The organism is Leisingera sp. ABM4_060, assembly GCF_056158765.1.
In genome coordinates this window covers 117,844-231,516 of sequence record NZ_JBSWTX010000001.1, presented here as the reverse complement: position 1 = coordinate 231,516, position 113,673 = coordinate 117,844, and the positions used below count along the sequence as shown (strand labels likewise).

Annotated in this window: 98 protein-coding genes and 3 pseudogenes (2 of these 101 cut by a window edge); 44 read left to right on the top strand and 57 right to left on the bottom strand. The window is 62.9% G+C overall.

Annotation, left to right across the window (positions count from 1 at the left end):
- The 4 genes from ACXAEH_RS01000 to ACXAEH_RS00985 all read left to right on the top strand — a co-directional run.
- Positions 1-830: the 3' portion of a class I SAM-dependent methyltransferase gene (locus tag ACXAEH_RS01000; protein WP_475030633.1), read on the top strand. The gene continues 238 nt to the left of window position 1, outside the view; the window shows 830 of its 1,068 coding nt (coding positions 239-1,068); its start codon lies beyond the left edge, outside the window; its stop codon occupies positions 828-830.
- 9 nt (positions 831-839) lie between these two features.
- The gene (gene pgeF / locus ACXAEH_RS00995; RefSeq protein ID WP_475030632.1) at positions 840-1,595 is read left to right on the top strand and encodes a peptidoglycan editing factor PgeF; all 756 of its coding nucleotides are present in this window, start codon (positions 840-842) and stop codon (positions 1,593-1,595) included.
- Between the two features lie 288 nt (positions 1,596-1,883).
- A complete protein-coding gene (locus ACXAEH_RS00990; RefSeq protein ID WP_475030631.1) occupies positions 1,884-2,033 on the top strand; it encodes a hypothetical protein in 150 nt (49 codons plus the stop codon).
- Between the two features lie 327 nt (positions 2,034-2,360).
- Positions 2,361-3,146, top strand: coding sequence for a Hint domain-containing protein (locus ACXAEH_RS00985; RefSeq protein WP_475030630.1), 786 nt, complete (start codon positions 2,361-2,363; stop codon positions 3,144-3,146).
- An 84-nt stretch (positions 3,147-3,230) separates the two neighbouring features.
- Here ACXAEH_RS00985 and ACXAEH_RS00980 read toward each other — a convergent pair whose 3' ends face one another.
- A complete protein-coding gene (locus ACXAEH_RS00980) occupies positions 3,231-3,731 on the bottom strand; it encodes an Lrp/AsnC family transcriptional regulator (RefSeq protein ID WP_027258143.1) in 501 nt (166 codons plus the stop codon).
- A 240-nt stretch (positions 3,732-3,971) separates the two neighbouring features.
- Here ACXAEH_RS00980 and trxB point away from each other — a divergent pair, with 240 nt between their 5' ends.
- The gene (trxB, locus tag ACXAEH_RS00975) at positions 3,972-4,913 is read left to right on the top strand and encodes a thioredoxin-disulfide reductase (RefSeq protein ID WP_475030629.1); all 942 of its coding nucleotides are present in this window, start codon (positions 3,972-3,974) and stop codon (positions 4,911-4,913) included.
- Between the two features lie 313 nt (positions 4,914-5,226).
- Here trxB and ACXAEH_RS00970 read toward each other — a convergent pair whose 3' ends face one another.
- The 3 genes from ACXAEH_RS00970 to ACXAEH_RS00960 all read right to left on the bottom strand — a co-directional run bounded on the left by ACXAEH_RS00970 (position 5,227) and on the right by ACXAEH_RS00960 (position 8,330).
- Positions 5,227-5,991: a pentapeptide repeat-containing protein gene (locus ACXAEH_RS00970; RefSeq protein WP_475030628.1), complete on the bottom strand. Its 765-nt coding sequence runs from the start codon at positions 5,989-5,991 to the stop codon at positions 5,227-5,229.
- Complete coding sequence (locus ACXAEH_RS00965; protein ID WP_475030627.1) at positions 5,988-6,767, bottom strand: hypothetical protein; 780 nt, start codon at positions 6,765-6,767, stop codon at positions 5,988-5,990. Before ACXAEH_RS00965 ends, ACXAEH_RS00970 begins: the two co-directional genes overlap by 4 nt.
- A gap of 390 nt (positions 6,768-7,157) precedes the next feature.
- A complete protein-coding gene (locus tag ACXAEH_RS00960; protein ID WP_475030626.1) occupies positions 7,158-8,330 on the bottom strand; it encodes an IS5 family transposase in 1,173 nt (390 codons plus the stop codon).
- A gap of 265 nt (positions 8,331-8,595) precedes the next feature.
- Here ACXAEH_RS00960 and ACXAEH_RS00955 point away from each other — a divergent pair, with 265 nt between their 5' ends.
- The 13 genes from ACXAEH_RS00955 to ACXAEH_RS00895 all read left to right on the top strand — a co-directional run bounded on the left by ACXAEH_RS00955 (position 8,596) and on the right by ACXAEH_RS00895 (position 26,303).
- Positions 8,596-9,210, top strand: a complete 615-nt coding sequence (locus tag ACXAEH_RS00955; RefSeq protein WP_475030625.1) for a hypothetical protein — start codon at positions 8,596-8,598, stop codon at positions 9,208-9,210.
- Entirely contained in the window at positions 9,211-11,115 is a 1,905-nt protein-coding gene (locus tag ACXAEH_RS00950; RefSeq protein WP_475030624.1) for a caspase family protein, read from the top strand.
- 158 nt (positions 11,116-11,273) lie between these two features.
- Positions 11,274-13,172, top strand: coding sequence for a hypothetical protein (locus tag ACXAEH_RS00945; RefSeq protein WP_475030623.1), 1,899 nt, complete (start codon positions 11,274-11,276; stop codon positions 13,170-13,172).
- A 150-nt stretch (positions 13,173-13,322) separates the two neighbouring features.
- Complete coding sequence (locus ACXAEH_RS00940; RefSeq protein ID WP_475030622.1) at positions 13,323-13,688, top strand: hypothetical protein; 366 nt, start codon at positions 13,323-13,325, stop codon at positions 13,686-13,688.
- Between the two features lie 493 nt (positions 13,689-14,181).
- Positions 14,182-14,985: a hypothetical protein gene (locus tag ACXAEH_RS00935; protein WP_475030621.1), complete on the top strand. Its 804-nt coding sequence runs from the start codon at positions 14,182-14,184 to the stop codon at positions 14,983-14,985.
- Positions 14,986-15,278: 293 nt separating this feature from the next.
- A complete protein-coding gene (locus tag ACXAEH_RS00930; RefSeq protein ID WP_475030620.1) occupies positions 15,279-17,153 on the top strand; it encodes a hypothetical protein in 1,875 nt (624 codons plus the stop codon).
- Positions 17,146-18,147, top strand: a complete 1,002-nt coding sequence (locus ACXAEH_RS00925) for a TniB family NTP-binding protein (protein ID WP_475030619.1) — start codon at positions 17,146-17,148, stop codon at positions 18,145-18,147. The genes ACXAEH_RS00930 and ACXAEH_RS00925 overlap by 8 nt, the downstream gene beginning before the upstream one ends.
- Positions 18,144-19,985 carry a TniQ family protein gene (locus tag ACXAEH_RS00920; protein WP_475030618.1) on the top strand — a complete coding sequence of 614 codons (1,842 nt, stop codon included), beginning with the start codon at positions 18,144-18,146 and terminating at the stop codon, positions 19,983-19,985. The genes ACXAEH_RS00925 and ACXAEH_RS00920 overlap by 4 nt, the downstream gene beginning before the upstream one ends.
- A gap of 29 nt (positions 19,986-20,014) precedes the next feature.
- Entirely contained in the window at positions 20,015-20,377 is a 363-nt protein-coding gene (locus ACXAEH_RS00915) for a hypothetical protein (RefSeq protein WP_475030617.1), read from the top strand.
- Positions 20,378-20,578: 201 nt separating this feature from the next.
- Positions 20,579-20,974 carry an RES family NAD+ phosphorylase gene (locus tag ACXAEH_RS00910; protein ID WP_475030616.1) on the top strand — a complete coding sequence of 132 codons (396 nt, stop codon included), beginning with the start codon at positions 20,579-20,581 and terminating at the stop codon, positions 20,972-20,974.
- Positions 20,975-21,199: 225 nt separating this feature from the next.
- Positions 21,200-22,270, top strand: a complete 1,071-nt coding sequence (locus ACXAEH_RS00905; RefSeq protein WP_475030615.1) for a Hint domain-containing protein — start codon at positions 21,200-21,202, stop codon at positions 22,268-22,270.
- A 57-nt stretch (positions 22,271-22,327) separates the two neighbouring features.
- Entirely contained in the window at positions 22,328-24,004 is a 1,677-nt protein-coding gene (locus ACXAEH_RS00900; protein WP_475030614.1) for an adenylate/guanylate cyclase domain-containing protein, read from the top strand.
- A gap of 223 nt (positions 24,005-24,227) precedes the next feature.
- Positions 24,228-26,303 (top strand): bifunctional sulfate adenylyltransferase/adenylylsulfate kinase, encoded by a 2,076-nt coding sequence (locus ACXAEH_RS00895; protein WP_475030613.1) that lies wholly within the window; start codon positions 24,228-24,230, stop codon positions 26,301-26,303.
- Between the two features lie 137 nt (positions 26,304-26,440).
- On the opposite strand, the gene ACXAEH_RS00890 is transcribed toward ACXAEH_RS00895, so the two are convergent.
- The 5 genes from ACXAEH_RS00890 to ACXAEH_RS00870 form a co-directional block, all read right to left on the bottom strand.
- Positions 26,441-27,583, bottom strand: coding sequence for a hypothetical protein (locus tag ACXAEH_RS00890; RefSeq protein WP_475030612.1), 1,143 nt, complete (start codon positions 27,581-27,583; stop codon positions 26,441-26,443).
- Positions 27,584-27,754: 171 nt separating this feature from the next.
- Positions 27,755-28,639, bottom strand: a complete 885-nt coding sequence (locus ACXAEH_RS00885; protein ID WP_475030611.1) for a PhzF family phenazine biosynthesis protein — start codon at positions 28,637-28,639, stop codon at positions 27,755-27,757.
- A complete protein-coding gene (locus ACXAEH_RS00880) occupies positions 28,639-29,790 on the bottom strand; it encodes a hypothetical protein (protein WP_475030610.1) in 1,152 nt (383 codons plus the stop codon). The genes ACXAEH_RS00885 and ACXAEH_RS00880 overlap by 1 nt, the downstream gene beginning before the upstream one ends.
- A 110-nt stretch (positions 29,791-29,900) precedes the next feature.
- Complete coding sequence (locus tag ACXAEH_RS00875) at positions 29,901-30,125, bottom strand: DUF1150 family protein (RefSeq protein WP_475030609.1); 225 nt, start codon at positions 30,123-30,125, stop codon at positions 29,901-29,903.
- Between the two features lie 5 nt (positions 30,126-30,130).
- Positions 30,131-30,544, bottom strand: a complete 414-nt coding sequence (locus tag ACXAEH_RS00870; protein WP_019298576.1) for an Hsp20 family protein — start codon at positions 30,542-30,544, stop codon at positions 30,131-30,133.
- A gap of 182 nt (positions 30,545-30,726) precedes the next feature.
- Here ACXAEH_RS00870 and ACXAEH_RS00865 point away from each other — a divergent pair, with 182 nt between their 5' ends.
- Positions 30,727-30,951: a YdcH family protein gene (locus ACXAEH_RS00865; protein WP_039129125.1), complete on the top strand. Its 225-nt coding sequence runs from the start codon at positions 30,727-30,729 to the stop codon at positions 30,949-30,951.
- A gap of 245 nt (positions 30,952-31,196) precedes the next feature.
- Here the strand turns inward: ACXAEH_RS00865 and ACXAEH_RS00860 are convergent, their stop codons facing one another.
- Positions 31,197-32,258, bottom strand: coding sequence for a helix-turn-helix transcriptional regulator (locus ACXAEH_RS00860; RefSeq protein ID WP_475030608.1), 1,062 nt, complete (start codon positions 32,256-32,258; stop codon positions 31,197-31,199).
- A 127-nt stretch (positions 32,259-32,385) separates the two neighbouring features.
- Here ACXAEH_RS00860 and ACXAEH_RS00855 point away from each other — a divergent pair, with 127 nt between their 5' ends.
- The 3 genes from ACXAEH_RS00855 (at position 32,386) to ACXAEH_RS00845 (ending at position 35,708) form a co-directional block, all read left to right on the top strand.
- Positions 32,386-33,411: an alpha/beta hydrolase family protein gene (locus ACXAEH_RS00855; RefSeq protein WP_475030607.1), complete on the top strand. Its 1,026-nt coding sequence runs from the start codon at positions 32,386-32,388 to the stop codon at positions 33,409-33,411.
- Between the two features lie 292 nt (positions 33,412-33,703).
- A complete protein-coding gene (locus tag ACXAEH_RS00850) occupies positions 33,704-34,987 on the top strand; it encodes a uracil-xanthine permease family protein (protein ID WP_475030606.1) in 1,284 nt (427 codons plus the stop codon).
- Between the two features lie 232 nt (positions 34,988-35,219).
- The gene (locus ACXAEH_RS00845; protein WP_475030605.1) at positions 35,220-35,708 is read left to right on the top strand and encodes a 2TM domain-containing protein; all 489 of its coding nucleotides are present in this window, start codon (positions 35,220-35,222) and stop codon (positions 35,706-35,708) included.
- A 6-nt stretch (positions 35,709-35,714) separates the two neighbouring features.
- Here the strand turns inward: ACXAEH_RS00845 and ACXAEH_RS00840 are convergent, their stop codons facing one another.
- Positions 35,715-36,029 carry a DUF1272 domain-containing protein gene (locus tag ACXAEH_RS00840; protein ID WP_475030604.1) on the bottom strand — a complete coding sequence of 105 codons (315 nt, stop codon included), beginning with the start codon at positions 36,027-36,029 and terminating at the stop codon, positions 35,715-35,717.
- A 275-nt stretch (positions 36,030-36,304) separates the two neighbouring features.
- Between ACXAEH_RS00840 and purE the strand changes: the two genes are divergently transcribed.
- Entirely contained in the window at positions 36,305-36,793 is a 489-nt protein-coding gene (gene purE, locus ACXAEH_RS00835) for a 5-(carboxyamino)imidazole ribonucleotide mutase (protein WP_475030603.1), read from the top strand.
- Positions 36,786-37,862, top strand: coding sequence for a 5-(carboxyamino)imidazole ribonucleotide synthase (locus tag ACXAEH_RS00830; protein ID WP_475030602.1), 1,077 nt, complete (start codon positions 36,786-36,788; stop codon positions 37,860-37,862). The genes purE and ACXAEH_RS00830 overlap by 8 nt, the downstream gene beginning before the upstream one ends.
- Positions 37,863-37,940: 78 nt before the next feature.
- Here ACXAEH_RS00830 and ACXAEH_RS00825 read toward each other — a convergent pair whose 3' ends face one another.
- From ACXAEH_RS00825 to ACXAEH_RS00780, 10 genes are all read right to left on the bottom strand, one after another.
- Positions 37,941-38,570 (bottom strand): RNA ligase family protein, encoded by a 630-nt coding sequence (locus tag ACXAEH_RS00825; protein WP_475030601.1) that lies wholly within the window; start codon positions 38,568-38,570, stop codon positions 37,941-37,943.
- A gap of 135 nt (positions 38,571-38,705) precedes the next feature.
- Positions 38,706-39,854: an alpha-D-ribose 1-methylphosphonate 5-triphosphate diphosphatase gene (locus tag ACXAEH_RS00820; RefSeq protein ID WP_475030600.1), complete on the bottom strand. Its 1,149-nt coding sequence runs from the start codon at positions 39,852-39,854 to the stop codon at positions 38,706-38,708.
- On the bottom strand, positions 39,851-40,627 hold the full coding sequence (locus ACXAEH_RS00815; RefSeq protein WP_475030599.1) for an alpha/beta fold hydrolase: 777 nt from the start codon (positions 40,625-40,627) through the stop codon (positions 39,851-39,853). The genes ACXAEH_RS00820 and ACXAEH_RS00815 overlap by 4 nt, the downstream gene beginning before the upstream one ends.
- 38 nt (positions 40,628-40,665) lie before the next feature.
- Positions 40,666-41,538, bottom strand: a complete 873-nt coding sequence (locus ACXAEH_RS00810; RefSeq protein WP_475030598.1) for a DMT family transporter — start codon at positions 41,536-41,538, stop codon at positions 40,666-40,668.
- Positions 41,539-41,697: 159 nt separating this feature from the next.
- Positions 41,698-43,023, bottom strand: a complete 1,326-nt coding sequence (locus tag ACXAEH_RS00805; RefSeq protein WP_475030597.1) for an alpha/beta hydrolase — start codon at positions 43,021-43,023, stop codon at positions 41,698-41,700.
- Between the two features lie 77 nt (positions 43,024-43,100).
- Complete coding sequence (locus tag ACXAEH_RS00800) at positions 43,101-43,640, bottom strand: GNAT family N-acetyltransferase (RefSeq protein ID WP_475030596.1); 540 nt, start codon at positions 43,638-43,640, stop codon at positions 43,101-43,103.
- A gap of 218 nt (positions 43,641-43,858) precedes the next feature.
- Positions 43,859-45,511, bottom strand: a complete 1,653-nt coding sequence (gene groL, locus ACXAEH_RS00795) for a chaperonin GroEL (protein ID WP_475030595.1) — start codon at positions 45,509-45,511, stop codon at positions 43,859-43,861.
- A 66-nt stretch (positions 45,512-45,577) separates the two neighbouring features.
- Complete coding sequence (groES, locus tag ACXAEH_RS00790) at positions 45,578-45,865, bottom strand: co-chaperone GroES (protein WP_475030594.1); 288 nt, start codon at positions 45,863-45,865, stop codon at positions 45,578-45,580.
- A 192-nt stretch (positions 45,866-46,057) separates the two neighbouring features.
- The gene (locus ACXAEH_RS00785; protein WP_475030593.1) at positions 46,058-47,059 is read right to left on the bottom strand and encodes an isopenicillin N synthase family dioxygenase; all 1,002 of its coding nucleotides are present in this window, start codon (positions 47,057-47,059) and stop codon (positions 46,058-46,060) included.
- A gap of 176 nt (positions 47,060-47,235) precedes the next feature.
- Positions 47,236-47,907, bottom strand: a complete 672-nt coding sequence (locus ACXAEH_RS00780; protein WP_475030592.1) for a DUF2161 domain-containing phosphodiesterase — start codon at positions 47,905-47,907, stop codon at positions 47,236-47,238.
- A gap of 164 nt (positions 47,908-48,071) precedes the next feature.
- On the opposite strand from ACXAEH_RS00780, the gene ACXAEH_RS00775 reads away from it, so the two are divergent.
- The 3 genes from ACXAEH_RS00775 (at position 48,072) to ACXAEH_RS00765 (ending at position 51,114) form a co-directional block, all read left to right on the top strand.
- A complete protein-coding gene (locus ACXAEH_RS00775; RefSeq protein ID WP_475030591.1) occupies positions 48,072-49,055 on the top strand; it encodes a TraB/GumN family protein in 984 nt (327 codons plus the stop codon).
- 41 nt (positions 49,056-49,096) lie between these two features.
- A complete protein-coding gene (locus tag ACXAEH_RS00770; protein WP_475030590.1) occupies positions 49,097-50,077 on the top strand; it encodes a TraB/GumN family protein in 981 nt (326 codons plus the stop codon).
- Between the two features lie 116 nt (positions 50,078-50,193).
- Positions 50,194-51,114, top strand: a complete 921-nt coding sequence (locus tag ACXAEH_RS00765; RefSeq protein WP_475030589.1) for a manganese-dependent inorganic pyrophosphatase — start codon at positions 50,194-50,196, stop codon at positions 51,112-51,114.
- Between the two features lie 112 nt (positions 51,115-51,226).
- Here the strand turns inward: ACXAEH_RS00765 and ACXAEH_RS00760 are convergent, their stop codons facing one another.
- Positions 51,227-51,703 carry a DUF995 domain-containing protein gene (locus ACXAEH_RS00760; RefSeq protein WP_475030588.1) on the bottom strand — a complete coding sequence of 159 codons (477 nt, stop codon included), beginning with the start codon at positions 51,701-51,703 and terminating at the stop codon, positions 51,227-51,229.
- A 328-nt stretch (positions 51,704-52,031) separates the two neighbouring features.
- Here ACXAEH_RS00760 and ACXAEH_RS00755 point away from each other — a divergent pair, with 328 nt between their 5' ends.
- Positions 52,032-52,766: a helix-turn-helix transcriptional regulator gene (locus ACXAEH_RS00755; protein ID WP_475030587.1), complete on the top strand. Its 735-nt coding sequence runs from the start codon at positions 52,032-52,034 to the stop codon at positions 52,764-52,766.
- Positions 52,767-52,847: 81 nt separating this feature from the next.
- Here ACXAEH_RS00755 and ACXAEH_RS00750 read toward each other — a convergent pair whose 3' ends face one another.
- From ACXAEH_RS00750 to ACXAEH_RS00740, 3 genes and pseudogenes are all read right to left on the bottom strand, one after another.
- Positions 52,848-54,767, bottom strand: coding sequence for a methyl-accepting chemotaxis protein (locus ACXAEH_RS00750; protein WP_475030586.1), 1,920 nt, complete (start codon positions 54,765-54,767; stop codon positions 52,848-52,850).
- Positions 54,768-54,986: 219 nt separating this feature from the next.
- The gene (locus tag ACXAEH_RS00745) at positions 54,987-56,819 is read right to left on the bottom strand and encodes a calcium-binding protein (protein ID WP_475035498.1); all 1,833 of its coding nucleotides are present in this window, start codon (positions 56,817-56,819) and stop codon (positions 54,987-54,989) included.
- Between the two features lie 69 nt (positions 56,820-56,888).
- Positions 56,889-57,185, bottom strand: a pseudogene (locus ACXAEH_RS00740) (matrixin family metalloprotease); the annotation flags it as partial.
- Positions 57,186-57,706: 521 nt separating this feature from the next.
- Here ACXAEH_RS00740 and ACXAEH_RS00735 point away from each other — a divergent pair.
- Positions 57,707-58,582, top strand: a complete 876-nt coding sequence (locus ACXAEH_RS00735; protein WP_475030585.1) for a TIGR01459 family HAD-type hydrolase — start codon at positions 57,707-57,709, stop codon at positions 58,580-58,582.
- A gap of 198 nt (positions 58,583-58,780) precedes the next feature.
- On the top strand, positions 58,781-59,224 hold the full coding sequence (locus tag ACXAEH_RS00730) for a MaoC family dehydratase (protein WP_475030584.1): 444 nt from the start codon (positions 58,781-58,783) through the stop codon (positions 59,222-59,224).
- A 493-nt stretch (positions 59,225-59,717) separates the two neighbouring features.
- Here ACXAEH_RS00730 and ACXAEH_RS00725 read toward each other — a convergent pair whose 3' ends face one another.
- Positions 59,718-60,104, bottom strand: a complete 387-nt coding sequence (locus ACXAEH_RS00725; protein WP_475030583.1) for a VOC family protein — start codon at positions 60,102-60,104, stop codon at positions 59,718-59,720.
- A 124-nt stretch (positions 60,105-60,228) separates the two neighbouring features.
- On the opposite strand from ACXAEH_RS00725, the gene ACXAEH_RS00720 reads away from it, so the two are divergent.
- Genes ACXAEH_RS00720 through ACXAEH_RS00710 form a run of 3 tightly spaced genes read left to right on the top strand, consistent with a single transcriptional unit; the run spans position 60,229 to position 62,707 of the window.
- Positions 60,229-61,161, top strand: coding sequence for a bifunctional riboflavin kinase/FAD synthetase (locus tag ACXAEH_RS00720; RefSeq protein ID WP_475030582.1), 933 nt, complete (start codon positions 60,229-60,231; stop codon positions 61,159-61,161).
- A gap of 5 nt (positions 61,162-61,166) precedes the next feature.
- Positions 61,167-61,637, top strand: a complete 471-nt coding sequence (locus ACXAEH_RS00715) for a YcgN family cysteine cluster protein (protein ID WP_475035496.1) — start codon at positions 61,167-61,169, stop codon at positions 61,635-61,637.
- A 35-nt stretch (positions 61,638-61,672) separates the two neighbouring features.
- Positions 61,673-62,707: a threonine aldolase family protein gene (locus ACXAEH_RS00710; protein ID WP_475030581.1), complete on the top strand. Its 1,035-nt coding sequence runs from the start codon at positions 61,673-61,675 to the stop codon at positions 62,705-62,707.
- A 130-nt stretch (positions 62,708-62,837) separates the two neighbouring features.
- Here the strand turns inward: ACXAEH_RS00710 and ACXAEH_RS00705 are convergent, their stop codons facing one another.
- From ACXAEH_RS00705 to ACXAEH_RS00690, 4 genes are all read right to left on the bottom strand, one after another.
- Entirely contained in the window at positions 62,838-63,443 is a 606-nt protein-coding gene (locus ACXAEH_RS00705) for a DsbA family protein (RefSeq protein WP_475030580.1), read from the bottom strand.
- Positions 63,444-63,682: 239 nt separating this feature from the next.
- Positions 63,683-64,441 carry a nuclear transport factor 2 family protein gene (locus ACXAEH_RS00700; protein ID WP_475030579.1) on the bottom strand — a complete coding sequence of 253 codons (759 nt, stop codon included), beginning with the start codon at positions 64,439-64,441 and terminating at the stop codon, positions 63,683-63,685.
- 69 nt (positions 64,442-64,510) lie between these two features.
- Positions 64,511-65,308: an alpha/beta fold hydrolase gene (locus tag ACXAEH_RS00695; RefSeq protein WP_475030578.1), complete on the bottom strand. Its 798-nt coding sequence runs from the start codon at positions 65,306-65,308 to the stop codon at positions 64,511-64,513.
- Positions 65,305-65,907: a DsbA family protein gene (locus ACXAEH_RS00690; RefSeq protein WP_475030577.1), complete on the bottom strand. Its 603-nt coding sequence runs from the start codon at positions 65,905-65,907 to the stop codon at positions 65,305-65,307. Before ACXAEH_RS00690 ends, ACXAEH_RS00695 begins: the two co-directional genes overlap by 4 nt.
- A gap of 107 nt (positions 65,908-66,014) precedes the next feature.
- Here ACXAEH_RS00690 and ACXAEH_RS00685 point away from each other — a divergent pair, with 107 nt between their 5' ends.
- Entirely contained in the window at positions 66,015-67,037 is a 1,023-nt protein-coding gene (locus ACXAEH_RS00685; RefSeq protein WP_475030576.1) for a ribose-phosphate pyrophosphokinase, read from the top strand.
- 57 nt (positions 67,038-67,094) lie between these two features.
- On the opposite strand, the gene ACXAEH_RS00680 is transcribed toward ACXAEH_RS00685, so the two are convergent.
- Positions 67,095-68,288, bottom strand: coding sequence for an MFS transporter (locus tag ACXAEH_RS00680; RefSeq protein WP_475030575.1), 1,194 nt, complete (start codon positions 68,286-68,288; stop codon positions 67,095-67,097).
- A gap of 69 nt (positions 68,289-68,357) precedes the next feature.
- Between ACXAEH_RS00680 and ACXAEH_RS00675 the strand changes: the two genes are divergently transcribed.
- Positions 68,358-68,759, top strand: a complete 402-nt coding sequence (locus ACXAEH_RS00675; protein WP_475030574.1) for a helix-turn-helix domain-containing protein — start codon at positions 68,358-68,360, stop codon at positions 68,757-68,759.
- Here ACXAEH_RS00675 and ACXAEH_RS00670 read toward each other — a convergent pair.
- The 3 genes from ACXAEH_RS00670 to ACXAEH_RS00660 form a co-directional block, all read right to left on the bottom strand.
- Positions 68,756-69,106: an H-type lectin domain-containing protein gene (locus ACXAEH_RS00670; RefSeq protein WP_475030573.1), complete on the bottom strand. Its 351-nt coding sequence runs from the start codon at positions 69,104-69,106 to the stop codon at positions 68,756-68,758. The two genes, ACXAEH_RS00675 and ACXAEH_RS00670, sit on opposite strands and share 4 nt — an antisense overlap.
- Positions 69,107-69,251: 145 nt before the next feature.
- Complete coding sequence (locus ACXAEH_RS00665) at positions 69,252-70,466, bottom strand: PAS domain-containing protein (protein ID WP_475030572.1); 1,215 nt, start codon at positions 70,464-70,466, stop codon at positions 69,252-69,254.
- A 161-nt stretch (positions 70,467-70,627) separates the two neighbouring features.
- Positions 70,628-72,223 carry a methyltransferase regulatory domain-containing protein gene (locus ACXAEH_RS00660; RefSeq protein ID WP_475030571.1) on the bottom strand — a complete coding sequence of 532 codons (1,596 nt, stop codon included), beginning with the start codon at positions 72,221-72,223 and terminating at the stop codon, positions 70,628-70,630.
- Positions 72,224-72,959: 736 nt separating this feature from the next.
- Here ACXAEH_RS00660 and ACXAEH_RS00655 point away from each other — a divergent pair.
- Together ACXAEH_RS00655 and ACXAEH_RS00650 are read left to right on the top strand one after the other, a co-directional pair.
- A complete protein-coding gene (locus ACXAEH_RS00655) occupies positions 72,960-74,222 on the top strand; it encodes a hypothetical protein (RefSeq protein ID WP_475030570.1) in 1,263 nt (420 codons plus the stop codon).
- Complete coding sequence (locus ACXAEH_RS00650; protein ID WP_475030569.1) at positions 74,212-77,007, top strand: DEAD/DEAH box helicase; 2,796 nt, start codon at positions 74,212-74,214, stop codon at positions 77,005-77,007. Before ACXAEH_RS00655 ends, ACXAEH_RS00650 begins: the two co-directional genes overlap by 11 nt.
- A 574-nt stretch (positions 77,008-77,581) precedes the next feature.
- On the opposite strand, the gene ACXAEH_RS00645 is transcribed toward ACXAEH_RS00650, so the two are convergent.
- The 5 genes from ACXAEH_RS00645 to ACXAEH_RS00625 are packed head-to-tail and all read right to left on the bottom strand — an operon-like array spanning position 77,582 to position 82,489.
- Positions 77,582-77,995, bottom strand: a complete 414-nt coding sequence (locus tag ACXAEH_RS00645) for a F0F1 ATP synthase subunit epsilon (RefSeq protein WP_039159416.1) — start codon at positions 77,993-77,995, stop codon at positions 77,582-77,584.
- A gap of 57 nt (positions 77,996-78,052) precedes the next feature.
- Positions 78,053-79,477 carry a F0F1 ATP synthase subunit beta gene (atpD, locus tag ACXAEH_RS00640; RefSeq protein ID WP_475030568.1) on the bottom strand — a complete coding sequence of 475 codons (1,425 nt, stop codon included), beginning with the start codon at positions 79,475-79,477 and terminating at the stop codon, positions 78,053-78,055.
- A 21-nt stretch (positions 79,478-79,498) separates the two neighbouring features.
- Positions 79,499-80,374 carry a F0F1 ATP synthase subunit gamma gene (locus ACXAEH_RS00635; RefSeq protein WP_475030567.1) on the bottom strand — a complete coding sequence of 292 codons (876 nt, stop codon included), beginning with the start codon at positions 80,372-80,374 and terminating at the stop codon, positions 79,499-79,501.
- Between the two features lie 15 nt (positions 80,375-80,389).
- Positions 80,390-81,928, bottom strand: a complete 1,539-nt coding sequence (gene atpA / locus ACXAEH_RS00630; protein WP_475030566.1) for a F0F1 ATP synthase subunit alpha — start codon at positions 81,926-81,928, stop codon at positions 80,390-80,392.
- Positions 81,929-82,489 carry a F0F1 ATP synthase subunit delta gene (locus tag ACXAEH_RS00625; RefSeq protein ID WP_475030565.1) on the bottom strand — a complete coding sequence of 187 codons (561 nt, stop codon included), beginning with the start codon at positions 82,487-82,489 and terminating at the stop codon, positions 81,929-81,931.
- 497 nt (positions 82,490-82,986) lie between these two features.
- On the opposite strand from ACXAEH_RS00625, the gene ACXAEH_RS00620 reads away from it, so the two are divergent.
- Entirely contained in the window at positions 82,987-84,846 is a 1,860-nt protein-coding gene (locus tag ACXAEH_RS00620; RefSeq protein WP_475030564.1) for a hypothetical protein, read from the top strand.
- A gap of 39 nt (positions 84,847-84,885) precedes the next feature.
- Here the strand turns inward: ACXAEH_RS00620 and ACXAEH_RS00615 are convergent, their stop codons facing one another.
- On the bottom strand, positions 84,886-85,632 hold the full coding sequence (locus ACXAEH_RS00615) for a class I SAM-dependent methyltransferase (RefSeq protein ID WP_475030563.1): 747 nt from the start codon (positions 85,630-85,632) through the stop codon (positions 84,886-84,888).
- 55 nt (positions 85,633-85,687) lie between these two features.
- Here ACXAEH_RS00615 and gloB point away from each other — a divergent pair, with 55 nt between their 5' ends.
- The 3 genes from gloB (at position 85,688) to ACXAEH_RS00600 (ending at position 89,954) form a co-directional block, all read left to right on the top strand.
- On the top strand, positions 85,688-86,461 hold the full coding sequence (gene gloB / locus ACXAEH_RS00610) for a hydroxyacylglutathione hydrolase (protein WP_475030562.1): 774 nt from the start codon (positions 85,688-85,690) through the stop codon (positions 86,459-86,461).
- A 179-nt stretch (positions 86,462-86,640) separates the two neighbouring features.
- A complete protein-coding gene (gene clpA / locus ACXAEH_RS00605) occupies positions 86,641-88,965 on the top strand; it encodes an ATP-dependent Clp protease ATP-binding subunit ClpA (protein WP_039129233.1) in 2,325 nt (774 codons plus the stop codon).
- Positions 88,965-89,954, top strand: coding sequence for a M23 family metallopeptidase (locus ACXAEH_RS00600; protein WP_475030561.1), 990 nt, complete (start codon positions 88,965-88,967; stop codon positions 89,952-89,954). The genes clpA and ACXAEH_RS00600 overlap by 1 nt, the downstream gene beginning before the upstream one ends.
- A 322-nt stretch (positions 89,955-90,276) precedes the next feature.
- On the opposite strand, the pseudogene ACXAEH_RS00595 reads toward ACXAEH_RS00600, so the two are convergent.
- The 3 genes and pseudogenes from ACXAEH_RS00595 to ACXAEH_RS00585 form a co-directional block, all read right to left on the bottom strand.
- A pseudogene (locus tag ACXAEH_RS00595) lies at positions 90,277-92,137 on the bottom strand (peptidoglycan -binding protein).
- A gap of 3 nt (positions 92,138-92,140) precedes the next feature.
- Positions 92,141-93,331, bottom strand: coding sequence for a biopolymer transporter ExbB (locus ACXAEH_RS00590; RefSeq protein ID WP_475030560.1), 1,191 nt, complete (start codon positions 93,329-93,331; stop codon positions 92,141-92,143).
- 77 nt (positions 93,332-93,408) lie between these two features.
- Positions 93,409-93,939 carry a gamma-glutamylcyclotransferase gene (locus tag ACXAEH_RS00585; RefSeq protein WP_475030559.1) on the bottom strand — a complete coding sequence of 177 codons (531 nt, stop codon included), beginning with the start codon at positions 93,937-93,939 and terminating at the stop codon, positions 93,409-93,411.
- Between the two features lie 67 nt (positions 93,940-94,006).
- Between ACXAEH_RS00585 and ACXAEH_RS00580 the strand changes: the two genes are divergently transcribed.
- Positions 94,007-95,005 (top strand): DUF2125 domain-containing protein, encoded by a 999-nt coding sequence (locus ACXAEH_RS00580; RefSeq protein ID WP_475030558.1) that lies wholly within the window; start codon positions 94,007-94,009, stop codon positions 95,003-95,005.
- Between the two features lie 318 nt (positions 95,006-95,323).
- Here the strand turns inward: ACXAEH_RS00580 and ACXAEH_RS00575 are convergent, their stop codons facing one another.
- The 5 genes and pseudogenes from ACXAEH_RS00575 to ACXAEH_RS00555 all read right to left on the bottom strand — a co-directional run bounded on the left by ACXAEH_RS00575 (position 95,324) and on the right by ACXAEH_RS00555 (position 101,440).
- Positions 95,324-96,055: an extensin-like domain-containing protein gene (locus ACXAEH_RS00575; RefSeq protein ID WP_475030557.1), complete on the bottom strand. Its 732-nt coding sequence runs from the start codon at positions 96,053-96,055 to the stop codon at positions 95,324-95,326.
- Entirely contained in the window at positions 96,052-96,984 is a 933-nt protein-coding gene (locus tag ACXAEH_RS00570) for a prephenate/arogenate dehydrogenase family protein (protein WP_475030556.1), read from the bottom strand. Before ACXAEH_RS00570 ends, ACXAEH_RS00575 begins: the two co-directional genes overlap by 4 nt.
- Positions 96,981-98,066, bottom strand: coding sequence for a histidinol-phosphate transaminase (gene hisC, locus ACXAEH_RS00565; protein ID WP_475030555.1), 1,086 nt, complete (start codon positions 98,064-98,066; stop codon positions 96,981-96,983). Before hisC ends, ACXAEH_RS00570 begins: the two co-directional genes overlap by 4 nt.
- A 137-nt stretch (positions 98,067-98,203) precedes the next feature.
- Positions 98,204-99,850 carry a peptidoglycan-binding protein gene (locus ACXAEH_RS00560; RefSeq protein ID WP_475030554.1) on the bottom strand — a complete coding sequence of 549 codons (1,647 nt, stop codon included), beginning with the start codon at positions 99,848-99,850 and terminating at the stop codon, positions 98,204-98,206.
- A gap of 169 nt (positions 99,851-100,019) precedes the next feature.
- Positions 100,020-101,440, bottom strand: a pseudogene (locus ACXAEH_RS00555) (aminotransferase class V-fold PLP-dependent enzyme).
- A 104-nt stretch (positions 101,441-101,544) separates the two neighbouring features.
- Here ACXAEH_RS00555 and ACXAEH_RS00550 point away from each other — a divergent pair.
- Positions 101,545-102,006, top strand: a complete 462-nt coding sequence (locus ACXAEH_RS00550; protein WP_475030553.1) for an Lrp/AsnC family transcriptional regulator — start codon at positions 101,545-101,547, stop codon at positions 102,004-102,006.
- Positions 102,007-102,204: 198 nt separating this feature from the next.
- Here the strand turns inward: ACXAEH_RS00550 and rpsD are convergent, their stop codons facing one another.
- The 3 genes from rpsD to ACXAEH_RS00535 all read right to left on the bottom strand — a co-directional run bounded on the left by rpsD (position 102,205) and on the right by ACXAEH_RS00535 (position 105,311).
- On the bottom strand, positions 102,205-102,825 hold the full coding sequence (gene rpsD / locus ACXAEH_RS00545; protein WP_475030552.1) for a 30S ribosomal protein S4: 621 nt from the start codon (positions 102,823-102,825) through the stop codon (positions 102,205-102,207).
- Between the two features lie 316 nt (positions 102,826-103,141).
- Complete coding sequence (locus ACXAEH_RS00540) at positions 103,142-104,203, bottom strand: Hint domain-containing protein (RefSeq protein WP_475030551.1); 1,062 nt, start codon at positions 104,201-104,203, stop codon at positions 103,142-103,144.
- Between the two features lie 190 nt (positions 104,204-104,393).
- Positions 104,394-105,311, bottom strand: a complete 918-nt coding sequence (locus ACXAEH_RS00535; protein ID WP_475030550.1) for a LysR substrate-binding domain-containing protein — start codon at positions 105,309-105,311, stop codon at positions 104,394-104,396.
- 217 nt (positions 105,312-105,528) lie between these two features.
- Between ACXAEH_RS00535 and katG the strand changes: the two genes are divergently transcribed.
- Entirely contained in the window at positions 105,529-107,745 is a 2,217-nt protein-coding gene (gene katG / locus ACXAEH_RS00530; RefSeq protein ID WP_475030549.1) for a catalase/peroxidase HPI, read from the top strand.
- Positions 107,746-107,918: 173 nt separating this feature from the next.
- Here katG and ACXAEH_RS00525 read toward each other — a convergent pair whose 3' ends face one another.
- The 6 genes from ACXAEH_RS00525 to ACXAEH_RS00500 form a co-directional block, all read right to left on the bottom strand.
- Positions 107,919-108,293: a cytochrome C oxidase subunit IV family protein gene (locus ACXAEH_RS00525; protein ID WP_475030548.1), complete on the bottom strand. Its 375-nt coding sequence runs from the start codon at positions 108,291-108,293 to the stop codon at positions 107,919-107,921.
- 9 nt (positions 108,294-108,302) lie between these two features.
- The gene (locus tag ACXAEH_RS00520) at positions 108,303-109,019 is read right to left on the bottom strand and encodes a heme-copper oxidase subunit III family protein (protein WP_475030547.1); all 717 of its coding nucleotides are present in this window, start codon (positions 109,017-109,019) and stop codon (positions 108,303-108,305) included.
- Between the two features lie 12 nt (positions 109,020-109,031).
- Positions 109,032-109,730: a cytochrome c oxidase subunit 3 gene (locus ACXAEH_RS00515; protein WP_475030546.1), complete on the bottom strand. Its 699-nt coding sequence runs from the start codon at positions 109,728-109,730 to the stop codon at positions 109,032-109,034.
- Positions 109,727-111,499, bottom strand: a complete 1,773-nt coding sequence (locus ACXAEH_RS00510) for a cytochrome c oxidase subunit I (protein ID WP_475030545.1) — start codon at positions 111,497-111,499, stop codon at positions 109,727-109,729. The genes ACXAEH_RS00515 and ACXAEH_RS00510 overlap by 4 nt, the downstream gene beginning before the upstream one ends.
- A gap of 108 nt (positions 111,500-111,607) precedes the next feature.
- Positions 111,608-112,441 carry a cytochrome c oxidase subunit II gene (locus ACXAEH_RS00505; RefSeq protein WP_475030544.1) on the bottom strand — a complete coding sequence of 278 codons (834 nt, stop codon included), beginning with the start codon at positions 112,439-112,441 and terminating at the stop codon, positions 111,608-111,610.
- A gap of 216 nt (positions 112,442-112,657) precedes the next feature.
- A protein-coding gene (locus tag ACXAEH_RS00500; RefSeq protein ID WP_475030543.1) for a CoA transferase crosses the window boundary here: on the bottom strand, positions 112,658-113,673 show its 3' portion. It continues 1,450 nt past the right edge of the window; only the last 1,016 of its 2,466 coding nucleotides appear in the window; its start codon lies beyond the right edge, outside the window; the stop codon is at positions 112,658-112,660.

Genomic DNA, 113,673 nt, shown 5'->3' with positions numbered 1-113,673 from the left:
TGGCGGAACTCGGCCCCGGCCGCGGCACCCTGATGGCGGACCTTTTGCGCGCCACCCGCGGTGTGCCGGGCTTCCACGCCGCCATGCAGATCCGCCTGATCGAGGCCTCCCCCGCCCTGCGCGACGCCCAGGCCAAGACGCTGCAGGGCTATGCGCCCGAATGGCTGGACAGCGTGGCGGCCCTGCCGGAGCAGCCGCTGCTCCTGATCGCAAACGAGTTTTTCGACGCGCTGCCCATCCGCCAGTTCCTCCGCGCGCAGGGCGGCTGGAGCGAGAAACGCATCGGCCTTCAGGACGGCGCCCTGGCTTTCGGCCTCAGCCCCGCCGCGCCGCAGCCCGCGCTGGCACACCGTCTGGAAGACACTCAGGACGGCGATCTGGTCGAACTCTGCGAAGCCGCCGCCCCCGTCACCCAGGCCATCGCCACCCGAATCGCTGCCCGCGGCGGCGCCGCGCTGATCGTGGATTACGGCGACTGGCGCGCACTGGGGGACACGCTGCAAGCCCTGCGCGCGCATGAACCCGCCGATCCGCTGCAGGCGCCGGGCCAGGCCGACCTGACGGCGCATGTGGATTTCGAAGCCCTGGCATTGGCTGCAAAAACCGCAGGTTGCGCCCACACCCGCCTCACCCCGCAAGGCGTGTTCCTGGAACGCCTCGGCATCACCGGCCGCGCCCAGGCGCTGGCCGCGCCGCTCTCGGGCGAAGTTCTGGAAAACCTGATCGCCGCACATCGGCGGTTGACGCACCCGGATGAAATGGGAAACCTGTTCAAAGTGCTCGGCCTTTATCCTTCTGAGGCCGCCTCTCCGCCAGGATTGAACCCATGATGGTTAACAATGACGCTTGAAATTCTCACGTCCGATCTGCTTGCCCCGGTGCGGCACGGGTTTTTCACCCGCAAGGGCGGCGCCTCGTCCGGCATCTACCACGGCCTCAACTGCGGCCTCGGCTCCACCGACCAGCGCGAGGCGGTGCAGATCAACCGCGCCCGTGTGGCCGCGGCGATGGAGGTGCCCGCGGAAAACCTCAGCGCCGTGCATCAGGTGCACAGCGCCGATGTGCTGGTGGTCACCGAACCCTCGCCAGAGCGGCCCCGGGCCGATGCGATGGTCACCAATGTGCCCGGCCTGGCGCTGTCGATCCTGACTGCCGACTGCCAGCCGGTGCTGTTCTGCGACGCTGAGGCCGGCGTGATCGGCGCTGCCCATGCGGGCTGGCGCGGCACCCTCGACGGGGTGCTGGAGGCAACATTGGAAGCGATGGAAGGCCTCGGCGCCCGGCGTGAAAACACCGCCGCGGTGATCGGCCCGTCAATCTCGCAGCGCGCCTATGAGGTCGGCCCCGAGTTCTTTGACGACTTTGTCATGCAGGACGACAGCTATGCCCGCTTCTTTGCCAATGGCGAGAACGGCCGCTACCAGTTCGACCTGCCCGCCCTCGGCCTGCACAAGCTGCGCCAGGCCGGCGCTGGCCACGCGGAATGGACCCGCCATTGCACCTATTCCGATGCCGGGAAATTCTACTCCTACCGCCGCGCCACCCACGCCAAGGAGGCCGACTACGGCCGCCTGATCTCCTGCATCCGGCTTTAAGCCCGCGTTAACCCGCCCAATTGCGGCGGATTTTCAGAAAATCCGCCACAATCTGCACATGCCGCGGCGGAAGCCGCGCCGGATCGCGCCAGTTTTCCACCCGGAATCAACACCCTAACCTCCGTCTTCCGGCTGCTGCCAAGCCCGGGTTCCAAACCGCTTGCGCCTGCAAAAATGCCCGCCGCGGGTCACATTCACGGCGCAAAGCTTACCCATAAAAGAGGCAGAACAGATAACAGCAGCAGCCTCCGCACATGGGCTCAGCTGCCGGGCGAAGGACTAGTGAAAATGAACAAACGCTTCATTGCCTCCATCATCCGCTCTGCCAAGAGCGAGACCGTAATTCTGCCTTGGGCCGCCAAGCACCGCAGCGCCGCCCGGGCGCCGGCGCAGCCGGCCCCGCGGGCAATGCCCGCGCCCAAGCGGAAACTGGGTTAACGCCGGGGACGGGTGCCCGGGCGGCGGTTCTCCCCTGGCGCTGCTGCGCCAGCCCGGCCGGCCGCCGCCGGGGCACCTGACCGGGGTGAAAGGGCCGCGCCGCCCCGCTTGACGTTTCCTTAGCCGAATCGCCTTAGGCCCACTTCAGCCAGCCGCTGGGACCCGCCCGCAGCGGCAAAGGGCCGACCGCATGTTAACCAGTTTGCTTCAGATTTTTTGACAATTCGAATTAAATCCCGCCATTTTACAGTCACACATCGTTCAAGCGCGTCTGTGTTGCCGGTGGGGGCCGATGCAAACGGGCAGTTTGAAAGGAGAGGTCCGGGTATGACCATCCCTCAGTCGCTGCAAAGGGCTGCAGCCAATGCCGTCGAGGCCAATGCGTTCCTGCAGGATCCGGCCGCGCTGCGCGCTGCCGTCAAACCGCAGCTGCGCCGCTATGAAGTCTGCAGCCTGCTGCCCAGCGGTGCCATTTCAGAAACCCGCCATATCGCCCCGGCGCTGCCGCTGTTCGAAGACGCCTTCTGCGCCTTCTCCCGCGGCTCGCTGGTGGAAACCGCGCAGGGGCCCATCGCGGTCGAGGACCTGCTGCCCGGCGACGAGATCCTGACCGCCGCCGGCGGCAGCCAGCCGCTGGTCTGGATCGGCCGCACCAGCCTGCTGCCCGCCCGTCCCGGCAGCCAGGGGCGCAGCCACCGGCTGACCAGCTTCATGGCCGACAGCCTGGGCCTGCAGAAACCCGCCTCCAGCCTGGTTGTGGGACCCGCCGCCCGGCTTCTGCGCACGCAGCCGCACCTGCAGGGCGGCGCAGACGGCGGCCAGCTGCTGACACCGGCCGCCGAATTCCAGGACGGCATGAGCATCTTTGAAACCGCGCCGCCGACGCCGGTCGACATGTACCACCTCTGCCTGCCCCGCCATGCGGTGATCAACGCCGGCGGGCTGGAGTTCGAGACCTACCACCCCGGCCCGGACGCGCTGAAACTGGCAAGCTACGCCATCAAGACTCTGTTTCTGAACCTCTTCGCCCACGCCGACAGCATTGCCGATTTCGGCCCGCTGGCGCATCCCAGGGCCGATGGCGGCACCCGGACCGGACCCGCGGTTCTGTAAACCGGCAGCCGCGCAAGCAACCAAAAAAGCCGGGCAATTGCAGCCCGGCTTTTGCATTTTCCACCGGCTTGGACGCCGCGGCGCTCAGGCTTCGCGCGCCAGCCGCTCCTCCAGCACCTCAAACGGCACGCCCGGTTCATCCTTGGCACCGCGGATCACCAGCGAGGTTTTGACGCTGGCCACATTCGGCGTGGTCAGCAAATCGCCGGTCAGGAAACTCTGGAAGGTGCTCAGATCCGGCGACACGCATTTCAGGATGAAATCCACCTCGCCGTTCAGCATGTGGCACTCGCGCACCAAGGGCCAGCTGCGGCATTTTTCCTCAAAGGCGCTCAGCTCCACCTCGGCCTGGCTCTCCAGGCCCACCATGGCAAAGACCTGCACCTCGAATCCCAGCTCGCGGGAATTCACATCCGCATGGTAGCCGTGAATCAGCCCGGCCTCCTCCAGCGCCCGCACCCGGCGCAGGCACGGCGGCGCCGAAATGCCGACCCGCTTGGCCAGCTCAACATTGGTCATCCGCCCATCAGCCTGAAGCTCCGACAAAATCTTGCGATCGATCGGATCAAGACGGGTTGTGACCATGCCGGAAACTCCTGTGGATTTTGCGTTTCTTATAGCACCGCAACCGGTGCGCGCAATAATGTTTCATCGCCGCGCAATATTCTTTGCGCCTGCCGGGCGCAAGGCGCAATCCCCGCCAAAGCCGCATATTTGCATCCCGCCGCATGCAGCCCCTTGGGGGTTTAAGCCAGCGGGTCCTGCCGCTATATGCATTGCCTGACGGCGGCACGCCCGCCAGGCTGCATTACGTGGGGAACACACATGAGCGAGACGCGCCACACCAAGGTTCTGATCATCGGCTCCGGCCCTGCCGGCTATACCGCGGGGGTCTATGCGGCCCGCGCCATGCTGGAACCGATCCTGGTCCAGGGGATCGAGCCCGGCGGCCAGCTGACCACCACCACCGAAGTGGAAAACTACCCCGGCTTCACCGAGGTGCAGGGCCCCGACCTGATGATCAAGATGCAGGAGCACGCGGCCGCGATGGGCACCGAGATCATCGGCGACATCATCACCTCGCTCGACACCTCCGCGCGCCCCTTCGTGGCCAAGGGCGACAGCGGCACCACCTACACCGCTGACGCGGTGATCCTGGCAACCGGTGCGCGCGCCAAATGGCTGGGCCTGGAATCGGAAGAAAAGTTCAAGGGCTTCGGCGTCTCGGCTTGCGCCACCTGCGACGGTTTCTTCTACCGCGGCCAGGAGATCGTGGTGATCGGCGGCGGCAACACCGCCGTGGAAGAGGCGCTGTTCCTCACCAACTTCGCCTCCAAGGTGACCCTGATCCACCGCCGCGACGAGCTGCGCGCCGAGAAGATCCTGCAGGACCGCCTGATGAAGAACGAAAAGATCGAGACCCTGTGGTTCCACACCCTCGAAGAGGTTGTCGGCACCGACAACCCGCTGGGGGTCGAAGGCGTCGTGGTCAAGAACGTGCAGACCGGCGAAGTCAAGGAAATCCCCTGCAAGGGCGTCTTTGTCGCCATCGGCCACGCGCCTGCGACCGAGCTGGTCAAGGACGTGCTGGAGCTGCACAACGGCGGCTATGTGAAGGTGAAACCCGGCTCCACCGAGACCTCGATCCCCGGCATCTATGCCGCGGGCGACCTCACGGACCACAAGTACCGCCAGGCGGTCACCTCGGCCGGCATGGGCTGCATGGCGGCGCTCGACGCCGAACGCTTCCTGGCAGAGCAGGACTAAGCGCATGATCGAGTTCTCCAGCACCGTCTGGAGAATTCTGTTTCAAGCGCAGGCAGACCGGCCCTTTGTCAGGTGGCAAAGTATTTGTCCCTTTGTGACAGGGTTTTGTCCATTAGCGACAGATATGTTGTCCATTGGTTCAGAATAATCTCATGTTACCTAAACCACCCATTAGGAAAAGTGCCGATGCGGTCACCAGAATTTTTGGGCTGGGTCCGGCATGAGTGGCTTCCGGATGTCCTCTGCAGTTGCCTGAATGTTGCCAATGATCTTGAGAATCCGACATTCACGGCCAGATGCACGGTAGGAGTGGCTAGTTCGAACTTAGTAGTGAAAAAGCCTTCTGCAGGTCCTGAGGCTCAAGCATTGCCACTCCTTTGAGCTGAACAGTCTCAGTCTTCATATTCATTACCTTTGCGAGTTGACCGAACAGTCGCGCGCCGAAGCCGCCGGGACTATCTCGCAACCGCTCAACAATCGGTTCTACAGCGAAGTTCGCAGTCGCGCTGCGACGCGTCCTGCTTTGGGCCTTTTTGAACTTCTTTTCTAGTAGCTTCGTCCCATGCGTGCTGAGTTGCCGGACCTGCTCGGGGCTAAGTTGGGTCGGAAGGTTTGTCACAAAATCCAAAAACGTTTCAATTTCATTGGCCGCGCTGGCGGCACGTACCATGTAGGTGACCACGTGCTCGGTTCGCCCATACTTGCTTACCATTTCTTGGATTAATCGAAGCCGTCTCTCTGACGAAGAGGTTGCTTCTATTTCCTGCATTTGCTGCACAATAGGCAGCGTTTCCGATTGAATCCAGTTGACCTGTGCATCGTCCAGAATTGTCGATTTATCAATGATGGTCTGCGCGTCTATTACACTCTGGCGCAGGTCAGAACCGGTAAAATCAAAGCCGCGTAAATCTGCGCCGCGCAAGTCGAGACGTTGTAGCTGAGAAAACCGAAAATCTTTGCTTGGCTCCAGACCTGCAAGGCGCACGAGCACATCAAACCGGGTAGAACTGCTTTGGTGAACTGCGTCGATTGCCGCAAGTTCCTCCGATGAGAGAATATCGTCAAACAGCTTGTTCATTCTTCAGCTACTTCGCAGCGCGATGCCACAAAAACTCTCGCCGAGGTGCGAATTGTTTCTCGCTCAAGCGCCTTTTTCAGAACCTGGCCAATTACAGCATCTTTGTTACCCCAGACTGCGAAGTCCTTGCCCCACTTGTTTCCACCTTTTGCTGAGACGTTCAATGCCCCTTTTGAGGCGTGTATTTCGCCTGTCACTGCCAAACGATTGCCGCCTTCTCTTCGTTGTATGGTGCAGAGCCGCTGTCCGGATATTGCGGTTCCATCCAAATTGGCCTGGGCTGTGCCGTCGACGGATTGTGCAACCACTTCCCAGGAATTGTTCGGTTTGGCCGTCATAGGCAGGCGTGTAATGCTAAGGCTGCTTCTGCGAGCGTTTTTCGCATCCACTCCCGCGCTCAGTCCTGCACCCGCGCTCGGAGGGCTTTCAGTTCCAGCGTTGGCCTTGATGCCGCCCGCAGCGTGTGAGGCTATTTCGAGCGTGGCCTCGTCAGTTGCAGACGCAAGTTCATTCTCACCAAAGACTGGATCGAGTGTGGTTTCACAGCCTTCAAGGTTCAGGCGCAGTGAAGCTCTCTTCAACCCAACTGTGTATTCGCGCCCGTTGTGTTCGTGGCGCATAACACTGAACCGTATTCGGCATTTCACCTCAAATTGGTCTTCGTCCGAGGCGTTGAGCTGTAGGCGTAGTTCAGACAACTCGTTAAACGGGTTCTGATAAGTTTCCTTGAAATTTGGTGCGGTCATCATGGCCTCCACTAAATCCAGTTTCCACATGTAATGTGCGTGAAGATTTCGTTCAACCTGAACGGGGGAAAGTTACAAAACACTCGGTCTGCGTGTGGCCATATTTGTCTAAAACTATGGCAGCAGCTATTCGGCTGTAAATGTTGAACGGCAGGTTTGGCCTTTCTGAACGGCATTTGTGCTCTCGACCAAGTGAATACCGCGATGCATTTCAAGGTAACTCGAGCATCTGCTACCATCACCTCATTGCTTGGTTGCCGCAGGCGCAGTTGACAGCTCGCAGCCCGCAACGGGCTTTGATCTAGCAGGCCGCTGAATTAGTCAGGCCAGTGGGACGCTGTTCTCCGTGGTGGAATGAGTTCTCTCATCGGTCTTCCGGATTGGGTGGCTGGAAGCAGGCCTGCGTCCCCCCCTCCAGCCTCATTCCGCCAGCAACCGGGGCAGCCGGGCGAGATTTCCGGCTGCGAGCGTCAGGATGAAGCGCGACTGCACCCGTTCGGCGCCGCGATAGACGGTCTGGGACATGCCGCCAACGGTCTTGGCCCAGCCAAACGCCTCCTCGATCCGTTTGCGGTGCTTCTGGGACAGGGCATAGCCTTTGTGCCGGGTTGTGCGACCGTCGATTGCTGAATGCCGCGCCTTCCTGGCGACGTGCGGGGTGACGCAGGCCTGGCGGAGATCTGCGACGAATTCGGCCGCATCGTATCCCTTGTCGGCTCCCAAGGTCAGCCGCCGGGTCGATCCGGGGGAGTGGCGGTGCAGCATGTCCAGCGCAGCCTTTCGCTCGGCGCGGCCGTCAGCGTGGGTTAGGTCGCCTTGCACAACCAGCCCGTGCCGGTTCTCCATCAGCGCATGCCCCATGAAGCACAGCACCGCACCTGTGCCAGGGGATTTCTTATAGAGCCGTGCGTCCGGGTCGGTGACCGAGGCATGGGTCGCATTCGAACGCTTCTCGCCCTTGAAGTTGACCTCGGGATTTCGGGTGCGGCGGCTGTAGCGGGGCATTGGAGCGGTCTCGGGTTCGGTCTGGGCGGGTTGTGCGGCAGGGGCAATGGATGTCGCGGGCGGGTCATCCGGCCTATCATCGCCGGGCGGCGTGCCCGCCGACTTCGGCTGGAAACTCTTCATCGATGCCCAGGCCTTTATGAGCGTGCCATCGACCGAGAAGTGGTCGTCCGACAGGAGCGGCGCGACCTCGCGATGCGCCAGGATAGCCGCCATCACCTTGCGCGACATGTCGGCCGTCAGCAGCCGGTCGCGGTTCTTGGTGAACACCGTCGGCACCCATACCGGATCGTCGATCCCGAGGCCCACGAACCAGCGGAACAGCAGATTATACTGCATCTGTTCCATCAACTGCCGCTCGGAGCGGATTGAGAACAGGATCTGCAGCAGGCTGGCCCGGATCAGCCGTTCCGGCGGGATCGAGGGGCGGCCGAAATCGGTGTAGACCGCCTCGAAATCGGCATCCAGACTGGCCAGCGCGTCGTTGACCACCTGCCTGATCTTGCGGAGAGGGTGCCGTGCTGGGATGCGCTCTTCCAGATCGACATAGCTGAAAAGCGATCCGCTCGCTTCGTCCGTCCCGCGCATCACCAACCCCCGCCGAAATTGTGCTGAGGGTGAATCATGTTCCTCAGGCCGCGTCGAGAGCCGACTTCTTCAGCAGCCTGCTAGGTGCCGAGCGCCCTTGGGCACTCATGCAGTTGAGGCGAGAAGCAGGAGGTCGCTGCATCATGCGCGCCCAGGTCCGCAAAACGCAGATACACCCGGTGAGCTGTACTTACCGCATTTCGTTGACTAACAACATAGTTTCTATGCAGCTACGATAGAGGTTGAGGCCGAGGAGGACCAAATAGTGCCGTATGCGCCCTTTCTGTTTAAAGACATTGAAAAAAACTTCATGAAGAGCTTCTCAGAAGACGTAGGAAAGAGGGTCACAAAAAAGCAAGCAGCGGTGATGTCCCCTGAAAATGTGCTGACGTTCCAACATGGAAGACATTGGGATACTCCGGCGAATGAACTGGGGGACAAGTCGGGTGAGATGAAAGAGTTGAGTACCCTTAGTGACCTCCCACTGAAGGTTGTTGTTGCAGGCAACCCAATGGCGATATTTGAGTCCGCCGAGGGTATTTCAAATGAGATGCATGAGCAGATGATGGAGGTCGTAATCCACACTCTGTCCGTCAGCACTGAGAACTCAGGCAATGTGATCAACTCGGCGGGCAGGCCAATCCAAGAAACCTTTCTGGAGATGGTGGAAAACATGCCTTTATCATTGGACGAGAGCGGAGAAGTTTCGATGCCCTCATTGATGTTGCATCCCAGTCAAGCCTCAAAAGTGGTTGCAGAACTGGAGAGTGCCGGGCCGGAGTTCGAGGCCAAAATGGAGGACATGAAAGAACGCAAGAAGGTGGAGGCGCAGGAAAGGGAAAAACAAAGAATGGCAAGGTTTGAGCAAAGAGCAGTGTAGATGAACAAGGTTTGTTTGTGTGTCGGTGTTGGAAATTACGAAGTTGGGATTTTAAGAGAGAAGCCGCTACCCGGCACAATTACTGATGCGGAAAGGATGTTTGCGGCGCTCACGAACCCTAAAATCGGTGAGTGTGATCCGGCAACCTCAAGAAAGCTAATTGACCCGAGCCTCGCGGATGTACGTTCTGCGCTCGGCGATCTCATCTACGATGGTGGTGTAGATACGCTAAATTTGTTTTTTGCCTGTCATGGTGGAGTGCAAAACTCTGGTTATTTTCTAACTTGTCGGGACACTAATGCCGAACGGCTTGCGTTGACCGGTTTGTCATTTTCAGACTTGTTTCAGATGCTGAACGACGGCTGCATTAATCACACGAACATCATCATAGATGCATGTCATGCCGGAGGTATGGCCAGCGATCTGCCGAATTTGTTCAGGGCGCAGTCGCAGGGTCTGGCAGGGGCATTGAGCGTTTCTATTCTGACTTTGAGTGCCAGAGATGAATTCGCCGGTGAATATCGCGAGGGTGGTGTCGGCTCGACGGCGGTTCTGGGTTTCATGAACGGAAGTCAAGATGCGGGATCAAACAAGTCCCACCTTTCTCTGGATGACATCGGCAAGTGTTTAGAATTGGAACATGCAGAGCAGTCGGCCCGGGTTTGGTCCTTCAATATTTCGGGGACATCCAAGTTTTGTAGAAATGTTTTTGCGGCCGAAAACCGATCTGAAAAGGTATTTCCGGTTCCGAGCATTCAGCCTGAAGCTGTCGGTGAGTTGAGTGAGCAATCTCTCGAACAGTTGCTGGAAGCATATAAATCGCTCCCATCCCTTCTTGATTGCAGGAAGCTCCAGAATGCATCTGAGGCCGCACTCAGCGAGCTGTCGAATAGTTCCAACCAAGCGAGTTTTCTGTTGGGGATGTGCGACAGCACGGTTTTACGAGTTTCAGATCACGACGATGCGTTTGCCAAGGTCTATGTAATCTCAACATTTCTTTTTTTGTCGCAGCAGATTAGGTGCGAAAGTGAACGAGGTATCGTGCAGTCCTTTTTTTGGTCTCGGCTCGGTGAGGAATTGGATATTTCACTCACGTTTGTGTTGGATCAGCTCGGTGAACATGAGTACTTTCTTGTGTACGGTGGGGGAGGTTTCAGCGAATTTTTTTCATTGCCTATACGAATAACCCGTTTGGCAGCATGGGCTTTGTTCTACCTTGAAATCTCCGGCGACGACATGAGTGCTTTTCCAGCCTGTCGAGAAAAGGTTGAGAAAATTCTTGCGCATATTGAGGAAAAATACGCTTCGGCTTTTGATCTGGTTTCAGAGGAGCAAGCACCAGATTTGCTGTTGGTGAGCTCATTGGCAAAACGCCACGGGTTTTCTGATTGGGCAAAAAGGTTCGTAGGGTCGTTCTACAGCAACTACTTCTTCTTTGAGGGAAGGGTTGCAAAGTCAAGGCTTCCACCGGAGGACGTGTACGACTTCATGAAATTTCGCTGCGGGTCCACAGAGATTGATTCCAAACGTTTCAAGGCTAAGCCGAGTGAGCTTCTGTTTGTGCTTCTGCTCCACTACTTCAGCTATGACGACATGGAGACCATTAGATACGATTTCGTTGACTTAGACGGCGAACATGTCGGAACCTATGTTCCGGATACCTACTCTGACTTCACAGCGGAGGTTATCAGCCATGGCCGTAATCTCGGTTTCCACGTTGGGTTTGATGTCTTCACTTTGGGTGAGTTTGAGAGTTTTGTATATGATCATCTAAAGGGGGCAATCACCAGCGGGGCGCGAGATTGCACCAAACTTGATTTGTATATTTCGGTTATGGCTTCGCTCATTTATCCAGACAGGATGCCGTGGCATATTGTTGGCCGTTTGACCGAAGAAGTTCACTAGTTGAAGGAGTACCCGTTAGCGCGACTTTGCAAGTCGGTTCTTTTGCTCGTAACTGCATTGGCGCGTCGCGCGGCGAACGATAGCAAGGTCGAGAATACTCCATGCTGTAACTGCGTCAACATCTTGTGAAAACTCTTGGGTGTCCCCATTTCTGATGTATGAAAGACGAAGCCCCGTATTTTTGCGAGATCGGGCGCGAGAAGGCACGGTGGACCGATTTAACTCTGCGGGCTCACTATCCTTGCGCGCGAACGGAACTTTGGCAAATTGCCAAGCACAGCTACCTGCTCTTTGTGCCAATCGAGGATCTTGATGCGGATAAGCATCGAAGCTGGTTCGATGAGACTGTACGGCAGGTGGGGTGTCAGATCGCTCTTACCAACCTGCGTGTAGAGAATGCTATTCGGGTTCCGATCATTCAGGACGAGGATATTGGTGGGGCTCTGGCGGCGATGCCGCTGACCCGGGCGGATGTGGAACTCGTCCTTGCAGGGCGTTTTCCTGCGCTGCCACCAATCCGTCTCGCAAACGAGGGGCCTGGCAGCCGCCACTATACTTGCGACGGCCCCTTAGAGCCTGAACTTGGCGTGGCGGTGCAGGACATGCTGCAGAAAATACTGCCAGGCTTCGATGTAACATTGGAGGGCAAGGAACAATCTACCGAGACACCCTCCAACTCTCCCGATTCCAGAGATGGTCTCCGAACACAGCCATTGTCCCAGCGCCGTGATCTGCCTGAGTTCGTGGGCGATGAGGAAGCGGCATGGTTTGCGAATTTTGAGGCCATGATAGCCGGAGAGTTTAAGGCTGCGGACTTTCCAATCTGCCGCCGGGGGAATGCGACTGCCTGCTTCTTGCCGAGTTCGGTTGGCCAAACCGCCGACTTGCGGCAGGTGTTGATGGCCTTTGACGTCGTGTATCTCGAACTTCCGGTAATAGATATTCCTACCCCTGGCAGTGTCGAGGGGACCTTCGGTATCTCCAGGGTGGATCTGTTTGAACTTGTTCAATGCGGACGTGCCCGGATCGTAACACGGCAACCCGAGGAGCGTATCGATCGTGGCCTGCTGCGTGAGCTGCATGAGGTTCGTTCTGATGCGGTCGCCGGCCGACGGGCAACCGCGGGGGTGGTGGTGTCGGACCTCGTTCGTACAGTGCGGAACTCACTTTTTGCTCAGCCAGAGGTACGTTCCGTCTTGCCAGCGTTGTCAGAAGCGATTGCACGGCAATCCGGGCGCGATAACGCAGAAGAACTGCGCCGTCTTCTCTTGCCAGAAACCATGTTGCGGAGAGCGGTTCCATCCTTCCTGTCGCAAGGAATCTCGATGATTGGATCCGTCGGGGTAGGCGAGACTATTGCCAAAGACCTGGAGCGTTTGAAAAATAAAGATTTCCGGGTCGAGGCCTACCACTTTGCGGGCGATATTCACCTCGCCCACGCGCTCGGTGCGACACTTCTGCCGCGACCTGAGCAAGAACTTACGGAATCCTGGCTGCCGCTCATGAGGGGAATGGGCGAGATGCTTAACTTTCATGCTGGCTGCACGCCAGAAATGTTCGAAACATGGCAAGCGAACTCACGTGCGAGAGACCATGGCGAAGTCGTTTTGCCGCCTGTCCCGGTCTTCGCCTTCGAGGACCCTTGGCGGAACGATACCAGTTTGTGCGATGTACTTGATGTAACCACACGTGGTTCCGACCGGACCCGAGCGCTTGCTCTGATTTCCCGCCTTGCGAATTTGCCGCCTGAAGCACGGGTAGCGGAGGCTGATCGGCTCGCATCTGAGATGGGAACTTGGTTTGGAAAACGTCGCGGCCAAATCAATCGGATCGACTTCGCGGGCGAGGCAGCCGGAGTTTTGGGTATTCCCCTCGCTGGGTTGTTGCTCAAGGCTCTGTCGTTCGGCACAGAGCGCATTGCTTCACATTTTCCCGCGATTGATCAGTTCGCCGACGCCGTTTCCCGCACGGTTCGCCGAGGTCGGAATGAGGATATCGATCTGCTTGCAAAGGTTCACCGAGTAGCGCGCCTTCGTGTGAGTAAAGACAGCTCATAGTAGGATCGATGTTTGCGGACCTGCGTTGGGCGATTAAGTTCTAATACTATTCGTCAATGTTGAAAGGCGCGCGCGATGTCTCATGATCGGTCTCTTACACCGCTAGAGTTCTATGCCGTGCGGTGTTCGATCAGCTACGGAGAGGTTTGGATGACGCCTGATCGCCTCGCAGCAATCCTTCGCGACGGTGCAGAGCCCACCGACAGTGAAAGGGCGCAGTTGCTTCAAGGGCTGACGGAGACGCCAGCGACTTCCCTCAACAGAAACTCAGCTCAGGATTTGGCAGAAGTGTTGGGAGTGACACTGGACCAGCTCGACGCGCGTTGCCGGGCACTTTGCTATGGAAAAGGTATGGGTGAAAACGCCTTTTCAGTTCTCGAGCAGTTGATCGAAATCGGGATAATTGCCCGTTTCGGCAATGACCCAACAGGCCAAAAAGCCGTGCGAAAACTTGTGACTGAGGAGTTGCGAGCGCGGGGATGGTCTTTACCTCTCTATACCAGTCAGGACGGGTGAAGAGGGGTATATACTGTTATTGACTATTCCGCAGTAAAGCTATTCTCGATGTGAAATTGCCCCGCCCCTGATTGTTGCGTTTGAAACGGATATCCGGAAAAGGCCTGTGGACATTGCTATTTCATTCTTCAGATTATTTTGTCTGTTATTTTTGCGCGATCAAAATAAAACAGCCGTATACGTCTGATAAAAATCTATATATAGGATCGCCTGCCTGGATTTGCGCTTTATATTGATTTTTCGATCTCTAAATGCGATTCGGGAAAGGCGAATCAGCCTGTGTATGCGTAGTTCTGGAGATCGAAGATCGCAGCGGTCGGCCAAAAGTCGCGCTATCTGCGTGCTTTATCTTTCTCCAGAAACGCACGCCTGGCTGGCGATGCCGCCAAAGTTGATGCGAGGGGGAGTAATCATGATTTAGAGAAATCGCCTAATCCCGTGTGAAAAGGCAAAGGCCCGGAAGCGCCAACTTCCGAGCCCTTTGTGAAGACCGATGATCCCCATTGTTGGCCCATTGGTCGTCTTTTCCAAAGCAAAAGTCAACAGAAAACGCGTGCAGCCGCTGCTCGCGAACACTTCAACTTGGTTAAAGGAAACACCAATGAGTAGCTTTGAAAGCGCGGAGAATATCTCTGGCGTCAGCCTTCCCCTGATGTCACGCGCTACCCGCAAGATTGCGATGCGCTCCAGATTCAGCTGCCGCGGCTGGACAACCATTGTCAGGAAACAAGACGGTCGCCGATTTCGTGTCCAATTCGAAAGCCTGCTCGAATTGATGACCATCCAGATGGCAGTAACTCACCCAAGATTTGTAGATCTGATCGAGCAGCCATTCGAAGTATCATTTGTTGATGCGGTTGGCAGGAGAGCTCGGCACCACATTGATCTCCTGGTAGTTCTGGCTGATGGGCGCAAGCTTGCGATTGCAGTAAAGCCCGCAGCCAAAATGACCGCTGAATTCCATGAGAGGCTGGCTGCCGTGAAGCGGCACCTGACCAGCGATCAGGCGGATGATCTGATACTCGTTACGGATCAGGACTTTACACGGGCACAAGCGCAAAACGCCCGCCGCTATATCGACTTTTCCAGGAAACCTGATCCTGATGCCGACCGAGCGTTAGAGCGAGTGTTGGGCACCTTCTGCGGTACGATGAAGATCGCCGATCTCGCAGCTATGACAGGTTTAGCCGGAAGGGGGTATCGAGCGGCGTTTCGAGCTGCCTTCAGCGGTCACCTCCAGGTCTTGAGCGAGGGTATCATTGGCCAGCACAGCCTCGTGAAAGCGAGGGCAGCATGACAATACCATCCATACCGAAATCACGGCCTATCCTACGTTCGCTGCGCCCAGGGGCTACTGTCAGGATTGGATCTACGTCCTACACTCCTGAAGTCTCGGACTATAGCGGCACCACTCTCCGGCGGCTCGATCAAACTGAAATTGCTGAGTTTTTCAGCTGGGAAGATGTCGCCAAACTGCGAGCAAGCGGACAGTGGCGGTATACGCCACCCCCAGCCATGCGCACGGGCCCGGCTACCTACAATTGCGATCTGACACTCATCAAACCTAAAGAGCGGGCAAAGGTTGTTTTCATGGGACGGATTCTTTGCGCCATCCACGAACTTGAAACTGAATCCAGGCTTACGTTCACCGATAAGGGGCTTGAAGCGGCCTTGGCCGAAGTTCTTCCCAAGCTGTCAGAAGCGTTCAGAAACCAGCAGTTCCCTGATCGCGCGCCGAGATTTGGTGACCGCATCGAACTGCCTCAAGCGCCTTCGACCCGCTCTATTCGCCGGGTCTACCGCAAATTTGTCAGCGCAGGCTTTGATTTGCGCGTCTTGGTCCGCAAGAGGCATCCAGGCAAAGAGGCAAACCATTTCGAACCAGAGGTAGAAGAGCTCCTCCAACAAGGTATTCGTGAGTTCGCAAAGGAGGGCGGCAGTGACGCCCGAACCGTTGCAACGAATACCAGGCACATGCTCAAACGTGTCAGCTCAGCCAGAGTTGAAAAAGGGCTGCCAGCGTTTCCGGTCCCCAGTATCCGCACCATTGAGCGGCGCATTTCCAGCCTGGATCAGTTTGAAATGGTTGCCATGCGCGAAGGTATTGACGCCGCCCGGCGACGGTTTGTTTCCAGTGGTATCGGCATTCAGGAAATGGCACAATTTCCTGGGGAGCGCATTGAGATTGATGAATGGGAAGTCGATCTCTGGAGCTACTTTTCGCGCATTGGTTTGATGAGTGCGCTTCCTGCTGAAATCCGTTGTAACATCCCGAAAGGCCGTCGCTATCTGTATGCGGTCATTGATAGTGCGACGCGTTGCATCTTGGCTCTGGCAGTTGTCAAAAGCCCCAGTGCAGAAGCGGCCATGAGGGCCCTCCGCATGGCGTCCGTCGATAAGACCGATTTTGCACGCGCGTTTGGGGCAAAAAGTTCTTGGTCGTTTTGTGCCGGGTTTTCGACTGTGTGCGCGGACACCGGGGCAGCGTTTGTTTCCAATGATTTTATGGCAGGGGTGAACAGTATAGGCGCGACGATGCTGTTTCCGCCGGTGAAAATCCCGGAACTCCGGGCGCATCAAGAAAGGTTCTTCGGAAATCTAAGTCAGAACCTGATGCCATACCTTTCTGGCCGCACGTTTCACAACCCGCAGGCACGGGGGGATTATCCTACTGAGCAGCGTACCGCGCTGGATGATGAGGATCTAACGCGCGTGCTGACGCTCTATGTCGTAGACTATTATCACAATCGCCCGCATCGAGGCCTGAATGGTCAGACACCAGCCAATCGATGGCGGGAACTAGAGGAGCAATTCGCGGTTACAGAACCCGCCGATCTCCACACATTGCGAGCAGCGCTAGGCGTGGAATTCACACGCAAACCGTCGAAAAAGGGTGTTGAGCTGTTTTCGCATCATTATTCTTGTGATGCTCTGCGACAGCATTGGGCGCGCGGAAAACGGGCTGCGCTGCGGGTAAAAGCTGACCCGGCGGACATTGGTGCGGTTTCGATTGAGATTGACGGCAAGTGGGAGACTGCTGAAGCACTTTCTGCCACGCCTTTGTATGGCATTTCTTTGAACGAATGGATCACACAGTTCCGAGAAATTAAGCAGCGCTTTTCTCATGAGGCGGAACTCACGGAATCCATTCGTGATCGGGCCATCCAAGAAATCTGTGCGACCGACAAGGCCGCACGCATCCGCTCAGCAGTTTTGCCTGGGGAGCCATCCTATAAGCAGATCAAAGCTGTCCAAGCCAATTTGTTTAATGGCACCTTTTTTCGAACTGGCCCCGCGATCCTTGAAACTCCAGCAGAAGATTTCTTCGGTCAGAAAATCACGCTTCCCGAAAACCAAGCAAACTCTCTGGAGGCTTCTGTGGACGCTGCTGCCGGCGATGCGGGCGAAACAGATGAAACCATTTCAGACTCTGACGGCAGTGAATGGGGGTTCGATGATGAGTAAGAAAACCTCCATGATGACCGGTACGGGCGTTGATGATATTGACCGAAGACTTGCCACCCTTCGCGCACGGTTCTTCGCTCACCGGAACTATCGTGAACTGCAAGGCGCTTTCACTAGATTGCTCAATCGTCGTCGTGCTGATCTGGAGCTCGGCACGCAAAAGGAAACCCCTGGTATTGCAGTGATAGGTGACTCAGGATCGGGAAAGACCACGGCTGTGAGGCGTTTGTTTGCTACTCACCCAAATTTGCAGACTCTGCAGCCGGGCATGGAAAAAGCGGAAGCCGTCAGCTTGAGCGTTCCTTCGCCTGCCAGCGTCAAGTTTGTCGGCCTCGCCTGCCTGAATGTATTGGGATATCCTCTGCGCCGAGATCGGACTTCAGCGATCATCTGGGACTTGGTTCAGAAAAATCTACACCTGCGTCAGACGCTTGTTCTGCATTTTGATGAGGCCCAGGATTTCTGTGTCAACCAGAATCCACGAGAAATTCAGGCCGTCATCAATACGCTGAAGGCGTTGATGAACAACCCAAACTGGCCGGTCAGCACGATCTTAAGCGGCATGCCGCAGTTGTGTGACTTGATTAACAAAGATCCGCAGTTGGCTCGGCGCTTCACGCCTGTTCAGTTCACAAAGCTCGACCCTGCTCAGGACGGATCACCTATTAGGAAAATGGTGGTCAGTTACGCTGAGGCTGGCGATCTTTCAGTCGGTAGCGACTTGCAAGACGGGCAATTTGTGAGGCGGCTGATACATGCTGCGGATGGTGAGTTCGGCTTGACTGTTGAATTGCTTCTATCTGCTCTGGAAATCGCCATGCGTGCCGGGACAAATGAACTGGGTGCGTCCTGTTTTGTGCAGGCTTTTGCACAGCGGTCAGGTTGCGTTGCGGATTTCAACCCATTCCTGCGCGAAGACTATACATCCATCAATGCCCGCTTGCTGCTGCTTGGACGAGAACCTCAGGATGATGGCAAGGGGTTGGGCACATGAAGCATAGAGCCGTGACACCGCTTCAATTGACACTGCCTGCATTCCCCTACGAGCCTGCGCTTAGCCTGGCCTCCCGCATTGCAATGAAACATGGAATTGCCCCAGTTTCTGATTTGGTGAGCGATCTCGGGGCCAACTGGACCAATATAAATCGGGGGCGCACATCCGCAATAGAGCACTTTGCGAGAATTGTCGGAGCAGATGGTTCCCAGCTCGTACGTGAAGCCTTTTTGCCTCGTCCCGAGAGGCGTTTTGAGTTCCGCAGCCACCTTCTTGATCGACCTGTAAAGAACCGGAGCTACGTGCGTCTCTGTCCGCGTTGCATCGTCAACGATTATGAACAGGGTGGGCGGCTTGCTCGCCACAGCAGGGCACACTGGCAGCTAGCTCAGTTCCGAACTTGCCCGGAACACAATGTACCAATCTTGGCTTTGCCGTCTGGATCAGCGTTGCGTTACACTGTGGATTTCGCGCAGATCATTGCAGACCAATTCCAAGTCATTCAAAGCGCGGCGGAGGGGGCCGAAACCCGTTCAGCTGACTTTGAAACATGGCTACTACACCGGTTGGCAGGGCAACGAACCGGCCACTGGCTGGATCAGCTCGAAATCAGTGTTGTTGCGTTACTTTGTGAAAAGGCTGGCGCAGCGTTGACCTTCGGTGCTCAAGCGTCTCCTAGTCGGCTTGATGAGGGTGAACTATCAATTGCGACCGAAGCCGCGTTTCATAGTCTCTTTCGCTCGGATAAAGGATTGGAGCCTTTGCTCACCGAGATATGGGAAGAACGCGCTTCTGATCGTTCTGGCCACTACGCTGCGTTTGGAATTTTCGGGCGCTGGCTCGAAAAGGTAAAAGCGGACCTGCGCTATGAAAGTATTCTCGACGAAGCGGCCGAGTTTGTTTTCAACCATCATCCGATACCGGAAGGGGAAACTATTTATGGGCGAAACTGCAAGGAGCGCAAATTTCATACTGTAAGCAGCGCCGCAGCCGAATACGGGCTAAATATCTCCCGGGCGGAGCGAATTCTGAAAAAGATGACAGGAAACAGCAGATCTCTCGCGGTCGAAGACGTAGATACGCTGCTGTCAGGGATCAGTTCGCATTTACCACGGGTACAGGCTGCTAAGCGGCTTGGTGTTTCGGGGGAGATGTTCGACCGCTTTAAGCGCATTGATTTGGTTCGCTCCGTCGTGAGAATGGAAAACGTGGCGGAAATCTTTGATGTGGGCGAGCTTGATAGCTTGCGTGAAGCTGTTTTCCGCCGGGTACAAATGCTGCAAAGCCTCCCGCCTAGATGCTCACCTATTGCCGCTGCCGCAGGTGCCGTGTCACTTCCGTCTGAGATGATCATAGAGATGCTGGCTCAGCAAAAAATCGAGTTTGTTGGCCAACTGCCTGGCAGCGAAAATATGTACGACTTGATTGTAAGTCGGGACGAACTGCGCCGCATCGTTTTTGGTCCTGAGATTTGGCCCCCAGAAGGACAACTGACGCTCTCACAAGCAAGGGCTGCCCTGAAATTGAACGCCTCAACAGTGGCGTGGCTTGTGCGCGAAGGGTATTTGTTGGGAACTCAGTGTTGGCGCCCGAGCCGCCGTCAGCATTGTCGATTGTTCGCTTTCACGGAAATTGACCGGTTCGCCGGCAAATATGTGTCGCTCGGCTCGCTGGCTGCCGAGGCAGGAATTCAAGCCAACCACGTTGCCCGCAGGTTGGAGAGGCAGGGCATCTATCCGCTTGGCTTCCCAAGCCATTTGAGCAAGATCTACCTCAGAGAAGCTGTCCACCCACCTGATCATGTTGGCAGGCCGACGCATTCTCCTTCGCGTGAATGAGATTCGTCAGTCAAAAACAGGACAAAGTGATGAGCGAGAGATTCTGGGAAGCACTCACGGCTGGAGCGGCAGCCACTAGAAAGTTTACGGATGAGCTTTGGAAGGTTTGGAGATGGTTCGGCATCGGGATGCTTGGCCTTCACACTTATGACGCCACAGCGGATGTCAGGGCCCTAATTTTTGGGCTCGGAATGTCTGTTGTTGGGGTGGTTGCACTCGCAAGCTGGATCTTTGGCAGTATCGTCCCTGGTGTGACAAGAAAAGGAAGGGTATCTGGGGTGGCAGCCGGTGTAGCGATCTTCTTGGGGATCTTCCTTATTTCCGTTTACTTTGCCGTACAGCTCTGGGCCGTCGTAGCTCTGCTGGCACTGCCTGTATTTTCGATGCAGTAGTCTTACGCCAACGTCTAAATCGGGAAAGCACCGCTTCACCAGCGGTGCTTTTTCATTGCGACTGGTTCATTTTGTTCGGAAGCAATGGACAACATTTCTGTCAACAATGGACAGTTGCTTGTCACGCGAGAGCATGCCTATCTAATGATTTCAATACGTTGCTGAGCTCGCAATGGACAACTATCGTGTCACCTGACACCCTTGGCCCCTGCCCGCGCGCCCGAAGGGCGGTTCCACCATTCCGGCCAGGCCGCCCTTTACACCTCCCTCACGGCTGAAGGCGCAGGCATCGCCATCAAACGCTGCCTTGCGCCCGGCGGCCCGCCCCGGATCATCCAGCCGCTGCGCGTCACGGCTGAGCGGATCCTCGACCTGCGCGGCCGCCCCGAAGCCTCCGCCATCTGGCAGGAGATCCGCGCAACCGGCGCCCCCTCCCCGACCTGGGCATTCTCGGACAGCGCCCGCAGCGGCGGTGCGCAGGGGTTGCTTTATTCTTCGCGCTCCCGCCCGGATCTGGCCCATCTGGTCCTGTTTGCAGACGCTCCGGCAGTGGCAACCACCGCAGGCCCGGCGCAGCCCTGGCATCCCCCAGCCTGACAGCTGCGCCCGGCAAAGGCCTGCCCGCGTCCGAATGACACAGCCCCGCTTAACGCGCTGGAAACAGGATATTTTCAAGCTTTCCCCGCGTTCTTTGCGCCGCCCGTCCGGCAGTATCTAAAATTCGAACCAAACGCAGCGCAGCCTTAATCCGGCATTAGGCAAATCACCGCAAAACCACCGGCAGAACATCACAAATGATTACTGGTCCGCCGGGGGGCTCACATGGCAATTCGTACCTTAAGCGCGTTCAACGCAAACGCTTTGACCGTGGACGCCAGCTCGCCCCACATGCCCTCAGGCAGCGCGATCATCAACAACTCCGACACCCCGACCGGCACAATCTTTGTCTATGATGGCAGCTATCAGATCGAGCAGGTCACCCTGGACGACACCGCAGGCGATGCCGACACAATGGAAGACGACATGGCGGCGGGCCATACCATCGTCGATGGCGGCTCCATGGTGGACAGCGGCACCCCGGTCGAGGCGGAATCGCACCATTACGTGCAGGAGATGGACAGCTCCGGCAATCTTGTCGGCCCGGTCATCACCATCACCGTGTTCTCCCGGAATGGCGTCACCCAGGATGTCTGGGGGTTTTCCACCGACACCGCCCTGAAGGACGGCGCGCGCTACAAGAAGGTCTCCGGCAGCAACACTGGCTCCTCGGCCTATGACAGCTTTGTCCCCTGCTTCACCGCCGGCACGGAGATCTGCACCGACACCGGCCTGCGCCCGGTAGAGCGGCTGCGTCCCGGCGACCGGGTGCTGACCCGCGACAACGGTTTTCAGCCGGTGCTGTGGGCCGGCATCCGCCAGATCAGCCCGGACTGGCTGCAGGCCTGCCCGCACCTGCAGCCGGTGCGCATTGCGGCCGGCGCTTTCGGCCCCGTCCAGCCTGCCCGCGACCTCTGGGTATCGCCGCAGCACCGGCTGCTGCTGAAAGGCGCCGCCTGCCAGATGATGTTCGGCGAGCCCGAAGTGTTTGCCGCCGCCAGCCATCTGCAGCCCCGCTGCGGCGTCGCGCAGCAGCAGGTGGCGCGCACAACCTACGTGCACCTGCTGTTCGAAGACCACCAGGCGGTGTTCTCCAACGGCATGTGGACCGAAAGCTTTCAGCCCGGCCTGCGCACGGTCCGCGGCAGCGGCAGCGCCGCCCGCGCCGAAATCCTGGCCCTGTTCCCGGAGCTGGAGCACGGCCTGGGCAGCGCCTATCCGCCCGCCCGCATGGTTCTGAAACAAAAGGAAAGCCGGCTGCTCGCAGCCCTGTCCGCGGCCGGCACCGCATCTTGACCGCAGCGCCCGCACCCCGCAGTCTGCCACCTGAACACCGCGAACAGGAGACCCCGGGTGGCAAGCGCGCTCTGGCAGGGCAATTGGATCAGCCGCACCCGGATCATCACCGGGCTGGTGCTGTTTGCCTATGCCTTCTTTCATTTCCTGAACATCGGCCTCGGCCTGCTGTCGCCGGTGTGGATGGATGAATTCCAGGATGCCCGCCAGGTGATCACCCGCAGCCTGCCGGGCAGCCTGATCCTCTATGCCGCACTGATCCTGCACGCAGGCCTTGCGCTCTGGAACCTGGCCCGCCGCCGCACCCTGCGGATGCGCTGGGGCGAGGCGCTGCAAACCGTGCTGGCCCTGCTGATTCCGCTGCAGCTCATCGCGCATCTGGTCTTCACCCGCTACTCGCACGAGGTCTACGGCACCAATGACGAGATGCCCTATCAGATCATCCTGATGTGGGCCTCGCCCGAAATCTGGCAGCAGAGCCTGCTGCTGCTGGCGGTCTGGATCCACGGCTGCATGGGGCTGCACTACTGGCTGCGGCTCACCCGCTGGTGGCGCGCGCTGATCCCCTGGATGGCCGGTATCGCGGTCTTCATTCCCGGCTTTGCCTTCGCGGGCCTGCTGACCGAGGGCCGCCGCATCTACGGCCTGTTTGTCGAAGGCACCGAGCGCGCAGCGCTGATGGAGGGCTTCAACTGGCCCAGCCGCGAGGCCTTTGCAGAGATGTTTGCGGTCGAACAGCTGTGGCTTTCGATCTTCTTTGCGCTGCTGGCCCTGACCGCCGCCGCCTTTCTTCTGCGCAAGGCCCTGCGGCGGCGCCGCGCTGTCACCATCCGCTATGCCTTCGGCCCCGAAATCCGCGCCGAACGGGGCATGACCCTGCTGGAGATGTCGCGCGCGGGCGGCGTCCTGCACACCTCGCTCTGCGGCGGCAAGGGCCGCTGCACCACCTGCCGCGTTGTGGTCGACGAGGGCGCCGAAACCCTGCCGCCGCCCTCCCCCGCCGAGGCCCGCAGCCTGGCGCGCGTCAAGGCGCCCGCCAACATGCGGCTGGCCTGCCAGATCCGCCCGCAGGCGCCGCTCGCCGTCACCCGCATGTTCCGCCCCGACGGCAGCAAGGGCCGTGCCCACGCCAGCCAGGGCAGCGAACAGCAGCTGGCGGTGCTGTTCCTCGACATGCGCGGCTTCACCGCCCGCACCTCCGGCCAGCTGCCCTATGACGTGGTGTTCCTGCTGAACCGCTTCTTCGACGCCATCGTCCCCGCCATCACCGGCGCCGGCGGCACCGTCGACAAATACCTCGGCGACGGGCTGCTGGCGCTGTTCGAAGCCCCCGCCCCGGCCCGCTCTGCCCGTGCCGCGCTAGAGGCCGCCGCCGCCGTCGGCACCGCCCTGCAGGACTTCAACGCGGCGCTGGCGGACGGCGAACCCGACATCCGCATCGGCATCGGTATCCACCTGGGCGAGCTGGTGCTGGGCGAGATCGGCAGCGCCGCCCATGCGCCCCGCACCATCATCGGCGACTGCGTCAATACTGCCAGCCGGCTTGAGGCGCAGACCAAGGAGCTGGGGGCCGAACTGCTGGTCTCCGCCCGGGTGCTGCAGGCGGCCGGCTATGAGCCGGAGGGATTCGCCCTGCAAACCTTCCAGCTGAGGGGCGTTGCGGCACCACTCGCCGCCCTGCCGGTGGAACAGGCCGCAGCCCTTCCCCGGATACTGGCCGCGGGACAGCGTTGAGCCGCAGCCCGGCCTGGCGGAACGGGCGTTTTCCCGTTCCCCTCCGCTGCCGCACAAGGGAACGGCTGAGGCAAGCACGAGGGGAACAGCCTGCCCCGCCACCCGCTCCCGTTGCAGCGATGCCACGGCGGCAGAAATCCGCAATTTGACCGATTTAGGGCTTTGCTTCCGGGGCGATCCATGCAATGCGTTCACACGTGAACACACTTTGAGACAGTGAACAGTGCCCGCCGAATTTTCCCCTTCCACCCCGGATGAGGAAGACCTGCTCTTCCGCCTCCTGCGCCAGCTCGACACCGAGCCGGATGCCTCGCAGCGGACCACCGCCGCGGCGCTGGGGATTTCGCTCGGCCGGCTGAACACTCAATTGCGCCTCGCCGCGGATTCCGGCCTGATCACCATTAGTGACCGTCCCGGCCCGGACAAGCGGCAGCGGTTTGCCTATTCGCTGACCACCCGGGGTGCTGCGGAAAAAGTGCGTCTCACCGATCAATTCCTCGCCCGCAAGCTCGCAGAATACAACGCGCTGCACGCGGAACTCACAGGCACGGCCAGCGGCCTCCCCCCTCTCAAACACAGGAACAACCCGATGCAAAGCAATCTGGCTCCCATTCCCGAGCTCTATGTCTCTTACGAAAGCGCGCAGAAACTGAAGGTCGAAGCAGCCGACCTGGTCAGCTGGGACCTGACCCCGCGCCAGATCTGCGACCTGGAACTGCTGATGAACGGCGGCTTCAACCCGCTGAAAGGCTTCCTGACCGAGGCCGACTACAACGGCGTTGTCGACAACATGCGCCTGGCCGACGGCAGCCTGTGGCCGATGCCGATCACCCTGGACGTGTCCGAAGACTTCGCCGCATCGCTGGAAGCGGGCCAGGACATCGCCCTGCGCGACCAGGAAGGCGTGATCCTCGCCACCATGACCGTCACCGACAACTGGACCCCGAACAAGTCCAAAGAGGCCGAGAAGGTCTTTGGCGCCGATGACGACGCCCACCCGGCGGTGAACTACCTGCACAACCAGGCCGGCAAGATCTACCTGGGCGGCCCCGTGACCGGCATCCAGCAGCCGATCCACTATGACTTCCGCGGCCGCCGCGACACCCCGAACGAGCTGCGCGCCTATTTCCGCAAGCTGGGCTGGCGCAAGGTTGTTGCGTTCCAGACCCGCAACCCGCTGCACCGCGCCCACCAGGAGCTGACCTTCCGCGCCGCGCGCGAAGCCGAAGCCAACCTGCTGATCCACCCGGTTGTCGGCATGACCAAACCGGGCGACGTCGACCACTTCACCCGCGTGCGCTGCTACGAGGCGGTTCTGGACAAGTATCCGGCGGCCACCACCTCCATGTCGCTGCTGAACCTGGCGATGCGCATGGCCGGCCCGCGCGAGGCGGTCTGGCACGGCCTGATCCGCAAGAACCACGGCTGCACCCACTTCATCGTCGGCCGCGATCACGCGGGCCCGGGCAAAAACAGCCAGGGCGAAGATTTCTACGGCCCCTATGACGCGCAGGACCTGTTCCGCCTGCACCAGGAAGAAATCGGCATCGAAATGGTCGACTTCAAGCACATGGTCTATGTGCAGGAGCGCGCCCAGTACGAGCCCAACGACGAAATCGCAGACCGCGACAACGTCACCATCCTGAACATTTCCGGCACCGAACTGCGCCGCCGCCTGGCCGAAGGCCTGGAAATCCCGGAATGGTTCTCCTTCCCGGAAGTGGTGAAGGAACTGCGCAAGACCAAGCCGCCGCGCTCCAAGCAGGGCTTCACCGTGTTCTTCACCGGTTTCTCCGGCTCCGGCAAATCCACCATCGCCAACGCGCTGATGGTCAAGCTGATGGAAATGGGCGGCCGCCCGGTGACCCTGCTCGATGGCGACATCGTGCGCAAGAACCTCAGCTCCGAGCTGGGCTTCTCGAAAGAGCACCGCGACCTCAACATCCGCCGTATCGGCTATGTGGCGTCCGAGATCACCAAGAACGGCGGCATCGCCATCTGCGCCCCGATCGCGCCTTACGCCACCACCCGCCGCGCCGTGCGCGAGGACATCGAAGCCTTCGGCGCCTTTGTCGAAGTGCACGTTGCCACCTCGATCGAGGAATGCGAGCGCCGCGACCGCAAGGGCCTGTATAAGCTGGCCCGCGAAGGCAAGATCAAGGAGTTCACCGGCATCTCCGACCCCTACGACGTGCCGCAGAACCCCGAGCTGTCGGTCGAGACCGAAGGCACCGACGTCGACAACTGCGCCCACCAGGTTCTGCTGAAACTGGAAAGCATGGGTCTGATCTCCGGCTGATCCGGAAAGTAGCGCGATACAAGAAAGCGGCCCGCCAATTGGCGGGCCGCAACCGTTTTTCTGCAAGAAAAACGGCTCGGAAAACACATGTTTTCCGGGCCGGAATTATCGCATAATTCCGGCGCGCCGGCCGCTGCCTATTCTCCCGCCAAAAAGGTCCGGGCCAGCGCCGGGTCCCTGCGCAAGGTTTCGAATGCGCTGGAATACCCGCCAAGCGACATTCCAAAGGCCGCCCTGAACGCCGCTTCCCAGGATTTCCCCTGCCCCAGGTAGCGCCAGTAGTTCAGCACCGCCTCCTCGCCGAACCGGCCCGCCAGAAGATACACTGCAAACCGGGCTGTCAGATACTGTTCCCCGCCTTTCACGGTCCCGTAGTTTTGCATCCCGCGCAGACCCTTGCTGTTTTCGCGCGCAGGCTTTTGCAGCTCTTGCAAGGACAGTTTCCGGCCGCCGCCGCGCTGGACGCGCCAGTTGTATTCCCCCAGCTCGGCGCCGCCCTCGACCATCCAGGCAGGCCCCAGCCGGCGGCGCGGCCGGTAATTGCTGTTCAGCACCTTTTCATGCGCCAGCTCCCGCTGAATGTGATGCATGAATTCATGCGCCATGATGGATCCGGCAATCCGCCGGACCTTGTTCGCCCAGGCCCCGTCATAGCGCGCCTTCAGCGGCCAGCAGATCAGCAGCTGATCCAGGTAGGCCTGGCCGCCATAGCTGGTGCTGGGCGTCTTGCAGATTTTGGCGACATATGAGGCCATCCGCCCGTAAGACCGGCCGCGCTGGCGCTGCAGGCCTACCGCCAGCTGCGCCAGCGCCCCGCCGCTGTCCGCGCCGGCAACATCGACCCGGCTGGCCGGAAATATGCCGTAATGCGTCTGATAAAAGCGCTCGACATCCAGAAAGGCCTGGCGCAGCAAACGTGTCTGTTCGCTGCCCGCCCCGCCCTGGCCGGTCACTATCGGCGCGGCCGATCCGGGCATAAACTCCCGCAACGCAGGCTTCAGCGCCCCAATCTCACGGCACCAGCCCACCGCACTTCTGTCACTCAGCTTCGGCAGCATCGCAAGACCGTGCGCCGCCGGATTCTGCGCCTGCAAGGCGTCTGCTCCCTGGCGGGTGGCCCCGTTGAGCTTGCCGGTCGCGGCAACGCCCGGCACCCCCATCGCGGCCAGCTGATGCTGCACGCAGCTGATGTAAGACCGTTTGGCGGGTTCAGCCGCCTGCACCGCAGCAGGGGCGAGAGGGAGCAAAACAGCGGCGAGCAATCGCAAGCTGGCTTTCATGCAATCAATCCTTGGAAGTTTAACTTTTATGCAACCCAAAGCATTAAGCAAAAGCCGGGCATCGCGCCAGCAGGAACCAACCGGCCGGCCGAAAACCCAAGCATTTTGCAGTTGCCGCCGGGTTTCAGCGCGCGGCCCTCCCGGCGCCGGCACCGCGCTGTCTGCAACTGTCTACTGCGCCTCCGGCAAATCCACCGTGCCGCGCATCAGCACGAACCCTTCGCCGGCCACCCGCACGCCCTCAATCGCATCCGGCGCGCCAACCCGCGCCACCCGCGCCTGGCCGGGGCGGCCCAGCCCGTGGCCCTGCTCGGCTGTGAACCCGGCCTTCTCCATCAGCCCGTGCTTCCAAAGATAAGACGCCATCGCCCCGGTTGCCGATCCGGTGAACGGATCCTCCGGAGGGCTGGGCGGCGCCATCAGCAGCCGGGAAAACGTATCGCCCGCGGCCGTTGCCCCCTCCAGCGCCACCAGGAACGGCTCCATCATGTCGATGCCGTCTGCCCCCAGCGACTGGCCCAAGGCCGCCAAAGCGTCAATGTTCAGTTTCGCCGCCTCCAGCGCCGCGCGGTCCTTCAGCACGGTGACGCAGAACGGCAGCCCGGTGGACACTTTCTGCGGCCGTCCCACGATGGCCTCCACCGGCAAGGACACGGCTGCTGCCACCAGCGCGGGATCGGCAAAAGGGCCGAATTCCGGCGCAACTTGTGTCATCTCGATCAGATCGCCGTCCAGCGCGACCGGCACAATCCCGGCCCCTGTTTCCAGGGTGATGCTGTCTCCCTGAAACAGCCCCCGGTCCCGCATCGCCGCCACCGTGGCGATGGTCGGATGGCCGGCAAAGGGGATCTCGCGGCTGGCCAGGAAGTACCGCACCTTCACATCCGCCACGTCCGAGGGTCCGGTAAAAGTGCATTCCACCAGCGAGGTCTCCCGCACGTAAGCGGTGCAGACTGCCTCCGGCAAATGCGCCCCGCCATGCACTACAGCACAGCCGTTGCCGCCAAAGGCGCGGGCAGAGAACGCATCCACCCAGTCGAAATCAAATTGTGCCATTATGCTCTTCCCCGTTTGACGTCCCGGATGAACTTTCTCGCCGCACCGGGTGTGCCCTGTATCTCCATGACCTTCCTTTCAAAGTCCTGCAGCTCCAACCCGAAAGTATCCCGGAAGGCTTGCTGCCAGCTTTTGCCATAGCCCAGCTGGCGCCAGAAATCGAACAAGGCGTCCTGACCTTTGATTTCGGCAAGAATTCGAACCGCAAAGAGCGACAGAGAGTAGTCTCCCCCGTTCTCCACGCTATCCGCCCCCCGCAGCGCGCTGAGGTTTTTCCCCGAGTCTCCGGCGCGAACCCTTAGCTCGGACAGGCTGTACGCCCTGAATCCCCGGACTTCCTTCTTTAGATACTGTGCGGCGATCACCTGCGCGGCGCCCTCCACCATCCAGAGAGGCCCATACAAGTGATTCATCGCTTGAAGACTGCGGGCATTTGTTCGGGCCCCGCTCAATTCACCCTGAGCAATATGGACGTATTCATGCACCATCAGCGCCCCCATGTCGACCTTGGCGCCGGTGAGCCAGGCCTGGGTCATTGCCTTGGGCCTCGCCCAGCAGACAAACAGCCAGTTCTGATAAGCTGCCCCTGCATAGCCCTCCACCTTTGAGCACAGCCTTTTGATGTCCGCGTCAGAATCTGACCGTAATGCAGATACATCCGCCTTGATACGGCGCGTCAGCGCTCGCAGGGTTTTGGGATCAGCAGATGCCGCAATGCCGATATTGCCCGCCAGAACAAGCCCGTATTCCTTGCGCAGGAACTTGCGTGCCGACTCATAGGTCCAGGCGACTGCCTTTTCCGCCAGTCCGGGATCGCTGAGCATATTGGTCTGCTGTGCAGAAGGGAGGTGCACGGCCAAGCCCCCGTCAAGTGCCGGCAGTTCACGGCACCAATGGATTGCCGATCCCCGTTTCAGCGCCGGCAGTTCCGCCAAATTCCTGAAAGAACCCACGGCAAGTGCCGCTGTCATTTCCTGCCACGCACGCTGCGTTGCGCGGCCCAATGCCCCGTCAGTCCGGCCCGGATCAAACCCCAGATCAGCCAGCTGCCGTTGCACGCAGGCGACAAAAGGATCGGCCGTCACCGGCGCAGTGGCGGCGGAGATCAGACCGAAAGCGATCGCCAGACGGCGGAATACAGTAAAAATCATATGCCAGTCTCCAAACCGGTCTCCTGAAACAAAACAGGCCCCCAATTGGAGGCCTGGCATCTGTTAAATCAAGCTCTTTCCGGCAATGGCGCCAGTTGGTGCACCGGACCCTAGTGCACCGCAACCGGCGTCATGTCGTTCTGCCGCGCCAGCACGAACGCCATGCGGCGGTCCGCCACCAGCGCCAGCCGGCCGCCCTCGGCGTCATGCACGGCATAAAGCCGGTCATGGCCGGCAGCACTGTCGCGCAGCTCCTTGGGCAGATCGGCCACCGCAACCGGTTTCACATAGACGGTGCGGTCCGCGCCTGCCTTGAAGTCAAACGGTGTATGCATTGCTCTTACCCCTTTCTGATGCTGATCGTCTGGACCACGGTTTCAGGCCGTGCGCGTGTCAGATCCACATGCAAGAGCCCGTTTTCCATCACCGCCTCGCCCACTTCGACGCCATCGGCCAGCACGAACATGCGCTGGAACTGGCGCGCCGCGATGCCCCGGTGCAGGAACACGCGGCCTTCGCTGTCGTCGCGCTGGCGGCCGCGGATCACCAATTGCCGGTCCTCGACGGTGATCGCCAGATCCTCCTCGGCAAACCCGGCCACAGCCAGGGTGATGCGGTAGGAATGATCGGAAGTCTGTTCGATATTATAAGGGGGATAGCCTTCGTTGCCCGATTTCGCCGAGCGTTCCAGAAGGCGTTCCAGCTGCTCGAACCCCAGCATATGCGGGTAGGAGCCCAAGGTAAGTTTCGACACGTGTGTTCGTCCTTTATGCCAAAGCGACGGATGCGCGCGGCCCCGGTCCCGGCAGCCGCTTCCCTTGGAATATGGGAAGTTCCTGCTGGATTCACAAGAGCATGTCCCCATAGGTCTAGCGGAAAAGCCATTAACGAAGTATCTTCACTCTCACTTCATTCATCAGCTTTGCAGAGTCGCCCATGAATGCACCCACAGATGTGTCGATGAAGACCGATGAGGTCCTGAAAGTTGAGCTGGAGGTTTTCCGCAGGCAGCACCGTGATCTGGACGAGGCGATCAGCGCGCTGGAAGAGCGCGCCACCTCCGACCAGCTGACCATCCGCCGCCTGAAGAAGCAAAAGCTCATCCTCAAGGACAAGATCGCCTTGATCGAAGACCGGCTCACCCCGGATATCATCGCCTGACGCCGCGCCGGCCTGCCCGGCGCCGCCAGCCCGTGCCCAAGCTGCGCGGGGACACGCTGCAGAAGGCAGCGGCTTCACACGGAAAACAGGCCCTCCCGCCCCCTGCTCTGCGCAGCCAGCTGCGCCGGACAGGCGTTGGGCGCGGCAGCGCGCCTGACGGCGCGCTGCGGGTCCCGCTGCTTCTTTCTGGTTTCAAATACTCCCGCCGGAGGCACCGCGCGCCAGCGCGGTATCCGGCGGCGGTGTCAATGCGCGGCCGGGCCGGGCTCCTGCGCCTTGCGGTAGGCGGCCGGGGTCAGACCGTAGACGCGCTGAAACTCGCGGTAGAAATTGGACCGCGACAGGAACCCCGACCGGGCAGCGATATCTGCCACGCTGCCGCCGCGGCCCGCCAGCAGCTCTGCCGCATGGGCCAGGCGGAACCCGTTCACATATTGCGACACGTTCATACCCTGGCTCCGGTTCACTGCCGCCGAAAGCTCCCGTGCCGGGATATGCAGCCGGCGGGCCAGCCGCTGCACCGACAGGTCCGGATCCAGAAACAGCTGCTCTTTCTGCAGCAGCTGCCGCAGCCGCGCTTCCGTTGCCGCAGATCCCGCCTCCTCGGGCGCGCCCCCCGGCGCCGCAGCCTCCGCCGGCCGGCGCGGCGCGGCAAAGACCGCAGGCAGCACACACAGCGCGGCCAGCAGCATCGCCAGCAGCGGCACCGTTCCGGCAGAGATCAGCGCCGGAACATGAACGCCCCCGTAGAAGGCAAAATCAGCCGCAATCGCGGTGTCGAGCAGCAGCACAAAGGCCAAAAGCCCGACCGCCCGCAGCATCCACCGGTGCAACAGGCCCGCCCGCTCCAGCCGCGCCTGCGCCAGCGCATCCGGCCCCCTGCGCCACAGCCGCACCAGCGCCGCCGCATAGGCCAGATAGCTGGCGCTGATCAGCCAGTCCAATTGCCGAAGGTCCGCAATCAGCAGCCCGAACAGGACCAGCGCCGCAGCCGGCCCCGCCAGATGCAGCAGGGCCTGGCGCCGGAACACCCGGCCCTCCGGCACAAGGGCCGCAAACCCGAGATACAAAAGCGGCCCGAAAAAGAGCGGCAGGATGCGCTGCAGCGGAATTGCCGCGCTGACGCCATAGCCGAACCGCAAGCCAACCAGCAGCGACGACAGCGCGCCGAGCCCGAAACAGGCGGCAAACAGCAGATTCGCCCGGCGGCAGCCAAACTCCGCCCGCCAGATCAGCACCGCCAGCGCACAGCACAGGGCTGCAGTCATCACCGGCAGCGGAAAGGAGATCATTGCGCCGCTGTCCATCTGTCCTCTTTTCCTGCGATCCTGTCCTGCATCAGGTTTCAGGACAGCTATAAGCCGCTGACGCCATTGCTGCAATTGTGCGCAGCGCTCAGGTTCCGGTGCATCTGAAACACTCCCGGAGCACATCATGAAACCCCTCCTCCTCGCTCTCGCCTTCCTCTGCAGCGCTGCCGCCGCCACGGCGCAATCCTATCTGCCCGGCCTGCGCGATCTGACCATCCCCGCCGCCGAAGGCACCCGCCCGCTGCACGGGCTCTTGTGGTATCCCGCAACAGGCGATGCCCCGCTCACGCCGCTCTATGACAGCAAGGTCTGGCAGGCCCCGCAGGCCGCAAGGGAAGCTGCCCCCGCCCCCGGCCCCTTCCCGCTGGCGGTGCTGTCGCACGGGCTTAACGGCAATGCCCTCAACCAGGCCTGGCTGGCAGAGGCCCTGGCGCGCCGGGGCTACGTGGTTGCCGCCATCAGCCATCCCGGCACCTCCACCTGGTCGCGCGAGCCCGACCTCAGCCGCCAGCTGTGGGAGCGGCCGCGCGACATTTCCCGGGTCATCACCCACCTGCTGAACACGCCAGAACTGGCCGGCCTCACCGATCCGGACCGTATCTATATGGCGGGGCACTCGCTCGGCGGCTTCACCGCCGCCCTGCTGGCAGGCGCGCGCTATGACGCGGACAGGCTGGCCGAAACCTGCAGCCAGATGCCGGACGAACTGGCCTGCGGCGTTCTGAAAGGCTGGAAGGTCGCTGAAACGCCAGAGGACCGGGCCCGCATGGAGGCAGACCTGTCCGATCCCCGCATCAAGGGTTTTGCCCTGTTCGACCTGGGCGGCACCCAGAGCTTTGCCAAGGACAGCCTGGCCCGGATCACCCGCCCGATGCTGGTCTACGGCGCGCCCGTCATGAACTCCGGCCTGACGCTGGACATCGAATCCCGGGCTCTGGCGCGAACCCTGCCCAGCGGCAGCAGCCGCTATATCGAACCGGAAACCCTCTCGCATTTCGACTTTCTGGGCCAGTGCAAGCCGGGCGGTTACGCGCTCCTGGCAGAGGCCGAGCCCGGCGACGAGATCATCTGCGCGGCCGGCGGCGCGGAACGCGCGGCCAAGCACCGGCAGATTATCGAAGAGGTTGCCGCCTTCTTCGGGCAGCCCTGAGCGGTGCGGACGGGGCTCTCCCCGCCGTCCGGTGCAGCCAGGCTGCCCCGCAGGGCGTTGAGCATGGCAGCACGCCTGACGGCGCGCTGCGGGGGCTCTGCCCCGTCCGGGCCAAAGGCCCGGACTCCCCGGAGTATTTGTCCCCAGAAAGAAGCTGCCCGCTGCGCCCCGGCGCGGCCTCTTACCGGATGGTCAAATCCGGCGAAACCGTCTAGGAGCACTGCGATTGATTCCGGGCGGCGCAGGACAGGCCTTCCGGGGCAAGCCTCTGAACAACAAGACGAGCCTGGACATGACCGCTGCGCGCGAACAGATCCCGGCGCCTGATGCACAGGCCGCCGGTTACACCTTCTCTCCGAAACAGGCGCTGGCCGGCGCCCAGATGCTGTTTGTCGCCTTTGGCGCGCTGGTGCTGGTGCCGCTGCTGACCGGGCTTGACCCCAGCGTCGCCCTGTTCACCGCAGGGCTTGGCACGCTGATCTTTCAGATCGTGACCCGAGGCCAGGTGCCGGTGTTCCTGGCGTCGTCCTTTGCCTTTATCGCGCCGATCATCTACGGCGTGCAGACCTGGGGCATGGCCGCGACCACCGGCGGCCTGGCTGCCGCGGGCCTGCTGTATGTGGCGCTCTCCTTTGCCATCCGCGCCTTTGGCCCCGGCTTCCTGCACCGGCTGCTGCCGCCCGTGGTGGTCGGCCCCGTCATCATGGTGATCGGCCTGTCGCTGGCGCCGGTTGCAGTCAACATGGCCACCGGCCTTGCAGGCGACACCCAGGTGATGCCGCGCAATACCGCATTGCTGCTCGCCGCCATTTCGCTTGGCACCACCATGCTGACGGCGATCCTGGGCCGCGGCATCATGCGCATCGTGCCGATCCTGGCGGGCGTCGCTGCGGGCTGCATCGCGGCCGTGATCCTGGGCGCCGTGACCGGCGAGACGCTGCTCAGCACCGCCGCCATCGCGGACGCGCCCTGGTTCAAACTCCCCGGCTTCGTCGCGCCCGAGTTCAACCTCGCCGCCATCCTGTTCATCCTGCCGGTGGCCATCGCCCCCGCGATTGAGCATTTCGGCGACATCCTGGCAATCTCCAATGTGACCAAGCGCGACTACATGGAAAAACCCGGCATCCAGAACACCATGCTGGGCGACGGCCTGGCCACCGCCGCCGCGGGCCTGCTGGGCGGGCCGCCCAACACCACCTATTCCGAGGTCACCGGCGCCGTCACCCTGACCCGCGCCTTCAATCCTGCAATCATGACCTGGGCGGCGCTGTTTGCCATCGCGCTGTCTTTTGCGGGCAAGCTGTCAGGCGCGCTCTCCACCATCCCGATGCCGGTGATGGGCGGCATCATGATCCTTCTGTTCGGCATGGTCACCGTGGTTGGTCTGTCGGTGCTCGCCAAACTGGGCGGCGAGCTGTCGGAGGCCCGCAACATGGTGATCATCTCCACCGTGCTGATCATCGGCCTCGGCGGGCTGACACTGCAATTCGGCGAAGGCTTCACGCTGGCAGGCATCGGCCTGTCGGGTGTTGCGGGGCTGGTGCTGAACCTGATCCTGCCGAAGCAGCGGGGCTGATCCCGGAACAAAAAGCCCTGAGCCCCCAGCCCGGCGGCTCAGGCAACCGTCCGGGTGCCGGCCTCCGCGCCCGTCTCAGCTGTGCCTGCCTCCGCTGACAATGGATCTCCGCGCCGCAAACGGCTAAAACCGCAGCACGCCGCCCAATTGGCGGGCCCGTGTCAGGAGAGTGTCGTGGCCGGTTCTCCGCTCCGGTGACACTGTCAGCATGTGAACAGCAGGACTACTTACAGTGATTGTCAGAAAGCTACGCCTCGAAAAAGGCCTGTCCCAGGAGCAGCTTGCCGGCATGGCAGGCATCAGCACCCGCACGCTGCAGCGTATCGAACGCGGCGCCAAGGCCAGCCCCGAAACCCTGAAATGCATTGCCGCTGTTCTGGAAACGGAGTTCTCCAGCCTGCGAAAGGAACAGGACATGCAGACCACCCCAGCAGCCGCGCCCGAACTGAGCGAAGAAGAACGGAACGCCATGCAATACGTGCGCGACATCCGCGCCTTCTACACCCATGCCATCCAATACGCCGTGGTGATGGCCGGGCTGCTGGTCCTGAACCTGCTGACCAGCCCCGGGTATTTCTGGGTGGTCTGGCCCGCGCTCGGCTGGGGCATCGGCCTCGCCATGCACGGGCTCAGCGTTTATGAAATGATCGACCTGTTCGGCCAGGACTGGGAAAAACGGCAGATCGTCAAGCGCCTGAAGTCCCGCCGCGGCGGAGGCTGAGAATGCTCACCTCTCCTCCGGCTTCAAATGCCGGATCCGCGCCACATGCGCGGTAATATCGGCGCGGCTGAATTTCGAATGCACCCGCTCTGTACTGGCCGGATGGTTCTCCAGCCCCAGCTTCAGCGCCTCGCGCCAGGCGTTCCTAGGCCGGATCGGGCGCGGCGCAAAACCGCCGCCGCAGGTGGGGCAGACATTGTGCAGCACGCGTTCGGCGCAGTCTGCGCAATAGGTGCACTCATAGCTGCAGATCCGCGCCTCCACGGCATCGGGCGGCAGATCCTTATCGCACAGCTCGCAATTGGGGCGCAGTTCCAGCATCCTGTCCTCCCTGGTCCAGCCGCCACCCTGCACCGGCCCCTGGAAGCGCACAAGCCCCGACGCCCGCGCCGTGCGCCAGCACGGCGCCACGCCCAACCGCGGGGGCGGTGCAGCCCCGCTGCATCCCCGCGCGGGCGGGAGCCTCCCCCTGCGGCAAAGCGGCATCGCCTGCAAAACAAGGCAAACCGGGCTGAATTCCGGCCCAACCCGGATTGCGCCGAATGCCAATTTCCCTATAGTGCGCGCTCCACAAGCCGCGACAGGAGCCACCATCCATGGGTGACATCAAAGTGGGCATCATCATGGGCAGCCAATCCGACTGGCCCACCATGAAGGAAGCCGCCAATATCCTCGATGAACTGGGCGTCGAATACGAGGCCAGGATCGTCTCCGCCCACCGCACCCCGGACCGGCTGTGGAGCTACGGAAAATCCGCCGCGGACCGCGGCCTGCAGGTGATCATCGCAGGGGCTGGCGGAGCGGCCCACCTGCCCGGCATGGTCGCCTCCAAGACCCGTGTGCCCGTCGTGGGCGTGCCGGTCCAGACCCGCGCCCTCTCCGGCGTCGACTCGCTTTATTCCATCGTGCAGATGCCCAAGGGCTTCCCGGTCGCCACCATGGCCATTGGGTCCGCCGGTGCCGCCAACGCAGGCCTGATGGCCGCGGGCATCCTGGCGCTGCAGGACCCCGCCCTGGCCCAGCGCCTGGACGCCTGGCGCGACGCCCTCTCTGCCTCCATCCCCGAGGAGCCCTCCGATGACTGATGTGCTTGCCCCCGGATCGACCATCGGCATCCTTGGCGGCGGCCAGCTCGGCCGGATGCTCTCGGTTGCGGCCTCCCGCCTCGGCTTCAAGACCCATATTTTTGAGCCAGGGCTTAACCCGCCCGCAGGCCATGTCGCCGAACAGGTGACCACCGCCAGCTACGAGGATGCAGCCGCACTCGCCGCCTTTGCGGCCTCCGTCGATGTGATCACCTATGAGTTCGAGAACATCCCGACCTCCGCCCTCGACCTGCTGGAATCGCAAAAACCGATCCGCCCGGGCCGCGAGGCGCTGCGGATCAGCCAGGACCGGCTGACCGAGAAGACTTTCCTGCAAGACCTCGGCCTGCAAACCGCGCCTTTCGCGGACATCACCGATCAGGCCAGCCTCGATGCCGCGCTCGCAGAGATCGGCGCCCCCTCGATCCTGAAAACCCGCCGCTTCGGCTATGACGGCAAGGGCCAGGCCCGCATCAAGGCGCCGGAGGACGCAGGCGAAGCGCTCGCCGCCATGGCTGGCGCGCCTTCGATCCTCGAAGGCTTCGTGAATTTCAGCCATGAGGTCTCGGTCATTGCCGCCCGCGGCGTAACCGGCGAGATCGCCTGTTTCGACCCCGGCGAGAACGTCCACCGCGACGGCATCCTGCACACGACCACCGTGCCCGCCAAGCTGACCACCTCCCAGCGCATGGACGCGGTGCTGATGGCGGGCAAGATCCTGAACGCGCTGGAGTATGTCGGCGTGCTGGGGGTTGAGCTGTTCGTCACGCCCCAAAGCCTGATCGTCAACGAGATCGCGCCCAGGGTGCATAACTCCGGCCACTGGACCCAGAACGGCTGCACCGTGGATCAGTTCGAACAGCACATCCGCGCGATTGCGGGATGGCCTCTAGGCGACGGCCAGCGCCATTCCGATGTGGTAATGGAAAACCTGATCGGCGATGACGTGGACCGTGTCCCGGAGCTGGCCAAGGAGGCGGACTGCGCCATCCACCTCTATGGCAAGGCCGAGGCCAAACCAGGCCGCAAAATGGGCCATGTGAACCGGGTGCAGAAACCGCAAAGCTGAGGGTCAGGCCGGCAAGGCTGGGGGCGCTGCCCCCAGACCCCCGGAGTATTTTCAACCAGAAAGAAGCAGCAGGCGGCGTCAGGCGAGGGTGTTTTTGATGATCTCCGCGTTCATCCAATGCACCTCTGTCTGCACGTGATCCGCGCGGACGTATTTGGCCAGCAGCCTCTGCATGTCTGCCTCGCCAAACTCTCTGGCAGCGCGGACCACAAACCCTTCCTGCGTTTCAAGGTCCAGCGCGGCAATGGTCTGCTGCAGCACCTGTTCAGAGGGCGCTCCGCGGTACAGCACCGGCACGCTGGCAATCCCCAGTTCACCGAACCGGGCCAGCGTCTCCTCCCAGGGCTGGATCACGCCATCAATGATCCAGGCAAACCCCAGGAAATAGCTCGGCAGTGCTGCATATACGATGGCATGGCGGGCAAACAGGTATTCGCCCGCAATCCGCTCACCCTCGGCCAGGGCCGGAGAAATTCCCGCGGCACAGGCTTTCATCCAGCCGCGCGACGGATGATACTGCGCATCCGGGCTGCACGGATGGCAGCCGCCCGGGTGAATGGAGGTGTTTTCCCCATCCATCTTTTCGGTGATCACCACCTCAGGCTCAGCCAGCAGAGCGGCGGTATCCGGCAGGATCTTATCGTCACTGGCAGCACCGGGAGAGTGCGGCAGGTGAAAGGTGCGGCCGTATTTCCGGGTCCTTTCCATCGCTTTGCAAAGGTCTGAATTCAATCGCCCTGACCCTAGCCAGCCCCGCCCGTTGCTGCAAGGCAGCCCGGTGAAAGCGGCCCCGCCGGTTTCACGCGCCGCAAGGAGGGCCTTTTGGCCTGACGCGCGGCGCAGCTACCCCAGGAACCTGGAGGCAACCGCCCCGGACATATAGCTGACCCGGCCGCCGGACAGTGTCGCCGCGACCCTTTGGCTCTCCTTGTCCAGCACCACGATATCCGCCCGCTTGCCTGCCTCCAGCCGCCCGCGATCGGTCAGGCCCAGGACCTGTGCCGGGCCGTCCGAGACCAGCCGCCAGGCGCCCGCCATGTCCATGAGGCCGGAGCGTTCCAGCATCAGCGCAGCACGGCGTGGGCTGGGGTAGTGGTAGTCAGAGGCCAGCGCGTCGCACAGCCCCATAGCGATCAGCTCCACGGCGGAGGCATTGCCCTTGTGCGAGCCGCCCCGCACCACATTGGGCGAGCCGAGGATGATGTGGTCGCCTGCCGCCCGTGCCGCCTCTGCCGCTTCCAGAGTCTCGGGAAACTCGGAGATCCGGGCGCCGCGTTCACGCCAGATGGCGCGGTCCTCAGACGTGTGGTCGTCATGGCTGCCCAGCCGCACTCCCAGGGCCGCCAGCTCCGCACAGAGCATCCCTGCTGCTGCGGCCACGTCATCCCGGCGCGCATGCATGTCCTTCAGCATCTGCCAATGCACCTCCGGGTTGCGGCCCGCCTTCAGCGCCTGGCCGGTCAGCCGCGGCGGCTTCTTGCCCTCAGCCAGCCTCTCATGCGGCAGGTGGTCGTTGAACACCACATAAGGAACCCCCCACTCCGCCACCTTGGCGGCCAGCCCGGCATAATCCTCCAGCATGTGGATCTCGAACCGCAGCTGCGGCAGCAGATCGGTGACCAGGCCCGCGCGCACCGCCTGGATGCCCTCGAACACCTGGCCCGCAAACTCCGGCCCGCGCAAACCCCCTTCCCAGGAATAGAACTGCGCCAGCACCGCCGTGGTGATGCCATTGGCGGCCAGCTCCGCCTCCGCCGCCACGATGCCCTCGCCCATCTGCTTCATCGCGCCGCGGCGCGGCGCCAGGTGGCGCTCGAAGCCGTCGCCATGCAGATCCACGATTCCCGGCAGCACCAGATAGCCCGACAGATCCACAACACGGCCCGCAGGCGCATCCGCCACCAGACCATCCGCAATGGCAATCCCGCCGCCGCGCTCCAGCCCGCCAGGGCGCAGTACATCGCCGCCCTGCAAGGTCAGTTCCAGCGTCATTTCCCTGCTCCCCCGCAGCCGCCGTTCAGCTGGCAGGCCTCTGTGATAATCTCTTCCACCGCTGCCAGCCAGGTCAGCGACGGCTCAAACCGCCCCTCCTCCAGGAAATGCAGCGCCTGCGCCATCACCTGCGGGCTGTTCATCATGTAAGTATGGGTGACCGGCAGCGTCAGATGCGCCGCCATGCCCTCAACACGGGTGCTGCCGACCGAGACCTTGCCGTCATCCGCCCCGGGGATGAGGTTCGAGAACACCGGGTTCAGCGTCTCGCTGCCGGCAATCACCCCCAGCTCGAAATCCACCGGCGGCAGGCGTTTCGGCAGGCTGTCCGGCCCGGTGCCCAGCTGCAGCCCGGCAGGCCCGTTCAGATAGCCGAACACCTCCCAGTCCCCCAGCTTGTCCACCAATTCGCTGCCCTGGTTGGGCGGCCCCATCATCACCACCCGTCCCAGATTGCGCGGCTGGCTGTCCTGCAGCCAGTAGCGCAGCAATATGCCGCCCATCGAATGGGTCACCACATGGGCGGTCTGGGTCCCGCAAGCGGCAAAAGCCCCGGGCAGCACGCTTTCTGCCAGAGCCTCCACCGGTTCCTCGGTGGAGGGATAGCCGGGCCGCACCACGGTGTATTGCCGCGATTGCAGCACTTCTTCCATCACCGCAAAAGACGCCTCAGAGCGCGCCAGCCCATGCAGCAGGATCACGCACTCAGCCGCCGCAGGCAGCGGCAGCAGTGCTGCGGCACTCAGGATCAAGGATTTCAAACCAATACGCATGGCCCCCAGATAAGCGCAAACCCAGGGCGGGAAAAGCCCTACTGCGCCGTCTTCGGCCGCACCGCGGGCGCCCGCAGCACCACCAGCGCGATGCCGCCCAGCACCGCCGCGGTGCCAAAGACCAGCCGCAGCCCGATGGGTTCACCCAGCAGCGCAGCCCCCGCCAGGATGGCGATCACCGGCACGCTCAGCTGCACCGTGGCAGCAACCGCAGGCAGCAACTGCGGCAGCACCCGGTACCACAGCGCATAGCCCAGCCCCGAGGTGACCGCCCCCGACAGCACCGCCAGAAACACGCCGTACAGGCTCACCACCGTGCCGCCCCCCGCCACCAGCAGCACCGGCAGCATCATCACGCTGGACCAGGCAAAATTCACCGCCGTCGCTGCCAGCGGCTGCCGCGCGCCGCGCCCCAGCAGGCTGTAGATCCCCCAGCCCAGGCCGCTCAAGGCCATCAGCAGCGACGCCGCCAGCGGCACCCCCGCCCCCTCCTGCGGCCAGACCGCATAGGCCAGCCCGCCAAAGGCCAAAACGGCCCCCGCCACCTGCAGCCCGGCCGCCGGGGCGCCCTTTACAGTGCCCCACAGGAACATGGAAATCTGCACCACCCCGAACAGCACCAGCGCGCCAAGGCCCGCATCCAGATCCTGGTAGGCCAGGGTGAACCCCGCCATATAAAGCGTCAGCGCCGCCCCGCCCCACAGCGAAGACGGCCGCAGCAGCCGCTCAGCCGTCCAGGTCTGCAGCCCCCGCAGCCGGCACAGAACCGCCAGCATCAGCGCGCCCGACACCAGCCGCCACAGGCCAAAACCGGTGGCATCCATATAGCCGCCGCCAATCGCCTCCCGCCCGAGGATCGAATTGGCAGCAAAGGCAATCATTGTGAAAGAGACAAGACAGAACAGGCGCATGACATGCCAGCTACATTGCCCGGCCCGGCCAGGCCAGTGGTTTCTGCCCCCCGGGCACCGCAATCGGCCATGCTTCTTTCTGGTGATAAATACTCAAACTTCCAAGGCCCGCAGGCACCGCCGCCGCCAAAAGCCGGGCGCCGCCCGCCCAGCACGGCCTCAGCGCCGCTCCGGCACAAAGTCCAGATCCAGATCCGGCAGCCGCTCCAGCGGGTAGTCCGGGTGCAAGGTCCAGATGTTGTCCTGATCCAGCGCCAGCGGCCGCAGGGTGCCGCCGGGAAAGGCGCGGGTACGCAGCGCCAGCGCAATATCCGACATCGCCCCGGGATTGTCGCGGAAATAGGAATGCCCGGCCCCGCCCGCGCCCTCGACCCGGATGAAATGCACCAGCCCCACCTTTTTCAGCGAGGCCAGCTCGCCAGGCGCAAAATCCTCTGCCTCCAGCCGCCCGAAGCGCGCCTCCTGGGTCAGGATCGAGGCAAAGGCCAGCGCCTGGTCCTCCGGGTTGATATAGACATTGACCTGCTCGAAGGCGGCAAAGACGCGCTCGCTGATCAGCCGCTGCCGCACGATGCCCACATCCAGATCCGGCGCCGCCAGGATCAGCGTGCCGGTCTTCAGCGCCACCTTGGGCCGCACGCCCCGCCCGCGCTCGCGGATCACCAGCTCGCGCAGGGCAGCGGCCGCCACATCTGCGCCGCGCGAATGCGCCACGATGTCGATATCCTCGACCTCCGGCACCGAGGCCAGCAGATCCAGCGTCTCCTTCAGATGAAACACCGAGAACTCCCCCGCCTCCCGGTCGCGGAAATACTTGAACACTCCGGGATTGCCCGCAGGCCAGGAAAACGCCATCGGCACGGACCGCCGCCCGGCGTAATGCCAGATATTGGCCAGCGTCGTCAGCGCCTCCTCGAAATCATTGTTGAACCCATGCACAAACAGCAGGATGCGCCCGCTGCCCGCCCGCCGCACCTCTGCCGCGATCGCCTTGCGGAAGGCGGCAGCATGGGCGGCGTATTCCCGCTCCGCCTGCGTTTCGGTCACCACCCGCCCCAGCCGCCGCTCCGCCGTCAGCGGCGTCTTGGCAAAGCGGATGCTGTCGCGAAACCCCGCCACCTTCAGCCGCGGCAGCCGCCCGGCGCCATCGGCATGGGTCAGCGCCACCAGCTCCGGCCAGTCCTGCACCCCGGCAAACTGCACCTCGGCGGCGCCAAAGGCCATCGAATCCGACCGCTCCGCCAGATAGGTGACCGACCCGTCCCCGTTCAGCCGCTGCGAGCGGTTGGTCACATAAAGCAGCCGCGGCGCCACCGTGCGCTGTGCCTGCGGCACCTCCTCGGCCTGATAATTGCGCCCGGTCGCATAGAGGTTCGGCGGCTTCGCCAGCCGGTCCACCGGCGACACTGCACAGCCGGCAACAGCCAGGCCAGCCATCAGGGCAAACAGCAGACGGGCCAGCATCCGCCCTGCCAGTACCGCCATCTGCCGGACCCTCCCTGTCGCGCCTATTCCTCAACAGCTAATGCGCCGGCTTTGGCCCCGCCAATGAACTCTTCGTGTCAGCCGCCGCCGGAAAACGCCCGCGGATAGATCAGGTCTTCCTCCGGCACGTCATCGCCAGGTGCCGCCAGCATCGTATACCCGGCAGGGTAAGGCGTCTTCAAGCGCGCAGCCCGGGACCCGAAGAATCCGCATTTTTCATAGAACTCCGGCTGCCCCAGAACAACAATTGCCGGAACCAGATCCAAACCGGGAATCTCAGCAGCCAAGGCCAGCTCGGAAACCAGCCTCTGCCCCACCCGCCAGGGGCCTTTGCCCTGCCCGGGCGGCGTCAGCGCACCGCGCTGGAATTCTGGCAGAACGGCCACCGGCGCCAAACAAAGCCAGCCTGCGGGTGCCGCCATCCGCGACAGCGCCGCATAGCCCGCAATCCGTCCCTGCCACGGCTTCACCATCTCGCAAACCATATCTCCATCGCGGCGCAGCGCATGCACCAGGCGCACCTCATCCTCACCGCCGAAGGCTGCCCGCAGCAGCATATCAACCTCGCCTGCATCCTCCGGCTTCGTATCCCTGCTGAAGTCCGGCCCAACAACCATTTACTGGCTCCTGCATTTTCATCTTTCCAAAAATACTCCCGCCGGAGGCAGGCCCGCAAGGCGGGCCACCCTTGCCGGAAAACAAAAAAGGGGCCGCCTTGATAGGCAGCCCCGAATCTTGCAGTCATTAGCGGTGGGCTTCCGGCAGATTGGCCTGTCCCGATACTGGTCCGGGCCAATCGCCTGCCGCCCATCACAAATCCCGTTGGGATTTGTGATTACATCATGCCGCCCATGCCGCCCATGCCGCCCATGTCGGGCATGCCGCCGCCGGCGCCTGCGCCTTCTTTGGCGGGCTTGTCAGCAACCATGGCTTCGGTGGTGATCAGCAGGCCTGCAACCGATGCCGCGTCTTCCAGAGCGGTGCGGGTCACTTTCGCCGGGTCGATCACGCCGAAGGAGAACATGTCGCCATATTCTTCGGTCTGCGCGTTGAAGCCGAATGCGCTGTCGGTGCTTTCGCGGACTTTGCCCGCAACCACGGCGCCGTCGACACCTGCGTTTTCAGCAATCTGGCGCAGCGGCGCTTCGATGGCTTTCTTGACGATGGTGATACCGGCGTTCTGGTCGGCGTTGGCGCCTTCCAGGCCTTCCAGCGCCTTGCCGGCCTGGACCAGAGCCACACCGCCGCCGACGATCACGCCTTCCTGCACAGCTGCGCGGGTGGCGTTCAGAGCATCGTCCACACGGTCCTTGCGCTCTTTCACTTCCACTTCGGTCATGCCGCCGACGCGGATCACGGCAACACCGCCTGCCAGTTTGGCAACGCGTTCCTGCAGCTTCTCACGGTCGTAGTCGGAAGAGGTTTCTTCGATCTGGGTGCGGATCTGAGCCACGCGCGCTTCGATCTCGGCCTTCTCGCCGGCACCGTCGACGATGGTGGTTTCGTCTTTGGTGATTTCGATCTTCTTGGCGGTGCCCAGCATGTCCATGGTGACGGACTCGAGCTTCATGCCCAGATCTTCGGAGATCACCTGGCCGCCGGTCAGGATCGCGATGTCCTGCAGCATGGCCTTGCGGCGGTCGCCGAAGCCCGGTGCCTTGACGGCTGCGATTTTCAGGCCGCCGCGCAGTTTGTTGACAACCAGGGTCGCCAGCGCTTCGCCTTCAACGTCTTCGGCGATGATCAGCAGCGGCTTCTGCGACTGAATCACCTGCTCCAGCAGCGGCACCATCGGCTGCAGCGAGGACAGTTTCTTTTCGTGCAGCAGGATCATGCAGTCTTCCAGATCTGCAATCATCTTGTCCGGGTTGGTCACGAAGTAGGGCGACAGGTAGCCGCGGTCGAACTGCATGCCTTCGACAACGTCGGTCTCGGTGTCGAGGCCTTTGTTCTCCTCAACGGTGATGACGCCTTCGTTGCCGACTTTCTGCATCGCGTCTGCGATCTGCTGGCCGATTTCGGCTTCGCCGTTGGCAGAGATGGTGCCAACCTGCGCAACCTCAGCGGAGTTTTTCACTTCGCGGGCCATGTCTTTGATGCCTTCGACGACTTTGGCGGTTGCCAGGTCGATGCCGCGCTTCAGGTCCATCGGGTTCAGGCCCGCTGCAACCTGCTTCAGGCCTTCTTTGACGATCGCCTGCGCCAGAACGGTGGCGGTGGTGGTGCCGTCGCCGGCTTCGTCGTTGGTGCGGGAAGCAACTTCCTTCACCATCTGGGCGCCCATGTTCTCGAACTTGTCTTCCAGTTCGATTTCCTTGGCAACCGACACACCGTCCTTGGTGATGCGCGGCGCGCCAAAGGATTTGTCCAGAACCACGTTGCGGCCTTTCGGGCCCAGGGTCACTTTGACAGCATCAGCCAGCACGTTCACGCCGGCCAGCATGCGGTTGCGCGCGTCAGTGGTAAATTTGACGTCCTTAGCAGCCATTTTTCACTCTCCTAGAGAAATTCTGTAATTGTCAGCGAGTTAGGGGATCAGAGAAGCCTTAAGGGCTTACTCGATGATGCCCATGATGTCGCTTTCCTTCATCATCAGCAGCTCTTCGCCGTCGACGGACACTTCGGTGCCGGACCATTTGCCGAACAGGATCTTGTCGCCGGCTTTCACAGCCATTGCGATCAGCTCGCCGCTGTCCTTGCGGGCGCCTTCACCGGTTGCGACGACCTGGCCTTCGCTCGGCTTTTCCTTGGCGGAATTGGGGATGATCAGGCCGCCAGCGGTTTTTTCTTCGCTTTCGGTGCGGCGCACCAGCACACGGTCATGAAGCGGTTTCAATGCCATCTTTGCAGCTCCTTAAAGGCTCAAAGGTTGTTATCTCGTTCCACCCCCGCTCCCTGGCAGGGGCCGTTATCACTCACACCCGGCGAGTGATAACGAGGGGAAGCTAGGAATGCCCCGCGGCCTTGTCAACAGGGGAATCGGCAAAAAATGAGGGGCGCCGCAGCGCCCCCTGTTTTTCCTTGATTTAGCGGCTCAGGCCGCCTTGCCGTTCAGGTGCGGAAAGCTGTCCTTGAAACGCCCGAACTTATGCGTGCCGCAGGTCACCGGCGCATAGCGGGCCGGGTTTTCCGCGCTGACGCAGCTCTCCAGCGGCTGGAACACCGCATCCGCATCAGCGTCGATGAAGAAGGGAATCGAATACCGCTCCCGGCCCGAGGCATTCACCACCCGGTGCAGGTTCGCCAGATAGAGATCATTGGTCAGCCTTTGAATCAAATCGCCGATATTGATCACAAAAGTGCCCTCGATCGGCGGCCCCTGGATCCAGGCGCCGTCACGGTTCATCACCTGCAACCCGCCCACATCGTCCTGCGCCAGGATGGTCAGGCTGCCGTAATCCGTATGGGCGCCGATGCCCATCACGCTCTCGTCGATCTGCCCTTCCTGCGGCGGGTAGTGCAGCAGCCGCTGGATGGTGATCGGGTCCTGCATCCTGGGCGCAAAGAAATCCGCCTCCAGATCCAGGCTGACCGCAATCGCCCGCATCAGCCGCTGCGCCAGGCCCTTCATCTCCTCATGGTAGCCATAGACCGCCTGCTGGAATTGCGGCCGCGCCGCGGGCCACAGGTTGGGGCCAAAGAACGGCGCGTCGCCCGACGGGCACTCCGGCCCGATGTCGAAACACTCCTTCAGATCCTTGGTCTTCTTCGGATCGGTGTTTTCGCCAAAGATCTCGATATAGCCGCGCAAGGCCATCCCGGACTTGGAGATATGCAGGTCCATCTTGTCCTGCAGCGGCAGGTCGAAGAACGCCCGGGTCTCGTCAAAGGCGCCGTTCACCACCGCCTCCGGCACCCCGTGGTTCTTGACGTAAAAGAACCCAGCGTTTGTCAGCGCCCAGCGGATTTCCTTGGCCACCTCAAACAGGCTGCCGCCCGTGTTCAGCGCGCTGATGTCGATCACCGGGATCTTGTCGAAGCTGACCCGCTGCGCCCGCAGGCGGTCCTGCAGCCGGTCGATGTCCTGAGTTGCCATTGCTGTCTCCCCTCGTGCAAAGCTGGCGCAGTCATCGGCGCAGGCCGGGCTTTGCTCAACAGGGAAAAAATGCGTCTGACGTGAGGTGAATTAATCCGAACCCTTCAGCAAAACCTAAAAACAAGACAAACACGGAAAGGTACACATTAGCACATCAATGGCGCACCTGCGGGAGATCAGTCCTCTTCCCAGCTTCCGGCCCAATGCACCAGGCCTGCGCGGCCCGCATCAGTCAGCTGGTAGATGCCGGTCTCCACCCGCTCGAACCAGCCATAATGGTTCCTGCCCATCAGCTGGGTGGCCCGCGCCACGCCGGTGGCCTTGGCCACCTCCGCCCCCTTGCAGGCCCCTGCCCCGGCCAGATGCGCGGCGCAGGCCAAGGCATCCTGGCGGTAGGCGGTGACGATCCCGTGCCTTGTGGCGCCGCCCGCGTTGGGGTCGCCGCGCAAGGCCTGGAACTCCCGCAGCAGCCGTGCCTGCTTTTTCTTCGACTTGCGCGGCGCATATGGCCCGGGGTCGCAATGCACCTCGGCGCGGCCGTCCCCGCGTACAGTGATCAGCCCCAGCCCCAGCCGCCGGCACATCGCCAGATTGTCCTTCAGCATCCGCCGCGCCTGCCTGCCGCCGGGCCGCGGCACCGCGATATAGACGTGATCGGTGACTGCCAGCCGCGCGACCGCCTGATGAAACAGCGACAGCGAAAACTTCAGCTTCAGCTCGACAATCACCGGCGCCTCATCGCCGCGGACCGCCACCACATCGGCAGCCCCCACCTCGCCCTTGACGCCATAGCCCTGCGCTTCCAGCAGCGCTTTGACGGGCGGGTAAAGCTGATCTTCGCGGTCCATGCCCAATCCCTCGCAGGATCCGCCGCCAAAGGCAACTCTGCCGCAAACCGCCACGCGCGTCCAAAAACCGCCCGCCTCACAAGGTTTTACATTGCCGCCCCCCGGCCGCGGACCTAGGTTCATAAGTCCAGGCCACAGTTCCGCAACCGGGGAAAGGGCACGTGATGAAACGGATAGCACTGGCGCTTGCCCTCACCCTGCAGGCCACGGCCGGCTTTGCCGCCTGCCGCGGCCTCGACTACCGCGCGCATCTGCCCGCCGCAACCGAGGCCCGGCTGGAGCGCGAGATGGCCGCCACCCCGTTTTCCCGCGGCAACCACTGGGTCGCCACCAAGGGCGGCCGCACCATCCATGTGATCGGCACCATGCACGGCGGCGACGCCCGCATGGCCAAGGTGATGCGCACCCTGCGCCCGGCTCTGGCCTCGGCGCAGGCAATCTACCTGGAAACCTCGCAGGCGGACATGGAGCGGCTGGACGAGATGCCGCCGTCGCTGGCCCGCAGCTTTCTGCTGCCCAAGGGCCAGGAACTGCGCCACCTGCTGGGCCAGGAGGCCTGGCAGCGGTTCGAACTGACTGCCCGGATCAGCGGCGCCAACCTGGACCGGGTGAACCGGATGCAGCCCTGGGCGATCTCGATGTTCCTGGTGCAAAGCGGCTGCCGCCCCTACGGCTTTGGCCTGCGCCGCGGCCTCGATGACCGGATCGCCGATTTCGCCCGCCGCAAGCGCATCCCGCTCGGCGCGCTGGAAACTCCGGAACAGGCGCTGGCAGCAGTGGCCGGCCTGCCGCTGCGCGACCAGACCCGGATGCTGGAGCTTGAACTGGAGCTGATCCAGTCCAGCAGGCCCGAGGACGCCACCCCGGTCGAGGCCTATTTCGATCAAAGCGTCTGGAGCGCCTTTGTCCTCGCCCCCTGGGTCAGCGCCCAGTACAGCAGCTTTTCCAGCGCCGAGACCGAACGGCTGTGGCGCCAGTACAACCGCCGCCTGCTGGACCTGCGCAACAGCCGCTGGATGCCGGTGATCCTGAACGCCGGGCAGGACCGGATCGTGATCGCCGTCGGCGCGGCCCATCTGCCCGGCAAGAACGGCGTCCTGAACCTGCTGCAGGCCCGGGGCTTCACCCTGAACCGCGCCCCGTGGTAGACAGGGGCCTGACTGTTTATTCGTTTCAGGACCTTTCCTTCATGCGCCTTTTCCTTTCCGCAGTTTTCCTGCTGCTGCCCGCCGCGCTCTGGGCCGCCTGCACCGGCACCGATCAAAGGCATGCGCTGCCCGCCGAAGAACGCACCAAAATCGAAGCCCAGGTTGCCGCCACGCCGTTTTCCGAAGGCAATCACTGGATCGCCCGGCGCGGCAGCCGCACCCTGCATGTGATCGGCACCATGCACATCAGCGACCCCCGCCTGGACGCCATCGCAACCGCCCTGGCGCCGCTGATTGCCAAGGCCGACCTGCTGCTGCTGGAAGGCACCAGGCAAGAAGAGGCAGAGATGCTGGCCGCCATCGGCCGCGACCCCTCGCTGACCCTGATCACCGAAGGCCCCAGCCTGATCGACCGGCTGCCGCAGCAGGAATGGGAAAACCTGGCCGAAAAGGCCCGCGCCAACGGTGTGGCCCCCTGGATGGCCGCCAAGATGCGGCCCTGGTTCCTGGCCGTCTCGATGGCGGTGCCGCCCTGCCTGCGCGCCTTGCCGGACAGCACCAACGGGCTCGACAAACGGCTGGAGCAGGCCGCAGAGGACGCCGGCACCGAAACCCGGGCGCTCGAAGGCCCGATGACCCTGTTTGAGGTGTTCAACAGCGAACCGCTGGAGGAACAAGTCCGCCAGCTGCGCGCCTATCTGGCGCTGCTCGGCGGCGAACAGGACGCCTTCTTCACCATGGTCGAGGCCTATTTCGACGAGCAGTCGCAGACCTATTTCACCATCTACGAACAGGACTTTCTGCAATCGGATATTCTTCCAGCCGGGGAAACCCGCCGGATCTGGCAGGACTCGATGCGCGCCATGCTGGACAACCGCAACCTGGCCTGGATCCCGGTGATCGAAGCGGCACGGGGCGATCTCATCGTGGTCGCGGCCGGCGCGCTGCACCTGCCCGGCGAAAACGGCGTGCTGAACCTCTTGCAGCAGCAGGGCTACAGCCTGGAACGCGCCCCCTTCTGAACACAACGCCGCATTGCAGAAATTGCAGAAGCTGCGGGGTGACAAGCCCGCCCGCCAGCCCTATAAGGCGCGCAATTCTCCCCTTTTCTGACCTCATGAGTGAACAGGACAGCCCCATGACCATTCAAGTTTTCGGCCATAAATCCCCCGACACCAATTCCACCGGCTCCCCGATCGTCTGGGCCTGGTACCTGAACGAGGTGAAAGGCGTTGCCGCCGAGCCCAAACTGCTGGGCGAGCCGAACACCGAAGCGGCCTTCATGCTGCAGCGCTGGGGCTTTGAGAAGCCCGCCATCATCGAGGACGTGGCCGATGACGCGGCTGTGGTGATCGTCGACACCAACAACCCGGCAGAGCTGCCCGCCAACATCAACGGCGCCGATGTGCAGGCGATCATCGACCACCACAAGCTGGTCGGCGGCCTGGAAACCAAAGGCCCGATCGACATCACCATCCGCCCGCTGGCCTGCACCGCCACCATCATGCACGACCTGATGGGCGACGATGCCGCCAAGATGCCGGAAGCCATCAAGGGCGCGGCGCTGACCTGCATCCTGTCCGACACCCTGGAGTTCCGCTCGCCGACCACCACCGCCCACGACAAGGCTGTGGCCGAAAAGCTGGCTGCCGACCTGGGCATCAACATCGCAGACTATGCGGCTGAAATGTTTGCCGCCAAATCCGACGTCTCCTCCTTCTCTGACGCCGAACTGCTGCGCATGGACTCCAAGGAATACGAAGTCGACGGCACCAAGTTCCGCGTCTCGGTTCTGGAAACCACCGCTCCGGCCGTTGTGCTGGACCGCAAGGCCTCGCTGATGGACACCATGGCCACCGTCGCATCCGAGGACGGCGTTGATCAGGTGCTGCTGTTCGTGGTCGACATCCTGAACGAAGAGGCCACCCTGCTGGTCCCGAACGATCTGGTGAAAACCGTTGCTGCCAAATCCTTCGGCGCCGATGCTGCGGGCGACACCGTGGTTCTGCCGGGCATCATGTCCCGCAAAAAGCAGATCATCCCGAACCTGAAAGTCTAAGTCCGCCGCCGGACCGGACAGCAAAGGCGCCCTGCGGGGCGCCTTTTTCTTTGCGGGCGGCCCTGGCTCTCTGGCCGGACCGCCCGTGCTGCACCCCGTGCTGCACCCCGTGCTACAGCCCCAGGCGCTTGCTGATCTTGCGGAACAGGCGACTCTGGCTGTTGCCGCTGACCTGCTTTCCGGCGTTGTGCCGGTACCAGCCGCCGTCCTCGCCCAGGTAGCGTTCCCAAACGGTGCCGTCCGGTGCGGTGACAAACTGCCAGCAGCTCTTGAAGGGATGGACCTTCACTGTGCCGTCAACCGCCTTGTGCCAGTTGGATTCGTGGCAAAGCTTGCCTTTGCGGGTCACATACCATTTGCCGGTGCCGACCGCATCGCCGGTCTTGTTGATGCCCTGAAAGCTGCCGTCCGCAGCCCAATAGGCATGGCCGCCCCGGCTCCAGTTCGATGTCTTGCCCGCATAAAGCTGCAGGATGTCCTCCGGCGGCGTTGCCTTGGCGCCTTTTGGCTTGGCGCCCGCCAATGCCCCGCTGCCCGGCAGCGCCGCCAGGGCCAGAGCGGCGGCGGCGGCCCAAAAAATCTGTTTCACTGATGTCATCCTGGATACCTCTTGAGCAAACACGCTGCGCGGCGGCAGCGGAAGGGTTTCCGGCAAATGCGCCGCCGGCGCCCCCGCGCATCAGGCCTCAGTCTAACTGAAACCGCGGGAAATCAGGGCTGCCACCACTCACTCATCAATCGCGCACCTGCCGGAAACAGCCGCCCGGTCCAATAGCCGGGCGCGAAAAAGACATTGCCTGATCGCCTTAGGCGGGCCAACCTAGGGATATTTATAGGGGTGTGACGTCCCCCAGGGGCAGACAATCTCCGTTTGGCTGGGCCCGATTGTTATTGGCGGGTTTGCGATTGAGGCAGGCATGAAGAACGAGCTGATTGATACGCTGGACACGCTTTTGTACCCGCAAGAGCCCGGCACGCGCTGGCAGGCCGCGCAAGACGTGGCGGAGCGGATGGGCGTCAAGAGCATCCTGGTGGCCCGCATTAACCTGCCCGCGCGCGCTGTTGCCTGGGTCAGCACCGACATGCCCGCGTCCTGGATGGAGGAATACCTGAGCGAAGCCTACGTCGAAGTGGACCCGTTTATCGAAGGCCTGGCGGAGCGCCCCGGCACCATGCAGCTGGACTGCGGGGTGCTGCGCCGCGATGAGGCTGCCGGCCGCCGGGAGTGGGCGCTGAACCATGGGATGAAGGACGCAGGCTTTGGCGGCATGCAATGTTCGCGCTACGGGGCAAGGTCCGGCCCGGGCCGGTTTGTGACCCTGGCCTTTGAAGAAAGCACCGCAGATGCCAGGGCTGCCTCACCGCTTGAGATGCAGCTGTTCTCGGCCCTTCTGGCCAGCACCATTGATCAGGACACACCGCCCGGCAGCAACCGCTATGCCGCCGCAGCGCCGCCGCTGCTGACCCTGCGCCAGCGCGAGGTGCTGTCCTTGCTGGCCGAGGGCATGATGACCGCCCGCATCGCCGAAAAGCTGGGCCTGTCGGAGGCCGCGGTCTCCCTGCATTTTGCCAATGCCCGCAAGGCGCTGGGGGCCAGCACCCGCGAACACGCCCTGGCGCTGGCGCTGAAGCAGGGGCTGATCTCGCTCTAAACACAGCAGCGGCAGCCCGTTTCCGGACTGCCGCTGGCTGTCTGCTCCCGTCCCTTGCGGAGCACCCGCCGGGCGCGCGCCTCAGGCTGAGCGGGGCTGCGGTTCGCTGTCTTCCGGGAACACTTCGCTGCCGTCGTTGAAGTCCTCCCAGATCGTGCCGCCGGCCGCGGCCGCCGCGGGTTCCGGCTCCGCCCAAAGCTGCTCTGCCGCAGGCTCCGGCACCGCCGCCGGCTGGCCCTGCCAGCCGTCAGCGGCCGGGGCCGCGGCAGGCTCCTCGCCGCCGCGCAGGGTGAACTGGCCGACCAGCTCGTTCAGGCCCACGGTCTCGTTGTTCATGACCCGGATCGCATTGCCGGATTCCTCCACCATGGAGGCATTCTGCTGGGTCACCGAGTCCAGCTGCGAGACGCCGAGATTGATCTCGTTCAGCCCCTGCGCCTGTTCGGCAAATTCGCTGGAGATGCCATTGACCAGCTCGGCGATATTGGTCACCTGGGTGACCACGGTGGTGAGCGCCTTGCCCGCGCCGTCCACTTTTTCCACCCCGTCCTGGACATGCATGGTGCTGGCGGTGATCAGCCCCTTGATCTCATTTGCGGCATCCGACGAGCGCTGCGCCAGCGCCCGCACCTCGGAGGCCACCACCGCAAAGCCGCGGCCGACCTCGCCCGCCCGGGCTGCCTCGACGCCTGCGTTCAGGGCCAGAAGGTTGGTCTGGAAGGCAATGTCGTCGATCACCGTGATGATCTGGCTGATCTGGTTCGAGGAGGCCTCGATCTCGTTCATCGCGGCAATGGCGCCTTCCACCACCCGGCCGCTGGTCTCGACATCGTTGCGCGCGGTCTCCACCACCGATTGCACCTCCTGGGCGTTGCGGGCGGAGTTGTTGACGCTGGCGGTCATCTGCTCCAGCGCCGCGGCGGTCTGCTCCAGCGTCGCGGCCTGGCTTTCGGTGCGGCCCGACAGTTCTTCGGAGGCGGACTGGATCTCGCCCGACTGCTGCTGGATCCGGTGCCCGGCACGCACCACATCGGCCATCAGCTCATTCAGCTTGTCGACGGTTTCGTTGTAGTTCACCCGCAGCGGATCATAGTCGCCGCTGAAGCTGGTGTTGATGCGGTCGGTGAGATCGCCCGCGGACAGCCGCTGCAGCGCCGCCCGCAGCCGGTCGATCACCTGCTCGCTTTCCTCGCGCAGCGCGTTCTGCTCTTCCAGCGCGTTGATCACCCGGGCAGAGACCGCATCAATATCCTTGGCAATCTCGCCAAAGTCATCCGCCCGCATCCGGTCGGCAACCCGCAGCCCCAGATCGCCCTCGGCCACTTCGCGCAGGGCGGCGCGCAGCCGGGCGATCGGCCGGGTGATGGTCAGCGTCACCTGGCGGGCGTTGCGGGCCATCACCACCAGCGCCACCAGCGAGAATCCGATCAGGGTGTACAGCAGCTGCATGTCATGCGCCCGCGCTTCCTTTGCGGTGGTCTCGGCAAAGGTCTTGATCTCCTTGCCAAGCGGCACCAGCGCGTCGCTGAGCGCCGCATAGCGTAACTGCAGCTGCGGCAGCGCCGCCTCGGCCGCGGCGGCATCCTTGAAGGCCAGGTCCATCACCTTTTGCGCCGCTTCGGCAAAGGCTTCGGCAACCGGCGGCAGCGCATCCACCTGCCGGCGGATTTCCCCCGACAGATCCACCTGCTGCAAGGCCGCCACGGAGTCCCGCATGACGCGGACATCATTGCCGAACTTGGAGCGCAGATGATCCTTCTTGGCTTCGGCGCCGTCCGGCCCGAGCAGCAGCGCATGCACCACGCTGGTTTCAATCGCGTCGTGCATCTTGTCGGCCATCAGCTCATGCCGGATGGCGGCGGTAGCGTTGATCTGCCGCTCCAGCTCCAGCTCGCTTTGCCACAGGCTGTAGACCGCCGCCGCCGACAAGATGACAACGGAGGCAATGGAAATAACACCGGAATAGAGCAGCCGGGTCTTCATCGGGAGATTTCGGAACATCGCTAACATACCATTCTATTGCACGCCAACTCACCCTAGAGACGAGTCCTTAAGAAAAGCTTGGACTTTCGATGTTTAACGATCGTATTGCGATTTCAAATGGTTGCGCGACCTGGCGAGGCAGAAGTTCTGACCGGAGCCGCCGCGCGCTCCGTCCCAGGATGCAACCGGGCCGGCACATATGCATGCACCGGCCCGGCGGCAGGTCAGAAGCCCGGATCAGAGGAGGGTGATATTGCCGTTCAGGTCCTGCAGCTGCAGGTCCTCCAGCGTCAGCACGTCGCCGCCGCCGAAATCAAACACCACATCGGCGCCGGTCTGGCTGGCATTGCTGAGGGCGTCAGCCTCTGAGGAGAAGCCAAAGCCGGTCAGGGTCAGCATGTCATTGCCATCGCCAAAATCGGTGATCACATCTGCATCATTGCCCTGGCTAAAGATGAAGACATCCGCATTGCCCCCCCCTTCAAGCCTGTCATTGCCGGCACCGCCGGTCACCTCATCATTGCCCTGGCCGCCGTAGATCGTGTCGTTGCCGTTACCGCCGAACAGGGTATCGTCCCCATTCTGACCACTCAGGTGGTCGTGGCCGTTGTGCCCATGGACCGTATCATGGCCGCTCCCGCCTTTCATTTCGTCATTCCCCAGGTTGCCTTCCAGCTTGTCGCTTCCGCTGCCGCCCAGGACGGTGTCATCGCCGTCGCCGCCAATCAGCCGGTCGTTGTCGTCCTCACCGCGGAGGCTGTCGTCACCGGTGTTGCCATAGAGCGTGTCGTTGCCGGTGCCGCCGTCCAGGGTGTCAGCCCCGTCCTCACCGCGCAGCGTATCCGCGCCGCCAACGCCATAAAGCCTGTCGTTGCCGGTGCCGCCCGTGACGTCGTCCTTGCCCTGGCCGCCGTAAACGGTGTCGTTGCCGTTGCCGCCGAACAGGGTGTCATCCCCGTCCTGGCCGCTGAGGTGGTCATGGCCGCCGTGCCCGTTGAGCAAGTCATTGCCATCCCCGCCCGTCATGCTGTCATTCCCCAGGTTGCCTTCCAGCTCGTCGCTTCCGCTGCCGCCCAGGACGGTGTCGTCGCCGTCGCCGCCAATCAGGAGGTCGTTGTCGTCCTCACCGCGGAGGCTGTCGTTACCGGTGTTGCCATAGAGCGTGTCGTTGCCGGTGCCGCCGTCCAGGGTGTCAGCCCCGTCCTCACCGCGCAGCGTATCCGCGCCGCCAACGCCATAAAGCCTGTCGTTGCCGATGCCGCCCGTCACGTCGTCCTTGCCCTGGCCGCCGTACATGGTGTCGTTGCCGTTGCCGCCGAACAGGGTGTCATCCCCGTCCTGGCCGCTGAGGTGGTCATGGCCGCCGTGCCCGTTGAGCGTGTCGTTGCCATCCCCGCCCGTCATGCTGTCGTTGCCCAGGTTGCCTTCCAGCTTGTCGCTTCCGCTGCCGCCCAGGACGGTGTCATCGCCGTCGCCGCCAATCAGCCGGTCGTTGCCGTCATCACCGCGGAGGCTGTCGTTACCGGTGTTGCCATAGAGCGTGTCGTTGCCGGTGCCGCCAGAGATCGTGTCCTGGCCACCCTCTCCCCGCAGGTTATTGCTGGCCTGGTTGCCGGTGATCATATCGTTGCCGGAACCGCCAATGGCGTTTTCGATCAGCGAACGCGTATCGCCGTCGTGCAGCAGCGCGTTGTAGATGTTGCCGCTGGCCTTGTGCCCGTTCCCCAGATCGGCCGTTTGTGCGGAACTGAATTTGGAGGATTCGCCTGGATTCAGATTGATGTTCAGATTGCTGGAGTAAGCCGACAAGTCATAGGTGTCAGTGCCGCCGCCATCCCAGATGGTCGCAAAGATCCGGTTGCTGCCTGCATCAATTGCAACCTGCCCGTTAACCAGCGTGTCGCCGGAATTCGGGTTCCACTTGTAGACCGTGTCACCGCTGTTGGTCGTGTAATCCGCGCCATACATGTGCTGCAGCGCGGCGATGTCCAGCGTCATGTAGGATTGCGGATAACTCCAACTTCCGGTGCTGCTGAAGCCTGCCGATCCTTCATAGCTATTGTAGCTCATGACCGTATATTCCATATGGTCGTACTGAGCAGGCAAAGTCCCGAAATTGTTCAGATTGTCGTGCGGATGCGAAAGCCCCAGTGTATGCCCGGTTTCATGCAGGATGACCCAACGGCCAAGACTGCCAGCGCCCGTTGTGGCAATTGCTGGCGCGTAATACCAGCTGTCTCCTTCCAATTCCAATCCTGACCGGGATCCGGGCGCGTATCCCAGTCCAAGAACAACCCCCCCACCAGGCTGGTCAAAATCCTGGGAAGAACTGCTAGCAAACCGAAGGTCGCCATCGCCCGTGGTATTCTCGGAAAAACTAAGATTGGTAAACCCTTCCACAGAAAAGCCGTCGTTCGCAGAATTGCCATCCTGCATTTCCAACGCAAATTTGACTGCAGCGCGCTGAGCAGAATTAAACTCCGAAAACCCATCGAAAACGTCCAGGTCAGAAAACCTATAACCGTAGTCGCCTTCGGCTACTTGCAGCGAGTAGCTAAGAGACCCCGTATCCCATTGGGTTCCCCACAAAATACCTGAGAAAATTTCGCCATTGGCAGGGGTTGTATTCTTGTAACCAGTCATAGGTCCTAATCCATTCTCAAAACCGGGTTTTTTTGTTCCGCTGCGCTTGTGAAATCCGGCAAACTGCCTCTGCAAAAAAAGACGTAAAAACTACCACCCTGCGCAAAACTCACGCGCATGCGGCACACAGATGCAACCCTGGGAAAATCAAAACACAGAAAACTCGCCCAATGACTAACCTCCGCTGCAGGACCGTGCAATAGGGGTTTCCCGACCTTGCACCCGGCGCCGCAGCCGTTCGTGCCGCTGGCCATTGCCGCCGCCCTCTGCCATAGCTGGGCGCGCAACAGATCCACGCGCAAGAAGGCCCGGCCATGACCCAGATCATCTCCTCGCTCTCCGATGTTTCCAGCCGCTACAAGGCGCTGTTTGTCGACCTCTGGGGCTGCGTGCACAATGGCATCACCGCCTTTCCCGATGCGGTGGCGGCGCTGCAGGCCTACCGCGCGCAGGGCGGCATTGTGGTGCTGGTGACCAACTCGCCGAAACCGCGGGCCGGCGTGGCGGCGCAGCTGGGGCAGTTCAACGTGCCGGATGACGCCTATGACACGATCTCCACCTCGGGCAATTCTGCGCGGGCGGCAATGTTTACAGGCGCAGTAGGAAACAAGGTCTATTTCATGGGCGAGTGGCAGCGCGATGCGGGGTTCTTTGAGCCCTTGCATGTGATCCATGAGCCGGTGGAGATCACAAGGGTGCCGCTGCAGGAGGCGGAGGGCATCGTCTGCTGCGGCCCTTTTGACACCATGGCGGACCCGGAGGTGAACCGGGCGGATTTCCTTTATGCCAAGCAGAAGGGCATGAAGCTGTTGTGCGCCAACCCCGACATCATCGTTGACCGCGGCGAGACGCGGGAATGGTGCGCTGGCGCGCTGGCGAAGCTTTACACGGAGATGGGCGGCGAGAGCCTGTATTTCGGCAAGCCGCATCCGCCGATCTATGATCTGGCCCGGCTGCGGCTGCAGGAAGTGGCGCCGGGGATTGCCGATTCCGAGATCCTGGCGATCGGCGACGGGCCGCATACGGATATTGCCGGCGCCATGGGTGAAGGCATCGATTCTCTGTTCATCACCGGCGGCCTTGCGGCCAGAGAGACAAAGACATCGGTCCAGCCGGATGCAGAGGCCCTGGCGGCATACCTGGCGCAGGAGCAATCCGCCCCCAGCTATGCCATTGGTTTCCTGCGGTAAACCGGCCTGAGACACTCCCTGCCCCAGCCCCGGCTGCCTTCTGCTGGCTTTAAACCCCGTCCGATGCGGCGGGGTTTTTCCATGTCAGAATTCTCTTGATTTTCTGCACCTGCAAAGTAATAAAGTTGCGCAAGCGGGCAATCGGGCGCGCAAATGTTACAACGGCACCTGAGGTCAGACAGGTGAACGGAGGATGAGATGTTGGACAACATGCCGCGCGGAACCATCTGCATCGAAGACATCGAGATGGGCATGGTGCGCTACCTGCGCAAAACCATCACCGATGAGGACATCCAGATGTTTGCCGAGGTCTCGACCGACCATAACCCGGTGCATATGGACGACGATTATGCCCAGGACACCATCTTTCAGGGCCGCATCGCCCATGGGATGCTGACCGCAGGGCTGATTTCGGCCGTCATTGGCGAGCAGCTGCCGGGACATGGCACCATCTACATGAGCCAGTCGCTGAAGTTCCTGGCGCCGGTGCGCCCGGGCGACATGGTGCTGGCCGAGGTCGAGGTGACCGACATCGTGATCGACAAGCGCCGGGTCAAGCTGGACTGCCGCTGCATGGTGGACGGCAAGAAGGTGCTGGTCGGCGAAGCCATGGTGATGGCGCCCTCGCGCAAGTTCGATTGAGGCAGAAGGTCCGGCGGGGCCGGCAGGTTTGCTGGAAGGGGGCGCTGCCCCCTCAGGCCTTGCGGCCTTCACCCCCGGAGTATTTCTGACCAGAAAGAAGCGGCATTGGCCGCGGTTCGGCGCCATGCGCGCAGCAGTATGAGCCGCCGGGGCGTCCTGCCCGGGCGGTTTTGCTTTTGGCGGGTGCTGTCTTTTGCTTCGGTCTGCTGCTGCGCTGGGTCCCATTTAAGGGGGCGGCGCCGCCTGGTGGAGGTGGACAGGCCCCGCGGGGCCTGCTCGGACAAGCATGCTTGCACGACCCCCTTTTTATCGGGGCCGGTCTCCTTGGTGTTGCGCAGGCGGCCACACAGTTCGCCTGCGCCTCGTATCATGGCCCCGCGCGCGGGAACCATGGCGGGGGATCGCGATCGGGGGGAGTATGGCTGAGGGCCATGAGGATTGCGTGAAGGGAGCGTACGGCGGGGGGGCAACGGGGGGCGGCCTGAAGAAGGCGTCAGTCAGGCGGGTGGTGGCATACGGCCTCAATGTTATGGCCGTCCGGATCGCGCACAAAGGCGGCGTAGTAATGCCTGTGGTAGTGCGGCCGCAAGCCGGGCGGGCCGTTGCAGGCACCGCCCGCTTGCAAGGCCGCGGCATGGAAAGCCTCGACCGCAGCGCGGTCCGGCGCCGCCAGCGCGACGTGCAGCATGCCGGCCGTTGCATTCTCCTCTGCCAGCCAGAACCAGGGCCGGGCATCGCCAAAGCCTGCCAGATTGACGCTGCCGGGGTCAGTCTTGGGCGCCGTGAACAGCCGAGTAATGCCCAAAGGGCCGAACGCCCGGTCATAGAATGCCACAGATTTTGAAAAATCTGCCACGCCAAAGGTGATGTGATCAATCATGGGCCGTTCCTGGATCCGCCGCAGGGTAAGGTGTAGCCGGATTTGCCAAGGTGGGGAACCGGCTCTGCCCTTCCCCTGCCACTGGCCGCTTGAACCGCTCGCGCCATGGCGCTAGGCATGCGGCATGCGTATCGTCAGAGATTATGAATTCGTCGAAGACCAGGACCGGGGCGCCACTGTTGCCATCGGCAATTTCGACGGCGTGCATCTGGGCCATCAGTCGGTGATCGAACTGGCCCGCAAGGCCGCACCCGGGGCGCCCCTGGGGGTGATGACGTTTGAGCCGCACCCGCGGGAGTATTTTGCGCCCGATGCGCCGCCCTTCCGCCTGATGCGCGCCGAAACGCGGGCGCACCGGCTGGAGAAGCTGGGGGTCAGGCGGCTTTATGAGCTGAACTTCAACACCGCGCTGTCGAGCCTGAGCCCTGAGGAGTTTGCCCGCGACGTGATTGCCGAGGGGCTGGGGCTGCGCCATGTGGTGGTGGGCGCCGATTTCTGCTTTGGCAAGGGCCGCGCCGGCAATGCCGCGGACCTGCAGCGCTTTGGCGCGGAGTACGGGTTCGGCGTCACCATTGCGCCCTTGATGGAATATTCCGAACACGCCGTGTCGTCGACCGCGATCCGCAATGCGCTGAGCGAGGGCCGGCCTGCGGATGCCAAGGAGATGCTGGGCCATTGGCACCGCATCGAGGGCGTGGTGATCGGCGGCGAGCAGCGCGGGCGGGAGCTGGGCTTTCCCACTGCCAACATGTCGATCGACGGGCTGCATCAGCCGCGCTTCGGGGTCTATGCGGTGCTGGTTGACGTGCTGGACGGGCCGCATGCGGGCAGCTATCACGGCGCGGCCTCCATCGGGGTCAGGCCGATGTTTGACGGCGAGGTGCCCAATATCGAGACTTTCCTGTTTGATTTCTCCGGCGATCTTTACGGCGCGACGCTGTCGGTGGGGCTGGTGGCCTTTCTGCGGCCGGAGCTGAAGTTTGACGGGCTGGATGCCTTGATCGCGCAGATGGATGCAGATTGCGCCACGTCGCGCGGCCTGCTGGCGGCGCTATGAAACCGGTGAAGGACGTCATTGACCGCACCGGACTGGGCAAGCGGTTCTGGGAGAAGAAGCCGCTTGCGGACCTGAACCAGAAGGAATGGGAAGCGCTGTGCGACGGCTGCGGCAAATGCTGCCTGAACAAGCTGGAGGATGAGGAGAGCGGCGAGGTTGCGCTGACCCGGGTCGCCTGCCGCCTGCTGGATGACGCGACCTGCCGCTGTGCCCAGTATCCGATCCGGCATCAGTTCATCCCCGAGTGCATTGTGCTGACGCCGCAGAACCTGGATACCCACGCCTATTGGATGCCCGAGACCTGTGCCTACCGGCTTTTGTGGCAGGGCAAGCCGCTGCCCAAGTGGCACCCGCTGCTGACCGGAACGCCAGAGAGCGTGCATGAGGCCGGCGTTTCGGTGCGCGGCTGGACGGTGTCGGAGTTCGAGATTTCCGAAGACGAGTGGGAAGACCATATTATCGAAGAACCCACCTGAATTTCCGCCACCTGATTTCAAGGAGCCTGCGCCCCATGCATTTTGCCTCTGACAATTCCGGCCCGGTGCCGCAGCAGATCCTGGATGCGCTGGCCAGGGCCAACCAGGGCTATGCCATGGGCTATGGCGCGGATGCGGAAATGGCAGAGGTGACAGCGCGGATCCGGGAGATCTTTGAGGCGCCGGAGGCCGCGGTCTATCTGGTGGCGACCGGCACTGCGGCCAATGTGCTGGCGCTGTCCACGCTGGCGCAGCCCTGGCAGACGGTTTTCTGCACAAGGCCTGCGCATATCCTGCAGGATGAGTGCAACGGGCCGGAGTTCTATACCGGCGGTGCCAAGCTGACGCCGGTGACGGATGCGGACAAGATGACGCCGGACACCCTGCGCGCCGCCATTGAAGGCGAAGAGGGGCGCGGCGTGCATGGGCCGCAGCGCGGGCCGGTGTCGCTGTCGCAGGTGAGCGAGTTTGGCACTGTCTATTCACTTGCGGAACTGGAGGCGCTGTGCGCCGTGGCCCGCGAGTACGGGCTGCCGGTGCATATGGACGGGGCGCGCTTTGCCAATGCCTTGGTCCCGCTCGGCTGCACGGCGGCGGAGATGACCTGGAAGGCGGGGGTGGATGCGGTCTCTTTCGGCGGCACCAAGAACGGCTGCCTGGGGGTGGAGGCGGTGATCTTCTTTGATCCCGGACACGCGCAGGAGTTCGAGTACCGGCGCAAGCGCGGCGCGCATCTGTTTTCCAAGCACCGCTATCTGTCGGCGCAGATGCTGGCCTATCTGAGCGGCGGTCTGTGGCTGGACAATGCCCGCGCCGCCAATGCCAGGGCCGCGCTGCTAGCGGAAGGCCTGGGCGCCGCGGGGGCGGAGTTCAGCCATGCGCCGCAGGCCAATATGATCTTTGCCGCCCTGCCCCGCAGCAGCCATCAGCGGCTGTTTGCGGCCGGGGCGGCCTATCACCTGTGGGACGGCGGGCTGCAGGGGCCTGCGGATGAGATGGTCACCGCGCGCTTTGTCTGCGACTGGTCCCTTCCGGAGGCGCAGATCGAGGCGTTTCTTGCCCTGCTTTGAGGCCTGAGAGGGGGCTTTGCCCCCGGGGCCTGGCGGAATGGGCTCCGCCCGTTCGGGCCTGAAAGGATCCCCCGGATCCTTTCCAGGACGGCCCTCGCCCCCCAGAGTATTTTCGACCAGAAAGAAGCAGCTATGCGGCGCCTGTTCCGGGGTCTTGCGCCCACAGCAGCGCGTCCTCCAGCCGGTCGTCGCCCCAGAAGATTTCCCCGGCCACAGCAAAGCTGGGGGCGCCGAAGATGCCCAGCGCCATCGCCTCTTCCGTTGCATCCGCGAGCATTTTCACGGTCTTTTCCGACTGCGCCTCTGCCAGCACGCGGGCTGGATCCTGGCCCGCGGCCTGCAAGCTGGCTGAGAGGTTCGGGTCCTCGCCCGCTGGCTGGCCGGCCTCGAACCAGCAGCGGTAGGCGGCCTGGGTATAGGCCTCTCCCCAGCCTTCTGCCGTGCCCAGCGCCGCGACCTGGTTGGCCAGCACCAGTTCCGGCAGCGGGTATGGCGCGGGCAGCCTGGGGTGGAGGCCATAGCGCGCCGCGCGGCGTTCGATGTCGCGCCACATATAGGCGGATTTTTGCGGCTTGTCCTTGAAGGGGATGTTGTTCTGCACGGTCATCACGTGCCGCACGTTGAAGGGGCGCCAGCGCAGCAAGACGCCTGCGCGGGCGGCCTCATCTGCAATCCGCATCACCGTCAGGTAGCTGTATGTGCTGCCGATCGAATACCAGAAATCCAGTTCAGCCATGCTGCCCTCCATCTGTAAACATCCGGCCTCCGGCCGAGGGCCGGGACCCCGTCATTCTGCGCCGCCGGCGCGCGAACGGCAATAAGGCCGGGGATTTGCGCGCAGCCGGGAACCGGCGGGGCCGCTTCCAAGCGGCCGCAGCCGCTGCCGTGCCGCGGTCCGCGTGTCCGCAGGGGGAGTGCATCCTGACCCCGGATCCTGGCCCCGGATCCGGGCAGGCTGAACAGAGACCGGCGGGATCAGAACTTGCCGTTGCTGTTTTTCCATTCGCTTTGCGGCGGGATGGTTTCGACGGTGTCCCAATGCTCGGCGATGCGGCCCTCTTCGATACGGTAGAGGTCGTAGAAACTGGTATGGACCCCGCGCAATTGGCCTTCGCTGACGCAGAGCGCGAAGTTGCCTTCGGCGAGCACCCGGTGGAGATGCTGGTAGCGGATGGCGGGGGCGCCGTTTTCCTGTGCCTGCAGCGCGGCCTGAAGGGCGCTGCGCCCGTCCGCCAGATCCGGGCTGTGCTGGATGAGATCTTTGGCCACCCAGGTTTCCAGCTGGTCCAGCTGCCGGTTGATCAGCACCGTTTCGGTATAGGCGCGGGCCAGCGCCCGGGTGTCCTCTGTCTTGTCGAGGTCCGTGATGCCTGTGGCACCGTCCAGCATGCCGCGCCCTGAGGGGCCCGGCCCGCGCAACGGCTGGATGTTGTCCCAGTGTTCCACCGCCTGGCCGTTCTCAAACCGGAACACCTCAAAGGCCGCGCGCAGGGAGGAGAAGTCGTATTCGATATGGGCAAAGGCAAAATCGCCGTCTTCGAATACCCGCTTAAAGGTGACTTTGGGCGCGGTTTTTGCGAGGCGGGCAAACAGGGCCGCCAGCCCTCCGCTGCCCGCATGGGTCTGCGGGTTGTGCTGGATGTACTTAGCCTCATTGACCACGGCGGCAGAGGCCGGGTCGCCGGTCTCGAGCCCCTTGAGAAGGGTTTTCAGCAGCTCCTTTTTTGATGCCATCTGTGCCGTCTCCTCCCTCCGGGCTGGTGCCCGCCTATCCTGCCGTGTCCTTGGCGGCAGCGCAAAGGGTCAGTGTATCTGCCAGAAGCGGCGCAGCAGCGCGGCGGTCTGCCCCGGGTGGGTCACAGGCAGCATGTGGGCAGCGCCCGGCACTGCGGTATGTGCGGCGTTGAGGCGGCGGCAGAGGGTGCGGGCGATGGCGGGGATGACAGCCGGGCTGTCCGCGCCGGACAGAATCTGCACCGGCATCGTGACCGCATCCAGCGCACCGGGGGCCAGGGTGCGGTTTTCGTCCTCATGCAGCGTTTTATGGCTGGCCATCACCGCCGGCATGGCGCGCAGCATGGCGGCGCGGGCCGGCTCTGGCAGGTCCGGCCATTTCACCGCGCCAGTGCCCCACATGCGGTTGAACAGCCGGGTTGCCAGTTCGCGGTCGCCTCGCGCCCAGGCGGCCTCTCCAGGCTGGCTGGCATCCTCCAGCGCGGCGAAGGCGGCGGGGTCTTCCGCCCTGGCCGCCGCAAACAGCACCGGTTCGATCAGGGTGAGGCTGCGCACCAGGTTCGGGCGCGCCATCGCCATCCGCAAGGCGACAGTGGCACCGAAGGAATGGCCCACCAGGTCGGCAGGTTCGCGCAGCAGCTCCAGCCCGGCTGCGGCATTCAGCAGCTGATAGTTGCCCTGGCCGTCCCAGTCCGGGCTGCGGCCGTGGCTGAGCATGTCGAAACCGGTAAGGGTGATCTCCTCCGCCAGTTCTTCGGCCAGGCCGCGCCAGGCGCCGGAATGGGCCAGCGAGCAATGCACCGCCAGCACCGGCCGCGGCCCCTGGCCGAAGCTGCGGGCGAAAATGCCCTGAGGCTGGTCTTTCACACCGCCTGCCCCGCCAGATGCGCGTCCAGATCCTGCAGCCGGTCCTGCCCCCAGAAGCGGGCACCGTCCGCAGTGACCCAGAACGGCGCCCCGAACACGCCGGCTGAGACGGCGTCCTCGAGGTTTTGCGCATAGGTCTCCGCGCCGGCCAGGAGGCCGCTGTCCGCCAGCGCAGGGTCGAAGCCGGCGCTCTCGAGGCAGGCGCGGATCACGCCGTCTTCGGCGATGTTCTTCTCCTCCGCCCAGCAGGCGCGCAGGATCGAAGAGACCAGCGCCGCCATGTCACCGCCGCCCGCCCGCTGCGCTGCGATAATGGCATAAGAGGACGGTGCCGCATTGGTGGGCCAATGCGCAGGTTTCAGGTTCATCGGCATCCCCAGCTTTGCCGCCTGCCGCTGCATCTCGATCAGCCGGTATTCCTGCCGCGACGGGTGCCGCTCACCCGGTGGGGTGCCGCCGGTGCGGGGAAACAGCGCGAGGATGTCCAGCGGCTTGCAATTCACTGTGGCGCCGCGGCGGGCGGCGATCTCCCAGGGCCGTGTGCCGGCCAGATAGGCAAAAGGCGACAGGGTTGAAAAATAGAAATCCACAGCAGTCATTGGTTGTTTCTCCCGCTAATAACTTTGCGTGAAGGTATGTGCGTGCTAAGCGGGGTTCAATATCACGAATCTGACACATAGCCATTGCTGCCTGGGGATATCAGCCAATGCCGACCTTGAACGAACCCAAGCTGATTGCTGGGAACGCCAACCTTCCTCTTGCCCAAGCCATCGCCCGCCGTATGAGCATGCACCGCGGTGTCGACCAGGGGCTGGTGGACGCCCGCGTCGAGCGGTTCAATGACGGCGAGATCTTCGTCGAAGTCTATGAAAATGTCCGCGGCGAGGACATGTTCATCATCCAGCCGACCTCAAACCCGGCCAATGACAACCTGATGGAGCTCTTGATCATCGCCGACGCGCTGCGCCGCTCCTCGGCCCAGCGGATCACTGCAGTCATTCCCTACTTCGGCTATGCCCGCCAGGACCGCCGCACTAAGGCGCGCACGCCGATCTCGGCCAAGCTGGTCGCCAACATGCTGACCGGTGCGGGCATCGAGCGGGTGCTGACCATGGACCTGCACGCGGCCCAGATCCAGGGCTTCTTCGACATTCCGGTGGACAACCTCTATGCCTCGCCGATCTTTGCGCTGGACGTGAAGGACCAGTTCAAGGACCGGATGGACGAGCTGATGGTGGTCTCCCCCGACGTGGGCGGCGTGGCCCGGGCGCGCGAACTGGCCAAGCGTATCAGCGCGCCGCTGTCGATCGTCGACAAGCGCCGCGAGAAGGCTGGCGAAGTGGCGGAGATGACCGTGATCGGCGATGTGAAGGACAAGATCTGCCTGATCGTCGACGACATGTGCGACACCGCCGGCACCCTGTGCAAGGCGGCGCAGGTTCTCTTGGACAATGGCGCCAAGGAAGTGCACGCCTATATCACCCACGGCGTGATGAGCGGCCCGGCGGTGGAGCGCGTTACCAATTCGGTGATGAAATCGCTGGTGCTGACCGACACCATCCAGCCGACCGAAGCGGTGAAGGACGCGCCGAACATCCGCATCGTGCCGACCGCGCCGCTGTTCACGCAGGCGATTCTGAACATTTGGCACGGCACCTCTGTATCGTCGCTGTTCGAGGACAAGACGCTGGTGCCGATCTACGAGAGCCTCTATTCCAACGGCGGCTGAGACAGCCCCGTTTCCCGGATCTGAGAAAGCCCCGCAGTTTGCGGGGCTTTTTGCTGTTCAAACGCTGGCGCGGCGGCGGCCGGTCAGCAGCGTTGCCGCAAGCGCCGTTGCTGTCATCAGCGCCAGCAAGGCGGCGGCGGCCGTGAAGGTGCCGCCGTAGCCCCAGTGCCCGATGGCGGGCGTGCTGGCAAAGGGCGACAGGAACTGGCCGCAGAACACCGAGGCAGTGAGGATGGCGCCTGCGGTGCCGCGCCGGGCGGAGGGAGCCAGTGCCAGGGCGATGGCGACAAAGCCGGGGGAAACCAAGGCATAACCGGTGCCGACGGCCATGGCGCCCGCAAGGGACAGGGCGGCGCTGCCTTGCTGTGCCAGCACAAGGAAACCAAGCGCCAGCGCACCGTAGCCAAGGGCGAAGATCGCGGCGTGGGGCAGATTGGATTTCAGGCGCCCGTAGAACAGCGCTGCAATACCGCCGCACAGGGACAGCAGACCCAGCCCTGCGCCGGTCATCAGCGCGCTGTTGAGGCCTTGGGACGCAAAGAAGAACGGCAGCTGGGTCGGCATCATGAAGAAAAGGCCGTTGGTCAGCATTTGCAGAGCTGAGACGGCAATCACCAGCGGCAGCCAGGCTGGGTGGCCAGGTGCCTCTGCCTGGCCAGCCCCGCTGCCGCCCTTCCGGGGCTCAGGCGCGTGGCGCCAGACGGTGTAAAGGCACAGCACTGCCAGCCCGTAGATCAGGAACGGCAGCCGCGGCGACAGGGTGGCGGCCAGCCCTGCGGTGCCGATGAAGACCAGCCCGCCGAAGTTGCGGGCAGAGATTTGCAGGCCGGTCAGCGCCTGACGGCCGGCACCGGTGAAATAGTCACCGATCAGCGCGGTCTGCGCGGTCATGATCAGCCCGACCGCAATGCCGAGGCCAAAGCGGCTGATGAGCATCAGGTGCAGGTCCGGCAGATAATATCCGGCGGTGCCGCACACAAGGAACAGCCAGATGCCTGCCAGCAGCACGCGCCGCCGCCCGCTGCGGTCGGTCAGCCAGCCCGCCAGCGGCGCCGTCAGCATCACCCCCAGCGAGGGCGCGGTGACCAGGAGCCGCACCAGAAAGCCCGCGTCAGGCACCTCTGCAAATTCCTGCTCAAGCCCCGCCAGCGCCGGGCTGATGGTGGCATTGGCCATCACCGTGAGGCTGGCCGCCATCAAAAGCGCGCGCGCCTTGGGCTGCCGCCAGAGCGTCATGTTTTTGGTCGTCATCGGGGATTTTCCTTGTCCAGACTGCGGAAGGCTGGCAGCCTGCCAATTCAAGCTGGCTTGAGGTCAAGAATGAAACTTCTGGATATTGGCGAGGTTGCGGAACGCACTGGCGTCGCGGCCTCGGCGCTGCGGTATTACCAGGATCTGGGGCTGATCACCTCTTCCGGGCGCAAAGGGCTCAGGCGGCAGTTCGGGCCGGAAACCCTTTTGCAGCTGGCGCTGATCACGCTGGGCAAGGCGGCGGGGTTTTCGCTGCAGGAGATTGCCGGCATGTTCGGCAAGGATGGCCGCCCCGATCTGCCGCGCGCTCAGCTGCATGCCCGCGCCGATGCGCTGGAGGCGCAGATCCGCGAGCTGTCCGCCCTGCGGGACGCGCTGCGCCATGTGGCCGATTGCCCGGCGCCCAGCCATCTGGAATGCCCCAAGTTCCGCAAGCTGCTGCGGGCACAAAGCCTTACGGCAGAGGTTTAGTCCACGTCCCAGTCATCGGCATGGGGCAGCTCGCCGATTGCCAGCCAGGAGGCGCGCAGCCGGGCGGCGCGGCTGTCGGCCCAGGTGCGGAACACGATCTCGAAGCCGTCGCAGGTGATGTTCTCTGCCACCAGCTCGGCGCGGATCGCCGCCGAGGTGTCCATATCCCAGAGCGACACCGCGACCTGCACTGCCGGCGGGCTGGCAAAAGCCTCGCCGAACAGCACCGCGCGGCGCCGCTCGCGCGGGCCGGAACCGGTCCACATCTCGCCGCCGTCCTCGAAATCCGAGAACACCTCGGCATCGCCCTGATGGATCCCCGTGCGGGGGTTGCGCAGTCGTCTCATCCGCCGTCCCTAGCGTCCTGTCCCTGGCCCAGATTAAACTTGGCAGCAGGGAATGAAAGAGGCCTGAACGCGGCTGCGGCCATTCACGTCAGGTTTCTTGGGCCCCGCGGTGCTGCCGGCGCAAAGCCCCGCTGGAAACGGAGCCCTAGCCCTCGCCGCTGAGTGCCGCGCTGAGCCCGGAGATCTTTTCCAGCCGCACCGAAATCCGGTCCTGGAACAGGCCCAGTTCGTCGATGATCGAGTTGAGCGATTCCCCGACGTTGCCGAGCCGGGCGCATTCGATCTTGCACAGCACCCGGGTGGTGGTGAGCGCCATGAAGTGGCGGTGCAAGGTCAGGCAGGCCTTCTGGATGCGCTCAGCCTCGAAGCGGACGTCCTGGAGGCTGGCGCTGGCCTTGGTGAACTGCACTTGTGTCAGCTGCGCCAGGATGGCCTGCTCGCGGGCGATGTCGATGCCCGCGGCGCCTTCCTCCTGGTCGAGCTGGCGGCCGCATTCGGTGAGAATGCGCGCAAGCCCCTCGACAAAGGTCGCGGCGGTGACGGTGCCGCGGATGGCGCGGAAGTTGCTGTTCTTGCCCCAGACATGCGCCTCGAACCAGCCCGCCATTTCGCGCGACATGGCGCTGTAGTTCTGCGACAGCACGGTGACCGGCCCGCCGGCCGGTTCGATCCGCGAGGCGATGACCCGCAGGTTATGCGGTATGGTGCGCATGGATTCAAACTCCTGCACCAGCGCCTCGGTCTCCTCAAACAGCTTGCCGGCCGTGGCATGCATGGCCCGGCGCTCGGCGATCCGCTCATCGGCGGGCAGTTTCAGCCCGGCGTCGCGGGCCAGAAGCTCTTCTGCCAGCGCGTGGCCTGCGAAGTCATTGTAACTGGCGAACCCCAGCTCCTGCAGCCGCGCCAGCAGCCGGGCGGCACTGTCCTCAGGGCTGAGATCCCCGGCCTGCTCGGCCTGGCGCAGCCGGGCGTATTCGTCTTCGATTGTCTTGAGCAGCGGGCTGGATGGCTTGATCCGGGCCGAGAGATAGCCGCCGTCACAGGGGGTGGCGACCGCAAACACCCAGTAGTAGCTGCCGTCGCTGGCCTTGTTCTTGACATAGGCGCCGATGGTCTCGCCGCGCTTCAGGGTATCCCAGAACAGCTGGAACACGCCGCGCGGCATATCCGGGTGGCGGACCAGCTTGTGCGGGGCGCCCAGCAGATCCTCCATCGGGTACTTGGCAACCCGGCAGAACACCGCGTTGCCGGCCGTGATCACGCCCCGGCTGTCGGTGCGGGAAAAGAACACATCTTCCAGAGAAAACGGGGCGGCCCTGCCCCCGGAATGCACAGCCAGCGTGCGGTCTTCAAATGACACGGGTCAAGGTCCTGTCAGCGGTTAACGGTATTGGATTCTGTTTAACCGGCAGTGCTTTTCAAATTGCTAACTCCGGCGGCAGAGGCAAAGGATTCGACCGCCTCCCCGTGCAGGCAGGTTTCCCTGCAGCCGGGCCCGCAAAACGGGCCCGTCAGGTGCGGTCAGGCCGCGGTCTCCTGTGCTCCGGCCTGCGGCAGCGTCCGGGACGGCGCCTCCAGTGCCAGCCCCAGGGTTTCGCACAGCGGCAGGCGGCGGGCGGCAAAACGGCCGGCCCGGGCCCGCAGCAGCGCCAGATTTTCCTCGTCGGTCTCCAGCACCCGGCCTTCGTGGGTCAGCCGCTGCCCCTGCGGCGCCAGGATGCGCCAGGCCAGGGCGGCCCATTCTTCCGGCGTTTCCAGTCCTTCGCTGCGGGCCAGCAGGAACAGTTGCTCGAACCGGTCCAGCTCCACCCCGCCGCCGGTGACCGGCGACGCCAGGAAGCGCAGCGTATCGCTGTCCTCGGCCCGTTTGCACACCGCGAGGTTGAAGGCGCGGCAGGCGGCAGCGCGGTCTTCCAGGCCTTCCAGCGGCAGGCATGGGGCGATGCAGCCGGTTCCTGCCAGCACCTGCAGCATCAAGGAGATGCTGCCCCAGTCCATGGCGCCGAACACCCCCTTGTCCAGCAGGCTGCGCACCGTTGCCGGACCGTCCGCCAGAGCCTGCAGAACCGGTGCATACTGCGGCTGCTCCAGCGGCACCTGCCTGCCCCGGTGCTGGAACTTCAGCGCGCCGCCGTTGTAGGGCCGGAGCAGCACCAGCGGTGTCGCAAACCAGGCGCCGATCTCTCCGCGCGGCGTGTGGGCCAGCTTGCCCTTCACAAAGATGTCGGTGCGGAAATGCTCGTTCAGCAGAATGTCCCGCAGCGCCTCGCGGCGGACCGGGTCCGCCTCAGCGTCCAGCAGCGCCTGCTGTTCGGGCGTGAAGCGCAGGAGGTCCAGGTTGTCCAGCGGATGCACCGAGCCCAGGAAGCTCAGCTTGGCCTGGCCAAGTTCAGCCGCCAGATCCTCGAAATCGAACGGCGTCCAGTCCTTGTTGAAATACTCATGCGCCAGGTAGCTTGGCGGCATTTCCTTCATTTGCGCAAGCCGCTGGCCAACCGGGGGGTTCTTGCCGAAATAACCGGCCCCGGCCTGCTCCAGCTCCCGGGCAAAGGCCACCGCCTCGCTGATCCTGCCGGGCAGCGGGCCGCTGCCTTGGGCGGCGCGGCTGGTGAGAAGACGGCGCAGCGGCAGCGCAGCGGCCCAGCCGGGCAGCGCATTATAGCTGACATAGACCAGCCCGCCCGGTTTCAGCCTCTTGGCGATGAAGGCGTTGATATGGGCCCGGTTTTCTTCCGAGACCCAGCTGTAGACGCCGTGCAGCGCGATGATGTCGAAGGCCGCGGGCAGCCCAGGGGTCTCGCCGAAATCTTCGAAGCTGCGCTCGTGGAAATGCATGTTGGCCAGCCCCGCCTCCTGCGCCAGCTCCGCAGCGCCGGCCATATGGGAGGGGCTGAAGTCCATGGCGTGGAACGCGATATGCGGGTTGGCGGCCGCCAGCAGATTGGCCGAGAATCCCTGGCCGCAGCCCAGTTCGCAATAGGTGACACCGTCCCCGTTCAGCCGGTGCCGGTGCCCCTGGCTCATGGCGCCGAAGCCCAGCAGGGCCGGTGTCAGCTGGCTGTGGAAGTCAAAGGTGTAGTCTACGGCGGCCACATAGCCGGAGGTCCAATCGGTCACGGAGAATCCTGCTGGTTAGGAACATGTCATGCAGGGCAATTTCGGAAAATTTGGTGAGAATTGGGTTAATGGGCAGGAGGGATCGACGGCAGATCGCAAGAAGGTGAGGTTGACAATGCCGGAAAAAGAAAATGAGCGAACAGCCCGGCCGCGCAATTCGGCTCAAGGCAAGGCCGGCTTCGAGCCCTTTGCGGTCACTGACCACCACCTTGACCCTCACACCTGCAGCGCGGAGCGAAGGGCGCTAAGCAACCGTTCACGGACCAATTTATGAAAGACCACGGTCGGGACCAACCGGACTTTCGCTGCGGGCGCAGCCTAGACTTCCTCGCGTGCTCGCTTCATGCAGAAAATTGACTTTGCACAGTTTGGCGCGCGGCCCAAAGCCGTCGTTCGTACCAGGCCAAGAAAATGGCCATCGTGAACCCAAAACAAACTCTGGCAGTTGGCAAGGCGCAGCGTCGACAGGATTGAATTTATCCTTAGCATTTCAAATGGGCGAGCTCCCGCTTTGATCTTCTATGCTCAAACAGCGCAAACCAAGCGGCCCTCAAGAGGGCATCGACTTGTACAGTGCTCCTCTCAGCCAGGAGTTTGATGCTGCCTGTGGTTGGGCTGTATGCGAGATGAGCGCCGTGCAAATTGGAATGGATATTCATGGATTCGGAGAGTAGGGTGAGCGTTGCATTACCCTAGGGTGATTGGACCATCTATTTTGCTAGAGTGATAAAACTGAATGGCTTTGAAAGTTTGGCTTACCCGGCGCATTCCAGCCATGTCCAAGTCAACAGCTGCAAAACTGCGTGGCAGCAATGAAGGTAGCCTCGCGGTCGATGAGTTGCCTCCAGTTCCGCTTGATGACCTGATTCAGGAGTCTCAACAGAAGGTCGAAGCCTCGATCCAGAAGTTACACCCTGACCAAATGCCGCCGCTTTGGGATGTTCAGAATGTCTCACAAGCTGAAGACACCAGTACTGATCTGCCTCAAGAAGACCTGTTTGGCCTCTTGCCTCCACATTCGATTGGTCTGTTCGAAACGGTGCGTGATGGTATCTTGGATGACCCCGAGGCGCTCAGTCATCATCCCGTGCCAACTGCCGACACCCTTTTCCCAGAATACTCGTTAGACGGCCCACCTCCACCACCAGAAGTAGACCTCCCTGCGGTCCACCAATCGTTGGAGGACTTACCTCCACCGCCGCTGATGCCGCCGGTCGATCTTCCCCCTCAAGGACAAGACGACATCCGAACCGGCGCTGATCGGCCCCAGTCAGCGCCCAAATTGCTCGATCGCGATGAACGCGGCGCCTACATAAGGGCGGTGAACCTGTTCCATAGGCTTCATCGCGTTGGGAACGAAGGGCGTAAAGGTGCGATCAACCGTCTATTCGAAATCGTAGTGGCGTTTCCCCATGGCACATCTGTCCGTGCGATCGGTGGACTGTTTGACAGTGGCTGCGACCTGCATGAGATCGAAGACGCTGCGGCGCTGAAAGAACATTGGCGGTCCGATAGTTCCCTATGGCTGCGCCGTTACCTTGGAACCCTTGAACTTCACAGTGACAGTAGGCACCAAACCCATCTTTCATGGGCAGCCGCCCATGCGCTGTCCTATTCAATGGGACGTGAACGCGCTCTTGATGCACTTCAGGGGATTTTGCTTAAGGAGTGGCTCACGATGAAGCGGGATACATATTCCAGATCAGCAATTGAGTTCTGCTTTTATCACCATTTCGTGCTGAAACGCGCTCAGGAAATCTTTGAAGGCAGCATGGACCCGATCCTGCAAGTCTACGAAGGCACCATCCATGATGACCCTGTAATGCCAACTTATATCCAGGTCAGAAATACCGCACCGAATTTCACAGGACAGGCAACTGAGAAAGTCTTCCTGCCAAGCATGCAAAACATCGATCAAATTTCGTCGACATTCGGGCGACAAACCAAGAAAGAAAAGGAAATCGCGCAGGATGCGAAAGGAGCCACTGATGCTGGATAACTCAAAAATAGTAAATGGTGGTTTGCCTGTGACGAACTGCCTGATCAAACTTGATGGCTCTAGCGGAAACGTTGTCGAACTGGTTCCTTCGGCTGCCCCCACGCATGCTCGCGTTCGCTTTCGCGATGGTATCAAATCCGTGCCACTCCAAAACGTCCGATCTGGCTACTTTCCAGGATTGGAAGTGGAGCATTTGCCGCAGATGCGTAAGGGCTTTGGTCCCGGGCGGATCGAGGCAACGCGCGAGTTGGCCGGGTTCGAGCAGTGCCTCGTATTGTTCTTCGATGATGGGATCTCACGTTGGGTCCCCTTCCAAAGTCTTGCCTATTGTGCTGATGTCACATACCGAATGACAGGTGGTCTTGTTGGACACCACGCGGATGACCATGCCGAAAGATTCCGCATTCGGACGTTGGGACTGGCGCTGTCCGCGTGGGCCGACTCCACTGGTGCCTTCAGCCGTCTCGATATAGATCCGCTCCCCCACCAGATCCACGTTGCACGGCGCGTTGTCGAGGAAAGTGTTCCCGGCTGGATGATCGCAGACGACGTTGGCCTAGGAAAAACCATAGAAATGGGCCTGATCATCCACGCGCTGCGTCGGCAAGGTCGAGCACGACGGGTTCTGATTGTCTGTCCATCCTCTCTCGTAACGCAATGGAAGGATGAGATGCGCAGGCGCTTCGGGCAAACCTTTGTGATTTATGGGCGCGACTTTTCGCCTGAATACCCAGAGGAGATTGCGATCCATGACGGCGTGATCATTTCAATGGATCTCGCCAAACGCGATCCACACATCTCGCTGCTCACGAACTGTGGCGGATGGGATCTGATCGCAGTAGACGAAGCTCACCGTCTTGGTGTCAGCGAACGCGGCGAGCGCACAGAGCGGTACGCGATGGCTGAGATGCTTCGCGCTGTTACCCCCCTCATGGTTCTCCTTTCCGCGACCCCACACCAAGGCAAGACACGACGCTTCGGCGCGCTGCTCGAGCTGGCTCGCCCCGATCTGGAGCTGGAGATTGCACAACTCGAAGCCATGCCGGAGGTTGTCGGAGATATTGTGATCAGGAACCCAAAAAATTGCGTAACTGATGCTTCTGGCACATTGCTGTTCAATGGTCACGATACCCGCCGAGTTGCCGCTGAACCAAGTGCCGAAGCTGTGGCATTTGATCGCGCGCTGCAGCGGTACATTCAGCACGGCTATGGCGCCGCGGCTCGCGCATCCGGCGCCCGGGGTCGAGCAATCGGCTTTGTGATGACGACCTACCGGAAACTCGCGTCTTCGAGCCTCGCGGCAATTGATCGAGCGCTTAGGCTTCGAAAAGAACGTATCGCACTGGAAGGCCTTGGGCTTACGGCAGAAACCAGAGCCGAACAGCTTGAGCTCGGCTTCATTCATGAAGAAGACCTTGGATCCTCCGAGGACCTTTTCGACGGCCCAGAATTCTTCACTCATGAAGAAGAGGAGATCGAAAAACTCATTCAACTGGCGGCTGAAGCGCGGCAGACCGATGAGAAAGGCAAGCTGTTCCTTGAACAGATCCTCAAACCACTCGGCGAAGAAAATCAGTCGCTATTGGTATTCACGGAGTATCGAGCAACCCAACAGTGGCTTGCCGAGTTGATTGCTCTGCATCAGCCTGGGATAACAGTCGCTCAGATCAACGGCTCCATGAAGATTGACGACCGGGCAAAAGAGGTTGAGCGTTTCAACGAGGGCGAAGCGCATGTAATGATTTCGACCGAAGCTGGTGGTGAAGGTTTGAACCTTCAGCAGAATTGCCATGTTATGGTGAACTATGACCTGCCTTGGAATCCTTCGCGTATCGTACAGAGGATTGGTCGTCTTTATCGATACGGGCAAACCAAACGGGTCCAAGTAATCAACCTCAGCGTCAACGACAACTTTGATGCCCACGCAATCGACGTCCTGGTCGATCGTGTCGAGACCATCGCTCGAGAACTGGCGACAGTTCAAAAGGACTCAGCCGAAAGCATGGAGTCAGAAATCCTGGGGTCCCTACTGCAACAGATTGACATGGAGGAGATCCTGACACGAGCGGAAGGAATCAACATCGCACGAACAGAGGAAGAAATCGAAGCCGCTCTCGAAATTGCCAAATCGGCCCGGCTCGCCGAAGAAGAAATCCTCAGTTTCGCTGATGCAGCCGGTTCGACGATGAAGACCGATTTGGACCACCGGCATTTGGCATCGTTTGTCGCAGGAGCAGCTGAACGGCTCGGGATGAAGCTGCGCCGATGGGATCAGGACAAGGGGCGTGTTGAAATCACATTGCCCGACGACTTGATCAATAAATTTCCGCACTACGGGCGCGCAGAACACCTGACATTCGTTGCGCCGCGTGCTGGCGCGCAAGTGCCAAAGCACGCGTTTCCACTCGATTTGGAAACGCCACTTGTCAGCTACATGCTGCGCCATGTTTCTGAACGCATGTTCGATGGCCTCTACGCCTGCTCTGACACGAACTCTGGCGGGAGCATTGCAACCTTACGAACACGCACCCAAGACTTTGATGGTCGCCCCATGGCCGAGAAGATTTCGCTTTGCGAGATGGGCGCGAATAATGAATGGAATGAGATGAGGCACGAGGATGTATCGGAGTTTCTCCTCGTCCCGCTTACGGCTGATCAACCCAGACATATCCCACAGACAGGAGTAGAAAGCCTGAAAGCAGTCGCTGAAAGTATTCTTGCGTCTGACGTCTATCGACGCGGCAGCCCATTATTCTACCGAGTTGAAGCTGCACTCGCGGTTTGAAGACCCATTTTGTCCGGTTCCGACGGCCAACGCTGGAGCATTTTGACATTTTGGATCTAACCTGGACGACATAGTCCATCCTGCTACGCGGCTCGATGATGGGGATGGCTTGGTGAACAACCCCATTGGACCTGCAGCAGCTGACAATATTCTATTTAGGTAGAATGAGCGGGCAACGAAACGAAGCAGGCGGGCCTAAATAAAATAGGTAGCTCATACGCAATTTCTTCGACTTGCGTTCTAATCATCTGGGCCATCGATGCCTTGCTCAGCGAAAGTTCAGTTTCCGCCAGGCCTGTCGAGCCGCCGTGTCCGCTCCGAGCTGTGAGTGGCGCACTGCGCCCGCCACATCCGAGCTGGTAGGCAAAGGCAGCTATGGGCTCGATCCCGCCTTCCGCTGCGGTACTCACTGACCGCCGGTTCATCCCGCAGGATGACATAGGTTCTCCAGGCGTTGGAGCTAAACAGAGCGCATTCCACAGCGCTTCTCCGCTGGCCTAAGCGCTCCTGCATCCCAAGAAAAAACCGGCCCCCAAACGGGAGCCGGTTTCTTTTCGTCCAATCCGCGCTTGGATCAGAGGGACATATGGGTGCCCAGGGCTTCCATGTCGGCGAGCAGCTTGGCTGCGTCCTCGACCAGGCCGTGGGGCTGGTCTTCCTCTTTCGCGGTCTTGTACATCTCGCGGGCTTCCTCGATCAGCGCGTTCATCTGATCGCGGGTCATTTCAGCCATCGGGATCGCGCGCTCGGCCAGAACCGACAGGCTGTCGCCTGCGATTTCGGCAAAGCCGCCGGTGACCAGATAGTCCGCGTTGCCTTCCGGGCTTTCGACCTTCAGCACGCCGGGGCGCAGGGTAGTGATGGTCGGCGCGTGCTGAGGCATCGCCGTCATGTCACCCTCGGCTCCGGGGATCTGAACCGCGCTGGCCTGCAGCGAAGCCAGGCTCCGCTCGGGGCTGACGAGGTCGAATTGCATCGTTTGTGCCATTGGGGCCTCCTTTCAGGGTTCCCCTGCCCCGCCAGCGGCGCAGGGGAAAATCCGTGCTTAGGCGGCTTCCGCAGCCATCTTCTCGGCTTTGGCCAGCACTTCGTCGATGCCGCCAACCATGTAGAAGGCGCCTTCGGGCAGGTGATCGTATTCGCCGGCCACAACCGCCTTGAAGGAGGAGATGGTGTCTTCCAGCGGAACCTGCACACCGTCGGAGCCGGTGAACACCTTCGCAACGTCGAACGGCTGGGACAGGAAACGCTGGATCTTACGCGCACGCGCAACGGTCAGCTTGTCCTCTTCCGACAGTTCGTCCATGCCGAGGATCGCGATGATGTCCTGCAGCGACTTGTAGCGCTGGAGGATCTGCTGAACGTCGGAAGCCACTGCGTAGTGCTCTTCGCCAACGATCTGCGGGTCCATCAGGCGCGAGGAGGAGTTGAGCGGGTCCACAGCGGGGTAGATGCCGAGCTCGGAGATCGCACGGTTCAGAACGGTGGTCGCGTCCAGGTGGGCAAAGGTGGTTGCCGGTGCCGGGTCGGTAAGGTCGTCCGCGGGAACGTACACAGCCTGGATCGAGGTGATCGAGCCGTTCTTGGTGGAGGTGATGCGTTCCTGCATGGCGCCCATGTCGGTTGCCAGGGTCGGCTGGTAGCCCACCGCCGAAGGAATACGGCCGAGCAGAGCCGACACTTCCGAACCCGCCTGGGTAAAGCGGAAGATGTTGTCCACGAAGAACAGAACGTCGGTGCCGGACTGGTCGCGGAACTGTTCGGCCAGGGTCAGGCCGGTCAGTGCAACACGGGCACGGGCTCCCGGAGGTTCGTTCATCTGACCGTAAACCAGGGCCACCTGGGATTCTTCCAGGTTGTCCGGCTTGATCACGTTGGATTCGATCATTTCCCAGTACAGGTCGTTGCCTTCACGGGTCCGCTCGCCAACACCCGCGAACACGGAGAAGCCCGAGTGCACTTTGGCGATGTTGTTGATCAGTTCCATGATGAGAACGGTCTTGCCCACGCCGGCGCCGCCGAACAGGCCGATTTTGCCGCCTTTGGAGTAAGGGGCCAGCAGGTCGATGACCTTGATGCCGGTCACCAGGATCTCGGACTCGGTGGACTGTTCGTTGAACTCAGGCGCGGGCTGGTGGATCGCGCGGGTCTCGGTCGCGTTGACCGGGCCCTTTTCGTCCACGGGCTCGCCCACGACGTTCAGGATGCGGCCCAGGGTCGCGTTGCCGACCGGGATCGAGATCGGCGCGCCGGTGTCGGTCACTTCCTGACCGCGGACCAGGCCTTCGGACGCGTCCATCGCGATGCAGCGGACGGTGTTTTCGCCGAGGTGCTGAGCCACTTCCAGAACCAGGGTCTTGCCGTCGTTCGGGGTGTGCAGTGCGTTCAGAATTGCGGGCAGGTGGTCGTCGAACTGGACGTCCACAACGGCGCCGATGATCTGAGTCACCTTGCCTTTTGCTTGTGCCATTTGTTGGTCTCCGGTTGTCTCTTAGAGCGCCTCAGCGCCCGAAATGATTTCAATCAGCTCGTTGGTGATCACGGCCTGACGGGAACGGTTGAACTCGATGGTCAGCTTGTCGATCATATCGCCCGCGTTGCGGGTCGCGTTGTCCATCGCGCTCATCCGGGCACCCTGTTCGGATGCGCCGTTTTCCAGCAGACCCGAGAAGATCTGAGTCGCCACGCCGCGCGGCAGCAGGTCCGCCAGGATCCGCTCTTCGCCGGGCTCGTAGTCATAGACCGCAGAGGTGGTCTCGGCTTCGCCGCCCTCGTAGGAGGCCGGGATGATCTGCTGAGCGGTCGGGATCTGGGTCACGACGTTGACGAACTCCGCATAGAAGATCGTGGCAACATCGAATTCACCAGCATCGAACCGGGTCAGGATGTCCTTTGCGACAGCCTGCGCGTTGGCATAGCCGATGCGCTTCACTTCGCTCAGGTCCACATGGCCGACGAAATCATCGCCCAGGTCGCGCTTCAGGGCGTCGCGGCCCTTCTTGCCGACGGTCAGAACCTTGACCGTCTTGCCCGCGGCCTTCAGCTCGGCCGCCTTCTGGCGGGCGAGCTTGGCAATGTTCGAGTTGAAGCCGCCGCACAGACCGCGCTCGGCAGTCATCACGACCAGCAGCTGAACCTGGTCCGAGCCGGTGCCGCGGAGCAGCTTGGGCGCGGAGTCGGAGCCGCCGACCGAGGCCGCCAGCCCTGCCATCACGGCATTGAACCGCTTGGTGTAGGGCCGGGAATCCTCGGCAGCTTCCTGGGCGCGGCGAAGTTTCGCCGCGGCCACCATTTGCATGGCTTTGGTGATCTTGCGGGTCGATTTGACCGACTCGATCCTGTTTTTAAGGTCCTTGAGAGAAGGCATGTCCCGTCTCTCTCCTTATGCGAAGGTTGCGGCGTATTCGTCGATCGCAGCCTTGAGTTTGTCAGCGGCGTCGCCCTTGATCTTGGGATCTTCGTTGGTGATCCAGTCCAGGGTTTCTTTGCCTTTGCCGCGCATGTGGGCGATCAGGCCTGCTTCCCAGCGGCCGACGTCTTTCAGCTCAACACCGTCCAGGTAGCCGTTGGTGCCTGCGAAGATGACGCAAACGATTTCGGCGTTGGTCAGCGGCGAGTACTGCGGCTGCTTCATCAGCTCGGTCAGACGGGCGCCACGGTTCAGCAGCTGCTGGGTGGCGGCGTCCAGGTCGGAGCCGAACTGGGCGAAGGCTGCCATCTCGCGGTACTGGGCCAGCGACAGTTTCACCGGGCCTGCAACGGTTTTCATTGCGTTGGTCTGAGCCGAGGAGCCCACACGCGAAACCGATAGACCGGTGTTCACGGCGGGGCGGATGCCCTGGTAGAACAGTTCGGTTTCCAGGAAGATCTGGCCGTCGGTGATCGAGATCACGTTGGTCGGAATAAACGCGGACACGTCGCCGCCCTGGGTTTCGATGACCGGCAGAGCGGTCAGCGAGCCGGCGCCGAAGTCTTCGTTCAGCTTGGCCGAACGCTCCAGCAGGCGGGAGTGCAGGTAGAAAACGTCGCCCGGATAGGCTTCACGTCCCGGCGGACGGCGCAGCAGCAGGGACATCTGGCGGTAGGCCACAGCCTGCTTGGAGAGGTCATCATAGATGATCAGCGCGTGCTTGCCGTTGTCGCGGAAGTATTCGGCCATCGCGGTTGCGGCATAGGGTGCCAGGAACTGCAGCGGGGCCGGGTCGGACGCGGTTGCGGCAACCACGATCGAGTATTCCATGGCGCCGGACTCTTCCAGCTTTTTCACCAGCTGGGCAACGGTCGAACGCTTCTGGCCGACAGCCACGTAGACGCAGTACAGTTTCTTGGACTCGTCGTCGCCCGCGGCGTCGTTGTAGACCTTCTGGTTCAGGATGGTGTCCAGAGCCACGGCGGTCTTGCCGGTCTGACGGTCGCCAATGATCAGCTCGCGCTGGCCGCGGCCGATCGGGATCATCGCGTCAACCGACTTGAGGCCGGTTGCCATCGGCTCGTGCACCGATTTACGCGGGATGATGCCCGGCGCCTTGACGTCAGCAACCTGACGCTGGGAGGCGTTGATCGGGCCCTTGCCGTCCAGCGGGTTGCCCAGACCGTCGACAACGCGGCCCAGCAGCTCGGGGCCGGCCGGAACGTCCACGATGGAGTTGGTGCGCTTGACGGTGTCGCCTTCTTTAATGTCGCGGTCGGAGCCGAAGATCACGATACCGACGTTGTCGGCTTCCAGGTTCAGCGCCATGCCCATGATGCCGCCCGGGAATTCGACCATTTCACCGGCCTGAACGTTGTCGAGGCCGTAGACGCGGGCAATACCGTCACCAACGGACAGCACGCGGCCGATTTCTGCCACTTCGGCTTCTTGACCAAAATTCTTGATCTGGTCTTTAAGGATCGCAGAAATCTCTGCTGCTTGGATACCCATTTATCCGACCTCTTTCATTGCATTCTGTAGGGAGTTGAGCTTGGAGCGGATCGAGCTGTCGATCATCTTCGAGCCCACTTTAACGACAAGACCGCCGATGATGGAGGCATCGACGGAAGCATTGATGGTAACTTTCTTGCCCACGCGCTCGGCCAGGGTCTTGGCCAGCTTTTCGCTTTGGGTCTTGGTCAGCGCCTTGGCAGAGACCACTTCTGCGGTCACTTCGCCGCGGGCATCGGCCAGGCGGGCGCGCAGCGCCTCGATCAGCGCGGGCAGCACAAACAGGCGGCGTTTGTCGGCCATCAGAGCCAGGGTATTGCGCAGGACGGGATCAATGCCCATCTTGTCTGCCACCGCGGTGATAGCGGCGCCCTGCTCTTCGCGCGACACCAGCGGCGAATGGATCAGGCCGTTGAGGTCGTCGCTGTCAGCCAGCGCGGCTGCCAGGTCATTGATGCTGGATTCAAGGCTGTCGAGCGCCTTGTTTTCTTCCGCGATGTCGAACACCGCCGTGGCATAGCGCGCAGCAATGCCTGCAGAAATCGAAGCTGGTTCGGACACGTCCACCCTTCCGATATGTTTTTGGCCCCGGTTGGCATACCTGGCCACAGGCGGCGTCCGGGGGCGTGAGTCATCCCCCATTGGCAGCGGGGCGTTGAAATCAGCGTGGGTCTAGCAGAGCGGATGCGACCTATCAACTCTCTATAACGGTAACATTGGAAAGCAAGTTTCACATGTTTTCAAAGACTTGCGAGAAGTGCGGCCCTTTGACCACAGTATATTATTAAAAAAGTGCGGCTGAACTGCAGGATTTGGCGATTCCGGAAAGCGGCATTTGCACCAAAAAACGTCACATATGGAGGGAAAACCACCCAAACGGGCGGTGCGGGCAGATTTCGGGAATCGAAATGCAACGGCGTTTTACCGCCCCCTGGCCCCTTGGAGGGAAAGACCTGCCCTTTCTTGCGGCGGAGCGCCCCGGATGCTGGACAAACCCAAGTTTCAGCGCAATTGTGACGGTTATCGTGAAAATTACATTCAACTGAAAGATTGGTCGTATGCTTGCCGTAATCCTGATGGCCACAGCCGGTGTCGCCGCCGCAGCCGCCGTCATCGACACCATCAACGACGAAGACGATACCCCCCTCGCCCCAGACGAGCCGGAACCGCAACCTAGGCCGGAACCGGAACCTGAGCCGCAATCTGATCCCGAACCGGAGCCGGAACTCGAACCGGAGCCGGAACCCGAGCCTGAGTTTGAGGAAACCGTTCTGGGTACGGCCGGCGACGACACGCTTGAGATTTCCAGCGGCCAGACCGGGTTCGGCCTGGACGGCAACGACACGCTTGGCAAACGGTTTGAGGACAACGTCACGCTGCATGGCGGCGGCGGGGATGATTACCTGTATTCCGGCAGCAACGGCATCGCGTCTGGCGGCGGCGGAAACGACACGATTGATGTTGCCTCCTTCGCCCAAGCGACCGGCGGCCAGGGGAACGACCAGATCAGTGCCGGCCGGGAAGCAAGCGTTGACGGCGGCACAGGCAACGACACGATTGACGTGTCCCTGCAAGGCACCGTTACGGGCGGCGCCGGGAATGATCTCATTGATGGCAACCGGGAGAGCGAGGTTTCAGGCGGCACGGGTGACGACACGCTGCATGGCGCAAGCGGCAGCACGCTTGAAGGCGGCGCTGGCAATGACGAAATCCATCTCCGGCCCTTGTCCGGCGAACGCGCTTACGGCAGCGGCGGTGAAGGTGCGGATCTTCTGACCGGCAACGGCCACGCAGATCTTGATGGCGGTGAAGGCAATGACACATTGACCTATACCCATGCCTTCGACCGGAGCGAAGGCCCCGGCCTTCTGACCGGTGGCGCTGGGGAAGATGTGTTCAATATTGGAACGACGCATACAGGCCCGGCGGTTACGGAAGATGAAAGGACAACCGCTGTCATCCGGGACTTTGATCCCGGGGAAGATGTCCTGGCGCTTTATACAGGTGAAACCGACGGACAGGGGTTTGGCAGCATACTGGAATTTGAAACCCGCCCAGCCGGGGACAGTACCGAGGTGGTGGTCCGCTTTACCGGCTCTCATACCGGCGCTGACGCCTATGTGAAGACTGCGGTGATCCTTGTTGAGGGGGTCAGCGACCTGCCGGCGGATCAAATCCGGCTGATCGACAGCGGCGGGCCGGAGCTGGATCCGGTGTTCGGCGATGACACCGGCGAGGCCTACGGCAGCGGGGTCTCCTCCTATTATTCCACCTTCGGCGGTGATGACACTGTCGCGGCCGGCGGCATTCATGATGTGGCGCGGCTGGGGGATGGCAATGATGTGCTGACCGCCACCAGCCACAGCCTGGCGGTGAACGCCGGCAACGGCGATGATGCGATTGCCTGGACCCCGGCCGGCGCTTCGGACAGCAGCAGCATCATCGACCTGGGCGACGGCGACGACACGCTGACCGCCAGCGGAGACAACCTTGAGGTCCGCACCGGCCTGGGCACGGATGTGGTTAACATTGCCCGTGACGCCGGGGCAGACGTCGAAGTCCAGAGCCAGGGCGGCAATCAGCTCAGCGTTGGCATGGGCCACGATGTGCATATGGCGGGCGATGGCGACCGGATGACCGTGAATGTCTACCCTGAGCATCTGGACCGGGACGCGGGGCTGCTGACGCTGGACAGCACCAGCGTCACCGGTTTCACTGTCACCTTGAACCTGCCTGCGGAGATCGAAGGCCCGCTGGAAATCACCCGCGAATTCGATGGGCGGTATGAGCAGCAGGAAGTCTTCCGCTACACATTCTCCACCCAGGACGGTACAGACCTGCTGGTGATGGACATTCCGCAGGGCAACGCCTTTTCCGCGGATGATGTCGTCGTGAACAGAGACGTGGTGTTTACCTGAGTGCCGGAGCCGGGCGGTTCTGATTGCCCGGCTTCCGCTTCAGGCCGGTTCCGGCATCGGGTTGGAGAGGCCTTCCAGCACCCGGATGCGGCTGGGAGTCTTGCTGCGGATCATCTGGCCCTTTTGCGGGTAGGTCTGCTTGCTGACCTCGACCATGAACACGCCGCCCGCGATCATCGCCGGCAGCTTGCGTCCCATTTTCTCGAGCATACCGCCGGATTTCAGCCAGAACCGCTTGTGGCTGGGCAGCCGGTAGAGCGCCGCGGTGTGCTGCTCGATGGCGAACTGGTGGTCGCGCAGCTGGCCCTCGAGCTGGCGCAGCGTGTAGGGGCGGCCAAAGCCGAAGGGCGTGCGGTCCGAGCGCGCCCAGAAACCCGCCCGGTTCGGCACCACGAAGATCGCCCGCCCCCCGGGCCCCAGCGCCCGCCAGCATTCCTCCAGCAGCCTGGTCGGCTGCTCTGATGTTTCCAGCCCGTGCATGACCACCAGCCGGTCGATGCGGCCGGTGTCGATGGGCCAGCTGGTCTCCTCGCACAGGACCGAGACGTTGGGCAGGCCCGCCGGCCATTGCATCACCCCCTGCGGCCCCGGCATCAGCGCCATCACCCGCCGCGCGCCCGTCAGGTAGGGGCGCAGCAAGGGGGCGGCAAAGCCGAAGCCTGCCACAGTCTGCCCCTCGGCCTCCGGCCACATCTCGAGCAGGCGGCCGCGGATCGAGGCCTGCGCGGCGCGGCCCAGCGTGCTGCGGTAGTAGAAATTCCTCAGATCCTGAACATCAAGATGCATTGCGGGCGCCCGCTCCTTCGGCCAATCTGGGCGCAGTTTAGCAATGTAAAGGCGAATGGCCATGCCTCTTGAGATCATCACCCTGCCCTGTCTGTCGGATAACTATGCCTTTTTGATCCATAATCCGGCTTCGGGCGAAACCGCGCTGGTGGATGCGCCCGAAGCGGGTGCCATCAAGGCTGCGCTGGCGGAGCGCGGCTGGGGGCTGGATTGGATCCTGCTGACCCATCACCACTGGGACCATGTGGACGGCGTCGCGGAGCTGCGCGGGGCCTATGGCGCCAAGGTCATTGGAGCGGCCGCAGATGCCCACCGCCTGCCGGAGCTGGACCTGGCGGTCGAGGACGGCGGCACATTCACGCTGCTGGGTGAAGACGTGCATGTGATGGATGTTTCCGGCCACACCGTGGGCCATATCGCCTTTCACATGCCCGGCGCTGACGCGGTGTTCACCGCCGACAGCCTGATGGCCCTCGGCTGCGGCCGGCTGTTCGAAGGCACCCCGCCCCAGATGTGGAAAAGCCTGTCGCGTCTTGCCGCGCTGCCGCCGCAAACTATGGTTTACTCTGGACATGAATACACCCAGGCTAACGGTGCCTTTGCGGTGACCGTGGACCCGGGCAACCCGGCGTTGCAGGCGCGTGTGCGCGATATCGCAAAGGCCCGTGAAAACGGTGTGCCGACGGTGCCGTCTTCCTTGCAGCAGGAGCTGGACACCAACCCGTTCCTGCGCGCCGGTGACGCCGCCGTGAGAGCAAACCTGGGCATGGAAGACGCTGAAGACGCGGATGTTTTTGCCGAAATCCGCAAGCGCAAAGACAATTTCTGAACAAATCAAGGGGTCCAGAGGGCAACAGGGAGAAAATATTTGTGACCCCAAAATGCAGAAAAGCCCTTGAAGCCGGCGCTCTATCAACCAAACTCTAACCTTATAAGCACATGGTTGAACTGAGGGGATGGTTAACGCCGACCCCGTACCGGCCAACCCAAGATCAGAGGAGCACGCCCGTGCCTTCATTCTCGAGCACCCTGGAACAGGCCATTCACGCAGCGCTGGCGCTGGCGAATGAACGCCGTCATGAATTCGCAACCCTGGAACATCTGCTTCTGGCCCTGATCGACGAGCCCGACGCGGCCCGCGTCATGCGCGCCTGCAGCGTCGACCTATCCGAATTGCGATCCTCCCTGGTGGAATTCGTGGATGAGGATCTGGCCAACCTGGTGACAGACATTGACGGCTCGGAGGCGGTGCCGACCGCCGCCTTCCAGCGCGTCATCCAGCGCGCCGCCATCCATGTGCAAAGCTCCGGCCGCACCGAGGTGACCGGCGCCAATGTGCTGGTGGCGATCTTTGCCGAGCGCGAAAGCGACGCGGCCTACTTCCTGCAAGACCAGGAAATGACCCGTTATGACGCGGTTAATTTCATCGCCCACGGCGTTGCCAAGGACCCCGCGTTCGGTGAGTCCCGTCCGGTGACCGGCGCGACCGAGCAGGAAGAGGACAATCTGACCGCCGCACCGGAGGGCGAAAAGAAAGAGTCCGCGCTGGCGAAATACTGCGTCGACCTCAACGCGAAATCCCGCGACGGCGACATTGATCCGCTGATCGGCCGCGACCACGAGGTCGAGCGCTGCATCCAGGTGCTGTGCCGCCGCCGCAAGAACAACCCGCTCTTGGTGGGCGACCCCGGTGTCGGCAAGACCGCCATCGCCGAAGGCCTGGCGCGCCGCATCGTCTCGGGCGAAACCCCGGACATCCTGTCGGAAACCACGATCTACTCGCTCGACATGGGCGCGCTCTTGGCGGGCACCCGCTACCGCGGCGACTTTGAGGAGCGGCTGAAGGCCGTGGTCTCCGAACTGGAGGACCACCCCGACGCGGTGCTGTTTATCGACGAAATCCACACCGTGATCGGTGCCGGTGCGACCTCCGGCGGTGCCATGGACGCCTCCAACCTGCTGAAACCTGCGCTGCAGGGCGGCAAGCTGCGCACCATGGGCTCCACCACCTATAAGGAGTTCCGCCAGCACTTTGAGAAGGACCGCGCGCTGAGCCGCCGGTTCCAGAAGATCGACGTGAACGAGCCGTCGGTGGAAGATTCCATCGAGATCCTGAAGGGGCTGAAACCCTATTTCGAGGAGCATCACGGCATCAAGTTCACCGGCGACGCGATCAAGACCGCGGTGGAGCTGTCGGCGCGCTACATCAATGACCGCAAGCTGCCGGACAAGGCCATCGACGTCATTGACGAGGCCGGCGCCGCGCAGCATCTGATCATCGAAAGCAAGCGCCGCAAGACCATCGGCGTCAAGGAGATCGAGGCCGTGGTGGCCAAGATCGCCCGCATCCCGCCGAAGAACGTGTCGAAAGACGACGCAGAGGTGCTGAAGGATCTGGAGAAATCGCTGAAACGCGTGGTGTTCGGCCAGGACGATGCGATCACCGCCCTGTCCAGCGCCATCAAGCTGGCCCGTGCGGGCCTGCGCGAACCGGAAAAGCCGATCGGCAATTACCTGTTTGCAGGCCCCACCGGCGTCGGCAAAACCGAGGTGGCCAAACAGCTGGCAGACCAGCTGGGTGTGGAACTCTTGCGCTTTGACATGTCGGAATACATGGAGAAACACGCGGTCTCCCGCCTGATCGGCGCGCCTCCGGGCTATGTCGGCTTTGACCAGGGCGGCCTGTTGACCGACGGTGTCGACCAGCACCCGCACTGCGTGCTGCTGCTCGACGAGATCGAGAAGGCGCACCCGGACGTCTACAACATCCTGTTGCAGGTGATGGACAACGGCCAGCTGACCGACCACAACGGCCGCACCGTCAATTTCCGCAACGTGATCCTGATCATGACCTCCAATGCCGGCGCATCCGAGCAGGCAAAGGCTGCCATCGGCTTTGGCCGCGACCGCCGCGAGGGCGAGGACACCGCTGCGATTGAGCGCACCTTCACGCCGGAATTCCGCAACCGCCTGGATGCGGTGATCTCCTTCGCGCCGCTGGGCAAAGAGGTGATCCTGCAGGTGGTCGAGAAGTTCGTGCTGCAGCTGGAAGCGCAGCTGATGGACCGCAACGTCTCGATCGAGCTGACCCGCAAGGCCGCCGAATGGCTGGCCGACAAGGGCTACGACGACCGCATGGGCGCGCGCCCCCTGGGCCGGGTCATCCAGGAGCACATCAAGAAACCGCTGGCCGAAGAGCTGCTGTTCGGCAAGCTCACCAAGGGCGGCGTGGTGCAGGTCGGCATCAAGGACGGCAAGCTGGATCTGCGCCTGGAAGGCCCCAGCAAGCCGCGGATCTCCGGCAACAAGCCGCCGCTGCTGACCGCAGACTGATGCGCCTTGCCGCACTGATCACAGCAACATCGCTCGCCGCGCCCGCCGCGGCGGGCGATTTTCTTTTGCAGTTGCCGCTGGAGTGCACCCTGGGCGAGGACTGCCACATTCAGCAGTTTGTCGACCATGACCCGGGGCCGGGCGCCACGGATTTCACCTGCGGCACGCTCAGCTATGAGGGCCACAAGGGCACCGATTTCGCCCTGCCCTACCTGTCGGACATGCAGGCCGGCACAAAGGTCCGCGCCGCCGCGGACGGGGTGGTCCTGGGCACCCGCGACAGCATGGCCGACACCTATGCCACGGCAGAGAACGCCGCGGACATTGAGGGCAAGGAATGCGGCAACGGCGTGATCCTGCGCCACGCCGATGGCTGGGAAACGCAGTACTGCCACATGAAACGCGGCTCGGTTCAGGTGCAGAAAGGCATGAAGGTCGCGGCGGGCGATGTGCTGGGCGAGGTTGGCCTCTCCGGCAAGACCCAGTTCCCGCATCTGCATCTTTCGGTGCGCAAGGACGGCGCGGTGGTGGACCCGTTTGCACCAGAACGGCAGGGCACCTGCGGCGCGGCGCCTGCGGACACGCTCTGGGCCGACCTGCCGCCCTATCAGCCGGGCGGCCTGCTGGGGGCCGGATTCAGCACCGCTATCCCGGACTACGCCGCGATCCGGGCCGGAGCCGCCGATGAGGCGCCGCTGGCGCCCGATGCGCCGGCCTTTGTTTTCTGGGCCTACGCCTTTGGCGGCCAGGCGGGCGACACGCTTGAGCTGACGGTGACCGGCCCCGGCGGCGAGCTTGTCTCCCACAGCGAAGCCCTGCCCAAGAACCAGGCCCAGTTCTTCCGCGCCGCCGGCCGCCGCCTGCGCGGCGATGCCTGGCCTGCAGGCAGCTATTCCGGCACCGCCCGGCTGCTGCGGGACGGCCAGGAGATCGACCGCTTCCTCAGCAGCATGGATATCGCCCCGCAAACCGGCGCGGCCTCGCAATGAGGCGCTGCCGCAGCCGCCGGGGCGCAAGCCGCGGCGGCTGCGCGGCCCAACGGGCGCGGGTGCCCCTTGGGGCGGCCCGGCGCCGGGCGGGAGCATTGCGGCTGCGGCCCCTGCACAGCCCCGGCCCGCCGCCGGTTTGAAACCCTCCGCATTTGCAATAGTTTAATAAGGGCCCTACTGCCCGGTGGGGCAGCAACCCGTGTGTAACTAGTAGCTTGTCTCCTTTAGTGAAGCGGGTTGCACCCGCCGCCCCCGCACTCCCAAGCCAGCCGTACACAGCAACCGGCCCGGACATCGCAGCCCGTCCGGAGGCGGCACCGGCTTATTTTTCGGTGAACTTCAGCTCGATCCGCCGGTTCTGGGCCCGGGCCTCCGGCGTGTCCGCCAGATTGACCGGCTGGAACTCGCCAAACCCGTTGGCCGCCAGCCGTGAAGGCGGCACGCCCAGTGCCTCCACCATGTAGCGCACCACCGACAGCGCCCGGCCCTGGCTGAGCTCCCAGTTGTCGGCAAATTTCGGATGCGCCCCCAGCGGCGTGTCATCGGTATGACCGTCCACCCGGATCACCCAGTTGATCTCCGGCGGGATCGCCGCCACCACGCTTTGCAGGATCGAGACCACCTTGGCGATCTCCACCTCCCCTTCCGGCGATAGGGTTGCGCTGCCTGGATCGAACAGCACTTCGGAGGCAAAGACAAAGCGGTCGCCCTGGATTTTCACCCCTTCCTGGGTGCCCAGGAGGTCGCGCAGGCGGCCAAAGAACTCCGACCGGTAGCGCGCCAGGTCCTGCGCCTCATCCGCAAGCCGGCCCGCCTCGGCTTCCAGCCGTTCGGCCTCCGCCTCCAGCCGCTTGCGTTCCTCTTCTTCCAGCAGGCGGCGCTTGCGTTCCTCAGACGCCGCGCGGGCCAGCGCTGCGTTCAGGTCCTGGCCCAGGTTCTGCAACTGCACCTGCTGTGCCGCGTCGCGGGCCTGGTAATCGTCCAGGATCGCCTGCAACCCGCCAAGCTGCTCGCGCAGCGCCGCCACCTGCTGATTGAGCAGCGCGGTCTCACGGCGGGCTTCCTCGGAAATGGCCTGTTCATCAGACAGGGCGGAGCGGGCCTGGGCCAGCAGCGCCGCACGTTCTTCGGCCAGGCTCAGGCGCTCGGAGGCGGCGGCCTCGGCCGTTTCCAGATCCGACACCACCGCCAGCAGGCGCTGGCGCAGCACATCCGCATCCGCGGCTTGGAATTCCGCCGCGGCCAGAGCGGCCTGGGCCGCCGCAAGTTCGGCTGCCAGCCAGGGCCTCGGCATCTGCCCCGGTCCGCGCCGCCTCCAGATCGCTCAACTGCGCATCCAGCTGTTTCTTTGCCGTCTCGGCAGCGGCCAGCAGGGTCAGCGTGTCCTCCGCCTCCTGCCGCTGCGCCTCCAGCGCCAGGGTCATGGCCGTGAGCTCTGCATCGGCGTTCTGCAGGCGTTCGCGCAGGGCCTCGGCGGTGGCGGCCTCCAGCAGCCGGGCCGCTTCTTCGTCGCCAAGCTGCTCCTGCAAATCGGAGATTTGCCCGGCCTGCGCGGTGCCCTCAGCCTCCAGGCTGGCGATCAGCGCTTCCATCGCTTCGCGCTCTGCTGCGGCCAGCCGTGCGGCCTCGGCCTGGGCATCAATCTCGCCGCGGGCCTGGGCCAGCGCCAGGTTCAAAGCCTCCTGCTCGCTCAGCAGCGCAGTGCGGGCGGCTTCCAGGCTTTCGCGTTCGGCGCTCAGGTCCGCGACTTGCGCCTGGGCGGCATCGCGGCTGGCAATCAGCGCCGCGACCTGCGCCTCAAAACCGGTGATGCGGCTGGCGGCCTCGGCCAGCTCCCCCGCCTGCCGGTCGCGTTCAGCGGTCAGGGTGGTGATCAGGCTGCGGGCCTGCTCCAGATCCTGTTCGGCCGTGTTCAGCGTCGAGGTCAGCGCCCCGAGCCGGGCGTTCAGGCGGCTGTTTTCGCGTTCTTCCAGACCCAGCGCGGAGGCCAGCGCGCTGACTTCGGCGGATAGTTCATCCAGCTGGCTTTCCTGCCCCGTGATCGTCTCGCGCAGCACAAATTGCACCACCATGAAGATGGTCAGAACAAACATCAGCACCAGCAAGAGCCCGGTCATCGCATCGACAAACCCGGGCCAGATCGAGGCCTGGAACCGCTGTCCTGTGCGCCGGGAGAGGGCCATGGCTTACGCCCCCGCGTCCCGGCCCGGCACACCGCCGCGGGACAATCCGCGCGGCCGGGCAAAGGCCTTGACCAGCAGGTCGATGTCCTTGCGCAGTTCGGTGAGGCTTTCCTGGCGGCCGGCCGAGATTTCCTCGAGGATGCGCAGCATCTGCACATCGATCGAGCGCAGCCGCATCCGGCTTTCGGCGTCGATGCCGCCATGTTCGCCCTGCGCCCGCAGGATCTCGGTCAGAGCCTCCTGCCCCACTGCCACCCGGTCAAGTGCTGCGGTGATGGTGCCGGTCTGCTCCTGGCGGCGGTTCATCTCCTGGATGGTCTCGACCAGCGCCCCGAGTTTCTGATCCACTGCGGCGCGGCCTTCGGAAGTTTCGGCAAACATCATCTGCAGCGCGTCCATCTGCTCTGCCATGTTGTCGAGCACCTGCGAGACCACACCGCTGTCGCTGGCGCCGTCCTCACCCGAGGTAAAGCTGACCCGGGTGATCGAGGAGAGCCATTCCTCCAGCTCGCGGTAGAACCGGTTCTGGCCGTGGCCGGCAAACAGCTCCAACAGGCCCACGATCAGCGATCCCGCAAGGCCCAGGAGCGAGGAGGCAAAGGCCACGCCCATGCCGCCCAGCTGCGCCTCAAGCCCGGTCATCAGGCGGTTGAAGACCGAAAGCCCTTCTTCGCCCTCTTGCGGGGCCAGGCTGCGGATGGTGTCGACCACCGCCGGAACCGTGGTGGCCAGACCATAGAAGGTGCCCAGAAGACCCAGGAAAATCAGCAGGTTGACGATATACCGGGTAATCTCGCGGTCTTCGTCCACACGATTGGCAACCGAGTCGAGGATCGAACGGGTCGAGGCCGAGCCCAGCTGCATCCGGGCAGAGCGCGACCCCAGCAGCGAAGCCAGCGGCGCCAGCATCGACGGCGGGCGGCGGTGCTCCTGATTGTCGCCGGCGGCGAAGCGTTCGATCCAGCGCACCGAGCCAATGAGCTGCACCACCTGCCAGAAACAGGCCAGCACGCCGATCACGAACACAAGGACGATAAAGCCGTTGAGCCAGGGGTTGGCCTGGAACACCGGCAGCACCCGCGGCAGGGCGACAAAGGCGCCAAAGCCGGAAAGCCCCAGCGCGATCAGCATCATGATGATCTGCCGCACCGGCTGGGAGAACTGCGGCCGGGTCTTGCGGTCTGGCTGCGCCATCTGGTCGGGCTCCTGACACTTTTACTGCTCGTATTGCGTTTGCAGCCTATAAGCAAAGTGTCAAAAGCGCCAAGGCTTTATGCGGTGATTTCCCGTACCCGCCCGGTCAGCCAGTCAAGGTCGCGGTCCGCCAGGCCGATCTCGGACAGATGCTCGGCGGTGTTATAGAGGTACTCGGTATTGGGCCCGCGCCCGCCAACCGCATGGGCGATCATCTGCGCCTGCTGTTCCAGGCTGAGGCCGCCGCAATATTGCACGTGGTGCGGGTCGATCACATAGGTGACGGCAGTGACCAGCGAGCCGTCCGCCAGCTCCACCTCCAGGTCGCGCTCCAGATAGGCGGAGGAGATCAGCTCGCGCTCGCGCAGCTCTGCCAGGGTCTGTTCCTCGTGGCCGGCTTCGACCGACAGCGCCAGGCCTTTGCAATGGGCGCCTTCGGCCGCGTCCAGCGCCAGCACCAGTCCCGGGTGATCCTCGGTGCCGCGGTGGTGGATCGAAGTCATGCAGAAGGAGCGCGCATAGCCGTGCAGTACCGCCACCTCGCGCCGTGCCACCGGGAAACCGGGATTCCAAAGAAGCGATCCGTATCCGAATACCCACATGGTCATGTTGTCTGGCCCTTTCTGCTCCCCCCCTATAAACAGCAATCCTGCTGCGGACAAAAGAGGCTATCCGATGCGCCTGGCAAAACTGCTGATTGCCGCCCTGGCGGTGTGGAGCCTCTATTGGGCGGCTGCGGCCTGGGGCCTCAGGACCGGCATCGCCGCCTGGTTTGCCGAGCAGGAGCGGCAGGGCTGGCAGGCGGAATACGCCGGGCTTGAGACCAGCGGCTACCCGGCGGCGCATTTGACCCGGATTTCCCGCCCTGCCCTGGCCGATCCCGGCACCGGCACCGCCTGGCGCGCGGATTGGCTTGAGCTGGCCAATCCGGCCATCTGGCCCGGGCAGCTGACCTTGCGCTTTCCGGACACGCCGCAGCGGCTGTCCTATTTCGACCGCACCGCGGTAATCACGGCCCAAGGCTTGCAGGCCGGCCTGTCCCTGGCGCCGGGCGCGGCGCTGGTGCTGGAGGATCTGGCACTTGCCTCCGGCCCCTGGCAGATCGCCCGCAGCGGCGAGGCGGTGCTGAGCGGCCGCGCGCTGGACCTGCGCATGGCGCAATCCGGCCCGCCCGAGGTCTACCGGATCACCGCGACCGCTGCGGAGTTCGCTCCGCGGGCGGCCTGGCGGCGGCTGCTGGCCGCCAGTTCGGACCTGCCGGAGGCGTTTGACGCCCTGAGCGCAGAAATGACCGTTGCCTTTGATGCGCCCTGGGACCGCAGCGCGCTGGAACAGCAGCGGCCGCAGCCGCGGCGGATCGATCTGAAACTGGCCGAGGCCCGCTGGGGCGGTCTGCGGCTCAAGGCGGCCGGTGCGCTGACGGTGGACGAGCGCGGCCTGCCAGAGGGGGAGATTGCGCTGCAGGCGGAGAACTGGCGCGGGCTGGTGCTGATGGCGGAACGCAGCGGTGTGCTGCCGCCAGCCTTGCGCGGCTCGGTGGAGCGGGTGCTGGGGCTGCTGGCCGAAGCCCGCGGCAACCCGCGCAACCTTGATATCACCTTGGGGTTTTCCGGCGGCTATGTGAGCCTGGGCCCTCTGCCCCTGGGACCGGCGCCGCGGCTGATCCTGCGCTGACACCGGCGCACACCGCCTGTCAAGGGCCGCGCAGCGGCGGCGTGCCAGCGCCGTTTACCCTTTACAGGCATATTTCCTTACACTTGGCACGGCGCTTCAGGGCACACCTGCATCTGAAGCGCTTCTCAGCCATCACTTGCGCGCGCAGCGCGCCCGGCCCAAGGCTGTAATCTGCCCCTTGGGGCAGCTTCAGGCGCGGGAGACCGCCGGGGCGGTTATTCCCAAGCGCCGGGATCCGGGGCAGCGGTTCGGATGCGAGGCTCTGCCTCGCGCTCCGGGATATTTTTCGCCAGAAGAAGATCAGGTCTCCAAGACCGCCTAGCGGCAATAGGCGCCGCCGCGGTGGCGGGCGATGTCGAGGTGGAAGTGATCGCGGTGGTAGCGGTCGGCTTCGGGGCCCAGCACGGTGCCGAAAGGGCCGCAGGCGGCTTTCCAGATCTTCCTCAGCTTGCGCCGGGTCTTGCGCTGTTTCCAGCCCTCAAGGACGGTGATGGTCTCGCCGCTTTCCAGAGTAAAGCCGGAAATGTCGATGGCCTTGCCCCTGCCGTGCTCCGAGATCTTCGCGCCCGGCCGGTTGTTGCGGGTGCGGCAGGCGTAATGGGCGGCCACCCGCAGGGACACCACCTTGTTGCGCCGCCCGAAGGCGGTTTCGACCTCGCGGTTGATCCAGGTCTTCAAGGCCCGCGCGGTGTTGCACGTCATCAGCGAGGACTGGCTGAGCCGTACTCCGGAAATCTCACGCACCCGCACCGCATCCCTTGCACCGCAGCCGGGCAGGCTGCCGGCGATGTCACCGGCTTCATCGCCCTTGATGTCGATGTCGCCGCAGACGGCGCCCTTGCGGCGTTTGCGGCGGCCGAACAGCACTTCGGTTTCCAAGCCCTGCCCGCGGGCCTGCGGCAGCGGCACCGGCGGCAGCTGAGGCAATGCAGCCGCGGCCGGGCTCAGGACTGCAAACTCCAGCGCCTCAGTGGAATACACCTGCGGGCTGTCTGCTGAGGCAGAGGCGCCGCAGATCAGGAAGGCCAGAACAGCGCACGCCCGGATCATTTCTTTTGCCCCCGGCCAAAGTCGGGCGCATCGGTATCCTGGCCGGCCTCGATGATGCCGCGGCGGATGGCGCGGGTGCGGGTGAAGTAATCGTGCAGATGTTCGCCGTCGCCGGTGCGGATTGCCCGCTGCAAGGCAAACAGCTCCTCGGTGAAGCGGCCAAGGATTTCCAGCGTTGCGTCTTTGTTGGTCAGGAACACATCGCGCCACATGGTCGGGTCCGAGGCGGCGATGCGGGTGAAGTCGCGGAAACCGGCGGCGGAATATTTGATCACTTCGCTGTCGGTCACCCGGCGCAGGTCGTCGGCCACCCCTACCATCGTGTAGGCAATCAGGTGCGGTGTGTGGGAGGTGACAGCCAGCACCAGGTCGTGATGGTCGGCGTCCATGACGTCGACATTGGCGCCCATGCCCTCCCATAGCTGGCGCAGCTGCGCCACGGCGTGCGGATCGGTGCCTTCGACCGGCACCAGCAGCGACCAGCGGTTGTCGAACAGTTCGGCAAAGCCGAATTCGGGGCCGGAATGCTCGGTGCCTGCCAGCGGGTGGGCCGGCACAAAATGCACACCGTCGGGGATATGCGGCTGCACCGCGTCGATCACGTGGCGTTTGACCGAGCCCACGTCCGACACGGTGGCGCCGGGTTTCAGCACCGGCGCGATGTCTTCCATCACCGGGCCCATGGCGCCGACGGGCACGCAGAGCACCACCAGATCGGCGTCCTGCACGGCGTCGCGGGCGCTGTCGCAGACCCGGTCGCAAAGACCGATGCGGCGGGCGGTTTCGCGGGTTTCCTCGCTGCGGGCATAGCCGGTGACTTCCCCCGCCAGCCCGGCGCGCTTGATCGCCCAGAACATCGAGGACGCGATCAGGCCCAGCCCGATCAGCGCCACGCGGCCGTAGACTTGCCCGTTTTCCTGGCTGCTCATGCCTGCCCCTCTTTGAACGCTTTCACCCCTTCCGCGATGCGGCGGCAGGAGGCTTCGTCACCGATGGTGATGCGCAGGGCTGCGGGCAGGTTGTAGCCCGCCACCCGGCGCACGATCAGCCCCTGCGATTGCAGGTAGCTGTCGCAGGCCTCCGCCTCTGCCTGGCTGGCAAAGCGCGCAAGGATGAAATTGGTGCTGGAGACGTCCGAAGGCACGCCAAGCTCTGCCAGGGCATTTGCCAGCCAGGCGCGCCATTTGGCGTTCTCGGACCGGCACTGGTCCACGTAGTCCGCATCGCGCACCGAGGCCTCTGCCCCCGCCAGTGCGGTGCTGGAGACGTTGAACGGCCCGCGGACCCGGTTCAGCACGTTGATGATGTCCATGGGGCCGTAGCCCCAGCCGATGCGCGCGCCGCCCAGCCCGTAGATCTTGGAGAAGGTGCGGGTCATGAAGACATTGCTGCGGGCGGCAATCACCGCGGCCCCGGCATCGAAACCTTCGACATATTCCGCATAGGCGCCGTCCAGAACCAGCAGAGCGCCTTCGGGCAGGCCATCGGCCAGCCGCGCCACCTCGGCCTCGCTGATCATGGTGCCGGTGGGGTTGTTGGGGTTGGCGATGAACACCAGCTTGGTCTTATCGGTGCAGCCTGCCAGCAGCGCATCAACATCGGTGACGCGCTCGCGTTCCTTCACCTCAACCGGGGTGGCGCCGGCGGCCAGCGCGCTGATGCGGTACATGGCAAAGCCGTGCTCGGTATAGAGCACCTCGTCGCCCGGGCCGGCATAGGCCTGGCACAGAAAGGCAATGACCTCGTCACTGCCCGCGCCGCAGATGATCTGCTCCGGCTCCAGCCCGTGAACCTCGCCGATCGCCTGCCGCAGCGCCGCGTGGTCCGAGCCGGGATAGCGGTGCATATTGGCCGCCGCGTCCTGCATCGCCTGAATGGCGCGCGGGCTGGGGCCAAGGGGGTTCTCGTTCGAGGAGAGCTTCACAACATTGCTCACCCCTTTCACATGGGCAGCCCCGCCCTGGTACAGAGCGATGTCCATGATACCGGGCTGCGGTGTGAGTTGGGTCATAATTACGGGCTCCTTAATTCCAGCCCGTCATAGCGGCCCAAACGCCGGTGGGGAAGCGCCAAGATGACGCTTCCCCAATGCTGCCGCCCCCTCCCGGCAGCCCCCGGCGCTGGCAGGGCGTATCAGGATCTGGCTTCCTAGTGCGCGCCTGCTGTCTTGGGCATCTTGCGCTTGGCCTCTGCCATAATGATCTTCTGGATCTCCTTGCGCAGCTCCATGTCCTTGCGCATCGCCTCGTTGGCCTGTTTCTGCATGGTGCCGGCCGACTGCGAGCCGTCCGAGCTGTTCAGCGCCTCGCCCGCATATTTGCTGAGCGTCTTGCCGGAGATCTGCTTGGCAATCTCGCCATAGATCGCGTCGCCATGCAGCTTGATGAAATCCTCGGTGGCCTTGGTGCCGTATTTTGCGATCAGCTCCTTCTTGACCGCGCCTTCCATGGCGGCCGGTGCCAGTTTGGTCTTGAGGAATTTTTCGGCCGCCGAGGTGAAACCGGAGGAGAATTTCTCCAGCGCCTTGCCAGCACCCGCCGACATGATGCCCGCAGTCAGGATCTTGGCGATGCTTTCCTTGATCTCCTTGGTGTTCGGCGGGCGGCCTTTTTCAATCAGCGGTTTGGCGAGGCCAATGGTTTCCTTCAGCGCCTCTGTCACCATGGTCTCGCCGGCCTTGGACTTGAGGAACTTCTCAAAGAACACCTTCACCGCTTTCTTGGGCAGCTCGCGGGAGAGCTTCTTGGCCGCCGCCTTGGCCAGATCGTCCGCCAGGCCCGCCGAGAGCTTGGCCGTCAGCTTGCCGCCTGCGGCGCCTGCAAGGCCTGCGATGAAACTGTCGATGAAGACCTTCTTGGCGGCGCCGTCCCAGGTCACCTTGTTGCCCGCCAGATGCTCGCCCAGCTGGCCGGCGCTGGATTTCAGCGCCTCGGTGCTGGCAGCGGCGATGGCGTGTGCCTTGGCCGGCGACATGCCCTTGGTCGCAACCAGGCGCGCGGTCATATAGGTTTCCACCACCGCAAAGGACACCTCGCGCACCACTTCCAGCTTCCAGACGATTGCTCCTGCGGTGCTGATGCGCTGGTCGATGAACTTCTTGAAGGCCTTGCCGCCGGTGTTATAGGCCTTGGAGGCCTTCACATCCTGCTTGTAGACCTTTTTCCAGTCCGGTTTCTTCTTGCTGGTCAATGTCTTCAGGAGGCTCGCCTCGGAACGCGCGTTGAGGATCGCGGTCCAGGGCGGATCGGTCTTGCTGTTGACCATGCTGACGGCAAATTCCGTCAAGGCATTCAGGAAAGTCTCGTTGCCTTGGCGGGTGTTTTCCACCTCGTTGCAGAAGTCGACCCAGGATTCCGCCTGGCCGTACATCATCTCAGCCTTGGCCAGAAGCTTGCGGCGCAGCTCCTCCTGGCCCGCCTCATATTCCGCCACGGTGATCAGCTTGGTCTTGCCGTTCTCGACAACCTCGACCCGTTCGATCTTGGTGTCGGCGGCATATTGCGCGGCCAGTTTGGGCAGACCCGCGTTCCAGGTGCGCATGCCGGGATCGACAATGCCGTCCGGCTTGCGGAAGCCCAGTTTCTTCTTCTGAAAATCCCGGATCGTCTTGATCAGCCCGGCATCGCATTTGGTGCTGATGTCAACGGAATAGCCATTGGCCTTGAGCATCAGGCGGACCAGTTCGACGTCTGCGGGGTTGTTCTTGACCGGTTTGAATTTGCTTTCGCCGGTCTTGGGATCCGGCTTGGTAATGCGTTTCTTGTCGCCCACCGGGGCGGACAGCTTGAGGGCCATAACACAGCTCCAACTCTTTACTACAGTCAAAGCCTGCCATGGCCCGTTAGCGCTGTCCCGGGGGATTTAGGATAGAGTTTCCCCCTTTAATTGGCCGCTGCGGGTCCCTACATATCACGTGCGTGTGAGGTGCTTTCCCCACCCCGGGAAAGCGCCCGTTGCATATGCTTCAGGCCACCAGCGCCTTGAACCGTGCGGTTTCCGGATCAACGTTGTAGCGCGGCGCCAGTTCCGCCACCCGTTTGGTCAGGTCATTGACGCTGGCGATGATGTATTGCGCTGTCTGCGGCTCCATCAGGTAAGAGAAGTTGAGCCGCACCCAGCCGGGTTTCTTCATCTCCTCGCCTGCTTGCAGTTCCGAGAACAGAACCTCCAATTCCGGCTGGCTGATGTCCAGCAGCCGGTGCGCGTAAGGCCCGGCACAGGCGCAGCCGCCGCGGGCCTGGATGCCGTAGACATCACTGAGCATCCGGGTGAACAACTGCTGGTGCACAGGACGGCCTGCGCTGTCCGAGACCAGGAAGGAGAAGATCGGCAGCCGGTGCGCATCGCGCTGGCCTAGGATGCGCAGGCGCGGGTTGGCGGACCAGCCGTCCCAGGCCATTTGCGCAAACTGGGCCTCGCGCGCCTCGATCTGCTCCTGGCCGACCGCCTCCTTCACCAGAAACGCCAGCGCCGCGCGGATGTCGCCGATCACATTCGGGGTGCCTGCCTCCTCGCGAGTCGCCAGGTCGCCGCTGTATTCATGCCGCCAAGGGGAAACAAAGCTGACAGTTCCCCCTCCCGGCCAGGAGGGGCAGCGGCGGCGCACCGCCTTGGTGTTGACGATCAGCACGCCCGAAGCGCCGGGGCCGCCGGGGAATTTATGCGGTGAGACCACAACCGCGTCTTTGCGCGCAGCGCCGTTGCCCCCCATGTCGACCGGCAGATACGGCCCGCCGCCGGCATAGTCCCAGACCGCCAGCGCGCCGTGGACGTGCAGCAGCCGGCTGACCGGGCCCGGATCGGTGAGGATGCCGGTCACATTGGAGGCCGCCGAGAAGCTGCCGATTTTCAGGTCGCTGCCCGCATGGTCCTGCAGCGCCTGCTCCAAAGCCGCAAGGTCCACGCCGCCGCCGGGGGCCTCGGGGATTTCAACCACCTCAGCCTTGCTTTCGCGCCAGGGCAGAATGTTGGAGTGATGCTCGTAAGGGCCGATGAAAACAACCGGCCGGCCTCGTTCACGCCGAACAGGCTGACCAGCCGGTTGAGGCCCGCGGTGGCGCCCGATCCGGTGAAAATCACCGCATCATCCCCAGTGGCGCCGGTCATGCGGGCGATTTCAGCACGGGCCTCGCGGCGCAGACGGGTCATCTGCGTGCCGCAATAGGAGGCCTCGGTATGGGAGTTGGCATAAAACGGCAGCACCTGCTCCGCCACGAAGTCCTCGACCTGGCGCAAGGCCCGGCCGGAGGCGACGTAGTCGGCATAGACCAGCGGCACCCCGCCATCGAGGCCCGGGATCATCACCCCGTCGCCTATCACGCTTTGGCCCAGGCTGCCGTTCTGGGCTGCCTGTTGGATTGTCTGTTTAAATGCTGCCAGGGTCATACCGCGCCTCCGTCACTTGCTGCAGACATGGTGAACGGGTGAAAGCGGGATTGCTTAATCAATTACTGGGTAGATTGTCTATTTTTTGTGTCATATGATTGAGCATGAGTAAAAAAGCCGATCAAATTGACCGCATGATCCTGCGTGCGCTGCAGCAGGATGCCAGCCTGTCGCAGCGGGAGCTGGCCGATCAGGTCGGCCTGTCGCAAAACGCCTGCTGGCGGCGGTTGAAGGCGCTGAACGAAAGCGGGCTGCTGCAGGGCTCCACCGCACGGCTGGACCGCAAGCAGCTGGGGCTGGATCTGGTGGTGTTTGTGCTCTTGCGCACCCGGCATCATTCGGCGGACTGGCTGCAGACCTTCCGCCGCCATGTGCTGGCAATCCCGGAGGTGGTGGATTTCCACCGCATCGGCGGTGATTACGATTATCAGCTGAAAGTGGTGACCCAGGACATGGCCAGTTATGACCGGGTCTACCAGCGGCTGATTTCCGGTGTCGAGCTGGACAGCGTGACCTCCTACTTTGCGATGGAGGCGATAGCCGAAGGCCGGCCCTTGCCGCTGTAGCCCCGCGCAAGGGGGCGCTGCCCCCAGCCCTGCGGGCTTCCCCCGGAGTATTTGCAACCAGAAAGAAGCCGCAGGCCTTCCAGGCCGCCGCCGCCCGCAGGAAGGCGGGTATGCCCGCAGCACAGCCAGGCGGGGCCGGGAACGCAAAAGGCCGCGCAAATTGCGCGGCCTTCCGGGTAATCTGTGGTGCGGCGAAGATCAGTTCTTCGCGTAGAATTCCACGACCAGGTTCGGTTCCATCACAACCGGGTACGGCACGTCGCCCAGAGCGGGAGTGCGCACGAAGGTTGCTTTCATCTTGGAGTGGTCGGCTTCGATGTAATCCGGCACGTCGCGCTCGGCCAGCTGGGTGGCTTCCAGCAGGGCAACCATCTGCTTGGACTTGTCGCGGACCTCGATCACGTCGCCTTCTTTGACGCGGTAGGAGGGGATGTTCACGCGCTTGCCGTTCACGGTCACGTGGCCGTGGTTCACGAACTGGCGGGCGGCAAAGACGGTGGCCACGAACTTGGCGCGGTAGACGACAGCGTCCAGGCGGCGCTCGAGCAGGCCGATCAGGTTTTCACCGGTGTCGCCGGACACACGCACGGCTTCGCCGTAGATGCGGCGGAACTGCTTTTCGGTCAGGTCGCCGTAGTAGCCCTTGAGCTTCTGCTTGGCGCGCAGCTGGATGCCGAAGTCGCTGAGTTTGCCCTTGCGGCGCTGGCCGTGCTGGCCCGGGCCGTAGTCGCGGCGGTTGACCGGGGATTTCGGACGGCCCCAGATGTTTTCGCCCATGCGGCGGTCGATTTTGTACTTGGCAGACGTGCGTTTGGTCACGGCTGATCTCCTTCTAAAGTGGCATTGCAGCTGTTTCCGGAAACCGGTTCCCACTTTTCGGGCTGCAATCGCGTCTGCCATTGCACCGTCCGTGTTCACCTGCTCAGGAGCACCTGCAACAAACGAAGGGCGTTGTCCTCTTGAGGTCTCCCCCATGACAGGCATTCCCTTGCGGGAGCCACCAACACCAATGAAGCCGCGCTTATATAGGGGGATGGGACGGAGTCAACATGGGACGGACGGGTTTTGCGGCGAAATTTGCAGAAACCGCCGGGGCCTGGGGCGTGTTACCGCCCCGGCCGGATCGGGTAAAGCCTCAGGCCGCTTCGTGGCCGAGAATCGCCGCCTCGGAGGCGCTGAGGTTGCGGCGGGCATGGGCGCCGTAGGAGAGCGGGTTGCGCTCCAGCTCCGGCCGCAGGCTGAACAGCCGCGCCCGGTCACTGTCGCCAAGCGCCGTAAGGGCTGCGTTGGAGGGGTGGAAGCTTTCGGTTTCAACCCCATTGGCCCAAAGCACCTGGTGGTTTGCCAGCATGATATGGATGTAGGTCACCTCGCGCACCGATGCGTCCGGCAGGATGGTGCGGCCGTTGACCAGATCGCCGGCCGCGACCAGCACCTCGGGCGTGTTGAACAGCGCCTGCACCCGGCCGCCGCGCAGCAGCATCCGGTGGTCGGGTGACACCAGCAGCTCCTGCTCGGGGCGGTCGATGCCAAGGGCGCCTGCATGAATGCGGACCGGTCGCAGGCGCGGCATCACGAACAGCCGGGCGCCGCTGATCCGGCGCGAGCCGATCCACAGGATTTCCTGGGCGCCATTGTCGCGGGTCTGCACCTTTTCGCCTTCGCGCAGCTGCTCTACCCGTTTCGGGCCGCTGGGGGTGGCGATCAAGGTGCCGGGTGTAAAGCAGATCACCCCGGTTTCGCCCTGAGGCCGGTCTGCATGAATGGTGCCCAGCGAATGGTGCACGACCCAGAGGTCGGCCCCGCGCGGCGGCAGCTCGTCCACGAACATCAGCAGCGGGCGCTGGCCCGGCCCCACTTCGATCAGCGTCACCGTATAGCTTTGCACCCCGTTGGTGACCACAAAGCTGCTGTCCATCAGCGGTTCATCCACCCGCACCGCATCCACATCGGTGCGGTTCTGCACCGCCGCGCCCACCAGCCTGCGCACCGAGCGGGCCGCCCGGCGGCGCAATTCTGCCTCGCCGTCTGCCATGTCCAGCCGCAACAGCCCTGCCGGCCCGTCCACCCGCACAGCATCGCCGTGCCAGGACCAAGCCGCCCCCACATCCAGAGCATCCACCGGTGCAGCCTTGAGGCCGTCTATCTCGGTTTGCGACCAGGAAATAACAAACGTGCCACGAAAGCCCGTTTTCATCTGCCTGTATGCCTGCTTCAAGTTTATCTTTATTAACGAAACGTTAACAAAGCGTCTTCAAGCTGGAAACGGATAGAAATTCAAATCGATGTGAGCGTGTTTTTTGCGCACCAATCACGCTAAAGGCGATTGACATTCGCGTACTTGGAGATAACTGCGCCGATTTCCCAGCCCGGCGCAGGTCTGACAGTCAGGCCTGCGCAGCAAGCCTCCGGCGCAGATCTTCCGCGGTTTCCTGAACCACCGAGGCAACCTGCATCAGCTGCCGCGCCAGCGGATTGCTGCGCCGCCAGATCATGCCGATTGTGCGCGAGGGTTGCGGGTCGCCGAAGCGGGCAACCGAAACCACCGCCGAGCGGGTCTCCACCGGCACTGCCATTTCGGGAATCAGTGTGACCCCGATTCCGGCGCTGACCATCTGCACCAAAGTCGACAGCGAGCTGCCGTCCAGCAGCTCGCGCGGGGCGGCGGATTGCATGTTGCAGAACGACAGCGCCTGGTCGCGGAAGCAGTGCCCCTCCTCCAGCAGCAGGAGCCGCATCTCGCGCAGGCCTTCTGGCCCGGGCACTGGCTTGCCGGTATCTTCGCCGGGGCGGACCAGGACAAAGTCCTCGGAAAACAGCGCAACTTCCTCAAAGGCGGGCTCGGAAACCGGCAGTGCCACAATGGCAGTGTCCAGCCGCCCCTCGCCCAGTTCCTCCAGCAGCTTGGGCGTAACCGTTTCGCGGACGCGGATATCGGCTTCGGGGTACTGGCGGGTCAGATTGCCGACAATCGCAGGCAGCAGATAGGGCGCGATGGTGGGAATCACCCCCAGCCGCAGCCGCCCGGCCAGCCCGTCGCGCGACGCCCGCGCCAGCTCACCCAGTTCATCCACCGAGCGCAGGATGCCGCGCACCCGCTCCGCCAGGTCCTCGCCAAAGCTGGTGAGCCGCACCTGGCGTGCCGCGCGCTCCACCAGTTGCACCCCAAGCACTTCCTCCAATTCCTTGATTTGAACAGACAATGCCGGCTGGGACACGGCGCAGGCCTCGGCCGCGCGGCCGAAATGGCGGTGCTGGGCCAGGGCCTCGAAGTAGCGCATTTGGCGGAGGGTCACGTTTATCATAGGTTTCCCTTATCACCGCGATGAAAAAATGCAACTTAAGCCAATCAATTTTCCCTGCTAGCCTCAGATTCAGGAAGACAGGGAGGACCGGCATTCGCAGCCTTGGCCCGCTTTTATTGCAAGGCGGTGCATTGGCTGCGGTTTCGCTGCCGCACAGGTCCCAAACGCCTTCTGCCACGTAGCACATCAGAATTTGCAGCCACGATCGGAGAGAATAATGGACGGAAATAATCCCGCAGGAAAATGCCCGGTGATGCACGGTGCGGCGCTGAACACCGACAGCGGCGGAACCTCGAACCAGGATTGGTGGCCCAACCAGCTGAACCTGAAGATCCTGCACCAGAACTCGGCCAAATCGAACCCGATGGGCGCGGATTTCAACTACGCCGAAGAATTCAAGAAACTTGACCTGAAAGCGCTGAAGGCAGACCTGACGGCGCTGATGACGGACAGCCAGGACTGGTGGCCGGCGGACTACGGCCATTACGGCGGGCTGTTCATCCGCATGGCCTGGCACAGCGCCGGCACCTACCGCACCGCCGATGGCCGCGGCGGCGGCGGCACCGGGCAGCAGCGCTTTGCACCGCTGAACTCCTGGCCGGATAACGGGAACCTCGACAAGGCGCGCCGCCTGCTGTGGCCGATCAAGCAGAAATACGGCAACAAGATCTCCTGGGGCGATCTGATGATCCTGGCGGGCAACGTTGCCATTGAATCCATGGGCGGGCCGACCTTTGGCTTTGGCGGCGGACGCGCGGATGTCTGGGAACCGGAAGAAGATGTCTACTGGGGCTCTGAAACCGAATGGCTGGCCACCAGCGATCAGGCCAACAGCCGGTATTCGGGCGACCGCGAGCTGGAAAACCCGCTGGGTGCGGTGCAGATGGGCCTGATCTATGTGAACCCGCAGGGCCCCGACGGCAACCCGGACATCCTCGCGTCGGGGCTTGATGTGCGCGACACCTTTGGCCGCATGGGCATGAACGACGAGGAAACCGTGGCGCTGGTCGCCGGCGGCCACACATTCGGCAAAGGCCATGGCGCCGGTCCCGAAGAGGACGTGGGCGCGGAACCCGAAGGCGCGGCAATGGAAGCGATGGGCCTGGGCTGGGCCAACGCCTATGGCTCTGGCAAGGGCGACGACACCACCACCTCGGGCTTTGAGGGGGCCTGGACCGCGGACCCGGTCAACTGGGACAACGGCTATTTCGACCTTCTGTTCGGCTATGAGTGGGAACAGGCCACCACCGGCACAGGCAGCATTGTCTGGCATCCGGTGGACGTGAAGGAAGAGGACATGGCCCCCAAGGCGCATGATCCGTCGGTCAAGGTCACCACCATGATGACCACGGCCGACATGTCGATGCGCTTTGACCCGATCTACGGGCCGATCTCCAAGCGGTTCCACGAGAACCCGGAGCAGTTCGCCGACGCCTTTGCCCGCGCCTGGTTCAAACTGACCCACCGCGACATGGGGCCTGTTGCGCGCTATCTTGGCGATGAAGTCCCAAGCGAAGAGCTGATCTGGCAGGATCCGGTTCCGGCGGTGGACCACGCGCTGGTTGATGCTGCCGACGTGGCGGATCTGAAGGCCAAGGTGCTGGCGTCCGGCCTGTCGGTCTCTGAACTGGTTTCGACTGCCTGGGCCTCCGCCTCGACCTACCGCGGCTCGGACCATCGCGGCGGCGCCAATGGCGGCCGCATCCGGCTGGCGCCGCAGAAGGACTGGGAGGTGAACCAGCCCGAACAGCTGGCCCGCGTGCTGGGCGTGCTGGAGGGTATCCAAAGCGGGTTTAACGGCGCGGCTGCCGGCGGCAAGAAGATCTCGATGGCCGACCTGATCGTGCTGGCGGGCTCTGCCGGGGTTGAAGCCGCAGCCAAGGCGGGCGGTCATGAGGTCGAAGTGCCGTTCACACCAGGCCGGACCGATGCCAGCCAGGAGCAGACCGACATCGAGGGCTTTGCCGTGCTGGAGCCGGAGGCCGATGGCTTCCGCAACTACCAGAAGGCAGCATACAGCGTGCCGGCCGAGAAGATGCTGGTCGACCGGGCGCAGCTGCTGACACTGGGCGCGCCGGAGATGACGGCGCTGGCCGGCGGTCTGCGGGTGCTGGGCGCCAATCATGGCGGCTCTGCCCATGGTGTGTTCACTGACCGGGCCGGCGCTCTGAGCACCGACTTCTTCGCCAATATCCTGGATATGGGCGTGGAATGGAACCCGGCGGAGGACGGCACCTATGAGGGCCGCGACCGCGCCAGCGGCGACGTCAAGTGGACCGGCACCCGCTGCGATCTGGTGTTCGGCTCCAACTCGCAACTGAGGGCGCTGGCCGAGGTTTATGCGCAGGACGGCGGCGAGGCGGCCTTTGTCCGCGACTTCGTGGCAGCCTGGGTCAAAGTGATGAACGCCGACCGGTTCGATCTGGCGGCATAAGCCAGCCCGCAGGAAGGCACAGAGCGCTCCGGGAAACCGGGGCGCTTTTCTTTGTGCCTTTGCGATGGTTGGCGGGGGGGGCGGAGCCGGAAAAGAAGCGCCCGCCCCGTGGGGGCGCGGGACGGGCGCTGCCCGGCCTGGCGGCCAGGCGGGGGTGAATATGACGTTCGGGCTTACTCCTCTGCGGCGGCTGTGCCCTGGCCGAATTCGATCACCCGGGTTTCAGCTGTGTAATCCAACTCGATGATCAGGATCGCCAAGAGGCCAATCATCGCCAGGGGGGGCAGCAGGATCGCATAGATCAGCGCCAGCCGCTCCCAGGCCATATGCATGAAGACGGCAATGATCAGCCCGGCCTTCAGCGTCATGAAGATCAGGATCAGGCTCCAGCGCAAGAGCCCCTGCAATTGCGCGTAGTCCACCCAGTAAGACGCGGCACTGAGCACGAACAGCAGTACCCAGACGACGAAATACAGCTTGATCGGATGCTGTTGCCCCTCGTCATGACCCACGGTGCCGGTCTCCATTGTATGCGGTGTGTCTGTCATGGCGGGCCCCTACCACAGATAGAAGAATGCAAAGATGAAGACCCAGACCAGGTCGACGAAGTGCCAGTAGAGCCCCATGATCTCCACCGCCTCGTAATCGCCGTTGCCCGCCGACATCCAGCTGCGCTGGTCACGGTCAAACTCGCCGCGCCAGACCTTGAGCGCGACGATGATCAGGAAGATCACCCCGATGGTCACATGGGTGCCGTGAAAGCCGGTGATCATGAAGAAACTGGCGCCGAATTGCTCTGCCCCCCAGGGGTTGCCCCAGGGGCGCACGCCCTCGGAGATCAGCTTGGACCATTCAAAGGCCTGCATGCCGACGAAAGCCGCCCCCAGCGCGGCGGTGGCCAGCATCAAAAGCGCAGTGGCCTTGCGCGCCTTGCGGTAGGCGCAGTTCACCGCCATCGCCATGGTGCCGGAGGAGGTGATCAGCACAAAGGTCATGATGGCGATCAGAATCAACGGCAGGTTGGCACCGCCGATATGCAGGGCAAAGACCTCGCTGGCGTTGGGCCATTCCACGGTGGTGGAGCTGCGGGCGGTCAGATAGGCGACCAGGAAACAGGCAAAGATGAATGTGTCGCTGAGGAGCAGGATCCACATCATCGCCTTGCCCCAGGAGACCTTCTTGAACACCCGCTGGTCAGAGCCCCAGTCGGCGGCAAAGCCGCTGTGCCCCTGCTGCAGCAGCGTCTGGTCCTGGCCTTGGTACTTGCCTTCCATCTCTCCCCTCCCTTATCCCACGGCGGCGCGGCACAGCGCCAGAAAGGCGTTGCCCCAGCCCTGCAGCAGCGCAAACAGCATCAGCCAAAAGGCCAAGAGCCCGTGCCAGTAGAGCGCGCAGAGCCGCACGCCCGGCAGCAGCGCCTTGACGTCCCCTGCCCCGGCGTGGCGCAGCGCCACCCATGCCAGCGCGACGATGCCGCCCAGCATGTGCAGACCGTGCAGGCCGGTGATCAGATAGAAAAAGCTCGCCGCCGGGGTGCCGCTCAGCCGGTAGCCGCCCGCAGTCAGTTCAATCCACACCTGCGCCTGCCCGGCCAGAAAGGCCAGTGTGGCGATGCTGGCGGCGATCAGGCTGGCCTTCAGCCAGCGCGCGGTCCCGGCACGGGCAGAGGTCACCACGAATTGCAGGAAAACACTCGCCAGCAGCAACAGCGCCGTGTTCAGCCAGACCCGGCCGGGCAGCGGCACCAGCTCCCACGGTGTTTCCTCGATCTGCATGACAAAGGCGCTGCCCAGCATCGCGAACAGCCCGCCGACCACCGCCAGGAACACCGCGACAAAGATGATCCCCGGCGCCTTGCCCGGGCCGTGGCCTGCCAGCGGCGCAATGCCGGTTTCCAGCCAGGGCTTGGAGGCCAGGTGCTGCTGCGACAGCCACAGGCCCGCGGCCAGGGCGACCAGCGCCAGGAAGGCGAGGATGACCGTCACAGCCGTGTGTCCTCGCTGTTTGAGACCCAGGGGTCGTTCTGGGCAATGTAATCTTCGGGTGCGCCGGGCACGCTGTAGTCATAGGCCCAGCGGTAGACATTGGGCAGCTCCTCCCAATTGCCGTGCCTTGGCGGGGTTTCCGGCGTCTGCCACTCCAGCGATGTTGCGCGCCAGGGGTTGCCGCCGGACGCGCGCCCGTGGCGCAGGCTCCAGAAGATGTTGAACAGGAACAGCACCTGCACCGCGCCGACAATCAGCGCCGCGGAGGAGATGAAGGCGTTGAGGCCGTCCACCGGGGCGGTGAGGAAATCGGGCTCGCCAATCTCGAAGTAGCGGCGCGGCACGCCGACCAGGCCGACGTAGTGCATCGGGAAGAACACCGCATAGGCGCCGATGAAGGTGACCCAGAAATGGATCTGGCCCATCGCCTCGTTCAGCATCCGGCCGGTCATCTTGGGGTACCAGTGATAGATCGCGCCAAAGATCACCATGATCGGTGCGACGCCCATGACCATGTGGAAATGGGCAACCACGAACATAGTATCGCTGAGCGGCACATCGACCACCACATTGCCCAGGAACAGCCCCGTCAGCCCGCCGTTCACAAAGGTCACGATGAACCCCAGCGCAAACAGCATCGGGATTGTCAGATGGATGTCGCCCTTCCATAAGGTCAGCACCCAATTATAGACTTTGATCGCGGTCGGGATGGCGATGATCAGCGTGGTGGTGGCAAAGAAGAAGCCGAACCAGGGATGCATGCCCGAGACATACATATGGTGCGCCCAGACGATGAAGCTGAGGGCACCGATGATGACGATGGCCCAGACCATCATCCGGTAGCCGAAGACGTTCTTGCGCGCATGCACCGCAATCAGGTCCGAGACGATGCCAAAGGCAGGCAGCGCCACGATATAGACCTCGGGGTGGCCGAAGAACCAGAACAGATGCTGGAAAGCAATTGGACTGCCGCCGCCGTAGCTGAGCTTTTCGCCCAGCTCGACCAGGGTTGGCATAAAAAACGAGGTGCCCAGAAGCCGGTCAAACAGCATCATTACGCAAGCCACGAACAGCGCCGGGAAGGCCAAGAGCGCCATGACGGTTGCGGTGAAGATGCCCCAGACCGTCAGCGGCAGCCGCATCATCGTCATGCCGCGGGTCCGGGCCTGCAGCACGGTGACGGCATAGTTCAGCCCGCCCATGGTGAAGCCGATGATGAACAGGATGAGCGAGACCAGCATCAGGATGATGCCGCTTTGCGCACCTCCGGGCGTGCCGGAAAGGACGGCTTGCGGCGGGTACAGCGTCCAGCCGGCACCAGTGGGGCCGCCGGGAACAAAAAAGCTGGCAACCAGCACGAGGACAGCCAGCAGGTAGACCCAGTAGCTGAGCATATTAACGAAGGGGAACACCATGTCGCGGGCGCCGACCATCAGCGGGATCAGGTAGTTGCCGAAGCCGCCCAGGAAGATCGCGGTCAAGAGATAGATCACCATGATCATCCCATGCATGGTGACAAACTGGTAATAGGCCTCTGGCGTGATGAAGTCGAAAGTGCCGGGAAAGCCCAGCTGCAGCCGCATCAGCCAGGACATCACCAGGGCCACCAGGCCGATGGCCACGGCGGTGCCGGAATACTGGATGGCGATGTATTTGGCGTCCTGCGAGAAGACATATTTGCCGATCCAGCTGTGCGCGTGCGGCGGCATCACATCTGCCACCTCGCGCGGCGGCAGATTGCTGTCGTGGTCAGGCAGGGTGTCGGTCATTACAGGACTCCATCCAACTCCGATGTATCGCCCGGCCGATAGGCCGGGCAGCGCCCGGCCCTCCCCATGGGAGGGCGCTTCACGCCCACCCAGGCTCGGGCACTGCCCTCAGCGTCTCGCGAGCCTGGTTTCGGCCCCGGTTTCAGAACTCGCTTTGGCGTATTCCTCAAACGTCAGCTGCTCCTGCAGCCACTCCTGGTATTCCTCTGCCTCGACCACGGTCACATAGCCGCGCATGAAGGGATGGGCGGTGCCGCAGTATTCCGCACACAGCACTTCGAACGCGCCGGTGCGGGTCGGGGTGAACCAGATGTAGGTGACCATGCCCGGCACCATGTCCATCTTGGCGCGGAACTCGGGCACGTAGAAATTGTGCAGCACATCGATCGAGCGCAGCAGCAGCTTTACCGGCTGGTCCACCGGCAGATAGACCTCGCCTCCTTCGATGATGAGGTCGTCCTTGCCGAAACGGTCATGCGGGTTGACGCCCAATGGGTTTTCGCCATCCACCCATTCTGCATCCGCGGTGCCCAGAACCCCGTCTTCGCCGGGCAGACGGTAGGCCCAGCTCCACTGCTGGCCGAAGACTTCGAGTTCTGTAGCCTCCTCCGGCACGGTGACGAACTGGTGCCAGACAAACAGCCCGGGCACCAGCATCGCCGCCACGCCCAGGGCAGTTACGCCGGTCAGCCACCACTCCAGCCGTTTGTTTTCCGGATCGAATTCCGCCCGGTGCCCGGGCCGGTGCCGGTATTTCAGCACGCAATAGGCCATGAACAGGACGACCGCCGCAAATACGGCGCCGGTGATCCAGAAGGTTATGACCAGCGTGTTGTCGATATAGTCCCAATTCGACGCGATCGGCGTCCACCACCATGGGCTCAGCAGATGGAACGCGACAGATCCCGCCACGATCAGCACAAGCACGACCGCAATCAGCATCCCGCCCCCTTTCCCCACCGCCCGGGCACTCCCACGCCCAGGCTGCAGGTTCATTCGGCATGAGAGGGCAGTATATTACGGTTTCACATTTCAATCCAGAAACCGGAAGTTGTACGCCTTTTGCGGCGGCAAATTGCCAATTTCCCGCATTTCCGGCCAGGACAAAGGGGCGCCCGGCCAAAGCGCCCCTGCTTTCTTGCAGCCAGAGGTCCCGGCTTATTCGGGCATGTATTTCTCCGACCAGCTGAGGCCCGCGGCGCCGCTGGCGATCATCGCGTCGGCCTGAACTGCGGAATAGCCCAACCGCGCCAGGATCGCCCGCGTGCTCTCGCCGTATTTCGGCGCCGGGCCGGGAATGGTGATGCGGCCTGCCTGCGGGCGCACCGCATTGGGCGCCACCAGATCGCACCAGCGGCCCATCGGGTGCCGGTCGTGGCGGATCACCCGGAAGGTGGCCTCGGACAGGTCGATCCCCCCTTCGCTTTCCAATTGCAGCGCCGCGTCGCGGGTTTCATGCAGCGAGGACAGCGGCACCGCGGTGGCAGAACTGCCGGCAAAGGCGGCGCGCCAATGGGTCAGCGGCTGGGTGGCAAAACGTTCATACAGCGCGTCGTGCAATTGCCCTTCCGGCAGCGCGGCCAGGTCCGCCAGCTCCGGCACCCGCGCCAGTGCCGCGCCGCGCTCGGTTGGGGCGGCGAAGAAGAACCAGGCATCCGCAGCCTGATAGCAGTGGTAGAACGGTCCCCAGCCCAGCGCCTCGCGGCCCGAGGGTTCGTCAAAGGGCACCCGGTCCTCGTGGTCATACATGAATTGCGCCTGGATCAGGTTGCCGGCGCCTGCCAGCGAGGCGCGCGCCACGCCGCCTTTGCCGGTTTCCCTGAGCCGCAGCAGCGCGCCGCCCAGGGCGACACAGGCGCAGAAGCCGGTCAGCACGTCGATGGTGCCGAAATGGGCATGCTCCTCGGGCGTCTCCATGCCGCCGCCAAAGCGCACCATCACGCCGGTTGCCGCCTGCGCCAGGTCGTCATAGCCGAGGTGATCCGATTTCGGGCCCCGCATGGGGCCGCCGAAGGCATCGAGCTGCACCAGGATCAGGCGGGGATTGATTTCGGCCAGCCGGTCCGGTGACAGGCCCAGCTTGTCGCGCTGCTCATCGGTGCCGTTCATGGTGATCACATCGGCGTCAGAGATCAGCCGTGCCAGCGCCTCCTGGCCTTCCTCGCTGCGCAGGT

What these genes read in the sequence shown, in the direction of transcription:
- pgeF (WP_475030632.1), top strand. Translation starts at nt 840, where the DNA reads ATGACGCTTGAAATTCTCACGTCCGATCTGCTTGCCCCGGTGCGGCAC.
- ACXAEH_RS00990 (WP_475030631.1), top strand. Translation starts at nt 1,884, where the DNA reads ATGAACAAACGCTTCATTGCCTCCATCATCCGCTCTGCCAAGAGCGAG.
- ACXAEH_RS00985 (WP_475030630.1), top strand. Translation starts at nt 2,361, where the DNA reads ATGACCATCCCTCAGTCGCTGCAAAGGGCTGCAGCCAATGCCGTCGAG.
- ACXAEH_RS00980 (WP_027258143.1), bottom strand. Translation starts at nt 3,731, where the DNA reads ATGGTCACAACCCGTCTTGATCCGATCGATCGCAAGATTTTGTCGGAG.
- trxB (WP_475030629.1), top strand. Translation starts at nt 3,972, where the DNA reads ATGAGCGAGACGCGCCACACCAAGGTTCTGATCATCGGCTCCGGCCCT.
- ACXAEH_RS00970 (WP_475030628.1), bottom strand. Translation starts at nt 5,991, where the DNA reads ATGAACAAGCTGTTTGACGATATTCTCTCATCGGAGGAACTTGCGGCA.
- ACXAEH_RS00965 (WP_475030627.1), bottom strand. Translation starts at nt 6,767, where the DNA reads ATGTGGAAACTGGATTTAGTGGAGGCCATGATGACCGCACCAAATTTC.
- ACXAEH_RS00960 (WP_475030626.1), bottom strand. Translation starts at nt 8,330, where the DNA reads ATGCGCGGGACGGACGAAGCGAGCGGATCGCTTTTCAGCTATGTCGAT.
- ACXAEH_RS00950 (WP_475030624.1), top strand. Translation starts at nt 9,211, where the DNA reads ATGAACAAGGTTTGTTTGTGTGTCGGTGTTGGAAATTACGAAGTTGGG.
- ACXAEH_RS00945 (WP_475030623.1), top strand. Translation starts at nt 11,274, where the DNA reads ATGAAAGACGAAGCCCCGTATTTTTGCGAGATCGGGCGCGAGAAGGCA.
- ACXAEH_RS00940 (WP_475030622.1), top strand. Translation starts at nt 13,323, where the DNA reads ATGACGCCTGATCGCCTCGCAGCAATCCTTCGCGACGGTGCAGAGCCC.
- ACXAEH_RS00935 (WP_475030621.1), top strand. Translation starts at nt 14,182, where the DNA reads ATGATCCCCATTGTTGGCCCATTGGTCGTCTTTTCCAAAGCAAAAGTC.
- ACXAEH_RS00930 (WP_475030620.1), top strand. Translation starts at nt 15,279, where the DNA reads ATGGGACGGATTCTTTGCGCCATCCACGAACTTGAAACTGAATCCAGG.
- ACXAEH_RS00925 (WP_475030619.1), top strand. Translation starts at nt 17,146, where the DNA reads ATGAGTAAGAAAACCTCCATGATGACCGGTACGGGCGTTGATGATATT.
- ACXAEH_RS00920 (WP_475030618.1), top strand. Translation starts at nt 18,144, where the DNA reads ATGAAGCATAGAGCCGTGACACCGCTTCAATTGACACTGCCTGCATTC.
- ACXAEH_RS00915 (WP_475030617.1), top strand. Translation starts at nt 20,015, where the DNA reads ATGAGCGAGAGATTCTGGGAAGCACTCACGGCTGGAGCGGCAGCCACT.
- ACXAEH_RS00905 (WP_475030615.1), top strand. Translation starts at nt 21,200, where the DNA reads ATGGCAATTCGTACCTTAAGCGCGTTCAACGCAAACGCTTTGACCGTG.
- ACXAEH_RS00890 (WP_475030612.1), bottom strand. Translation starts at nt 27,583, where the DNA reads ATGAAAGCCAGCTTGCGATTGCTCGCCGCTGTTTTGCTCCCTCTCGCC.
- ACXAEH_RS00885 (WP_475030611.1), bottom strand. Translation starts at nt 28,639, where the DNA reads ATGGCACAATTTGATTTCGACTGGGTGGATGCGTTCTCTGCCCGCGCC.
- ACXAEH_RS00880 (WP_475030610.1), bottom strand. Translation starts at nt 29,790, where the DNA reads ATGATTTTTACTGTATTCCGCCGTCTGGCGATCGCTTTCGGTCTGATC.
- ACXAEH_RS00875 (WP_475030609.1), bottom strand. Translation starts at nt 30,125, where the DNA reads ATGCATACACCGTTTGACTTCAAGGCAGGCGCGGACCGCACCGTCTAT.
- ACXAEH_RS00865 (WP_039129125.1), top strand. Translation starts at nt 30,727, where the DNA reads ATGAATGCACCCACAGATGTGTCGATGAAGACCGATGAGGTCCTGAAA.
- ACXAEH_RS00860 (WP_475030608.1), bottom strand. Translation starts at nt 32,258, where the DNA reads ATGGACAGCGGCGCAATGATCTCCTTTCCGCTGCCGGTGATGACTGCA.
- ACXAEH_RS00855 (WP_475030607.1), top strand. Translation starts at nt 32,386, where the DNA reads ATGAAACCCCTCCTCCTCGCTCTCGCCTTCCTCTGCAGCGCTGCCGCC.
- ACXAEH_RS00850 (WP_475030606.1), top strand. Translation starts at nt 33,704, where the DNA reads ATGACCGCTGCGCGCGAACAGATCCCGGCGCCTGATGCACAGGCCGCC.
- ACXAEH_RS00840 (WP_475030604.1), bottom strand. Translation starts at nt 36,029, where the DNA reads ATGCTGGAACTGCGCCCCAATTGCGAGCTGTGCGATAAGGATCTGCCG.
- purE (WP_475030603.1), top strand. Translation starts at nt 36,305, where the DNA reads ATGGGTGACATCAAAGTGGGCATCATCATGGGCAGCCAATCCGACTGG.
- ACXAEH_RS00830 (WP_475030602.1), top strand. Translation starts at nt 36,786, where the DNA reads ATGACTGATGTGCTTGCCCCCGGATCGACCATCGGCATCCTTGGCGGC.
- ACXAEH_RS00825 (WP_475030601.1), bottom strand. Translation starts at nt 38,570, where the DNA reads ATGGAAAGGACCCGGAAATACGGCCGCACCTTTCACCTGCCGCACTCT.
- ACXAEH_RS00820 (WP_475030600.1), bottom strand. Translation starts at nt 39,854, where the DNA reads ATGACGCTGGAACTGACCTTGCAGGGCGGCGATGTACTGCGCCCTGGC.
- ACXAEH_RS00815 (WP_475030599.1), bottom strand. Translation starts at nt 40,627, where the DNA reads ATGCGTATTGGTTTGAAATCCTTGATCCTGAGTGCCGCAGCACTGCTG.
- ACXAEH_RS00810 (WP_475030598.1), bottom strand. Translation starts at nt 41,538, where the DNA reads ATGCGCCTGTTCTGTCTTGTCTCTTTCACAATGATTGCCTTTGCTGCC.
- ACXAEH_RS00805 (WP_475030597.1), bottom strand. Translation starts at nt 43,023, where the DNA reads ATGGCGGTACTGGCAGGGCGGATGCTGGCCCGTCTGCTGTTTGCCCTG.
- ACXAEH_RS00800 (WP_475030596.1), bottom strand. Translation starts at nt 43,640, where the DNA reads ATGGTTGTTGGGCCGGACTTCAGCAGGGATACGAAGCCGGAGGATGCA.
- groL (WP_475030595.1), bottom strand. Translation starts at nt 45,511, where the DNA reads ATGGCTGCTAAGGACGTCAAATTTACCACTGACGCGCGCAACCGCATG.
- groES (WP_475030594.1), bottom strand. Translation starts at nt 45,865, where the DNA reads ATGGCATTGAAACCGCTTCATGACCGTGTGCTGGTGCGCCGCACCGAA.
- ACXAEH_RS00785 (WP_475030593.1), bottom strand. Translation starts at nt 47,059, where the DNA reads ATGGCAACTCAGGACATCGACCGGCTGCAGGACCGCCTGCGGGCGCAG.
- ACXAEH_RS00780 (WP_475030592.1), bottom strand. Translation starts at nt 47,907, where the DNA reads ATGGACCGCGAAGATCAGCTTTACCCGCCCGTCAAAGCGCTGCTGGAA.
- ACXAEH_RS00775 (WP_475030591.1), top strand. Translation starts at nt 48,072, where the DNA reads ATGAAACGGATAGCACTGGCGCTTGCCCTCACCCTGCAGGCCACGGCC.
- ACXAEH_RS00770 (WP_475030590.1), top strand. Translation starts at nt 49,097, where the DNA reads ATGCGCCTTTTCCTTTCCGCAGTTTTCCTGCTGCTGCCCGCCGCGCTC.
- ACXAEH_RS00765 (WP_475030589.1), top strand. Translation starts at nt 50,194, where the DNA reads ATGACCATTCAAGTTTTCGGCCATAAATCCCCCGACACCAATTCCACC.
- ACXAEH_RS00755 (WP_475030587.1), top strand. Translation starts at nt 52,032, where the DNA reads ATGAAGAACGAGCTGATTGATACGCTGGACACGCTTTTGTACCCGCAA.
- ACXAEH_RS00750 (WP_475030586.1), bottom strand. Translation starts at nt 54,767, where the DNA reads ATGTTCCGAAATCTCCCGATGAAGACCCGGCTGCTCTATTCCGGTGTT.
- ACXAEH_RS00745 (WP_475035498.1), bottom strand. Translation starts at nt 56,819, where the DNA reads ATGAGCTACAATAGCTATGAAGGATCGGCAGGCTTCAGCAGCACCGGA.
- ACXAEH_RS00735 (WP_475030585.1), top strand. Translation starts at nt 57,707, where the DNA reads ATGACCCAGATCATCTCCTCGCTCTCCGATGTTTCCAGCCGCTACAAG.
- ACXAEH_RS00730 (WP_475030584.1), top strand. Translation starts at nt 58,781, where the DNA reads ATGTTGGACAACATGCCGCGCGGAACCATCTGCATCGAAGACATCGAG.
- ACXAEH_RS00725 (WP_475030583.1), bottom strand. Translation starts at nt 60,104, where the DNA reads ATGATTGATCACATCACCTTTGGCGTGGCAGATTTTTCAAAATCTGTG.
- ACXAEH_RS00720 (WP_475030582.1), top strand. Translation starts at nt 60,229, where the DNA reads ATGCGTATCGTCAGAGATTATGAATTCGTCGAAGACCAGGACCGGGGC.
- ACXAEH_RS00710 (WP_475030581.1), top strand. Translation starts at nt 61,673, where the DNA reads ATGCATTTTGCCTCTGACAATTCCGGCCCGGTGCCGCAGCAGATCCTG.
- ACXAEH_RS00705 (WP_475030580.1), bottom strand. Translation starts at nt 63,443, where the DNA reads ATGGCTGAACTGGATTTCTGGTATTCGATCGGCAGCACATACAGCTAC.
- ACXAEH_RS00700 (WP_475030579.1), bottom strand. Translation starts at nt 64,441, where the DNA reads ATGGCATCAAAAAAGGAGCTGCTGAAAACCCTTCTCAAGGGGCTCGAG.
- ACXAEH_RS00690 (WP_475030577.1), bottom strand. Translation starts at nt 65,907, where the DNA reads ATGACTGCTGTGGATTTCTATTTTTCAACCCTGTCGCCTTTTGCCTAT.
- ACXAEH_RS00685 (WP_475030576.1), top strand. Translation starts at nt 66,015, where the DNA reads ATGCCGACCTTGAACGAACCCAAGCTGATTGCTGGGAACGCCAACCTT.
- ACXAEH_RS00680 (WP_475030575.1), bottom strand. Translation starts at nt 68,288, where the DNA reads ATGACGACCAAAAACATGACGCTCTGGCGGCAGCCCAAGGCGCGCGCG.
- ACXAEH_RS00675 (WP_475030574.1), top strand. Translation starts at nt 68,358, where the DNA reads ATGAAACTTCTGGATATTGGCGAGGTTGCGGAACGCACTGGCGTCGCG.
- ACXAEH_RS00670 (WP_475030573.1), bottom strand. Translation starts at nt 69,106, where the DNA reads ATGAGACGACTGCGCAACCCCCGCACGGGGATCCATCAGGGCGATGCC.
- ACXAEH_RS00655 (WP_475030570.1), top strand. Translation starts at nt 72,960, where the DNA reads ATGGCTTTGAAAGTTTGGCTTACCCGGCGCATTCCAGCCATGTCCAAG.
- ACXAEH_RS00650 (WP_475030569.1), top strand. Translation starts at nt 74,212, where the DNA reads ATGCTGGATAACTCAAAAATAGTAAATGGTGGTTTGCCTGTGACGAAC.
- ACXAEH_RS00645 (WP_039159416.1), bottom strand. Translation starts at nt 77,995, where the DNA reads ATGGCACAAACGATGCAATTCGACCTCGTCAGCCCCGAGCGGAGCCTG.
- atpD (WP_475030568.1), bottom strand. Translation starts at nt 79,477, where the DNA reads ATGGCACAAGCAAAAGGCAAGGTGACTCAGATCATCGGCGCCGTTGTG.
- ACXAEH_RS00635 (WP_475030567.1), bottom strand. Translation starts at nt 80,374, where the DNA reads ATGCCTTCTCTCAAGGACCTTAAAAACAGGATCGAGTCGGTCAAATCG.
- atpA (WP_475030566.1), bottom strand. Translation starts at nt 81,928, where the DNA reads ATGGGTATCCAAGCAGCAGAGATTTCTGCGATCCTTAAAGACCAGATC.
- ACXAEH_RS00620 (WP_475030564.1), top strand. Translation starts at nt 82,987, where the DNA reads ATGCTTGCCGTAATCCTGATGGCCACAGCCGGTGTCGCCGCCGCAGCC.
- ACXAEH_RS00615 (WP_475030563.1), bottom strand. Translation starts at nt 85,632, where the DNA reads ATGCATCTTGATGTTCAGGATCTGAGGAATTTCTACTACCGCAGCACG.
- gloB (WP_475030562.1), top strand. Translation starts at nt 85,688, where the DNA reads ATGGCCATGCCTCTTGAGATCATCACCCTGCCCTGTCTGTCGGATAAC.
- ACXAEH_RS00600 (WP_475030561.1), top strand. Translation starts at nt 88,965, where the DNA reads ATGCGCCTTGCCGCACTGATCACAGCAACATCGCTCGCCGCGCCCGCC.
- ACXAEH_RS00590 (WP_475030560.1), bottom strand. Translation starts at nt 93,331, where the DNA reads ATGGCGCAGCCAGACCGCAAGACCCGGCCGCAGTTCTCCCAGCCGGTG.
- ACXAEH_RS00585 (WP_475030559.1), bottom strand. Translation starts at nt 93,939, where the DNA reads ATGACCATGTGGGTATTCGGATACGGATCGCTTCTTTGGAATCCCGGT.
- ACXAEH_RS00580 (WP_475030558.1), top strand. Translation starts at nt 94,007, where the DNA reads ATGCGCCTGGCAAAACTGCTGATTGCCGCCCTGGCGGTGTGGAGCCTC.
- ACXAEH_RS00575 (WP_475030557.1), bottom strand. Translation starts at nt 96,055, where the DNA reads ATGATCCGGGCGTGCGCTGTTCTGGCCTTCCTGATCTGCGGCGCCTCT.
- ACXAEH_RS00570 (WP_475030556.1), bottom strand. Translation starts at nt 96,984, where the DNA reads ATGAGCAGCCAGGAAAACGGGCAAGTCTACGGCCGCGTGGCGCTGATC.
- hisC (WP_475030555.1), bottom strand. Translation starts at nt 98,066, where the DNA reads ATGACCCAACTCACACCGCAGCCCGGTATCATGGACATCGCTCTGTAC.
- ACXAEH_RS00560 (WP_475030554.1), bottom strand. Translation starts at nt 99,850, where the DNA reads ATGGCCCTCAAGCTGTCCGCCCCGGTGGGCGACAAGAAACGCATTACC.
- ACXAEH_RS00550 (WP_475030553.1), top strand. Translation starts at nt 101,545, where the DNA reads ATGAGTAAAAAAGCCGATCAAATTGACCGCATGATCCTGCGTGCGCTG.
- ACXAEH_RS00540 (WP_475030551.1), bottom strand. Translation starts at nt 104,203, where the DNA reads ATGAAAACGGGCTTTCGTGGCACGTTTGTTATTTCCTGGTCGCAAACC.
- ACXAEH_RS00535 (WP_475030550.1), bottom strand. Translation starts at nt 105,311, where the DNA reads ATGATAAACGTGACCCTCCGCCAAATGCGCTACTTCGAGGCCCTGGCC.
- katG (WP_475030549.1), top strand. Translation starts at nt 105,529, where the DNA reads ATGGACGGAAATAATCCCGCAGGAAAATGCCCGGTGATGCACGGTGCG.
- ACXAEH_RS00525 (WP_475030548.1), bottom strand. Translation starts at nt 108,293, where the DNA reads ATGACAGACACACCGCATACAATGGAGACCGGCACCGTGGGTCATGAC.
- ACXAEH_RS00520 (WP_475030547.1), bottom strand. Translation starts at nt 109,019, where the DNA reads ATGGAAGGCAAGTACCAAGGCCAGGACCAGACGCTGCTGCAGCAGGGG.
- ACXAEH_RS00510 (WP_475030545.1), bottom strand. Translation starts at nt 111,499, where the DNA reads ATGACCGACACCCTGCCTGACCACGACAGCAATCTGCCGCCGCGCGAG.
- ACXAEH_RS00505 (WP_475030544.1), bottom strand. Translation starts at nt 112,441, where the DNA reads ATGCTGATTGCGGTCGTGCTTGTGCTGATCGTGGCGGGATCTGTCGCG.